The sequence below is a fragment of the Rhodococcus sp. AH-ZY2 genome (assembly GCF_030916465.1).
Lineage (GTDB): Bacteria > Actinomycetota > Actinomycetes > Mycobacteriales > Mycobacteriaceae > Rhodococcus > Rhodococcus ruber.
Genome location: NZ_CP126458.1, coordinates 3,195,611 through 3,310,953 on the forward strand (window position 1 = coordinate 3,195,611; position 115,343 = coordinate 3,310,953).

28 protein-coding genes and 1 pseudogene (2 of these 29 running past the window's edge) are annotated in these 115,343 nt (G+C 71.4%); 2 read left to right on the plus strand and 27 right to left on the minus strand.

Translation table 11 applies throughout. The features are described 5' to 3' along the window. The 13 genes from QNA09_RS15865 to QNA09_RS15925 form a co-directional block, all read right to left on the minus strand. Positions 1–10,780 carry the 5' portion of a non-ribosomal peptide synthetase gene (locus tag QNA09_RS15865; protein ID WP_308071971.1) on the minus strand. It extends 1,478 nt beyond the left edge of the window, so 10,780 of the gene's 12,258 nt are visible here — the first part of the coding sequence; it begins with the start codon at positions 10,778–10,780; its stop codon lies off the left edge, out of view. Positions 10,781–11,006: 226 nt separating this feature from the next. Then, positions 11,007–16,844, minus strand: coding sequence for a non-ribosomal peptide synthetase (locus tag QNA09_RS15870; protein WP_244213169.1), 5,838 nt, complete (start codon positions 16,842–16,844; stop codon positions 11,007–11,009). 551 nt (positions 16,845–17,395) lie between these two features. Continuing rightward, the gene (locus QNA09_RS15875) at positions 17,396–29,491 is read right to left on the minus strand and encodes a non-ribosomal peptide synthetase (protein WP_248957320.1); all 12,096 of its coding nucleotides are present in this window, start codon (positions 29,489–29,491) and stop codon (positions 17,396–17,398) included. A gap of 216 nt (positions 29,492–29,707) precedes the next feature. Continuing rightward, positions 29,708–37,099, minus strand: a complete 7,392-nt coding sequence (locus tag QNA09_RS15880) for a non-ribosomal peptide synthetase (protein WP_244213170.1) — start codon at positions 37,097–37,099, stop codon at positions 29,708–29,710. A gap of 218 nt (positions 37,100–37,317) precedes the next feature. Next, complete coding sequence (locus QNA09_RS15885; protein WP_308071972.1) at positions 37,318–66,861, minus strand: non-ribosomal peptide synthase/polyketide synthase; 29,544 nt, start codon at positions 66,859–66,861, stop codon at positions 37,318–37,320. Positions 66,862–67,004: 143 nt separating this feature from the next. Continuing rightward, a complete protein-coding gene (locus QNA09_RS15890; RefSeq protein WP_308071973.1) occupies positions 67,005–87,818 on the minus strand; it encodes a non-ribosomal peptide synthase/polyketide synthase in 20,814 nt (6,937 codons plus the stop codon). A gap of 288 nt (positions 87,819–88,106) precedes the next feature. Next, on the minus strand, positions 88,107–88,454 hold the full coding sequence (locus tag QNA09_RS15895; protein ID WP_017682323.1) for a hypothetical protein: 348 nt from the start codon (positions 88,452–88,454) through the stop codon (positions 88,107–88,109). A 77-nt stretch (positions 88,455–88,531) separates the two neighbouring features. Continuing rightward, positions 88,532–90,493 (minus strand): acetoacetate--CoA ligase, encoded by a 1,962-nt coding sequence (locus tag QNA09_RS15900; protein ID WP_040272228.1) that lies wholly within the window; start codon positions 90,491–90,493, stop codon positions 88,532–88,534. Beyond that, positions 90,490–91,341, minus strand: coding sequence for a CoA ester lyase (locus QNA09_RS15905; RefSeq protein ID WP_234575033.1), 852 nt, complete (start codon positions 91,339–91,341; stop codon positions 90,490–90,492). The genes QNA09_RS15900 and QNA09_RS15905 overlap by 4 nt, the downstream gene beginning before the upstream one ends. Beyond that, positions 91,338–91,823: a MaoC family dehydratase gene (locus QNA09_RS15910; protein WP_040272224.1), complete on the minus strand. Its 486-nt coding sequence runs from the start codon at positions 91,821–91,823 to the stop codon at positions 91,338–91,340. The genes QNA09_RS15905 and QNA09_RS15910 overlap by 4 nt, the downstream gene beginning before the upstream one ends. Further along, on the minus strand, positions 91,820–92,980 hold the full coding sequence (locus tag QNA09_RS15915) for an acyl-CoA dehydrogenase family protein (protein ID WP_010591911.1): 1,161 nt from the start codon (positions 92,978–92,980) through the stop codon (positions 91,820–91,822). The genes QNA09_RS15910 and QNA09_RS15915 overlap by 4 nt, the downstream gene beginning before the upstream one ends. 10 nt (positions 92,981–92,990) lie before the next feature. After that, a complete protein-coding gene (locus QNA09_RS15920; RefSeq protein WP_010591912.1) occupies positions 92,991–95,012 on the minus strand; it encodes an acetyl/propionyl/methylcrotonyl-CoA carboxylase subunit alpha in 2,022 nt (673 codons plus the stop codon). Positions 95,013–95,023: 11 nt separating this feature from the next. Continuing rightward, the gene (locus QNA09_RS15925) at positions 95,024–96,631 is read right to left on the minus strand and encodes a carboxyl transferase domain-containing protein (RefSeq protein WP_010591913.1); all 1,608 of its coding nucleotides are present in this window, start codon (positions 96,629–96,631) and stop codon (positions 95,024–95,026) included. Positions 96,632–96,745: 114 nt separating this feature from the next. Between QNA09_RS15925 and QNA09_RS15930 the strand changes: the two genes are divergently transcribed. Continuing rightward, a complete protein-coding gene (locus QNA09_RS15930) occupies positions 96,746–97,384 on the plus strand; it encodes a TetR/AcrR family transcriptional regulator (protein WP_010591914.1) in 639 nt (212 codons plus the stop codon). 73 nt (positions 97,385–97,457) lie between these two features. Here the strand turns inward: QNA09_RS15930 and QNA09_RS15935 are convergent, their stop codons facing one another. The 6 genes from QNA09_RS15935 to QNA09_RS15960 form a co-directional block, all read right to left on the minus strand. Next, positions 97,458–97,724 carry a GlsB/YeaQ/YmgE family stress response membrane protein gene (locus tag QNA09_RS15935; RefSeq protein ID WP_010591915.1) on the minus strand — a complete coding sequence of 89 codons (267 nt, stop codon included), beginning with the start codon at positions 97,722–97,724 and terminating at the stop codon, positions 97,458–97,460. 155 nt (positions 97,725–97,879) lie between these two features. Beyond that, positions 97,880–98,992 carry an NDMA-dependent alcohol dehydrogenase gene (locus QNA09_RS15940; protein WP_040272221.1) on the minus strand — a complete coding sequence of 371 codons (1,113 nt, stop codon included), beginning with the start codon at positions 98,990–98,992 and terminating at the stop codon, positions 97,880–97,882. Between the two features lie 25 nt (positions 98,993–99,017). Then, entirely contained in the window at positions 99,018–100,517 is a 1,500-nt protein-coding gene (locus QNA09_RS15945) for an aldehyde dehydrogenase family protein (RefSeq protein WP_308071974.1), read from the minus strand. A gap of 121 nt (positions 100,518–100,638) precedes the next feature. Continuing rightward, positions 100,639–102,285 (minus strand): sigma-54-dependent Fis family transcriptional regulator, encoded by a 1,647-nt coding sequence (locus QNA09_RS15950; protein WP_010591918.1) that lies wholly within the window; start codon positions 102,283–102,285, stop codon positions 100,639–100,641. Further along, positions 102,282–103,940, minus strand: a complete 1,659-nt coding sequence (locus tag QNA09_RS15955) for an AMP-binding protein (RefSeq protein ID WP_040272215.1) — start codon at positions 103,938–103,940, stop codon at positions 102,282–102,284. Before QNA09_RS15955 ends, QNA09_RS15950 begins: the two co-directional genes overlap by 4 nt. Positions 103,941–104,106: 166 nt before the next feature. After that, entirely contained in the window at positions 104,107–105,474 is a 1,368-nt protein-coding gene (locus tag QNA09_RS15960; protein ID WP_371851035.1) for an MFS transporter, read from the minus strand. Between the two features lie 215 nt (positions 105,475–105,689). On the opposite strand from QNA09_RS15960, the pseudogene QNA09_RS15965 reads away from it, so the two are divergent. Then, positions 105,690–106,117 (plus strand): annotated as a pseudogene (locus tag QNA09_RS15965) (protein-tyrosine phosphatase family protein). Positions 106,118–106,125: 8 nt separating this feature from the next. Here the strand turns inward: QNA09_RS15965 and QNA09_RS15970 are convergent. The 8 genes from QNA09_RS15970 to mftG all read right to left on the minus strand — a co-directional run. Beyond that, positions 106,126–106,674, minus strand: coding sequence for a hypothetical protein (locus QNA09_RS15970; protein ID WP_010591922.1), 549 nt, complete (start codon positions 106,672–106,674; stop codon positions 106,126–106,128). A 121-nt stretch (positions 106,675–106,795) separates the two neighbouring features. Continuing rightward, positions 106,796–107,560, minus strand: a complete 765-nt coding sequence (gene eutC, locus QNA09_RS15975) for an ethanolamine ammonia-lyase subunit EutC (RefSeq protein ID WP_010591923.1) — start codon at positions 107,558–107,560, stop codon at positions 106,796–106,798. Then, on the minus strand, positions 107,557–108,972 hold the full coding sequence (locus QNA09_RS15980) for an ethanolamine ammonia-lyase subunit EutB (protein ID WP_308071975.1): 1,416 nt from the start codon (positions 108,970–108,972) through the stop codon (positions 107,557–107,559). The genes eutC and QNA09_RS15980 overlap by 4 nt, the downstream gene beginning before the upstream one ends. Next, positions 108,969–110,423, minus strand: coding sequence for an ethanolamine permease (gene eat / locus QNA09_RS15985; RefSeq protein WP_017679980.1), 1,455 nt, complete (start codon positions 110,421–110,423; stop codon positions 108,969–108,971). The genes QNA09_RS15980 and eat overlap by 4 nt, the downstream gene beginning before the upstream one ends. Before the next feature lie 116 nt (positions 110,424–110,539). Then, positions 110,540–111,076: a DUF779 domain-containing protein gene (locus QNA09_RS15990; RefSeq protein ID WP_040272208.1), complete on the minus strand. Its 537-nt coding sequence runs from the start codon at positions 111,074–111,076 to the stop codon at positions 110,540–110,542. A gap of 92 nt (positions 111,077–111,168) precedes the next feature. Beyond that, positions 111,169–112,692, minus strand: a complete 1,524-nt coding sequence (locus tag QNA09_RS15995) for an aldehyde dehydrogenase family protein (protein WP_040272206.1) — start codon at positions 112,690–112,692, stop codon at positions 111,169–111,171. Positions 112,693–112,792: 100 nt separating this feature from the next. Beyond that, entirely contained in the window at positions 112,793–114,094 is a 1,302-nt protein-coding gene (locus tag QNA09_RS16000; protein ID WP_010591929.1) for a helix-turn-helix domain-containing protein, read from the minus strand. Between the two features lie 49 nt (positions 114,095–114,143). Beyond that, on the minus strand, positions 114,144–115,343 hold the 3' portion of the coding sequence (gene mftG, locus QNA09_RS16005; RefSeq protein WP_017679982.1) for a mycofactocin system GMC family oxidoreductase MftG. 276 nt of this gene lie beyond the right edge of the window; 1,200 of the gene's 1,476 nt are visible here — the last part of the coding sequence; its start codon lies beyond the right edge, outside the window; its stop codon occupies positions 114,144–114,146.

Consider the following 115,343-nt stretch of genomic DNA (forward strand, 5'->3'; position numbering starts at 1 on the left):
CGGCCCCACCGAACGGGTTCGCCACGAACCGGTCCGCCGTCAACTCCGCCCGACCGTGGTAGCCGCGGGCCAACTGCGCCCCGGCCAGATACAACTCACCTGCCACCCCGACCGGCACCGGCTGCAGCCGGCCGTCGAGAACGTAGACCTCGGTGTTCCACACCGGCGCCCCGATCAGCGCCGACGGCGCCGACGGATCACCCACCCACGCGGTGACGACTTCAGCCTCGGCCGGCCCGTACCAGTTGTGCACCTCCGGCGTGCCGTTGCCGTCCCGCACCACACGTCGCACCACCTCGATCGGCAACGCCTCACCGGCGACGAACACCCGGCGCACCCCGGCACCGACACCCTCGGGCACGACCGCCACGAACGCGGCCAGCATCGACGGCACGAAATGCACGGTGGTCACCCCGTACTCGGCGATCACCTCGGCCAGATAGAACGGATCGCGGTGCCCGTCCGGCGCCGCCACCACCAGCCGGGCACCGGTCTGCAACGTCCAGAACAGCTCCCACACCGACACGTCGAACGTGAACGGCGTCTTGTGCAGCACCACATCCGACGAATCGAGCGGATATCGTGCCTGCACCCACCGCAACTGGTTCACCGTCGCGGCATGGGTCAACGCCACTCCCTTCGGGCGACCGGTCGACCCGGACGTGTAGATCACGTACGCGGTGTTCGACGCCTGCAGACCGGCAATCCGCTCCTCGTCGGCGATGGGCTCGTCGGAGTACCCCGACACATCGACGACGTCCACCTCGAGCACCGGCGAACCCGGCGCCTCGAACCCGTCCCGAACGGTGGTCAACACCACCAGCGGAGCCGCCGACGCCAGCACATACTGCGTCCGCTCGCCCGGATGATCCGGATCGATCGGCACATACGCCCCACCAGCGGCGAGCACCGCATGCACCGCCACCACTAGATCCACACTGCGGCGCATCGCCACCGCCACCACCGTCTCCGGCCCCACCCCCAAGCCGATCAGATGCCGCGCCAGCCGACGCACCCGCGAGGCGAACTCCGCGTAGCTCCATTCCTCCTCGACCGAGACGACCGCCGGCACCGCCGGGGATCGACGCACCTGCTCGTCGAACAGATCCACCAACGTCACCGACCCGTCGAGGTCGACGGAGGTCGCATTCCACGTCTCGAGCACCCGCACCCGCTCGGCCGCCTCGAGAATCTCGATCTCGCCCACCGGCACCGACGGATCGACCACCACCGACTCGAGCACCCGCACGAACCGCTGCCCGAACCCGACCACCGTCGACTCGTCGAACAAATCCGACGCATAGGTCACAGCACCGACCATCCCCGCCGGCGCCCCCGACTCGTCGAACTGCTCGACGAACGTGAACTGCAGATCGAACTTCGCAGAGTCCAGTTCCGCCTCGACCCCGGACACCACCAACTCCGGCAGCTCGAACCGGGTACGCGCAAAATTCTGGAACACCAGCAACACCTGGAACAACGGCGAATGGGCCGTCGACCGCACCGGCGCAAACTCGTCGACCAACGCCTCGAACGGCACATCCGCGTGCCCGAACGCCGCCACATCCACCGCCCGCGCCTGCGACAGCACCTGCTCGAACGACACCCCCGACTCGACACGAGTCCGCAACACCAACGTGTTGACGAACATGCCGATCAAGTCGTCGAGTTCACGCGCCCCCCGCCCGGCGACGGGCGTGCCCACTGCAATGTCCGCGGTGCCCGACAGACGCGACAACAACACCGCCAGCGCCGCATGCACCACCATGAACACCGTCGACGCGTGCTCACGCCCCACCCGGGACAGACCGGCATGCACCGACGCCGGCACCTCGAACGACACCGTCGCCCCACGGAACGACTGCACCGCCGGCCGCGGACGATCGGTCTGCAACGGCAACACCTCCGGCAGATCCTCGAGCTGCCCGAGCCAATACTGCATCTGCCGTGAGAACACCGACTCCGGATCGTCCACCGACCCGAGCATCCGCCGCTGCCACAACGCGAAATCGGCGTACTGCACCGGCAACGGCACCCACCCCGGCACCTCACCACGATGCCGAGACTCGTACGCCACCATCACATCCCGACCCAACGGCGCCATCGACGAACCGTCACCGGCGATGTGATGCACCACCACCACCAACACGAACTCCGCATCGGCGACCTGGAACAACCGCGCCCGCACCGGCACCTCGGCAGCGACATCGAACCCCGCACCGATCACTCCACCGACCGCAGCGAACACCTCCGACTCCGGCACCCGCACCGGCTCGAGATCGAGCACCACCCCCGACACCGGCAACACCACCTGCACCGGCCCGTCCGCATCCGACGGATACACCGTCCGCAACGACTCGTGCCGCTCGAGCACATCAGCCACGGCCGCCTGCAACGCCTCCACGTCCAACCGACCCGACAACCGAATCACCAACGGCACGTTGTAAACCGGTGACGACGGATCGAACTGGTTGATGAACCACATCCGCTGCTGCGCAAACGACAACGGCACCCGCTCCGGCCGCACCTGCCGCACCAACGGCACCACCGCACCCGAACCCGCATGCCGCTCGACCGCCACCGCCAACGCCTGCACCGTCGACGACTCGAACAACACCCGCACCGGCACCTGCGCATCCAACGCCGCACCCAACCGCGCCACCACTTGGGTGGCGTTGAGCGAGTTGCCCCCCAGAGCGAAGAAGTCGTCGTCCAACCCGACCCGTTCCACACCGAGGACCTCAGCGAACACCCCCGCCACGATCTCCTCGGCCGGAGTCGTCGGCGCCCGGAACCCCCGCGACTCGAACACCGGCTCCGGCAACGCCTTACGATCGAGCTTGCCACTCGCATTGAGCGGGAAGGCCTCCAGCACCACCAGCGCCGACGGCACCATATACGACGGCAGCACCACCCGGACCCCGTCGAGAACCCGCGCACCCTCGACCGTCGCACCCGGCGCAGCAACCACATACCCGACCAGCTGCTCACCGGTATGCGGATCGTTGTGCAAGATCACCACCGATTGTTCGACGCCCGGTTGGGTGAGCAGCGCCGCCTCGATCTCCCCCAGCTCGATCCGCTGACCACGGAGCTTGACCTGGAAATCGGTACGACCGAGATACTCGAGTTCGCCGCCGACGGTCCACCGCACCAGATCACCGGTGCGATACATCCGCTGCCCGGCCCCACCGAACGGGTTCGCCACGAACCGGTCCGCCGTCAACTCCGCCCGACCGTGGTAGCCGCGGGCCAACTGCGCCCCGGCCAGATACAACTCACCTGCCACCCCGACCGGCACCGGCTGCAGCCGGCCGTCGAGAACGTAGACCTCGGTGTTCCACACCGGCGCCCCGATCAGCGCCGACGGCGCCGACGGATCACCCACCCACGCGGTGACGACTTCAGCCTCGGCCGGCCCGTACCAGTTGTGCACCTCCGGCGTGCCGTTGCCGTCCCGCACCACACGTCGCACCACCTCGATCGGCAACGCCTCACCGGCGACGAACACCCGGCGCACCCCGGCACCGACACCCTCGGGCACGACCGCCACGAACGCGGCCAGCATCGACGGCACGAAATGCACGGTGGTCACCCCGTACTCGGCGATCACCTCGGCCAGATAGAACGGATCGCGGTGCCCGTCCGGCGCCGCCACCACCAGCCGGGCACCGGTCTGCAACGTCCAGAACAGCTCCCACACCGACACGTCGAACGTGAACGGCGTCTTGTGCAGCACCACATCCGACGAATCGAGCGGATATCGTGCCTGCGCCCACCGCAACTGGTTCACCGTCGCGGCATGGGTCAACGCCACTCCCTTCGGGCGACCGGTCGACCCGGACGTGTAGATCACGTACGCGGTGTTCGACGCCTGCAGACCGGCAATCCGCTCCTCGTCGGCGATGGGCTCGTCGGAGTACCCCGACACATCGACGACGTCCACCTCGAGCACCGGCGAACCCGGCGCCTCGAACCCGTCCCGAACGGTGGTCAACACCACCAGCGGAGCCGCCGACGCCAGCACATACTGCGTCCGCTCGCCCGGATGATCCGGATCGATCGGCACATACGCCCCACCAGCGGCGAGCACCGCATGCACCGCCACCACTAGATCCACACTGCGGCGCATCGCCACCGCCACCACCGTCTCCGGCCCCACCCCCAAGCCGATCAGATGCCGCGCCAGCCGACGCACCCGCGAGGCGAACTCCGCGTAGCTCCATTCCTCCTCGACCGAGACGACCGCCGGCACCGCCGGGGATCGACGCACCTGCTCGTCGAACAGATCCACCAACGTCACCGACCCGTCGAGGTCGACGGAGGTCGCATTCCACGTCTCGAGCACCCGCACCCGCTCGGCCGCCTCGAGAATCTCGATCTCGCCCACCGGCACCGACGGATCGACCACCACCGACTCGAGCACCCGCACGAACCGCTGCCCGAACCCGACCACCGTCGACTCGTCGAACAAATCCGACGCATAGGTCACAGCACCGACCATCCCCGCCGGCGCCCCCGACTCGTCGAACTGCTCGACGAACGTGAACTGCAGATCGAACTTCGCAGAGTCCAGTTCCGCCTCGACCCCGGACACCACCAACTCCGGCAGCTCGAACCGGGTACGCGCAAAATTCTGGAACACCAGCAACACCTGGAACAACGGCGAATGGGCCGTCGACCGCACCGGCGCAAACTCGTCGACCAACGCCTCGAACGGCACATCCGCGTGCCCGAACGCCGCCACATCCACCGCCCGCGCCTGCGACAGCACCTGCTCGAACGACACCCCCGACTCGACACGAGTCCGCAACACCAACGTGTTGACGAACATGCCGATCAAGTCGTCGAGTTCACGCGCCCCCCGCCCGGCGACGGGCGTGCCCACTGCAATGTCCGCGGTGCCCGACAGACGCGACAACAACACCGCCAGCGCCGCATGCACCACCATGAACACCGTCGACGCGTGCTCACGCCCCACCCGGGACAGACCGGCATGCACCGACGCCGGCACCTCGAACGACACCGTCGCCCCACGGAACGACTGCACCGCCGGCCGCGGACGATCGGTCTGCAACGGCAACACCTCCGGCAGATCCTCGAGCTGCCCGAGCCAATACTGCATCTGCCGTGAGAACACCGACTCCGGATCGTCCACCGACCCGAGCATCCGCCGCTGCCACAACGCGAAATCGGCGTACTGCACCGGCAACGGCACCCACCCCGGCACCTCACCACGATGCCGAGACTCGTACGCCACCATCACATCCCGACCCAACGGCGCCATCGACGAACCGTCACCGGCGATGTGATGCACCACCACCACCAACACGAACTCCGCATCGGCGACCTGGAACAACCGCGCCCGCACCGGCACCTCGGCAGCGACATCGAACCCCGCACCGATCACTCCACCGACCGCAGCGAACACCTCCGACTCCGGCACCCGCACCGGCTCGAGATCGAGCACCACCCCCGACACCGGCAACACCACCTGCACCGGCCCGTCCGCATCCGACGGATACACCGTCCGCAACGACTCGTGCCGCTCGAGCACATCAGCCACGGCCGCCTGCAACGCCTCCACGTCCAACCGACCCGACAACCGAATCACCAACGGCACGTTGTAAACCGGTGACGACGGATCGAACTGGTTGATGAACCACATCCGCTGCTGCGCAAACGACAACGGCACCCGCTCCGGCCGCACCTGCCGCACCAACGGCACCACCGCACCCGAACCCGCATGCCGCTCGACCGCCACCGCCAACGCCTGCACCGTCGACGACTCGAACAACACCCGCACCGGCACCTGCGCATCCAACGCCGCACCCAACCGCGCCACCACTTGGGTGGCGTTGAGCGAGTTGCCCCCCAGAGCGAAGAAGTCGTCGTCCAACCCGACCCGTTCCACACCGAGGACCTCAGCGAACACTCCCGCCACGATCTCCTCGGCCGGAGTCGTCGGCGCTTTTTTTTTTTTTTTTTTTTTTTTTTTTTTTTTTTTTTTTTTTTTTTTTTTTTTTTTTTTTTTTTTTTTTTTTTTTTTTTTTTTTTTTTTTTTCGCATTGAGCGGGAAGGCCTCCAGCACCACCAGCGCCGACGGCACCATATACGACGGCAGCACCACCCGGACCCCGTCGAGAACCCGCGCACCCTCGACCGTCGCACCCGGCGCAGCAACCACATACCCGACCAACTGCTCACCGGTGACGGTGGGGACGACGAGTGCGACCGCCTGGCCGACCGTGGGCTGGGCGAGCAACGCCGACTCGATCTCCCCCAGCTCGATCCGCTGACCACGGAACTTGACCTGGAAATCGGTACGACCGATGTAGTCGAGAACCTGCTCACCGCTCGCGGTGCGGCGCCACCGGACGAGGTCACCGGTGCGGTACATGCGAGCGCCGGGGGCACCGAGCGGGTCGGCGACGAAGCGATCCGCGGTGAGGTCCGGCCGGCCCACGTAGCCGCGCGCGAGTTGCACTCCGGCGAGGTACAGCTCGCCGGGCACACCGACCGGCACCGGATGCAGCCGGCCGTCGAGGACGTAGACGCGCACGTTCCACTCGGGCACGCCGATGGGCACGCTCTGCTGCTCGTCGCCGGCGGGCCAGTACGTCACCGAGACCGCGGCCTCGGTGGGGCCGTACAGATTGTGCACCGCGGCAGCGCAGACGCGACGGAAGGCGTCGACGGTCTCGGGCGGGAGGGCTTCGCCGATCACGAACACGTGCCGCAGCGTCGAGCAGGTACCGGCTGGCGCATGCGCGGCGAACACGCTCAGCATCGACGGCACGAAGTCCGTCAGCGTCACTCCGTGCCGCGCGATCGTCTCGGCGACGTACACGGGGTCGCGGTGACCGTCGTGGGTGGCGACGACGAGGGCGGCGCCGGCGCGCAGGGGCAGGAACCAGCCCCACAGCGACACGTCGAAGGTGGTGGCGGTCTTCTGCAGATAGACGTCGCCGGCGGCGATCTCGTACTCGTGGGCCATCCACTCGAGCTGGTTGACGATGGCCTCGTGTGAGACGCACACACCCTTGGGGCGTCCCGTGGAGCCGGACGTGAAGATCACGTAGGCGGGGGTGCCGGGACGGATCGGGCCGGCCAGCTCGTCGTCCCGGATCGGGTCGGGCGCGTAGCCCCGCAGGTCGAGGTCGTCGACCAGGACGGGGGCGACCGTGCCGGGCAGGTCCGCCGCGTCCGCGCGGGTGCTCAGGACGCACACCGGTTGCGCAGTGGACAGGATGTGCCCGATGCGGTCGGCCGGGTGGTCGGGATCGAGCGGGACGTAGGCGCCGCCCGCCGCGACGACCGCGTAGATCGCGACCGGGAGGTCGATTGAACGCCGGATAGCCAGTGCCACAAGGGTTTCGGGTCCGACACCGAGACCGACGAGATACCGGGCGAGCCGGTTGACGCGCGCGTCGAACTGTGCGTAGGTGAGCGTCTCGTCGCCGAAGACGACGGCCGCCGCGTCCGGGCGACGGGCAGCGGCGTCCCGGTACGCGGCCAGCAACCCGGCCGCCCGGACCGGATGCACGGCACGGTCGTTGCCCGCGGCGAGGGCGCGGTGCTCGGCGGTGTCGAGGAGGTCGAGGTCGCCCACCACGCGGTCGGTGCCCGCGGCGAGGGCTGCGAGCAGACGGATCAGGCGCCCGGCGAAACCCTGCACCGTGGACTCGTCGAAAAGGTCGGTCGCGTAGGTGAACTGCGCCGACATTCCGGCGGGCTTCCCGGCTTCCTCGCGGGGCGAGACGGTCAGCTGCAGATCGAACTTGGCGACGGCCCCACCGAGGTCGACGGATTCGATCTCGACGTCCGGCAGGGTCACCTCGGCGCGGTCGAGGTTCTGGAAGAACAGCGCCACCTGGAACAGCGGGTGGTACCCGGCCGATCGCACCGGATCGAGCACCTCCACGAGCCGCTCGAACGGCAGCTCCGCGTTGTCGAATGCCGCGAGGTCGACGTCCCTGACCCGGCCGAGCAGTTCGGCGAACGTGGCGTCGGGCTCCACCCGGGTGCGCAGCACGAGGGTGTTGACGAACATGCCGACGAGATCGTCGAGTGCGCGCTCGCCGCGGCCGGCGACGGGTGTGCCGATCGCGATGTCCGCGGTGCCCGACAGGCGCGACAGCAGTACCGCCAGCGCGGCGTGGACGACCATGAACGCGGACGTGCCGGTCGCCTGGGCGGCGGCTTCGACCGCCTCGTGCAGGGCGGCGTCGACCTCGAAGTCGACGGTGGCGCCGCGGCCCGAGGCCTCCACCGGCCGAGGCCGGTCGGTCGGCAGGTCGAGACGGTCGGGGAGGTCGGCGAGGGCGGCCCGCCAGAACTCGATCTCCCGCGCCGCCGGTGATGCGGGGTCGGACTCGTCACCGAGCACGGCGCGCTGCCAGAGGGCGTAGTCGGCGTACTGCACCGCGAGCGGTTCCCACGCGGGGGCCGCCCCGCCGCTGCGTGCGACGTACGCGGTGACCAGGTCCCGCACGAAGGGGGCGATGGAGGCGCCGTCGGCGGCGATGTGGTGGACGACCACGACGAGGACGTGCTCGTCGTCGGCCGACCGCAGTAGTTCGACCCGCAGCGGCACCTCGGACGTGACGTCGAAGCCGGCCGTCGCGAGCCGGGCGACCGCGGCGGCGATCTCGTCGGGCGCCGTCGGCACCGGGTCGAGCGGGTGCGCCGCCTCCTCCGGCGGCAGGATCAGTTGCGATCCGATGCCGTCGTGCTCGGGATAGACGGTGCGCAGCACCTCGTGCCGTGCCACGACGTCGGCGAGGGCCCGCCGCAGGGCATCGACGTCGAGTGCCCCGCGGACGCGCAGCGCGACGGGGATGTTGTTCGCGGCCGACGCCGGATCGAACCGGTTGAGGAACCACATCCGCTGCTGAGCCAGCGACAGCGGGATCGGATCGGGGCGCGGCCCGGCGACGAGCGGTTGCTGCGCGCCCGCCCCGACGGAGGGTTCGACGAGTGCGGCGAGGCCTTCGACGGTGGACGCCTCGAACAACAGCCGCGCGGGGACCCGGGTGGCGAGGCGTTCCCCGAGGCGGGCGGCCGCGCGGGTGGCGACGAGGGAGTTGCCGCCGAGTTCGAAGAAGTCGTCGTCGAGGCCGGCTCGTTCGGCGCCGAGCAGCTCGGTGAACACCTCTGCCACGGCCTGTTCCGTGGCGGAACGGGGTGCGCGGTATTCGTGCGTGGGCAATTCCGGTTCGGGCAGGGCCGACCGGTCGAGCTTGCCGACCGGGGTCAGCGGGATCCGGTCGAGCGGCACGATCACGGCCGGCACCATGTGGGCCGGCAGCCGGTGGGAGACGAACTCGGTCAGGGCGTCGGGGTCGACGTCCGCACCCGGGACGGGATGGACGTACGACACCAGCCGGGCCTCCCCGGAGGGGGCCTCCCGTCCCACCGTCACCGCGAAGTCGGCATCGGGGTGCGCGGCCAGCGCGGCGTCGATCTCCCCGAGCTCGATCCGGAATCCGCGGATCTTGACCTGGAAGTCGTTGCGCCCCATGTAGATCAGCCCGGCCTCGCCCGATCGGACGAGGTCACCGGTCCGGTACAGGCGGGTGCCGCCGACTCCGGCGACGAACCGCTCGGCGGTCAGCGCGGCGCGTCGATGGTAGCCGCGGGCGAGGCCGGGGCCTTCGAGATACAGCTCCCCCACGACTCCGGCCGGGACCGGGTTGAGTCGCTCGTCCAGCACGTGCGCGGTCATTCCGCGGATTGCCCGGCCGATCGTGACCTGCTCGCCGGGCTGCAGCGCGTGCGAGATGTTGGTCATGATGGTGGTCTCGGTGGGTCCGTAGCCGTTGAAGAATCGGCGGCCGGGTGCCCATCGCGCGACCAGGTCCGGCGGGCACGCCTCGCCGCCCACGACCACCATCGCGAGGGTGTCCAGCCCGGCCGGGTCGACGGACGCCAGCGCCGCGGGCGTGACGAAGGCGTGGGTGACCTGCCGGCTGCGCAGCAGCTCCGCGAGGTCCTCGCCGCCGTACACGGACGGTGGGGCGATGACCATGGTGGAGCCCGCACCGACGGCGAGCAGCAACTCGAGGACGGACGCGTCGAAGCTGGGGGACGCGAAGTGCAGGGTGCGCGAGGCCGGGGTCAGCGCGTAGCGCTCGACCTGTTCGGCGCAGAAGCCCTCCAGTCCGGTGTGGGTGACGACCACGCCCTTGGGCCGGCCCGTGGAACCCGAGGTGTAGATCACGTACGCGGGGTGCTCCGCCCGCAGTGTCCGGACCCGGTCGTCGAGCGCGACAGGTGCTGCGGACTGTTCGGCGAGGGCGGCGCGGGTCTCGGCGGAATCGAGGGCGATCCAGGGCACGGAGCCGGGCAGGTCCGGCACCGAAGCCGTGAGGGTCAGACCGGCGCGGGCTCCCGAGTCGTCGACCATGTGCCGGACCCGGTCCTCCGGGTAGTTGGGGTCCACGGGCACGAACGCGGCGCCGGCCTTGGCGACGGCCCACACCGACAGCACCGACTCGATCGACCGGGTCGCAGCGACGGCGACCACGTCCTCCGGCCCGATGCCGCGCCGGATGAGCAGCCGTGCCAGCCGGGAGGAGGCCGAGTCGAGCTCGCCGTAGCTCAGGGTGCGGTCCTCGAACACCACCGCGGGTGCGGCCGGATCACGTTCGACCGCTGCGGCCAGGAGCTGGGGCAGCAGAGCGACGCGGGGTCCGCGTCGGCGGCCGGGTCGCTGCCGGACCGGCCGGCGACCTCGTGTTTCGTCCGGCCGTCGGTCCCCCGAACCGTCGACACTCATCCCTGCGTGCTCCGTCGCCGGTCGTCCTGCGCGTGCACACCCAGCATCATCCACCTCGCGTATCCCTCATCGTCCCGGCCGTCGCCCCCTGCACACGACAGTGCAGGGTGGCACGCGCCAGCCCCATTAGACCATCGGGGGGCCTGACGCTTCGTTACGGTCGAAACCGCGAGGTCGGCCGCGGATCACACCCCGCGACCAGCAGGCGGACGACGAGGGGTACGGGTCAGCGGCCGCCCCCGACCCAGCGGTCGAGCACCGGCCCGATCCGGGCGACGGCATCCTGCGACGTCATCTTCCAGTGGGTGGCCTGGACCGATTCGACCGCCAGCGTGCCGGTGACGTGCGTCCGCCACTGCTGCGCGGCGCGGGTCGCCGAGGTTCCGTCCTCGCTCGCGGCGAAGAACAGCAGGTCCCCGTCGAAGCGGGCGGGCCGGTGCTCGGCGAGCAGCCGGTAGGACAGGCGCACGCCTTCGAAGATGCGCTCGAGGCGGGGCAGGGTCAGCGCGTCGAACGGGGCCGGCAGGTCGGCGACCAGCTCCAATGCCTGCTCGGGAGTGAACTGCGCCGGGTCGAGGCCGGCGCCGACGTCGGTTCCGATGGCGCCGAGCAGGTCGGCGACGCTGACCGCGGACGGGACCGTCTCGACGGGGGCACCCGGTGGGTGCGCGTCGAGCAGTGCGAGGGTGGCGACCTCGTGGCCGTCCGCCCGCAGCCGGACCGCGGCGGCGTGGGCGATGATGCCGCCGAGCGACCAGCCGACGAGATGGTAGGGCCCGGCGGGCTGGATCCGCCGGATCCGGTCCACGTACCCCGCGGCCCACGCGTCGATGCTCGCGGGCAGCGGTTCGTCGTCGCGCAGGGCCGGCGACTGCAGTCCGTAGAGGGGCCGCTCGGGGTCGAGGTGACGGGCCAGGCCCGCGAAGCTCCACGACAGACCGATCACCGGATGGATGCAGAACACCGGCTCGGCGGCACCGCCCGGGCGCAACGTCAGCACCGCGTCGAACCCCGCGGTGTGATCACCCGGGTCGCCGGCGGATCCCTCGATCCGGGCGGCGAGGGCTTCGACGGTGGGGGTGAGGAACATCCACTGCAACGACACCGGCAGGTTCGTGCGTTCGCGCAGCCGGGCGATCACCCGCACCGCGCTCAGCGACGTGCCGCCGAGGTCGAAGAAGTCGTCGTCGAGGCCGACTCGGAACTCGCCGGCCTCCCCCGCCGGCTCGAGGACCTCGCGGTAGGCGGTGGCGACCTCCGTCTCGAGGGGAGTGCGCGGCGGTCGGTGGCGCCGCGGGGCGATCACCGGCTCGGGGAGGGCCGCACGGTCGAGCTTGCCGTGCGGGTTCAGCGGCAGAGCATCGAGGGTGACGACGCCGGCGGGCACCATGTAGGAGGGCAGGGTCTCGGCCAGCGACGCGCGGAGGCCGGCCACGTCGATCCGCCCGGCGGCCGGAACCACGAAGGCCACCAGCCGGTCCCCGCCGTGGACGGCGACCGCGGCGTCGCGGACCGCCGGGTGGGCGCGCAGCGCGGCCTCGATCTCGCCGAGTTCGATCCGGAACCCGTGCACCTTGACCTGGAAGTCGGCGCGCTCGAGGTACTCCAGGGTGCCGCGGCCGTCGCCGTCGATGCGCCACCGCACCACGTCCCCGGTGCGGTAGAGGCGGGTGCCCGGGTCACCGAAGGGGTTGGCCACGAACCGCTCGGCGGTCAGGCCGGGACGGCCCAGGTACCCGCGGGCGAGCTGCACGCCGGCGAGGTACAGCTCACCGGCCACGCCCGGCGGCACGGGATGCATCCGTTCGTCGAGGACGAACGTCTGGGTGTTGGGGACCGGGTCGCCGATGGGCACGGAGGTGAGCGTCGGCGTGGTGACCGCGTGGGCGGTCACGGAGACCGCCGCCTCCGTCGGGCCGTACAGGTTCACCAGGTCCGCACTCGAGGCGCCGAGCGCGCGTCGCGCCGTCGGGGCGGGCAGTACTTCACCGATGGCGAGGACGCGGCGCAAGGTGGCGGGCAGCGCGCCGGCCGAGTCCTCGAGCAGCGCCTCGAGCATCGACGGCACCACGTGCAGGGTCGTGACCTTCTCACGGCGGATCACGTCGTTGAGGTAGGACGGGTCACGGTGACCGTCGGGGGCGGCGATCACCAGCCGGGCGCCGCAGGTGAGTGCGGACCAGAACTCCCACACCGACAGGTCGAAGGTCGCGGCCGTCTTGAGCAGTACCGCGTCGTCGGGACCGAGATCGTAGTGCGCCCGCTTCCAGGCGATCTGGTTGACGATCGCCTCGTGCGGCACCGCCACGCCCTTCGGGCGTCCGGTCGAGCCGGAGGTGTAGATGACGTACGCGGTGTTCGCGGCGCGCAGCGGTGTCCGCCGGTCCGTGTCGGCGAGCGGTGTGGGATCGACGTCGCGCAGGTCGAGGCGGTCGACGTCGAGCACCGTCCGGCCCGCCAGGGCGTCGACCCGGTCCCCGGTGGTCGACAGCACGCACTGCGGGGCCGCCGCATCGAGGATGTACCGGTTGCGGGCCGCGGGGTGGTCGGGGTCCAGGGGCAGGTAGGCGCCGCCGGCCTTGGCGACGGCGTACATCGCCACCACGAGGTCGACCGAACGCCGGATACAGAGAGCCACTGTGGATTCGGGCCCCACACCCTGGGTCACGAGGTGACGGGCGAGCCGGTTGACGCGCGCGTCGAAGTCCCGATACGTGAGGGTGCCGCCGCGGAACACGAGGGCGGGGGCGTCCGGGGTGGCCGCGACCTGCTCGTCGAACAGGTCGACGAGGGTCCGGCCCGCGGAGAGGTCGGCCTGTTCGGCTTCCCATGCCCGCATCATCTCGGCCAGTTCCGCAGAGTCGTGCAGGTCGATGTCGCCGACGACGGCAGCGGGGTCGTCGACGACCGCCCGGAGTATCCGCAGATACCGCGCGAGCAGACGCCGGACCGACGGTGCGTCGAACAGGTCGGTGGCGTAACCGAATTCGATGTCGAAACCGCCCGGGCCGCCGCCCACGGCGTGATCGACCACCGTGACGTGCAGATCGAAACGCGCTGCGTACGAATCGCTCTCGACCGGAGTGATCCGCAGGCCCGGCAGCTCGAGGGCTTCCCGGGCGAAGTTCTGGTAGGAGAACCCGACCTGGAAGATCGGGTGGCGTGCGGTGGACCGGACCGGATCGAGCACCTCCACGAGGCGTTCGAAGGGGACGTCGGCGTGCGCGAACGCGTGCAGGTCGGTGTCGCGGACCTGCTCGAGCAGTGTCGCGAACGAGTCGGCGGCGTCGACGTCGGTCCGCAGGGCGAGCATGTTGACGAACATGCCGATCAGCCCGTCGAGTTCGGGGGCCGTGCGCCCCGCGACGGGCGTGCCGACGACGACGTCGTGCGTGTTCGACACGCGCGCCAGCAGCACCGCGAGGACGGCGTGCAGCACCATGAAGGGTGTCACGCCGCGCTCGCGGGCGAGTGCGCTGATCGCGTCGTAGGTGGTCTCGTCGACGTGCGCCGAGACCCGGTCCCCCGCATGACCGACGACGGGAGGCCGGGGCCGGTCGGTGGCGAGCTCGAGGTGTTCGGGGATGCCGTCGAGGGCGCGCCGCCAGTAGGCCAGCTGCCGGGCCGTGCCCGACCGGGGATCGTCCTCGTCGCCGAGGGCGTCGAGCTGCCACAGGGTGTAGTCGGCGTACTGGACGGGCAGCGGTTCCCACGCCGGTTCCCGGCCCGTCGAGCGCGCGGTGTAGGCGGTGACGAGGTCCCGGACGAGCGGACCCAGCGACGAGCCGTCGCCCGCGATGTGGTGGAGGACCACGGCGAGCACGTGCTCGTGGTCGGCGAGGCGGAAGAGCCGGACTCGCACGGGAACCTCGCCGGTGACGTCGAACCGCCCTCCCGCGAAGGCCGCGAGCCGGGCCGGGGCGTCGGAGTCGGTCGCGTCCTCCGGCCCGAGGTCGAGCGGGACGTCGCCGACGTCGAGGATGCGCTGCTCACCGACGCCGTCGACCTCGGGGTACACCGTCCGGAGCGTCTCGTGTCGCGCGACGACGTCCCGCACGGCGGCCCGCATCGCGTCGACGTCGAGCCTGCCGGACAACCGGACGGCGAGCGGGATGTTGAACACCGCCGAGTCCGGGTCGAGGCGGTTGAGGAACCACATGCGCTGTTGCGCGGGCGAGAGCGGGATCCGGTCGGGGCGCGGGCGCCGCGGCAGCAGGCCGCGCGCGGCCGTCGGCGCGGCCGCCACCCGGGCTGCGAGCGCCTCGACCGTGGTGGCGTCGAACAGGTCGGCGGCCGACACGGTGACGCCGAGCGCTGCCCTGATCCGGCCGATCACCCGCGTGGCGAGCAGCGAGTTGCCGCCCAGGTCGAAGAAGTCGTCGTGGACCGAGACCCGCTGCACCCCGAGCACGTCGCCGAACGCCTCCGCCACGGCCACCTCCGCGGCGGAGGCCGGCGCCCGGTACGGAGCCGACGCGATCTCGGGCTCGGGCAGAGCCGCCCGGTCGAGCTTGCCCACGGGCGTCAGCGGGATGGTCTCCAACGCGATCACCGACGACGGGATCATGTGGGCCGGCAGCCGCTCGGCGACGAACGCGGTGAGCACGGCGACGTCGATCGCGGAACCGGCGGCGGCGTGCACGTACGTGACGAGACGGGTGTCCCCCGTCGCGCCCCGGTAACCGACGGTGGCGGCGAAGTCGACGGTGGGATGCGCGGCGAACGCCGCGTCGATCTCCCCGAGCTCGATGCGGAAGCCACGCACCTTGACCTGGAAGTCGTTGCGGCCCAGGTACGTGATGCCCTCTCGTGCCGAACGCGGGGACCGTACCAGGTCGCCGGTGCGGTACCGCCGGGCGCCGCCGGGGGCGGCGACGAAACGGGTGGCCGTCAGTCCGGGTCGCTCGTGATACCCGCGGGCGAGGCCGGATCCGGTCAGGTACAGCTCGCCGGCCGTGCCCGCCGGCACGGGCCGCAGGCGGGTGTCGAGGATCCGGGCGGCGACTCCGCGAACGGGCCTGCCGATGGTGACGGGTGCCCCGGGCGCGAGCGGCCCGGAGATGCTGGTCATGATCGTGGTCTCGGTGGGGCCGTACCCGTTGTGGAACCGGCGGCCGGGCGCCCAGCGCGCCACCAGGTCCGGAGGGCACGCCTCGCCGCCGACCACCACCGTCTCCAGATCGTCCAGGCCCGTGGGATCGACCGAGGCGAGGGCGGCCGGCGTCACGAACGCGTGCGTGACCCGTTCCCTCCGCAGCAGCTCGGCCAGGTCGTCGCCGCCGTACACGGACGGCGGAGCGACGACCATCGTCGATCCGGATCCGACGGCGAGCAACAGTTCGAGCACCGATGCGTCGAAGCTGGGGGACGCGAAATGCAGGGTCCGGGCGGCGGGGGTGAGCCGGTAGCGCTCGACCTGCTCGGCACAGAAGTCCGCGAGTCCGGCCTGGGTGACCACCACCCCTTTCGGCCGTCCCGTCGAGCCCGAGGTGTAGATGACGTATGCGGGATGGTCGGGGCGCAGTGGACGTACGCGGTCGACGAAGGTGAGCGGGTCGGCCGGGCAGGCGTCGAGTTCCCTCCGGGTATCGGGCTCGTCCAGGACGAGGGTGTCGAACCCCTCGGGCACGACCCCCCGGTGTGCGACCACCGTGAGTGCGAGACGGGCGTCGGAGTCCGACAGCATGTACCGGACCCGATCGGCTGGATAGAGCGGGTCCACCGGGACGAACGCGGCGCCCGCCTTGGCCACCGCCCAGACGGCGAGAACGGACCGGATCGAGCGGGTGAGAAGCACCGCGACGCGGTCCTCGGGGCCGATGCCCCGCGCAATGAGCAGGCGGGCGAGCCGCGACGATTCGGCGTCGGCCTCCCGGTAGGTGAGGGTGTGTCCCTCCGCCGTGAGGGCGGGCGCTGCGGGGTCGCGTTCGACGGCGGCCGACAGCAGGTGCGGCAGCATCGTCGTGGGCGTCCGGCGCCGGGACGCGCGGAGCTTGCCACGGACGGTTGGGTAGACCACCTTGCTGTCCCCTCCGAATTCCGGATCCGTTGTGCGCGTGCGCATGCCGGGTCCGCTCATCGCCGGGGTAGCACGAACTGCCGCCACATCCGCCCTCCCCGGCGGACGCCGCTTCGCTGTCGTCTCGCGCACCGGAACCCCGACGATTCCCGGCGCAAGAGCACTTCGTCACCATTCCACACGAAAACAAACCGTGCCACCTGTTCGTACGTCCAGTAACTAAGTTACCGGCAGGTAGACCGGCATTCCGGACAGCGCCCGGCCGTGCCCGCGCGGCCCGTGCGGATGCCCGATTCGTCGCACGCCGCAGCGCCGTTCCGGAGTCGCCCCACGCGTGAGCGGCGCCCGCAAGCCTCCGCCTCCCCGCCGGGGCAGACCCGTCACCTGTGGTTTCGGAAAGAGACGCGGAACGCACGGCGGGAGACGCCCGTGTCGATCCGGCAATTCGATCCGGCAGTCTCGGTCGCCACCCGGCCGGTGCCGACACCGTCCCCGGTTCGTCCACCGATTGGACAATTCACTTTCGGCGTCCGACGTGACCTCGGACACAGCGGGCGCGCGCAGGCCACGCCCGCGGAATGCCGCACCCCTACGAGTCAGCGCGCGGCACACCCGCATTCCGGGCAGGAACCGTCCGACGTCCAGCCTGCCAACAGCGGTCCGAGACGAGTACACGCCCTCGGCCCGGTCATCTCCCAGTGCGAGACGGAAAGGTCGTGCCGATGCACCTCGTCCGCGACGTAGGGCGCCCAGTCCCGGCCCGAGTCCGCGTCCGGCCCGGCCTGCGACGCGGCGCCGACGAACAGCATGCGCCCCTCGTACCGGCCCGGAACATGCCCCTCGAGCGCATCGAACGAGCGCTCGATGCTCGTCAGGACGGACGCCGACAGATCCGGGTCGATGTCGTCGGCGAGCACCTCGAGACCGTCCTCGACCCCACCGGGTCCGCCACCGTGGCTCGCATTCAGGGCCACTGCCGCCACCGAGACCGGATCGACCGAGGAGCGCACGGCGTCGGGCAGGGAGGAGTCGAGGAGCACGAGCGAACCGACCTCGAGTCCGGCCCGCTGGAGCTGGACCGCCATCTCGTGCGCGATCACTCCGCCGAGGGACCACCCCACCAGATGGAAGGGACCGTCCGGGTGGACCCGCCGGACCTCCGAGACGTACCGGCCCGCCCAGGACGCGATCGAATCGGGGAGATCCGACTCGCCCGACAGTGCCGGGGACTGCAATCCGTAGACCGGGCGGCCCGGCTCGACGTACCGGGCGAGCGATGCGAAACTCCAGGCGAGCCCGATCACCGGGTGCACGAAGAACACCGGATCGCGCCCCTCGTCGCCCTCGCGCAGCGGCAGCAGCACGGCCAGGGCCGAGTCGGAGCCTCCGCTTGCCGCCGGCTCCTCGTCCGCCGACCGCTCGATCCGGGCCGCCAGGTCGGCCACCGCCGGATGAGCGAACACCCATTCGAGCGGGATCGGACGATCGAGTCGGCGGGTGAGCTCACGGGTCACCCGCACGGCCACGAGGGACGACCCGCCGAGAACGAAGAAGTCGTCGTCGGATCCGACCCGGTCCGCGGCGAGGACGTCCGCGAACACCTGCGCAACCGCGCGCTCGACCGGCGTCGCCGCAGCCCGGTAGGACGCCCGCGCGGGCATCGGCACGGGCAGCGCGCCACGATCGACCTTGCCCGTCGCCCCGACGGGGAGCCGGTCCAGGCGCACGATCGAAGCCGGCACCATGTAGTTCGGCAGTTCGTCCGCGAGCTCGCTGCGCAGGGACGTCGCATCGAAGTCCGATTCGTTCTGTGCAGCAACGACATACGCGACGATCCGCGCGCCGGTCGCCGCGTCCTGATGCACCGTCGCGACCGCGGCCGACACGATGGGCAGGCGCAGCAGCGCGGCCTCGATGTCGCCGAGCTCGATCCGGAATCCGCGAAGCTTGACCTGGGAGTCGCCACGCCCGACGTGCTCGAGGACTCCCTCAGCGGTCCACCGGGCCAGATCGCCGGTGCGGTACAGCCGTCCCCCGGCCCCGAAGGGGTCGGCAACGAACCGGTCCGCGGTCACCCCGGGGCTTCCGCTGTATCCCCGCGCGAGCTGCCGGCCCGCCAGATAGAGCTCACCGGTCACTCCGGTGGGCACGGGGCGCAGCCGCCGGTCGAGTACATAGACGCGGGTGTTCCACTCGGGCACCCCGATCGGCACCTGGTCGGCGTCCGCCGCCGTGACCCGGTGCGCCGTGACCGACACGGCCGCCTCGGTGGGTCCGTACAGGTTGACGAGTTCCGCCCGGCTCGACCGGCGGCACGCCCCGGCGACAGCCCCCGGGAGCGTCTCCCCGATCGAGAGCACCCGTCGCACCGAGGTGGGCAGCTCTCCGCCTGCACCAGAGATCAGGGCGCTCAGCAGGGATGGAACCAGGTACAGCGTCGTGACGGCTTCGCGTTCGACGAGCGCGAGCAGGCGGTCCGGATCGCGGCGGGACTCGGGATCGGCAACCACCAGCCGGCCGCCGCATGTCGTGGCGCCCCAGAACTCCCACACCGACAGGTCGAACGTGGCCACGGTCCGCTGTACCGTCACCTCCCCCGGACCGAACTCGAACTCCGCATGCAGCCAACGCAACTGGTTGACCACCGCGCCGTGGTCCACCGCCACGCCCTTGGGCACACCCGTCGATCCCGACGTGAACAAGATGTAGGCGAGGTTCGCGGGATGCAGCGGCGCAGTCCTGTCCGCGTCGGTCACCGGGGCCGCCGAGTGCTGCGACAGATCCACCCTCGAGACATCGAGAACCCGGACCGGCTCCGGCACCACCTCGCTCGCGACGCCGGCGGATGCCGCGGACACGAGCACCGTCGCCGGCCGCGCCGCCGCGACCATGCGCACCAGCCGTGCGGCCGGAAGCGACGGATCGAGCGGAACGTACGCGCCCCCGGCGGCGGACACCGCGTACATCGCGACGACGAGCTCCACCGATCCGGGAATCAGCAGACCGACCCGGACCTCCGGCCCGACACCCACCGCCACCAGCGCGCGGGCCAGCCGGGCGACGCGGTCGCCGAGCTCACCGTACGTCAACTGCACCCCGTCCCCGACGAGCGCGACCTCGTCCGGGCGTTCGCGTACCTGGCGCCGGAGCAGATCGGGCAAGCAGTCGCCGACCGCACAGTCGCCGCCCGCACGGTCGCCGCCCGGACTGTCGACGCGGGTGTCGTTCGCGGCCTCGAGCAGCGCCTGTCGTTCCCCGTCGACGAGGAGATCGGCGTCGCCGACCGCGCGGTCGGGAGCCGAGACCAGTTCGCCCAGGATCCGGACGAACCGGTCCGCGACGGACGCCGCCGCGTGGCCGTCGAAGAGATCGGTGGCGTACGACAGATGCCCGCCGATCCCCGCCGGCGTCCCGTCCGCCGCGTAGCTGTCACCGACGATCAGGTGCAGGTCGAACTGGGCGATCTCCCCTGTGACGTCGACCCGGGCCGCCGTCAGGCCGGGGAGTTCGAAATCGACCGCTCCGAGGTTCTGGAACGACAGGCCCACCTGGAACAGCGGATGCCGCGCCATGGACCGGGCCGGCGCCAGCGCCTCGACGAGCTGTTCGAACGGGACGTCCGCGTGGGCCAGGGCCTGGAGGTTCTTCTCCCGGGCCTGCGCGAGCAGCGAAGTGAAGGAGGCGGCCGGGTCGACCCGCGTCCGGAACACGAGGGTGTTCACGAACATCCCGATCAGGTCGTCGAGGGCTGCCTCGCCTCGGCCGGCCACCGGGGTGCCCACGGCGACGTCCTCGGTGCCGGACAGCCGGGCCAGCAGCACCGCGAAGGCGGCGTGCACGACGGTGAACGGCGTCGTCCTCGTTGCCGCCGCGAGTGCCGCCACCCTGCCGTGCAGGTCCGCGTCGATCGTGACGGGAACCCGGTCGCCCCGGTAGGACTGAACCGGGGGCCGCGGCCGGGTCGTGGGCACCGGCAACTGGTCGGGCAGACCGGCCAGTTCGTCGGCCCAGAAGGCGAGCTGGCGGGAGACACGCGACGCCGGGTCGGTTTCGCTGCCCAACAGGTCCCGCTGCCACAGGGTGTAGTCCGCGTACTGCACGGGAAGTGGCTGCCACGCAGGTTCGCGGCCCGCCTGGCGCGCGCTGTACGCGTGGGCCAGATCACGGACGAGCGGCGCCACGGAGTATCCGTCCGCTGCGATGTGGTGCACCACGACGAGCAGGACGTGTTCGGCCGGGGACAACCGGAACAGCCGCACGAGGACCGGCACGGACCTGGTGACATCGAACCGGGTCGCCGCCGCCGACCGGACGGCGGCGCGGAGTGCCGGTTCGTCGACGTCCGTCGGGTCCAGGGCGGGCGCACCGGCGCCGGCGGGCAGTATCTGCTGGACCGGCACCCCGTCGACCTCGGGGTAGAAGGTCCGGAGGACCTCGTGGCGGGCGACGACGTCGGCGATCGCCGACTGCAGCGCCGCCCGATCGAGTCGCCCGGTCAGCCGCACAGCCATCGGAATGTTGTAGGCCGCGGCGGTCGCCTCGAACCGGCTGAGGAACCACATCCGCTGCTGGGCGGGCGACAGCGGAATCCGTTCCGGACGCGGCCGGGCGGCCAGGGCGGGCGAGCCGCCGGACCCGATGCGGCGTTCCACGGCTGCCGCCAGCGACTCGATCGTCGACGCCTCGAAGATCACGCGCACGGGGACCGACGCGTGCAGCGCCGCCCCGAGCCGGGCGACGACGCGCGTGGCGATCAGCGAATTCCCGCCGAGCGCGAAGAAGTCGTCGTCGAGACCGAGTCGCTCCGCGCCGAGCACCTCCCCGATCACCGAGGCGACGGTCCTTTCGACCGCGGTGGCGGGCGGGCGGAACTCCCGGACGGCCGGGACGGGTTCGGGCAGGGCTCGGCGATCCACCTTCCCGGAGGTGGTGAGCGGGAGCGTCCCGAGCACGGTCACCACGTCGGGCACCATGTACCGCGGCAGCACGCGTCCCACGGCCGCACGAACGGTGGCACCGTCGACCGCGGCACCGTCCGCCGGCACGACGTACGCGGTGAGCTGCGCACCGTGGGTCCCGTCGTGGACGGTCACGGCGGCCTGCGCGATCTCCGGCTGCGCCAGGAGTGCCGCCTCGATCTCCCCCAGCTCGATTCGCAGGCCGCGCACCTTCACCTGGAAGTCGTTGCGGCCCAGGAATTCGAGGGTTCCGTCCGGCAACCATCGGACCCGGTCGCCGGTGCGGTACATCCGCGCCCCGCCGGGGTGCGCGACGAACCGTTCCGCGGACAGATCCGGTCGGCCGTGGTAGCCACGGGCAAGTTGCACCCCACCGAGATACAGCTCCCCCGGCACCCCGATCGGCACCGGGTTCAGCCGCCCGTCGAGAACGTAGGCGGTGGTGTTGCGGATCGGGTGGCCGATCGGAACGGTGCCGGCATCGCCGCGACGTCCGTCGCACCGCAGCACGGTCGCGGTGACGGTCGCCTCGGTCGGACCGTACGTGTTGTCCAGCAGCGCATCCGAGCGTTCCGCGAATCGTGCCGCGAGCTCGGCGGGCAGCGCCTCGCCACCGACGGACAGATACCTGAGCGTCGCCGGAAGTTCGAGGTCGGGATCCGCGAGGAACAGGGCGAGCATCGTCGGGACGAACTCGAGGATGCCGACGGCCCACTGCCGCGAGAGACGGGCCAGGTAGTCCGGGTCGCGATGGCCTCCCGGTGCCGCGATCACGAGGCGTGCACCGACCTGCAACGGGAAGAACAGCTCCCACACCGACGCGTCGAACGTGACAGGGGTCTTCTGCAGAGCCGTGTCCCCGACGCCGAAGTCGTAGCGTTCGCGCATCCAGGTCATCTGGTTGACGACGGCGCCGTGGGTGACGGCTACCCCCTTGGGCCGGCCCGTCGACCCGGAGGTGTAGAGCACGTAGGCGATGTGCGCCTCGTGCGGCGGCGCCAGCCGCTCGTGGTCGGCGAACTCGGTGACCGGCGTCGGTGCGACGTCCGATTCGTCGACCACGAGCACCGGGACGGATCCGGGGAGCGTGCCCCGGTCGTGCGTCGTGGTCAGTACCAGCACCGGCTCGGCGGTGTCGAGGACGTACGCCGTTCGCTCGGCGGGATGCTCCGGGTCGAGCGGCACGTACCCGCCACCGGCCCGGAGCACCGCATAGATGCCGACCATCATCTCGACCGATCGGCTCATGTGGACACCGACCAGGCGCTCGGGACCGACGCCGCACGCGACGAGACGCCGTGCGAGCCGGTCCACCCGGGAGGCGAACTGCGCGTAGGTCAGCGCGGTGTCCTCGAAGACGACTGCCGTCGCGTCCGGGGTGCGCCGCGCCTGCCGGGTGAACGCGTCCAGGACCGACCGGTCGCCGAGCGGCGCAGCCGTCCGGTTCAGCTCGTCGAGCCGGGCGCGTTCCTCCGCCGTGCGCAGGTCGATGCCGCCGACCGCAACGCCCGGATCGGCCGCCGCCACCTCCAGGATCGACACGAGCCTCGCAGCGAACGTCCGCACGGTGCCCTCGTCGAACAGGTCACAGGCGTAGACGACGGACCCGGCTATCCCCTCGCGGCGACCCTGCTCGTCGCGCATCTCGGTCAGGTGGAGCTCGAGGTCGAGTTTGGCGCCGCCCGGGGGCGTTCCGACCGGCGCGATCTGCAGGTCCGGCAGTGCGATCTCGGAGCGGGCGAAGTTGTGCACCACGAGCAGCACCTGGAACAGCGCCGAATGCGCGGTGGACCGGACGGGATCGAGGACCTCCACGAGACGTTCGAGCGGAACGTCGGGGTTGCCGAACGCGGCGAGGTCGACCTCTCGCACGGCGGCGAGGATCTCGGCGAAGGTGGCGTCCGGGTCGATCCGGGTACGCAGCACGAGGGTGTTGCCGAACATCCCCACGAGATCGTCCAGTGCCTCCTCGCCGCGGCCGGCGACCTGTGCCCCGACGGGGATGTCGTCGGTACCGGACAGGCGGGCCAGCAGGACCGCGAGCGCGGCGTGCACGAGCATGAAGAACGTCACCCCGTGGTCCCGCGAGAGCCGATCGAGCCGGGCGGCCGACGACTCGTCCAGTGTGAAGTCGACGCTCGCGCCGCGTCCGGTCTGCACGGCGGGCCGCGGGCGGTCGGTCGGCAGCTCCAGCAGGTCCGGCAGGCCCGCCAGCGCCGTGGTCCAGTAGTGCATCTGACGCGAGAGCAGCGAGTCGGGGTCGTCCTCGGATCCCAGCACATCCTGTTGCCACAGTGCGTAGTCGGCGTACTGGACGGGCAGGGGTTCCCACGCCGGCTCGTCGCCCGCTCTCCGGGCCAGGTACGCGGTGGCCAGGTCCCGGGCCATCGGGGCCCGGGATCCGCCGTCGCCGGCGATGTGGTGGACGACGACGACCAGCACGTGGTCCCGGTCGGTGAGGCGCAGCAGGGCCGCCCGGACGGGTACCGCGGCGGTGACGTCGAAGCCGCGGGAGACGAGTGCGGCGATCCGCGAGGGCAGCTCGTCCTCGGTCACGTCCTGCGGCGCCGGATCGACCGGTACGTCCTCGACCGGCACGATCACCTGGAACGGTCCGGCATCGGAGTCGGGGAAGACGGTGCGCAGCGCCTCGTGCCGGGCGAGCAGGTCGCGCAGTGCCGCCTGCAGGGCGGGCACGTCCAGCTCGCCGGTCAGTCGCAGCACGAGCGGGATGTTGAAGGCGGCGGAGTCCGGGTCGAACCGGTTGAAGAACCACATCCGCCGCTGCGCGAGCGACAGCGGAATCCGCTCGGGGCGCTGCCGGCGCCGCAGGGGCGTCCGGGACGGGACGGCGATGGGGTCCCCCATCCGCGCCGCCAGGGCCGACACCGTGGGCGCCTCGAACAACGTCCGCACCGGCACCCGGACGCCGAGGGCGGCATCGAGCCGCGCGACGACCTGCATCGCGAGCAGCGAGTTGCCGCCGAGCGCGAAGAAGTCGTCGGCGCGGCCGACCCGCTCGAGCCCGAGCACGGCGCCGTACACGTCTGCGACCGCCTGCTCGTCGTCCGTCGCCGGGGCGCAGTACTCGGTCGACTCGGGCTGCGGCACCGGCAGTGCCCGCTTGTCCAGCTTGCCTCCGCCGGTGAGGGGCAGGGCGTCGAGCACGACGACACGGCCGGGCACCATGTGGTGCGGCAGCTTCCCGGCGAGGAACTCGCGCAGGTGTGCAGGGTCGGGCACGGCGCCGGCGGCGCCGACGACGTAACCGACCAGCCTGTCCCCGCCGTGCGGATCGGGGTGCAGCACCGTCGCCGCCTGCGCGACCGACGGATGCCGCTCGAGCGCGGCGTCGATCTCGCCGAGTTCGACCCGGAATCCACGCAGCTTGACCTGGGAGTCGCCGCGCCCGAGGTATTCCAGCTCGGCGACCGCACCGGTGCCGCGCCATCGCACCAGGTCACCGGTTCGGTACATCCGGGTGCCCGGCGTCCCGAACGGATTCGCCACGAACCGCGCGGCCGACAGGCCGCTGCGCCGGTGGTATCCCCGAGCGAGAGCAGTCCCGGCCAGGTACAGCTCGCCCACGACGCCGGTCGGCACCGGCCGCAGCCGGGAGTCGAGCACCAGTGCGGACACTCCCGGGACGGGCCGGCCGACGGTCACCGGACGCCCGGGCTGCAGCCGCGCGAACGAGGAGATGATCGTCGTCTCGGTCGGCCCGTAGCCGTTGAAGTACTTCCGCCCCGGCGCCCACCGTGCCAGCAGGTGCGGCGAGGTCACGTCCCCGCCGACCGATACGGCCTCGAGGCTCTCGAGGCCCGACGGATCGACCGTCCCGAGGACGGCCGGGGTGATGATGGTGTGGCTGACCCGTTCGGCCCGGATCAGTTCCGCCAGTTCCGGCCCGCCGACGATCGTGGACGGCACCACGACCAGCGTCGCACCCTGGGAGAACGCGACCATCCATTCGAGCACCGACGGGTCGAAACTCGGCGAGCACACGTGCAGGAAGCGCGCCCGCGACGTCACGCCGTACAGGGTCACGGCGGTCTCGAGGAGCGGGTCGAGGCCGGCGTGGGTGACCACCACTCCCTTGGGCTGCCCGGTCGACCCCGACGTGTAGATGACGTATGCCGCGTGCTGCGCCGACAGCGGCCGTACGCGCTCGGGCACCCCGGCGGCGGATCGTGCCGCGACGGCCCGCGCGAACTCGGGATCGTCCAGTTCCAGCCGGACCGCGGATCCGGGCAGCGCGGAGGCGTATTCGGTGGAGGTGAGGCACACCGCCGCACCGGAATCGGCGAGCATGTACCGGACCCGGTCCACCGGATAGGACGGGTCCACCGGAAGGTGCGCGGCGCCGGCCTTCGCGACCGCCCACACCCCGAGCACCATCTCGTACGAACGCGGGAACGCCAGGGCCACGACGTCGTCGGGGCCGATGCCGCGTGCGGCCAGCTCCCGCGCGAGCCGCGACGACGACTCGTCGAGTTCGCGGTAGGTGATCGTCCGGTCCCGGTACCGGACGGCCGGCGCCTCGGGGTTGCGGGAGACCGCCGCCGTCAGGATCTCGGCAAGCGTGCGGGCACCGCCCGGCGCGGCGTCCGGGACCCGCGTGAGCCGGGCGGCCTCGTCGCCGGTGAGGAGCGCGAGGTCGCCGACCGGCACGGCCGGCTCCGCCACGGCGCCGGCCAGCAACCGCACGAACCGTCGCGCGAATCCGGCCACCGTCTCGTCATCGAACAGATCCCGGGCGAAGACGAGCTCCGCCGACATTCCCGCCGGTTCCCCGTCGAGGTCCGTGTGCTCGCGCAGGGTCAGCGACAGGTCGAACTTCGCGGTGGTCACCTCGAACGGCACCGCCGCCAGGCTCAGGCCCGGCAGCTCGAGCCCCGCCGGGGGCAGGTTCTCGAGTGCGAGGGCCACCTGGAACAGCGGGTGCCGCGCGGTCGAACGCTCCGGCGCGAGCAGTTCCACCACCCGCTCGAAGGGGATCTCCGCGTGGGCGAACGCCTCGAGGTCGCTGTCGCGGACTCGTGCGAGGTGGTCCGCGAACCCGGAACCGGGATCGATCCGGGTCCGCAACACCAGGGTGTTGACGAACATGCCGACCATCTCGTCCAGCGCGGCGTCACCGCGGCCGGCGACCGCGGTACCCACGGCGATGTCGTGCGACGACGACATCCGGGCGAGGAACACCGCGAGTGCGGTGTGCAGGACCATGAACAGGGTCGACCCGTTCTGCCGCGCCAGTTCCGCGGCCCGCCGATGCGTCGGAGCATCGATGGCGAAGGCGATCCGGCCGCCGGCGAAGGACTGCACCGGGGGGCGGGCGCGGTCGGTCGGCAGGTGCAACTCCTCGGGCAGATCCGCGAGGACCCGCTGCCAGTACCGCGCCTGCGCCGCGAGTGGACTGCCGGCGTCCCCCTCCGATCCGAGCGCCTCGCGCTGCCACAGCGCGAAGTCCGCGTACTGCAGCGGCAGCGGCTCCCATCCGGGTTCCCCGCCGGCGGCACGCGCGGCATACGCGGTCATCAGATCTCGGGTCAGCGGCGCCATCGACCAACCGTCGGCGCTGATGTGGTGTGCCACGAACACGAGCACGTGCTCGTCGTCCGCGACGCGGAACAGCCGCACCCGGAACGGCACTTCGGCGGTCACGTCGAAACCGGTGGCCACCGCGTCGGCGATCCGGTCCGCCAGATCCGTCGGCCGCACCGACTCCGACACCCAGTCGGGCGTGTACCCGGCGACGGGAACGATCGCCTGGTACGGCAGCCCGTCCCGCTCCGGATACCGGGTCCGCAGGACCTCGTGCCGGGTTGCGATGTCGTACACGGACTCTCGCAGGGCACCGACGTCGAGTCGGCCCGTCAGCCGGATCGCCACCGGGATGTTGTCGGCCGCGGAGGTCGGATCGAACCGATTGAGGAACCACATCCGCTGCTGCGCGAACGACAGCGGCACGTGGTCCGGACGCTCCCGCGGCGTCAACGGAACCGACTGGGCCGCAAGGCTACCCGACTCCAGGTGCGCCGCCAACGCGGCCACGGTCGGCGCCGCGAACACCACCGGCACCGGCACCCGGGTCTCCAGGGCGGCGCCCAGGCGCGCCACCAACCGGGTCGCCAGCAGGGAATTCCCACCCAGCTCGAGGAAGGAATCGTCCAGTCCGACGCGCTCGCGGCCGAGCACCTCGGCGAACACCGACGCGACGGTCTCCTCGACCGGGGTGCGCGGCGCCCGGTATTCCCGTTGGGCGAACACCGGTTCGGGCAGCGCCGCCCGATCGAGCTTGCCCACCGGCGTGAGCGGCACCGCGTCGAGCACCGTCACCAGGGCAGGCACCATGTGGGCGGGCAACGTCTCGGCCAGCCCGGCGAGCACCGCCGGCACCTCCAGCCGGGTTCCGGCCGCCGGCAGCACGTACGAGACCAGTGCCGCCTCCCCGGACGGCAGCACCTTCCCGAGGGTCGCCGCGAACTCGATGTCGGGCCGCGCCGTCAGCGCGGCGTCGATCTCTCCCAGTTCCACCCGGAACCCGCGGATCTTGACCTGGAAATCGCTGCGCCCGAGGTACTCGATCGGACCGTCGGCCGCGCGGCGGACCAGGTCCCCCGTCCGGTACATCCGGGTTCCCGGATCCGACCCGAACGGATCGGCCACGAACCGCTCCGCCGTCAGCCCCGGTCGACGGTGGTAGCCGCGCGCGACCTGAGCGCCGGCCAGATACAGCTCACCGACCACCCCCGGCGGCACCGGCCGCAACCGGCCGTCGAGGACGTACGCTCCCACACCCGGGATCGGGGTGCCGATCGTGATCGGCTCGCCGGTCACCAGCGGCGCGCTGCTGGTGGCCAGGATCGTCGCCTCCGTAGGCCCGTACGCGTTGAAGAACCGCCGGCCCGGAGCAGACCAGCGGTTCACCAGTTCCGGTCCGAACGCCTCCCCGGCTGCCACCACGACCCGCAGGTCCGTCAGCCCCGCGGGATCCACCGAGCTCAGCGCCGCCGGGGTGATGAACACGTGCGTCACCGCAGCGGCAGCCAGGACGTCGGCCAGGTCGGCGCCGCCGCCCACCGATGCCGGCGCCACCACGACCGTCGCACCCGCGGAGAATCCGGTCAGCAACTCGAGCAGGGAGACGTCGAAGCTCGGCGAGCACACGTGCAGCACCCGCGCGTCCGCATCGACCTCGTAGTGCCCGCGCTCGGCGGAGATCACGCCGGCGATGCCGGCGTGCGTGACCGCCACGCCCTTGGGGCGGCCCGTGGAGCCGGACGTGTAGATCATCCACGCGATGTCGAGGCCCTCGAGCGCGCGTGTCCGGTCGGCGTACGAGATCGGATGCCCGGGCAACTGTCGGACCTGCCCGGCCGTCGCCGCGTCGTCGAGCCGCACCTGTTCGACCCCGGCGGGCACGGCGGCGGAGAAGTCGTTCACCGTCAGGCACAGGGCCGCGCCGGAGTCGGCCAACATGAACTCCACCCGCTCGAACGGGTAGCGCGGATCGACGGGGACGAACGTCGCCCCCGACTTCGCCACCGCCCACAGCGCGAGCACCGACTCCAGGGAACGAGGTATCGCCACCGCGACCGCATCCCCCGGCCCGACGCCGCGACCGATCAGCCACCGTGCCCACCGCGACGACGTCTCGTCCAGTTCCCGGTACGACAGGGAGCCGCCCCCGGCGGCGCACACCACCGCCGGGTGGTCGCCGCGCTGTTCCACCGCAGACGTCAGCAGAGTCGGCAGCGGTGCAACGCGCGCGGCCCGGCTACGCGAACGGCCTGGTTCCCGGCGCCGCACCCCCGACTCCCGCCTCACGCGCCCGGACCTCGCTCTGCCCGGACCGGGCTCCTGCGTTGCACTACGGAACAGCTCCTTCCACGCGCGGGAAGAGAATGGAGAACTCGTCCCGCCCGCAGGCAATCTACCGGCCGGTATTCAGTTCCGCATACTCCACGGGTCGACGGCGGCCACTGTCGCCCACTCGTCACCCGCTGCGGCGGACCCCGCGGGAACCTCGTCGCGGTCGGTGACGACCACGACCCGAAGGTCCTCGGCCGGCGCGTCGTTCAATGCTTCTACCTGCGACGACGCGACGAACGCGTGGGTCACCCACTCGTCGGTCACCACGGCGGCGAGGTCGGCGTCCGGCTCTGGCACCACCACCACCACCGCACCGGCGATCCCGGCCGCCAGGATCGCGAAGACGCGCCACTGCTCCGCCGTACCGTCGCACACCAGCAACCGTGACTCGTAGTCCAGCTTCCCCGCCGCCCCTCCGCCGCGGGCGAGGGCGACCAGTTCGCCGTGGTCGACCACACGGCCGGCCACCCACAGCGCGGGGTGCTGCGGCTGCAGGACCCGGACCCGCTCCGAGTAGTCGACCGGACGGGCGGACAGCGCCGCCACGGTGGCCACCGTCGCCGGCTCGTCGAGGTACAGCCAGCGCGCAGCGGCGGAGGGCCGGACGTCCGCCCCGTGCGTCGCCAACCCGAGCCCGGGTGTCTGCGCGGCCGTGGAGCCGGAGACAGCAGGCACGATCGCGGCGCCCGCCTTGGTGATCGCCCAGAGCGCGATGACCAGTTCCGGCCCGGCCGGCGCGGCGACCGCGACACCGTCGCCGGGCCCGACACCCTGGGCGATGAGATACCGGGCCCACTGCGACGACCGGCGCTCGAGCTCGAGATAGGTGACCTCGGCACCGTCCGCGACGAACGCCGGGGCCTCCGGGTCGGACTCCACCGCGACCTGCCACTCCTGCGGCACGGTCCGCTCGACCCGGTCGGGGGCCGCCACCGGCTCGGGCTCGATGTCGGCGGGCGCCGAGCGCTCGGTCTCGGTCCGGATGTCGATGTCTCCGACCACGGCCCGAGGGCTCTCCGCGACGGCGCGCAGGACGGTCAGGAAACGTTCGGCGAAGGTGGCGACGGTGCCGGCGTCGAACAGGTCCACGGCATAGGTGAACCCGACGTGCATGCCGGCGGCCGTCCCGCCCGGGTGCTCGCGCGGATCGACCGTCACCTGCAGGTCGAACTTGGCGGCGAGTTCGCCGCCGTCGAGCGCCTCGACGGTGAGATCCGGCAGTTCGAGCCGCGCTGCCTCGGTGTTCTGGAACGACAGCACCGTCTGGAAGACCGGATGCCGGGCCGGGGAGCGCGCGGCGACCACGTCGTCGACCACCCGCTCGAACGGCACGTCGGCGTGACCGAACGCCTCGAGGTCGACCGCGCGGGCCCGGTCGAGCAACTCGGCGAAGGACGCCGCCGGGTCCACGTCCGTACGCAGCGCAAGGGTGTTGACGAACATCCCGACCAGGTCGTCGAGGCGCCGGTCGCCGCGGCCCGCGACCGGCGTGCCGACGACGATGTCGTGAGTGCCGCTGAGGCGGGCCAGCAGCACCGCGAGGGCCGCGTGGACCACCATGAACAGCGACGCCCGGTGCGCGAGCGCAAGCGCGTCGAGCCGCTGCCGGATCTGCTCGTCGACCTGCACGGCCACCGTGCCGCCGCGCAGCGACGGCTGCGGCGGCCGCGGCCGGTCCGTGGGCAGATCGAGGAGCTCGGGCACGCCCGTCAGGCGGGAACGCCAGTAGGCGAGCTGGGCACCGGCCGGGGACTGCGCGTCGTCGGCGTCGCCGAGGACCCGGCGTTGCCAGAGCGCATAGTCGGCGTACTGCACCTCGAGCGGCGCCCAGGCGGGAGCATCTCCGGACAACCGCGCCGCGTACGCGGTCATCAGGTCCCGCGCCAGCGGCGCCAGCGACGCACCGTCGGCGGAGATGTGGTGGACGACGAGAGCGAGCACGTGGTCGTCGGCGCCGACCGAGACGATCCGGCCGCGCACCGGCACCTGCGACGAGACGTCGAACCCTTCGGCAGCGAGGGCGACGACCTCGGCGAGCGCCTCCTGCTCGGATGCGGCCTCGACCGGCACCACCGCGGGCACGACGGCGTCGGCGTCGAGGATGCGCTGGTAGGGCCCCGTCTCGTCCTGCGGGTACAGGGTGCGCAGCGACTCGTGCCGGTCGATCACGTCGCGCACGGCCGCGGTGAGCGCCGCGGTGTCGAGGCGGCCGCGCAGCCGGATCGCGAGCGGGATGTTGTAGCTCGCGGAGGCGGGGTCGAGCTGGTTGAGCACCCACATGCGCTGCTGGGCGAGGGAGAGCGGCACCCGGTCGGGGCGGGACCCGGCGGTCAGCGCGGGCCGGGCCACCGATTCCGCGTGTGCGTCGGCCCGGGCGGCGAGTTCGGCCACCGTCGGCGCCTCGAACAGCTCACGGATCGCCAGGGCGGTTCCCAGCGACTCGTTGACCCGCGCGATCACCCGCGTCGCGATGAGCGAGTTGCCGCCGAGGTCGAAGAACGAGTCGTCCGCCCCGGCTCCCTCGACGCCGAGCACGTCGGCGAAGACCTGTGCGACGACGTGTTCGGCGTCGGTGACCGGCTCGCGGCGCGTGCCCGCGGTGGTGGTCGCCCGGGGCACCGGCAGGGCGCGCCGGTCGAGCTTGCCGTTGACGGTGAGGGGCAGCTCGTCGAGAACGACCACGACGTCCGGAACCATGTAGCCGGTGAGGAAGGCGCCGAGCTGCTCGCGCACGCGGGCCACGTCGAGGTCCTCCCCGGCGCGGGGCACCACGTATGCGACCAGCCGATCGCCGAGACCGTCGTCGCGGACCACCGCGACCGCCTGGGCCACCCCGTCGGCACGCACCAGCGCCGCCTCGACCTCGCCGAGTTCGATGCGGAATCCCCGCAACTGCACCTGCGCGTCGCTGCGCCCCGCGTACTCGAGCTCACCGTCGGCGTTCCACCGGGCGACGTCGCCGGTGCGGTAGAGCCGGCCCGACCCGAACGGGTCGGCGACGAACCGGGCGGCGGTCAGCCCCGGACGACCGAGGTAGCCACGCGAGAGCTGATCGCCCGAGACGTACACCTCGCCCGGCACGCCCACCGGGACGGGCTGCAGCAGCCGGTCGAGCACCCGCAGCCGCAGACCCGGCAGCGAGCGGCCGATCCGGCTGGCGGCACCGGCGCGGGCGTCGCCGCGGTCGAGGGCCCGGAACGACACGTGGACCGTGGTCTCGGTGATGCCGTACATGTTGACCAGGGTCGGGGCCACGGGCCGGCGCCCGTACCAGCCCTCGAGCCTGCCGAGGTCGAGGGCCTCGCCGCCGAACACGACGTAGCGCAGGGCGAGCGGACCGGCGTCGGGGCGCTCCACCGACGCCACCCGGTCGGCCTCGTCGAGCTGGAGGAACGCCGAGGGGGTCTGGTTCAGCACGGTGACCCGCTCGGCCCGCAGCAGCTCGAGGAACTGCTCGGGCGAGCGCGACGTGAGGTAGTCGACGACGACGAGCCGGCCGCCGTACAGGAGCGGTCCCCACAGCTCCCACACCGTGAAGTCGAACGCGTAGGAGTGGAACAGCGTCCACACGTCGTCGGAGCCGAACCCGAACAGCGGTTCGGCGTTGGCGAACAGGGTCAGCACGTTGCGGTGGGTGACCGCGACGCCTTTCGGGCGGCCCGTCGAGCCGGAGGTGTAGATGACGTACGCACGGTTGTCCGCGCGCAGCGGCGCGATCCGCTCGGCGTCGGTGACCGGCCCGCTCGGCGCGTGCGGGTCGTCGTCCTCGACGTGCACCCGTGGCAGGCCGAGGTCCGGCAGGACACCGCCTGCGTCGGTGAGGAGGCAGCGCGGCCGGGAGTCCTCGAGCATGTACCGCAGCCGCTCGGCGGGATAGGTGGTGTCGATGGGCAGATACGCGGCACCCGACTTGAGTACCGCCAGCAGTGCCACGATCAGGTCGGCCGACCGGGGCAGCGCGACGGCCACGAGCTCGTCCGGGCCCGCTCCGGCCGCGACGAGCCGCCGGGCCAGGCGGTTGGCCCGCGCGTCGAGCTCGGCGAACGTGAGGGTGCGTCCGGCGAACGTGACGGCCGGGGCGTCGGGGCTGCGGCGGACGACGGACTCGAAGCGGTCGACGAGGGTCGCCTCGGCAGGCACCGGGGCGCCGGGTCCGAGGCTGCTCCACTCGGTGAGGATCCGCTCGGCCTCGGCGTCGCCGAGGAACGGCAGCGTGCCGATCGGGGTGACGGCGGACGTGGCGACGCCCCGCAGGATCCGGGTGAATCGGTCGGCGAAGGACGTCATCGTGGGGGCGTCGAAAAGGTCGGTGGCGTAGGTGAGTTCGACCGTCATCCCGCCCGGCGCGTCGCGGTCCGAGACCTGCTCGGCGACGGTGACCTGAAGGTCGAACTTCGCGATCGCCGTGTCGAATTCGACGCCGGAGATGCGCAGATCCGGCAGCTCGAGGGTGGACTGCGGCAGGTTCTGGAACGTGAGCATCACCTGGAACAGCGGGTGCCGGGCCTGCGAGCGGGGCGGGTCGAGCACCTCGACGAGGCGTTCGAACGGCACGTCTGCGTTCGCGAATGCCTCGAGGTCGGTGCCCCGCACCCGGGCGAGCAGGTCGGCGAACGACTCACCGGACACGACGGCGGTGCGCAGCACCAGGGTGTTGACGAACATGCCGATCACGTCGTCCAGAGCAGCCTCGCCGCGGCCCGCGACGGGGGTGCCGACGGCGATGTCGTCGGTGCCGGACAGGCGGGCCAGCAGCACGGCCAGCGCGGTGTGCACCACCATGAACACACTCGCGTTGTGGGTGCGGGCCAGCTCGGCGAGCGCGGCGTGCACTTCCTCGTCGATCGGGAAGCGAAGGGCGGCACCGCGATTGGAGGCGACGGCGGGGCGGGGACGATCGGCCGGGAGGCCGAGCTCCTCCGGCAGGTCCGCGAGCTGCGCGCGCCAGTAGGCGAGCTGCCGGGACAGCACCGACTCGGGATCGTCCTCGTCACCGAGCACCTCCCGCTGCCAGAGTGCATAGTCGGCGTACTGAACCGACAACGGCGGCAACGGGTTCGGCTCGTTGCGGGTACGCGCCCGATAGGAGGCGACGATGTCACGGGTCAGCGGCGTCATGGAGAAGCCGTCGCCGGAGATGTGGTGCACGACGAAGACGAGTACGTGCTCCTCGGCCGAGATCCGCAGCAGGGCGACGCGCCACGGCACGGCGGCGGTGACGTCGAACCCGGTGCCGACCAGTTCGAGGACCCGGGCGGGAACGTCCTCGATCTCGACGTCGACGGGCGTGAGATCCGGGACGGCCTCGGCCGCCGGCAGCACCACCTGGTAGCCGTCGCCGTCGATCTCCGGATACACGGTCCGCAGCGACTCGTGCCGGGCGACGAGGTCGGCGACCGCCCCCTGCAGGGCATCGACGTCGAGGTGTCCCGCGAGCCGGATCGCGACGGGGATGTTGTCGACCGCCGACTCGGGCGCGAAGCGGTTCAGGAACCACATCCGCTGCTGGGCGAGCGACAACGGGACCTGCTCGGGGCGGTCGCGGGCGACGAGCGGCAGGGCCCCGGAACCGGCCTGCGCCTCGAGCCGGTCGGCGAGCGCCTGCACCGTCGGGGCCTCGAACACCAGCGGCACCGGCACCCGGGTGTCGAGGACGGCGCCGAGCCGGGCGACGAGCCGGGTGGCGACGAGCGAGTTGCCACCGAGGTCGAGGAAGGAATCGTCGAGGCCGACTCGCTCGACGCCGAGGACGTCGGCGAAGACGTCGGCGACGGCCTGCTCGGTCGGGGTCTGCGGCGCCCGGTACTCGCGGACCGCGAAGACGGGGTCGGGAAGGGCCGCGCGGTCGAGCTTGCCGACGGGGTTGAGCGGCACCTCGGGGATGGGGACGACTGCCGCCGGCAGCATGTAGTCGGGCAGGAAGCCGGCCGCGAATTCGACGAGCGCACCGGTGTCGAGGTCCGCGGCCGCACCTGCCGGTACGACGTAGGAGACGAGCGCGGTCTCCCCGGACGGCAGCGGGCGGCCCACGGTGGTGGCGAACTCGACGTCCGGGTGCCGGACGAGGACCGCGTCGATCTCGGTGAGTTCGATGCGGTAGCCGCGGATCTTGACCTGGAAGTCGGAGCGGCCGAGGTACTCGATCGCACCGCCCTCGTCGCGGCGCACGAGGTCGCCGGTGCGGTACATGCGCGCCCCGCCGTCGGCGAACGGGTTGGCGACGAACCGGTCGGCGGTCAGACCCGGCCGGGCGTGGTATCCGAGCGCGAGCTGTGCGCCCGCCAGGTACAGCTCGCCGGTGACACCGGCGGGGACCGGCCGCAGGTGGGTGTCGAGCACGTAGGCGCCCACGCCGGGGATCGGGGTGCCGATGCGGATCGGCTCACCCGGGTGCAGGGCGGCGCTGCTGACCGCGAGGATGGTCGCCTCGGTCGGGCCGTAGCCGTTGAAGAAGTCGCGGTGGGGTGCGGCCCACCGTTCGACGAGATCGGGTCCGAAGCTCTCCCCCGCCACCACGACCACGCGCAGGTCGTCGAGTCCCCGAGGGTCCACCGACCCGAGGGCGGCGGGGGTGATGAACGTGTGGGTGACGCGCTCGGCCGCGAGCAGCTCCGAGAGGTCCGCGCCGCCGACGATCGTCGGCGGCGAGACCACGAGGGTCGCGCCCGCGCCGAAGGTGGCCAGCAGCTCGAGCATCGACACGTCGAAGCTGGGCGAGCAGATGTGCAGCACCCGGGCGTCCGCGGTGACCCGGTAGTGCTCACGCTCCGCGGTGATCAGCGAGCCGATGCCGCTGTGCGGGACGGAGACGCCCTTGGGCAGGCCCGTCGACCCGGAGGTGTAGATCATCCACGCCGGATGCAGCTCCGACAGGGGGCGGAGCCGGTCGGCGTACGACACCGGGTGGCTGGGGCGGGACGCGATGTCGGCGGCCACGGCGGGATCGTCGAGCGCGGTCCACTGCGTCGATCCCGGGAGAGCGCCGGCGAAGGCGGCCAGGGTCAGTCCGACGGCCGCACCCGAGTCGGACACCATGTGCTGAACCCGCTCGGCGGGGTACTTCGGATCCACGGGCAGGAAGGTCGCGCCCGACTTGGCGACCGCCCAGACGGACAGGACGGACTCCACCGAGCGCGGCACGGCAACGGCCACCACGTCGCCGGGCCCGATGCCCCGGGCGATCAGCACTCGCGCCAGCTGCGACGACCTCGCGTCCAACTCCCGGTACGTGAGGCCCGTTCCGCCGGGCGTGACGACCGCCGGATGGTCGCCGCGTTCCTCCACGGTCGACGCCAGCAGCTGGGGCAGCAGTGCCACCTGGGTGCGGGCACGCGCGCCGCGCTGGGGGCGGGCCGGCGCCGGCCGGCGGCTGCGGGCAGGGCGTTCGCGGTGCCTCCCGGCGGACGGCTCCGGAGCGATCGCCGGATCGCTCTCGCCCGGACTGCCGTCGTGTCGAGAAGACCGCATGTAGGTGCCCACATCCTTCGCTTCGATTCCGTTGCCAGCACGCGCGAACGATCAAGCATAGTCACTGCGCCCGGCGTCCTCGGCGGGACCGTACCGGCCGGTAGCCGCCACCCGTTCATCCACCGAGACGCCCGCGACGTTACCTTTACGGGCCCCACCTGCCCGAACGTGGTGGGGCTCCCCTCGACCGAAGGGAGCCCCACCACGCCGGCACGGCGTCAGACGACGACGACCCGATGTGCCGCGCGCCACCGCTCGAGCAACTCGTCCGGTGCGCGGTCGACGACGACCACCACCGCCAGATCCTCGAGTCCCCCGGGTTCGAGGGTGTCGAGCGCGTCGGCGGTCAGGTGGGCATGGGTGACCCACTCGTCGTACAGGGCCGCGTCGAGGGCCTCCCCCGAGTCGGCGCCCTCCGGCACCACGACGACGGTCGCGCCGGTCGCCGTGACCAGCAGCGGCTCGAGGACCCCGCCCTCCGCCGCCGGCGAGCCGACCGCGGCGCTGCGCGACTCGTACGTCAGGCCGTACCGCTCGCGCAGCTCACCGATCCGGTCGATCACCTCCGCCTGGGTGAGCGTGCGCGTCGCGGTCACCAGGGCCGGGCTCTCGGGCTCGACCGGGCGCAGCCGGTCGGCGTAGGAGACCGGGTGCGCGGCCTGCGCCGCCTGCTCGGCACGCAGCTCCTCGTCGTCGAGCTGCAGCCACGGGACGGCGGGCAGGCCGGTGACGCCCGTCACCGTCAGACCCAGCGTCACCCGGGCCGGGTCCGGCATCGTGGCTGCCGGGTCGGCGGGATCGACCATCAGCAGGGCCGCCCCGGTCTTGGCGACCGCCCACTGCGCCACCACGGACCGGACCGACCGAGGGACGGCGACGGCGACCACGTCGCCGGCACCGACACCCCGCGCGACGAGCACCCGCGCCAGCCGCGAGGACCGCGCGTCCAGTTCGCGGTACGGCACCTCGGTGCCGTCGACGGCGACGGCCGGGGCCTCCGGATCCTCCTCGACCACGTTCGCCAGCACCGCGGCGAGCGTGCGGCCGGTGCTCGTGACCGGAGCCGCCGCGGGCTCGGCCTCGGCGACGAGGTGCGCCCGCTCCGCCGCGTCCATGAGGTCGATGTCTCCCACCACGGCCTGCGGATCGGCCACGAATGCCTCGAGGACCCGCACGAACCGCTGCGAGAGCACGTTCACCTCGGACTCGTCGAAGTACCGCTCGAGGTACTTGAAGGTGAACACGATCTCCGACTGCGCGAGGGTGAGCAGGGTCAGCGGGTAGTGCGTCGCGTCGTCGAGCCGGACGTCCCTGACGGTCATCCCGTCGAGGTCCGTCGCGGCCGCCGACAGGGCAGCCCGGTCGATCGGGTACGACTCGAACACGAGCAGGGTGTCGAAGCCGATCCGGCCGCCGGCCCGCTGCTGGATCTCGGTGAGACCCAGGTAGTGGTGGCCGAGCAGGTCCGCCTGCTGTGCCTGCACGCGACGCAGCAGCTGCGCGATCGTCTCGTCGTCGTCCGTGTCCACCCGCACCGGCAGGGTGTTGATGAACAGACCGACCATCGACTCGACGCCGGGCAGCTCGGCCGGGCGGCCGGAGACGGTGGCACCGAAGGTCACATCGGAACGACCCACGATCCGGCCGAGGAGCACCGCCCAGGCCGCCTGCACCAGGGTGTTCACGGTGATGCCGAGGCTCGAGGCCAGGGCCGACACCGCCGCGGCACGTTCCTCGTCGAACACCACGTGCACCGAGGAGATGGCGTCCGCGTCCGGTCGGCGCACCGACGGGGCGAGGACCGTCGGTTCCTCGACACCGGCGAGTGCCTTCGCCCACACCTCGAGCGACGCCTCCCGGTCCTGTTCGGTGAGCCACTCGAGGAACTCCCGGTAGGAGTGGGCGGCGGGAAGCGCGGTGACATCCCCGCGTGTGACGTACAGCGCCATGAGGTCCTGCATGAGGACCGGCATGGACCAGCCGTCGAGCAGGATGTGATGGACCGTCACCGCGAGCAGCGAACGACCCTCGGCCACGTCGACGAACAGGAACCGGATCAGCGGAGCCTGGCCGAGGTCGAAGCGCCGGACCTGCTCGTCGCGCAGGACGCGGGCCAGCTCGGCGTCGCGGGCGTCCTCGGCGAGGTCGCCGAGGTGCTCGTGCCGCCACTGCACCTCGACGTCGCCCAGCACCAGCTGCACCGGGTCGCCGCTGTCGGTGACGAACACCGTCCGCAGGTTCGGGTACCGGTCCAGCAGTGCCTGCGCCGCGGCGCGCAGCCGCTGCGGATCCACCGCCCCGCCGAGCTCGAGCACCGCCTGCATCGTGTAGACGTCCACGCTCGCCTCGGTCATGAGCGCGTGGAAGTGCAGTCCCGCCTGCAACGGCGACAGCGGCCACACGTCGGTCACCGAGGGGTACCGCGACTGCCACACGTCGAGGTCGTGCTGGGCGACCGGGACGAGCGGCACGTCCGACGGGGTCAGGCCGCCGGCGCCCGGCCCGCGGACGTGGCGGGCCAGCGCCGAGAGCGCCTCGTGCCAGTGCTGGGCCAGCTCCTCGATCTCCGAGCGCTCGACCACCCCGGCGGGGAAGCCGAAGTGCGCCTCGAGCCGCCTGCCGTCCGGTCCGTACGAGACGGTCGCGGTGACGTCGACGGTCGTGGTGACCGGCGTCCCGGCGGGACGGACGGTCCGGTCGCCGGGTGCCGCCGTCGGGGACCACGCGCCGCCCTCGACGGACGCGACCGGCTCGCCGAAGTGGAGGGCGACCTGCGGCCGCGGAGCGCTCAGATCCCCGGCGGAGTCGGGGTCGAGGTACCGCAGCAGACCGAAGCCGGCACCGTCGTCGGGCAGGGCCCGCAGCTGTTCCTTGACCGCCTTGACGGCGGCGCCCATCGCCGGTCCCCCGGAGAACGCGTCGTCGACGTCGATCCCTCCGAATCCCGCACGGAACGGGAAGGAGATGGTGAGGCATCCGACGGTCCGAGACAGGTCGGCTCCGGGGACCACCGTGGAGTCGCGTCCGTCCCCGTCCAGCTCGAGCAGCGTGGCCGTCTCGTCGATGCCCCGGTCCCGGCGCCACCGCACCAGGGCCAGACCCAGCGCGGTGACCAGACCGTCGCGGACGGTGCCGTGGAACCGCTCGGGCACCGCGACGAGCAGTGCCTCCGCGTCCGCAGCCGGCACCGTGGTGTGCACGTGCTCGACCGTGGTGCCGACATCGACGGCGGGATCGAGCGGACGGTCCCCGATCGGGAAGTCCGGCGTGTCCAGGATCGACCGCCACCGGTCGAGTTCCGTTCGGCGCTCGGTGCGGCCGGCCGCCTCGACCAGCCCGTGCGCCCAGCGGCGCAGGGAGGTCCCGACCGGCGGCAGCACCACGGGCTGCCCGGCCGCGAGAGCGTCGTACGCGGCGGCCAGATCGGCGATCAGGATGCGCCGGGACGTGTCGTCGGCGACGAAACGGTGGGCGACGATCAGCAACGTCTCGCCGCGCCCGTCGTCGATGCGGACGAACTGCACCATCCGGCCCGCGGCGGGGTCGAGTCGCTCGACCGCCGCCGCGAGGGCCCGCTCGGCGCGGGTTTGCAGGTCGTCGGGCACGCCGGGCGCCGGTTCCCCCTGTGCCAGCAGGGTTTCCGGGTCGACGGTGCCGGGGGCCCGCACCCGCAGGGTGACGGCACCGTCGGCGTCACGTTCGACGATCGCGCGTAGCGCGTCGTGGTGATCGACGACCGCGCCGACCGCACCGGCCAGCGCGTCGGCGTCGACGCCGGCGGGCAGGGTCACCGCCGTCGACACGGCGAGCCGATCGACGTCGCCGGAAGCCTCGAGGGCTGCACGCATCACCGGAGTCAACGGGACGTCCCCGATGCCGCCGCCGGGCAGTTCGGTCAGTGTGCGCTCGGCACCGCCGGTGAGGGTGGCGATCTCCGCCAGCCCCGCGACGGTCTTGCGTTCGAACACGTCCCGCGGGGTGAACACCACGCCGCGGGCCTTCGCGCGCGAGACCAACTGGATCGAGACGATGCTGTCGCCGCCGAGGGCGAAGAAGTCGTCGTCGAGACCGACCTGCTCGAGACCGAGGACCTCGGCGAACACCCGCGCCACGGCCTCCTCCGTGACGGTGGTCGGGGCCCGGAACTCCCGCGCCTCGAACACCGGCGCGGGCAACGCCTTGCGGTCGAGCTTGCCGTTGACGTTCAGCGGCAGCGCCTCGAGCACCACGAACGCCGCCGGCACCATGTACGACGGCAGGTCCCGTCCGAGGCGGGTGCTCACGTCGGCGACGTCGAGCACGACGCCGGGCTGCGGCACGACATAGGCGATCACCTGGGGTCCGACCCGGTCGTCGTCGCGGACGACGACGGCCACGTCCCGCACGTCGTCGAGTCCGCGCAGCGCGGCCTCGATCTCGCCGAGCTCGATCCGGAAACCACGCACCTTGACCTGGAAATCCGTGCGGCCCACGTACTCGAGCCGGCCCGCCGCATCCCACCGCACCAGGTCACCGGTGCGGTAGAGCCGCTCACCGGCACCGAACGGGGACGCGACGAACCGCTCCGCCGTCAGATCCGCCCGCCCGTGATAACCGCGGGCCAGCTGCGCACCCGCCAGATACAGCTCACCCGGCACCCCGACCGGCACCGGCCGCAGCCGCCCGTCGAGCACGAACACCCGCGAGTTCCATTCCGGCACACCGATCGGCACTGACACACCCGCGGCGTCGTCGACCTCGTGGAAGGTCACCGACACCGCCGCCTCCGTCGGACCGTACAGATTGTCCAACCGGGCCGCGTTGTGCGCCAGGAACCGACCCGCCGTCGCCGCCGGCAACGCCTCACCGATCGCGAGCACCTGCCGCAGCGAGTTCGCCAGGCTTCCGCCGGTCTCGACGAGCAGCGCCTCGAGCATCGAGGGCACCACGTGCAGCGTCGTCACGGACTGCTCGGCCATGAGCCCGGCGAGGTAGCGAGGGTCGCGGTGCCCGTCCGGCGCCGCGATCACCACCCGGCCACCACAGACCAGCGCCGACCAGAACTCCCACACCGACAGGTCGAACGTCGCCGCCGTCTTCAGCAGCACCGCATCGTCGGCACCGAGCGCATACTCCGCCCGCTTCCACACCAACTGGTTCACGACCGCCCCGTGCGGCACCGCCACACCCTTCGGCCGACCCGTCGACCCCGACGTGAAGATCACATACGCCGTGTTCGACGCCCGCAACGGCGCCCGTCGCTCCGCATCGGCCACCGGAGCACCCGACAGCTCACCGAGGTCGAGGGTGTCGAGGCTGAGCATCGGGATCGTCTGTCCCGGCACCTCGAACCCGTCGCGCCCGGTGGTCAGCACCACCACCGGCGCCGCCACCTCGAGGACGTACCCGGTCCGCTCGGCCGGCTGATCCGGATCCAGCGGCACATACGCACCACCGGCCTTGGCCACCGCGTACATCCCCACCAGCAACTCCACCGACCGGCGCATCGCCAGCGCCACCGTCGACTCCGGCCCCACCCCGACAGAAATCAGGTGCCGGGCAAGGCGATTGACCCGCGCATCGAACTCGCCGTAACTCAGCGCCTGCCCCTCGAACACCAACGCCGGCGCCTGCGGGGCCCGCCGCACCTGCTCGTCGAACAGATCCACCAACGTCGCCGACGCATCCACCTCGTGACCGGTCTCGTTCCACGCCTCGAGCACCCGCACCCGCTCGGCCCCGTCGAGAATCTCGATATCCCCCAGCGCCACCGACGGATCCGCCACGACCGCCTCGAGCACCCGCACGAACCGCTCGGCGAACACCACGACGGTCGGCTCGTCGAACAGATCCGTGGCGTACGTGAGCACGCTCGTGATCCCCTCGGGAGCACCGTCGTCGGCGTACCGGTCGGTGACCACCAGGTGCAGGTCGAACTGCGAGGTCTGCAGATCCGCGTCCACACCGGACACGGTCAGTCCCGGCAACTCGAGACTCGTCGTCGCGAGGTTCTGGAACGACAGGCCCACCTGGAACAGCGGGTGCCGGGCCGTCGACCGCTCCGGGTTGAGCACCTCCACCAGGCGCTCGAACGGCACGTCGGCGTGTGCGAAGGCCTGCAGGTCCCGCTCCCGCGCCTGATCGAGCAGGTCCGCGAAGGACGCACCGGACTCGACCCGGGTACGGAAGACCAGCGTGTTGACGAACATGCCGATCAGATCGTCGAGTTCACGCTGACCGCGACCCGCGATCGGCGTGCCGATCGCGATGTCCTCGGTGCCCGACAGCCGCGCAAGCAGCACCGCGAACGCGGCATGCACGGCCATGAACAACGTCGCGCCCCGGCCGCGGGCCAGCTCGACCAGCTTCCGGTGCAGATCGGCATCGATCGTGAAGTCGATCTTGCCGCCCGCGAAGGACTGCACGGCCGGCCGCGGCCGGTCGGTCGGCAGATCCAGCTGGTCCGGCAGATCCGCCAGGGCCTGCTTCCAGTACGTCACCTGCTTCGCGGCCACCGACGCCGGGTCGTTCTCGTCGCCGAGCACCCGTCGCTGCCACAGGGCGTAGTCGGCGAACTGCACGGGCAGCGGCATCCAGTCCGGGGCGTTGCCGGTCGACCGGGCCACGTACGCCGTCACCAGATCGCGGGTGAGCGGCCCCATCGAGGAGCCGTCCGCCGAGATGTGGTGCACGACGAACGCGACGATCGTCTCGTCCTCGCCGACGGTGAACAACCGCACCCGGATCGGGGCCTCCGACGTCACGTCGAACCCCGTGTAGGCCAGCTCGCGGATCCGGTCGGCCACCTCGTCCCAGCTGGTGGCCACCGGCGTGAGGTCCGGGACCACCGCCGTCACCGGCAGCACGACCTGGACCGCGCCGTCCTCGGTCTCCGGGTACGCCGTGCGCAGCACCTCGTGCCGGGCGAACACGTCCCGGATCGCATCCTGCAGCGCGGCGACGTTCAACCGGCCCGACAGCCGCAGCGCCACCGGCAGGTTGTAGGCCGCCGACTCCGGGTCGAAGCGGTTGAGGAACCACATGCGCTGCTGCGCGAGCGAGAGCGGGATCCGATCCGGCCGCGGCCCGGCCACCAGCGGCACCGACCCGCCGGAGCCGGCGTGCTGCTCGACGTGCGCCGCGAGCGCCTCGACCGTGGAGGCGTCGAACAGCACCCGCACCGGCACCCGCGAATCCAGCGCCGCACCCAGACGCGCCACCAACTGGGTGGCGATCAGGGAGTTGCCGCCGAGCGCGAAGAAGTCGTCGTCGAGACCGACCCGTTCCACGCCGAGCACCTCGGCGAAGATGCCCGCGACGATCTCCTCGATCGGGGTCGTCGGTGCCCGGAACTCGCGCGCGGCGAACGTCGGTGCCGGCAGCGCCCTGCGATCGAGCTTGCCCGAGGTGTTCAGCGGGAACTCCGCAAGCACCACGATCGCCGCCGGCACCATGTACGACGGCAGCGTCCGCGACACGAACTCGATCACCTCGCCGGCATCCACCTCGCGGCCCGGGGCGGGAACCACATACCCGGCGAGCTGGTCGCCGGTCGGGGTCGGCACGACCAGCACCGCGGCCTGGTTCACCGACTCGTGCGCCAGCAACGCCGTCTCGATCTCGCCGAGCTCGATGCGCTGACCGCGGAACTTGACCTGGAAATCGGTGCGGCCGATGTACTCGAGCTCCCCCGCCTCGTTCCACGTGACCAGGTCGCCGGTGCGGTACATCCGCTCCCCCGGCGCCCCGAACGGGTTCGCGACGAACCTGTCGGAGGTCAGGTCCGGGCGACGGACGTAGCCGCGTGCCAGCTGCACGCCCGCCAGATACAGCTCACCCGGGACACCGACCGGCACCGGCCGCAGCCGGCCGTCGAGGACCAGCACCCGCACGTTCCACTCCGGGACGCCGATCGGCACCACGTCGACCGGTCCGTCGGCCGGTGCCTGCCAGAACGTCGCCGACACCGCCGCTTCGGTCGGGCCGTAGAGGTTGTCGATCGCGGCGGTGCTGATGCGCCGCACGCCCTCGATCGTCTCCGGCGGCAGTGCCTCGCCGATCACGAAGATGTGGCGCAGCGTGGTGCACGACTCGCGGTCGACGTGGGCGGCGAACACCGTGAGCATCGACGGCACGAAGTCGGTGATCGTCACCTTCTCGCGGGCGATGACGTCCGCCACGTAGACGGGGTCACGATGCCCGTCGGGTGTCGCCACGACCAGCTTCGCCCCCACGCTCAGCGGCATGAAGAAGCCCCACAGCGACACGTCGAACGTCGTGGCCGTCTTCTGCAGGTAGACGTCCCGCGCCGTCATCTCGAACTCGTCGAGCATCCACGCCGTCTGGTTGACGATGGCGCGGTGGGTGACGGCGACGCCCTTGGGCCGGCCGGTCGAACCGGACGTGAAGATGGCGTAGGCCGTGTTGTCCGGGCGCAGCGGCGCCCGCCGGTCCCGATCGGTGACGGGCGCATCCGAGATCGCCGACAGGTCCAGCTCGTCGACCAGGACGGCGTCGACGGTGAGTCCGTCGGGGACGGTGAACTCGTCGCGGGCGGTCGTGACGATGCACACCGGATCGGCCGTGTCGAGGATGTGCCGGACGCGGTCGACCGGGTGATCCGGATCGATCGGCACCCACGCGCCGCCGGCCTCGACGATCGCGTACATGCCCACCAGCAGGTCGAACGACCGCCGGATCGCCAGGCCCACCAGGGACTCCGGTCCCACACCCTGCGAGATCAGGTGCCGCGCGAGCCGATTGACACGGGCGCCGAACTCGGCGTACGTCAGCTCGGCCCCCTCGTAGGCCAGCGCCACCGCATCCGGGGTGCGCCGGACCTGCGCCCCGAACCGGGACAGCAACAACTCGGTGCCGTCGAGAGCATGGTCCGAGGCGTTCCACCCGTGCAGGATCTGCTCGAGCTCGGCCGGATCGAGCAGCTCGACGTCGCCGACCGGCAGCGCCGGCTGCCCGGCGATCGTCTCGAGGACGCGCACGAACCGCGACAGCAGCGTCTCGACCTGCCGTGCGTCGAACAGCCGACGCTGGTAACGCAGGTCGAGTTCCATGCCGGATCCGACGTGGACGAACAGGCTCAGCGGGTAGTGGGTGGCGTCGTTCGTGCCGACACCGGTGACCGACATGCCGTCGATCGACGCCGCCTGTTCGGCCAGCCCCTTCTCGTCGAGCGGGTAGGACTCGAACACCGTGAGGGTGTCGAACGCGACGGCCGGCCCGGCGACCCGCTGGATCTCGGTGAGTCCCAGATGATGATGCTCGAGCAGCTCCGCCTGTTCCCGCTGCAGACGATGCAGGAACCGCTCGATCGGCTCTTGCGGATCGAACGTCACCCGCACCGGCAGGGTGTTGATGAACAGGCCCACCATCGACTCCACACCGGGCAGGTCTGCCGGCCGGCCCGACACGGTGGCGCCGAAGACGACGTCGTCGCGTCCGGTCGACCGGCCGAGCAGCACACCCCAGGCCGCCTGGACGAGGGTGTTGACGGTGACCCCGAGCCGGGCTGCGGCCGAGGCGATCTCGGCTGTGCGGTCGTCGTCGAGCAGCAGCCGTACGCGGTCGGCGCCCTCGGCACCGGGGTGCCGGTCGGTCGCCGGGGCGAGCAGCGTCGGCTCCTCGAACCCGTCGAGCACCCGCGCCCACGTGGCGCGGGAGGCGTCGAGGTCACGCTCGGCGACCCACGCCAGGAACGACCGGTAGGAGCGGGCCCGGGGCAGCGGCGACTCGTCCCCGCGGGTGGCGTACAGCATCATCATGTCCTGCATCAGCAGCGGCATCGACCAGCCGTCGACGAGGATGTGATGCACGGTCACGCCGAGCTGGTAGCGGCCCCCGCCGAGCGACGCGAGGACGAACCGGATCAGCGGCGCCTCGTCCATCGCGAACCGGCGCGCCTGCTCCTCCCGCCAGAACGGCACCGTCGCGCGCACGCCCTCGTCGGCGACGAGCTGCGACAGGTCGGCCTCGCGCCACGGCACCCGCACATCCGACAGCACCACCTGCACTGCGGCACCGGCGGCGTCGTTGACGAACACCGTCCGCAGGTTCGGGTACCGGTCGAGCAGCGCCTGCGCCGCGCCGCGCAGCCGCTGCGGATCGACCACGCCGTCGAGGTCGAGCACGGCCTGGATCGTGTAGACGTCCACGCTGGATTCGTCCATGAGGGCGTGGAAGAGCAGGCCCGACTGCAGCGGCGACAGCGGCCACACGTCGGTCGCCGACGGGAAGCGCGCCTCCCACGCCTCGAGGTCCTGCTGGGTCACCGACACGAGCGGCACGTCCGACGGGGTCAGTCCGCCGGCGCCGGGCTCGCTCGCGTACCGGGCCAGCGCCGCGAGCGCGTCCACCCAGTAGGCGGCGAGGGACTCGACGTCGTCCGGGCCGAGAAGTCCGGTCGGGTAGGCGAATCCGGCCGCGAGCTGCGGTCCGTCCGCACCGTCGGACACGATCGCGTTGATGTCGACGACGGCGTTGGCGGGCATGTCCGCGTCGAGGGCGGCGTCGACCCCACCGAGCGCGTCCGTCGGAACCCAGCCGATCGCGGCGAGTTCCTCGGGCACGTCCGCCGCCGACACCCGGCCGAGGTAGTTGAAGCTCACCTGCGGCTGGGTGGTGTAGCCGGACAGGACCTGCGAGCCGACCGGGTCGAGGTGGCGCAGCAGGCCGTAGCCCATGCCCCTGTCCGGGATCGCCAGGAGCTGTTCCTTGACCGCCTTGACGGCGGATCCCATGGCGGTGCCACCGGCGAAGGCGTCGTCGACGTCGATACCGGTCAGGTCCACCCGCACCGGATGGGCGCTGGTGAACCAGCCGACGGTGCGCGACAGGTCCGCGCCCGGCACCACCGTCTCCTCGCGGCCGTGGCCCTCGAACTTCAGCAGCGCGGACGTCGCGTCGATGCCGCGGTCGCGTCGCCACCGGGTCAGGGCCAGGCCGAGAGCGGCGATGAGCCCGTCGTTGACGCTGCCGTGGAACAGCGCGGGCACCGAGGTCAGCAGGGACTCGGTGTCGGCCGCGGGGACGGTCACCTCCAGCCGTTGCACGGTCGACGCGACGTCGACCGCCGGGTCGAACGCACGGGCGCCGAGCAGCGGATCGGGTCCGTCGAGCACCGACCGCCACAGCTCGAGCTCCGCCCGGCGTTCGGGCGCGCGCGCCGCGTCCGCCAGACCGTGGGCCCAGCGGCGCAGCGAGGTGCCCACGGCCGGCAACGCGACGTCCTGTCCCGCGGCCGTCTGCCCCCACGCGACGGCGAGGTCGGGCAGCAGGATCCGCCAGGAGACGCCGTCGACCACGAGGTGGTGCGCGACGACGAGCAGCACGCCGGGGCGGTCGCCGGGTCCGAAGTCGAACCACACGAACCGCAGAACGCGTCCCTCGGTGGGCGCGAGCCGGTCGAGCGCGGCGTCGAGCTCGCGTGACGCGACCGCGGTGAGCGCGGCGGCGTCGATGTCGGCGGGCACCTCGACGCGGGTGACGAGTTCGTCGGCGTCGACCGTGCCGGTGGCCCGCACCCGCAGCGCGGGGGCGCCGTCGGCGTCGTGCTCGAGGATCGACCGCAGCGCGTCGTGGTGGTCGACGACGGCGCCGACGGTGCGCACCAGCACGTCCCGGTCGATGTCCTTCGGCAACGTCACCGCCACCGACTGGGAGAAGCGGTCGAAGCCGCCACCCCAGCCGAGCACCTCACGCATGATCGGGGTGAGCGGGACCTCCCCGACGCCGCCGCCGGGCAGTTCCTTCAGACCGCCCGGGCCCTCCCCCGCGGTGGTGCGGGTCGCGACCTCGGCGAGCCCGGCGACGGATCGCCGCTCGAACACGTCCCGGGGGGTGAACACGACACCGCGGGCCTTGGCGCGCGAGACCAGCTGGATCGACACGATGCTGTCGCCGCCGAGCGCGAAGAACGACTCGTCGACGCCGACCCGGTCGAGGCGCAGCACCTCGGCGAACACCTCGGCGATGATCTCCTCGAGGTCGGTACTCGCGGAACGGAATTCGCGTTCCTCGAGCTCCGGCTCGGGCAGCGCGTCGCGATCGAGCTTGCCGACCGGGGTCAGCGGGATCTTGTCGAGCACCACGATCGCGGACGGCACCATGTGCGCCGGCAGCGACCGGCCGACGAACTCGGTCAGCGCGGCGGTGTCGACCGTCGCGCCTGCCTTGGGCAGCACGTACGAGACGAGCACGGTGCCGCCGGAGGGTGTCGTGCGGCCGAGCGTGGCCGCGAACTCCACACTTTCGTGGGACGTCAGCGCCGAGTCGATCTCGCCGAGCTCGATGCGGAATCCACGCACCTTGACCTGGAAGTCGCTGCGCCCGACGAACTCGAGCTCGAGCCGGTCGTCGTCCATGACACGCCAGCGCACCATGTCGCCGGTGCGGTACATCCGCGCACCGTCCGCCGCGAACGGATCGGCGACGAACCGCTCCGAGGTGAGCACCGAACGCCGGTGGTAGCCGCGGGCAAGGGCGGCACCCGACAGATACAGCTCACCCGCGACGCCGACGGGGACGGGGCGCAGCCGGGAATCGAGGACGAGGGCGGTCGTGCCGCGCACGGGCCCGCCGATCGTGATCGGGTCTCCCGGCAGAACGTGCGCATAGGTCGAGATGACGGTCGCCTCGGTCGGGCCGTAGCCGTTGAGCAGCGTGCGGCCGGGCGCCCACCGGTTCACCAGCTCCGGCGGCAGTGCCTCACCGCCGACGACGACCACCTCGAGGCTGTCGAGGCCGTCGGGGTCGACGGTGCCGATCACCGCGGGGGTGATGATGGTGTGGGTGGGGCGTTCGGTGCGGAACAAGTCCGCGAGGTCGGGGCCGCCGATGATCGTCGACGGCACGACGACCAGCGTCGCGCCCTGCGAGAACGCCGCGATCCACTCCATCACCGATGGGTCGAAGCTCGGCGACATGATGTGCAGGAACCGGGAGCGGGACGTCAGGCCGTACAGGTCGATGATCGTGTCCAGCAGGCCGCCGAGACCGGTGTGGGTGACCACGACGCCCTTGGGCCGGCCCGTCGACCCCGAGGTGTAGATCAGGTAGGCGGGGTGCTGCGGGCGCAGCGGCCGGACACGGTCGGCGTCGGTGACCGGGGCCGCCGACCGGGTCGCGACGTCGGAGGCGAGGCCGGGTTCGTCGACGACCAGCCACTCCGCGTCGTCGGGCAGGCCGGGCCGGTGAGCGGTTCCCGTGATGCCCAGGGCGGCACGGGAATCGGAGAGCATGTAACGCACGCGCTCCGGCGGGTACGACGGGTCGACCGGCACGTGTGCGGCACCGGCCTTGGCCACCGCCCACACCGCCCGGACCATGTCGTAGGAGCGCGGGAACGCCACGGCCACGATGTTCTCGGGGCCGACGCCGCGCTCGACCAGCAGCCGCGCGAGCCGGGACGAGTCCTCGTCGAGCTCGCGGTAGGTGATCGACCGTCCCTCGTACCGCACGGCGGTCGCGTCCGGGTCGAGCGACGCGCCGGCCGTCAGGAGGTCGGCGAGGGTTCCGCCGCTGACGACGTCGGTACCGCGCACGTGGGTCAGCCGCTCGAGTTCGTGCGGCTCGAGCAGCGGCAGGTCACCGACGGGCAGTGCCGGGTCGGCGACGGCCGCGTCGAGGAGGTGCGCGAATCGAGCGGCGAAGCCCTCGACGGTGTCGGCGTCGAACAGGGACCGCGCGTAGGTGAACTCGGCAGAGATCCCGTCCGGCCCGCCGTCCGCCGCGGTGTGCTCCCGCAGGGTCAGCGCGAGGTCGAACTTGGCGCTGTCGACGTCGAACGGGACCGTGGACACGCTCAGGTCGGGCAGTTCGAGGCCGGTCTCGGGCAGGTTCTCGAACGACATGGCGACCTGGAACAGCGGGTGCCGGGCCGTGGACCGCTCGGGGTTGAGGATCTCGACGAGCCGTTCGAACGGAAGGTCCGCGTGGGCGAACGCCTCGAGATCGCTCTCGCGGATGCGCCCGAGATGCTCGGCGAACCCGGCGTCGGCGTCGATGTGGCTGCGCAACACCAGGGTGTTGACGAACATGCCGACCATCTCGTCGAGTTCGGCCTCACCGCGGCCGGCGATCGGCGTGCCGATCGCGATGTCGTCGGCGGCGGACATGCGCGCCAGGAACACCGCGAGGGCGGTGTGCATGACCATGAACAGCGTCGTGCCGCTGCGCCGGGCGAGGTCGGCGGCCTGCCGATGGGTGCCCGCATCGATGCGGAACTCGATCTTGCCGCCCTCGAAGGCCTGCACCGACGGTCGCGGCCGGTCGGTGGGCAGGTTCAGCTCGTCGGGCAGGCCGGCGAGCGTCCGCTTCCAGTAGTCGGCCTGCGCGGAGACGAGGCTGTCCGGATCGTCCTCCGCGCCCAGCACCTGACGCTGCCACAGCGCGAAGTCCGCGTACTGCACCGGCAGCGGCGCCCGGTTCGGTTCGTGCCCGGCCGCGCGCGCGACGTACGCGATCATCACATCGCGCGTCAGCGGTGCCATGGACCAGCCGTCGGCGCTGATGTGGTGCGCGACGAACACCAGCACATGATCGTCGTCGGCGACGCGGAAGAGCCTGGCCCGCAAGGGGATCTCGTCGGTGACGTCGAAGCCCGCGGAGACCACCTCGGTGACCCGGGCGACGAGGTCGGCCTCGGACACCGGTTCGGGTGTGAGGTCGGGTGCCGCCTCGGCGACCGGCAGGACCACCTGGTAGGCGTGCCCGTCGGACTCCGGGTAGACGGTGCGCAGCACCTCGTGCCGGGCGACGACGTCGCGCACCGCGGCCCGCATGGCGTCCACGTCGAGCATGCCGGTCAGCCGGACGGCGACCGGGATGTTGTTCGCCGCCGATTCGGTGTCGAACCGGTTGAGGAACCACATGCGCTGCTGGGCCAGCGACAGCGGCACCCGGTCCGGCCGCGGCTGCGGCACCAGCGGCGGACGCCCGCCACCGCCGGCGTGCTGCTCGACCGCGACGGCGAGCGCCCCGGCCGTGGTCGCCTCGAAGACGGCCCGGACCGGGATCTTCGCGTCGAGCGCGGCGCCGATGCGGGAGACGACCTGCGTGGCGAGCAGCGAGTTGCCGCCGAGCTCGAAGAAGTCGTCGTCGACACCGACCCGGGTGAGACCGAGCACGTCGGCGAACACGCCCGCGACGATCTCCTCGACGGGGGTGCTCGGAGCGCGGAACTCGCGCGCTTCGAACACCGGCTCCGGCAGCGCCCGGCGATCGAGCTTGCCGTTGACGTTCAGCGGCAGCGCCTCGAGCACCACGAACGCCGCCGGCACCATGTACGACGGCAACGCCCCGGCGAGCCCGGACTTCACGTGCGCGAGGTCGAGCACCGCGCCCGCCTCCGGCACCAGGTACGCCACGAGCTGCGTGCCCGTCCGATCGTCCTCCCGGGCGATCACCGCGACGTCGCGCACGTCGTCGGCACCGCGCAGCGCGGCTTCGATCTCGCCGAGCTCGATCCGGAATCCGCGCACCTTGACCTGGAAGTCGCTGCGGCCGAGGTACTCCAGGCGCCCGGCCGAGTCCCATCGGACGAGGTCGCCGGTGCGGTAGAGCCGTTCGCCGTCGCCGAACGGCGAGGCGACGAACCGTTCCGCCGTCAGATCCGCACGGCCGTGGTAGCCGCGTGCCAACTGCGCACCGGCGAGATACAGCTCGCCGGACACCCCGACCGGCACCGGGTGCAGACGCCCGTCGAGCACGTAGACCCGCGAGTTCCATTCCGGCACGCCGATCGACACCGAGGCCCCGGAGACATCGGCCACCTCGCCCGCGGTGATCGACACCGCGGCCTCGGTCGGGCCGTAGAGATTGACCAGCTGCGCGGTGTTGTGCTGCAGGAATCGCTGCGCCGTCGCCGCCGGCAGCGCCTCACCGATCGCGAGCACCCGGCGCAGAGACCTGGGCAGCACCCCGTCGGAGTCGACGAGCAGCGCCTCGAGCATCGACGGCACCACGTGCAGGGTGGTGACCGCCTGCTCGGCCATCAGGGTGTTCAGGTAGCCGGGATCGCGGTGGCCGTCCGGCGTGGCGATCACCAGGCGGCCACCGGAGACCAGCGCCGACCAGAATTCCCACACCGACAGGTCGAACGTCGCCGCGGTCTTGAGCAGCGCCGCGTCCTGCGACCCGAGCCCGAAGTGCTCGCGCTTCCACAGCAACTGGTTCACGATCGCCGCGTGCGGGACCGCCACCCCCTTCGGCCGGCCCGTCGACCCCGAGGTGAAGATCACGTACGCGGTGTTCGACGCCCGCAGCGGCGCCCGCCGCTCGGCGTCGGTGACCGGGTCACCGGTGTAGTGCGCCAGGTCGGCCGTGTCGATCGCCAGGTGCGGGACAGAGCTGTCCCCCGGTAGCTCGAACGCGTCCCGCTCGGTGGTCAGTACCACCACCGGTGCCGCGGCATCGAGGATGTATCCGGTCCGCTCGGCCGGCTGGTCCGGGTCGAGCGGCACGTACACGCCACCGGCCTTGGTGACGGCATACATGCCGACGAGCAGCTCGGTCGATCGGCGCATCGCCAGGGCGACCGTCGATTCGGGACCGACCCCCGTCGAGATCAGGTGCCGGGCGAGCCGGTTGACGCGGGCGTCGAACTCGCCGTAGGTGAGCGTCTCGCCCGCGAAGAACAGGGCGGGGGCGTCGGGGGTGCGGTGCACCTGCGCGTCGAACAGGTCGGCGAGGGTCGCCGAGGTGTCGACGGCGTGACCGGTGTCGTTCCAGCCCTCGAGCACCCGGAGCCGCTCGGTGTCGTCGAGCAGCGGCACGTCGCCCACCGGCAGCGCCGGGTCCGCCACCACGGACTCGAGCAACCACAGGAAGCGCCGGGCGAATCCGGCCACCGTGGACTCGTCGAACAGGTCCGTGGCGTAGGTGAAGAAGCCGGTCACGCCGGCCGCGGCGCCGTCCTCGGCGTGCCGGTCGGTGACGATCAGATGCAGATCGAACTGCGAGATCTCCATGTCCGCATCGACGTTCGCGATGGTCAGACCGGGCAGCTCGAGGCGGGACTGAGCGACGTTCTGGAACGACAGGCCCACCTGGAACAGCGGGTGCCGCGCGGTCGAGCGGACGGGGTTGAGGACCTCCACGAGCCGCTCGAACGGCACGTCGGCATTGGCGAATGCGCCCAGGTCGGCCTCGCGCGCCTGCGCCAGCAGTTCCTCGAACGCCGCATCCGGACGAACCTGCGTCCGGAAGACCAGGGTGTTGACGAACATGCCGATGAGGTCGTCGAGGGCCCGCTCGTCACGGCCCGCGATGGGCGTGCCGATCGCGATGTCGTCGGTGTCGGACATCCGTGCGAGGAACACCGCGAGGGCGGTGTGCATCACCATGAACAGCGTCGTGTTGCTGCGACGCGCGAGCTCGATCAGGCGGGCGTGCAGTTCGGGGTCGACGGCGAACCCGGTCCGGGCGCCGGCGAAGGACTGCACGGCCGGACGCGGCCGGTCGGTGGGCAGGTCCAGCTGGTCGGGCAGACCGGCCAGGGCCTTCTTCCAGTACGCCACCTGCTTCGCCGCGATCGACTCGGGATCGTCCTCGGAGCCGAGGACCTCCCGCTGCCACAGCGCGTAGTCCGCGTACTGCACCGGCAGCGGTGCCCACGCCGGGAACTCGCCCTGCGAGCGCGCGATGTAGGCCTGCATCAGATCCCGGGTGAGCGGACCCGCCGACGAACCGTCGGCCGAGATGTGGTGGACGACCAGCGCGAGCACGTGGTCGTTGTCGGCAAGCCGGAACATCCGCAACCGCAACGGCACCTCGGTGGTGACGTCGAAGGTGGTGGACCCGAGTTCGTGGACGGCCGCAAGGATCTCGTTCTCGGCGACGGGGACCGGGGTGAGGTCCTGTTCGGCCTGGGCGGCGGGCACGACGACCTGGATCGGGCCGTCGGCCGTCTCCGGGTAGTAGGTGCGCAGGATCTCGTGCCGGGCGACGAGGTCTCCGACCGCCGCCTGCAGCGCCGCGACGTCGAGCGTCCCGGTCAGCCGGATCGCCATCGGCACGTTGTACGCGGCGGTGTCCGTGTCGAAGCGGTTGAGGAACCACATGCGCTGCTGCGCGAGCGAGAGCGGGATGCGCTCGGGACGCGGCCGCGCCTCGAGCGGGCGCCGTGCGTCGGCACTCTGATGCTGGACGGACACCGCGAGGGCTTCGACGGTGGGCGACTCGAACAGCGCGCGGATCGGCACCCGGACGTCGAGAGCGGCACCGAGCCGGGAGGCGACCTGGGTGGCGAGCAGCGAGTTGCCGCCGAGGGCGAAGAAGTCGTCGTCGAGACCGACCTGCTCGAGACCGAGGACCTCGGCGAACACCCGCGCCACGGCCTCCTCCGTGACGGTGGTCGGGGCCCGGAACTCCCGCGCCTCGAACACCGGCGCGGGCAACGCCTTGCGGTCGAGCTTGCCGTTGACGTTCAGCGGCAGCGCCTCGAGCACCACGAACGCCGCCGGCACCATGTACGACGGCAACTGCTGCGCCAGGGACGACTTGAGTTGTGCCGCATCGATTTCCGCACTTCCGGCCGGAACGACGTAGGCCACGAGCTGCGCGCCGCCGCGGTCGTCGTCGCGCGCGATCACCGCCACGTCCCGGATGCTGCCGAGTCCGCGCAGCGCGGCCTCGATCTCGCCGAGCTCGATCCGGAAACCACGCACCTTGACCTGGAAGTCCGTGCGGCCCACGTACTCGAGCCGGCCCGCCGCATCCCACCGCACCAGGTCACCGGTGCGGTAGAGCCGCTCACCGGCACCGAACGGGGACGCGACGAACCGCTCCGCCGTCAGATCCGCCCGCCCGTGATAACCGCGGGCCAGCTGCGCACCCGCCAGATACAGCTCGCCGGACACCCCGACCGGCACCGGCCGCAGCCGCCCGTCGAGCACGAACACCCGCGAGTTCCATTCCGGCACACCGATCGGCACCGACACACCCGCGGCGTCGTCGACCTCGTGGAAGGTCACCGACACCGCCGCCTCCGTCGGACCGTACAGATTGTCCAACCGGGCCGCGTTGTGCGCCAGGAACCGACCCGCCGTCGCCGCCGGCAACGCCTCACCGATCGCGAGCACCTGCCGCAGCGAGTTCGCCAGGCTTCCGCCGGTCTCGACGAGCAGCGCCTCGAGCATCGAGGGCACCACGTGCAGCGTCGTCACGGACTGCTCGGCCATGAGCCCGGCGAGGTAGCGAGGGTCGCGGTGCCCGTCCGGCGCCGCGATCACCACCCGGCCACCACAGACCAGCGCCGACCAGAACTCCCACACCGACAGATCGAACGTCGCCGCCGTCTTCAGCAGCACCGCATCGTCGGCACCGAGCGCATACTCCGCCCGCTTCCACACCAACTGGTTCACGACCGCCCCGTGCGGCACCGCCACACCCTTCGGCCGACCCGTCGACCCCGACGTGAAGATCACATACGCCGTGTTCGACGCCCGCAACGGCGCCCGCCGCTCCGCATCGGCCACCGGAGCACCCGACAGCTCACCGAGGTCGAGGGTGTCGAGGCTGAGCATCGGGATCGTCTGTCCCGGCACCTCGAACCCGTCGCGCCCGGTGGTCAGCACCACCACCGGCGCCGCCACCTCGAGGACGTACCCGGTCCGCTCGGCCGGCTGATCCGGATCCAGCGGCACATACGCACCGCCGGCCTTGGCCACCGCGTACATCCCCACCAGCAACTCCACCGACCGGCGCATCGCCAGCGCCACCGTCGACTCCGGCCCCACCCCGACAGAAATCAGGTGCCGGGCAAGGCGATTGACCCGCGCATCGAACTCGCCGTAACTCAGCGCCTGCCCCTCGAACACCAACGCCGGCGCCTGCGGGGCCCGCCGCACCTGCTCGTCGAACAGATCCACCAACGTCGCCGACGCATCCACCTCGTGACCGGTCTCGTTCCACGCCTCGAGCACCCGCACCCGCTCGGCCCCGTCGAGAATCTCGATATCCCCCAGCGCCACCGACGGATCCGCCACGACCGCCTCGAGCACCCGCACGAACCGCTCCGCGAAACCGGCCACGGTGCCCTTGTCGAACAGATCCGTCGCACACGTGAACGTCGCGTCGATACGAGCCGGCGTCCCGTCCTCGTCGTAGCGGTCGAAGACGGTCAGCTGCAGGTCGGTCTTGGCGAGCTCGAGCTCGAAGTTGGTCGGGGAGACGGTCAGCCCCGGCAGTTCCAACTTCGTCTGTGCGAGGTTCTGGAAGGACAGGCCCACCTGGAACAGCGGGTTCCGGGCCGTCGACCGCACGGGATTGAGCACCTCCACGAGGCGCTCGAACGGCACGTCGGCGTGCGCGAACGCACCGAGGTCCGTCTCCCGGACCTGAGCCAGGAACTCGTCGAATGCGACATCGGACTGCACGCGGGTGCGGAAGACCAGCGTGTTGACGAACATGCCGATCAGGTCGTCGAGCACCCGCTCGCCGCGGCCCGCGATCGGCGTACCGATCGCGACGTCCTCGGTACCCGACAGCCGTCCCATCAGGGTCGCCAGGGCGGCGTGCACCACCATGAACAGCGTGGCGTTGTGGCGGCGTGCCAGATCCTGCAGACCCCGGTGCAACTCGGCGTCGACGGTGAAGTGCAGCGAGTCGCCACGGAAGCTCTGACGCGGAGGTCGTGGGCGGTCGGCGGGGAGATCGATCTGGTCGGGCAGACCGGCCAGGGTCCGCTTCCAGTACTCGATCTGCTGCGCGGCGACGGAGTCGGGATCGTCCTCCGAACCGATGACGTCGCGCTGCCACAACGCGTAGTCCGCGTACTGGACGGGCAGCGGCTCCCACCCCGGGGTCTCCCCGCGGGACCGGGCCTCGTAGGCGATGGTGACGTCGCGGGCGAGGGGTGCCATCGAGGCGCCGTCCGCGGAGACGTGATGCACGACGAACGCCAGGACGTAATCGGTGTCGGTGATCCGGAAGATCCGCGAGGCCACCGGCACCTGACGTGTCACGTCGAAGGTCGTGGACATGAACGCGACGATTTCCTCGGTGAGGTTGTCCTCGGTGACGTCGTACGGCGTCAGATCGGGCAGCGCATCGTCCACGGGGAGCACGATCTGGTGCGGTCCGCCGTCGGGATCCGGGTAGTAGGTGCGCAGCATCTCGTGCCGGCCGATCACGTCGCGCACCGCCGCCTGCATCGCGGCGAGATCCAGCTCGCCCTGGAGTCGCACCGCGAAGGGAATGTTGTCCACCGCGGAGGAGGTGTCGAACTGGTTGAGGAACCAGTACCTCTGCTGGGCGAGCGACAGCGGCACCCGCTCGGGACGCGGTGCCGCCTCGAGCGGGCGCCGGGCACCGGTACCGATCTGGCGGCCGACCTCCGCGGCGAACGCCTCGACGGTGGAGGTCTCGAACAGCACCCGCAGCGGCACCGACGCGTCGAGCGCCGCCCCGATCCGCGAGACCACCTGCGTGGCGATCAGCGAGTTGCCGCCGAGCGCGAAGAAGTCGTCGTCGAGACCGACCCGCTCGAGACCGAGCACCTCGGCGAACACACTCGCCACGATCTCCTCCACCGGAGTCGTCGCGGCACGAAACGCCTTGACCTCGAACACCGGCTCCGGCAACGCCTTCCGGTCCAGCTTGCCCGACGCGTTCAGCGGCAACTCCGCGAGCACCACGAACGCCGACGGCACCATGTACGACGGGAGGTGCGCCTCGAGGGTGCGACGAGCGAAGGCGTCGTCGAACGCTCCGGCCGCCGGGACGACGTACGCCACCAGCTGCTCGGCACGGACCAGCGCGACCGCCTGGGCCGCCTCGGTGTGTTCGACGAGGGCGGCTTCGATCTCGCCGAGTTCGATGCGCAGACCACGCAGCTTGACCTGGAAGTCCGTGCGGCCCAGGTACTCGAGCTCCCCGCCGGCGGTCCACGTCACCAGATCACCGGTGCGGTACAACCGCTCCCCCGCCGCCCCGAACGGGTTCGCCACGAACCGATCCGCGGTCAGATCCGACCGGCCGACGTACCCGCGCGCGAGCTGCACACCCGCCAGATACAACTCACCCGGCACCCCCACCGGCACCGGATGCAACCGCCCGTCGAGCACGAACACACCCGTGTTCCACACCGGCGCACCGATCGGCACCGACACCACATCCGCGTCGGTCACCTCGTGGAACGTCACATCCACCGCGGCCTCGGTCGGCCCGTACAGGTTGTGCACCGCCGCCCCCGGGACCAGCGTCCGCAGGCGCGCCGCGACGGCGCCCGGCAGTGCCTCACCCGAGGCGAAGACGTAGCGGAGCGAAGGCAGGTCGGCCACGGTCGGCTCGGCGACGAACACGGCGAGCATGGAGGGCACGAAGTGGACCACCGAGACGGACTGCTCGGCCATCAGCGCAGCAAGGTAGGCGGGGTCGCGGTGCCCGTCCGGGGCCGCGACCACCAACCGCGCCCCCACCTGCAACGGCCAGAAGAACTCCCACACCGACACATCGAACGTGAACGGCGTCTTCTGCAACACCACATCCGCGCCGGTCAGCCCGTACCGCCCCTGCATCCACACCAGACGATTGACGATCGCCGCATGCGAGACCGCCACCCCCTTCGGCCGCCCCGTCGACCCCGACGTGAAGATCACATACGCCGTGTTCGACCCCCGCAACGGCGCCCGCCGCTCCGCATCGGACACCGGCGCACCCGAGTACCCCGACACATCCAACTCGTCGAGCACCAGAGTGCGGACAGAGCTCTCCCCCGGCACCACGAACCCGTCCCGCGTCGTGGTCAACACCACCACCGGCGCCGCCACCTCGAGGATGTACCCGTTGCGCTCGGCCGGCTGATCCGGATCCAGCGGCACATACCCGCCCCCGGCCTCCACCACCGCATACATCCCCACCAGCAGATCGATCGACCGGCGCATCGCCAACCCCACCAGCGACTCCGGCCCCACCCCCACCGACACCAGATGCCGCGCCAACCGCCGCACCCGCCCGGCGAACTCCCCGTACGTCAGCGACACACCGTCGAACGTCACCGCCGGCGCCTGCGGCGACCGCCGCACCTGCTCCTCGAACAACCCCACCAACGTCACCGCCGGCACCGCATGCCCCGTGTCGTTCCACACCTCGAGCACCCGCGACCGCTCCCCCGGCTCGAGGATCTCCAGATCCCCCACCGCCACCGACGGATCGGCCACCACCTCCTCGAGCACCCGCACGAACCGCGCCGCGAACCCCGCCACCGTCGACGCATCGAACAGATCCGTCGCATAGGTGATCCCGACCGCGTACCCGACGGAATCGGCTGTCTCGGAGGTCGTTTCGGCGAGGGAGAACTGCAGGTCGAACCGGGCGGTCGCGGCGTCGAAGTCGAGGCCCGAGACGGTCAGGCCCGGCAGCTCGAGGGCTCCCGTCGCCTGGTTCTGGAAGGACAACATGACCTGGAACAGCGGGTGCCGCGCCGTCGACCGGGCGGGATCGAGCACCTCCACCAGCCGCTCGAACGGCACGTCCGCGTGCGCGAACGCGTCGAGGTCGGTGCCGCGCACCTGCGCGAGCAGGTCCTCGAAGGACTCCCCACCCTCGACCCGGGTCCGCAGCACCAGGGTGTTGACGAACATGCCGACGAGGTCGTCGAGTTCCTGCTCGCCGCGACCGGCCACCGGGGTGCCGACGGCGATGTCGTCGGTCCCCGACAACCGCGCCAGCAGCACCGACAGCGCCGCGTGCACCACCATGAACGGGGTGGCGTTGCGCTCACGTGCGACCCGTCCGATCGCGGCATGGAGTTCCGGTCCGAGCGAGAACTCGTGCACCGCACCCGCGTTGGAAGCAGACGCCGGCCGGGGACGGTCGGACGGCAGGTCGAGCTGGTCGGGCAGTCCGGCGAGCGCGCCGCTCCAGTACGCTTCCTGACTCGCGACGACCGAGTCCGGGTCGTCCTCCGAGCCGAGGATCTCCCGCTGCCACAACGCGTAGTCGGCGTACTGCACCGGCAGGGGCTCCCACTCCGGTTCGCCGCCGGTGGCCCGTGCCGAGTACGCCACCACCACGTCACGGGTGAGCGGCCCCATGGAGAAGCCGTCGGCCGCGATGTGGTGCACGACGAGGACGAGAACATGCTCGGTTGCGGACACCTCGAACAACCGCGCCCGGAACGGCACCTGCGTCGACACGTCGAACCCGGCCGAAGCCATCGTCAGGACCTCGGCGATCAGTTCGTTCTCCGAGGCCGGAATCGGCGACAGATCCGGAATCACCCGCGAGGTCGGCAACACCTGCTGGTACGCCACGCCGTCGGCGTCCGGATACACCGTCCGCAGGGATTCGTGCCGGGCGAGCACATCGGCGACCGCCACCTGCAGGGCGTGCCGGTCCAGCAACCCGGACAACCGGATGGCCAGCGGGATGTTGTTCACCGCGGAGTCCGGTTCGAATCGGTTCAGGAACCACATGCGGCGCTGCGCCAACGAGAGCGGAACCCGCTCGGGCCGCGGGCGTGCCACCAACGGCACCCGGCTGCCGGCGGAGTCGGCCTGCTCGAGACGGGCCGCGAGCGAGGCGACCGCCGAAGCCTCGAACAGGGTCCGCACCGGAACCGCCGTGCCGAGCGCGGCGGCGAGCCGGGAGATCACCTGCGTGGCGACCAGCGAGTTGCCGCCCAGTTCGAAGAAGTCGTCGTCCAGACCGACCCGTTCCACGCCGAGGACGTCGGCGAAGACCCGCGCGACGATCTCCTCGACCGGGGTCGTCGGAGCCCGGAAGACCCGGGCTTCCTGCTCCGGTTCCGGCAGTGCACGCCGGTCGAGCTTGCCGCCCGGCGTCAGCGGGATCGAGTTCAGGACCACGACCGCGTGCGGCACCATGTAGCTCGTCAGGAACTGTGCCACGGAGTCCTTCACGGCGGCGCCGTCGAGTTCGGTGCCCGGCTCGGGAACGACGTAGCCGACGAGCTGCTCACCCCGCTGCCCGTCCCGGCGCACCGTCGCAACCGCCTGGGCGACGCCGGCGCACCGCGCGAGAGCCGCTTCGATCTCACCGAGTTCGATCCGGAAACCGCGGATCTTCACCTGGTCGTCGGCCCGGCCGACGTACTCGACCACCCCGGTCGTCTCGTCCCCGGGGGAACCGGACCACCGCACCACGTCACCGGTCCGGTACATCCGGCTGCCGTCGGTGGCGTACGGATCGGCCACGAATCGCTCGGCGGTCAGCCCGGCCCGGCCCAGATACCCACGGGCCACCTGAATTCCCGCCAGGTACAGCTCGCCCGGAACACCCACGGGCACCGGCTGCAACCGGTCGTCGAGAACGAGTACCCGCATTCCGCGGACGGGGCCGCCCATCACCACCGGTTCGCCGGGTAGCAGGGCGTCACTGATGTTCGAGGCCACCGTCGACTCGGTGGGACCGTAGGCGTTGAAGAACGCGCGGCGCGATCCGTCGGGCAGGATCGTCGCCCAGCGTGCCACCAGGCCCGGGGAGCACGCCTCGCCGCCCGTGATCACCACGCGGACGCAGTCGAGGCCCTCGGGATCCACCGAGCCGAGGGCCGCGGGGGTCACGAAGGCATGGGTGACCGCCTCCCCGGCCAGCAGACCGGCGAGCTCGGCGCCGCCGTACACCGAGGTCGGCGCGACGACCATCGTCGCGCCCGCACCGAACGCCAGCAGCAGTTCGAGCACCGAGGCGTCGAAGCTCGGCGACGCGAAGTGCAACGTGCGGGAGTCGGCGGTGACCGCGTACCGCTCCACCTGTTCGGCGCAGAAGTTCACCACTCCGGCATGCGCGACCACGACGCCCTTCGGCGTGCCCGTCGTGCCGGAGGTGTAGATGACGTACGCCGGGTGTGCGGGAAGCAGGGAGCGCACGCGTTCGGCGTCGGCCACCGGTCCCGCCGGCAGTCCCGCGCCGGCCTCGATCGCTTCCTCGAGCACGAGCCACGGAACGGAATCCGGTAGCGTAGCGAAGGTTCCGGCTGTGGCGATCCCGAGCACCGCGCCGGAATCGGAGAGCATGTAGGCGATCCGCTCGGTCGGGTACGTCGGGTCCACGGGGACGAACGCGGCACCGGCCTTGACCACCGCCCACAACGCCGTGACGGACTCGATCGACCGGGGCACGGCCACGGCCACGCGGTCTTCCGGTCCCACACCACGGGAGATCAGCATCCGGGCCAGACGCGACGACGTCGCGTCCAGATCCCCGTACGACACCGACCGGCCGTCGAACCGCAGGGCCACGGCCGCCGGGTCGCGACGCGCGGCGAGGGCGAGGATCTCGGCGAGGGTGCCGCCGGCCTCCGCGGCGGCACCGTGCACGGACGTCAGTGCCTGTCGCTCCGGTGCCGAAAGGAGGGCCATGTCGCCCACGGCCCGTGCCGGGTCGGTGGCGACGGTCTCGAGCACCCGCAGCAACCGGCGCACGAGGGTCGCGACGGTCGGCTCGTCGAACAGGTCGGTGGCGTAGAGCAGGTCGCAGGCGAGACCACCGGGTTCGCCGTTCTCGTCCACGGTGTCGGCGAAGATGAACGACAGATCGTACTGCGACTGTTCGCGGTTCGCGGTCACGGGACTGATCGCGAGCTCACCCAGTTCGAGGCTGGTCTGTTCGAGATTCTGGAAGGCGAGCATCACCTGGAACAGCGGGTGATGGGACTGCGACCGGACCGGATCGAGTACCTCCACGAGCCGTTCGAACGGGACGTCCGCGTGACCGAAGGCGGCGAGGTCGGACTCGCGCACGCGCGCCAGCAACCGGGTGAAGGGCTCCCCCGGCTCGACCTCGGTGCGCAGCACGAGGGTGTTGACGAACATGCCGATCAGGTCGTCGAGTTCCTGCTCGCCGCGACCGGCGATCGGAGTGCCGATGGTGACGTCCGCCGAGCCCGACAGGCGGCTGAGGACCGCCGCCAGGGCGGCGTGCACCACCATGAACGGCGTCGTCCGGGTCTCGTGTGCCAGCCGGACGAGACCCCGGTGCACCGATTCGCCGACGGTGAAGGCATGCACCGCGGCACGGTTGCCGGCGACCGCCGGCCGCGGCCGATCCGTGGGCAGGTCCAGTCGCTCGGGTACGCCGTCGAGCCGACGTGTCCAGTACTCGATCTGCTGGGTGACGACCGACTGCGGGTCGTCCTCCGAGCCGAGGGCCTGTCGCTGCCAGATGGCGTAGTCGGCGTACTGGACGGTCAACGGCTCCCACGCCGGTGCCTCGTGCCGGGTCCGGGCGTCGTAGGCGACCATGACGTCCCGCGTGAGCGGACCCATCGAGAATCCGTCCGCGGCGATGTGGTGCACCACGAGCACCAGCACGTGCTCGGTGTCCGACACCCGCAGCAGACGTACGCGAACGGGCACCTCGGTGGTGACGTCGAATCCGGCCGAGACGATCTCCGCGACCGTCGGCACGATCTCGGACTCGCTCACCGCCGACGGCGTGAGCGCCGGGTTCACGTCAGAGGTGGGCAGCACCTGCTGGTAGCCGACGCCCTCCGTCTCGGGGTAGACGGTGCGCAGCACCTCGTGCCGGGTCACCACGTCCGCCACGGCCGCCCCGAGCGCGTCGACGTCGAGCGCCCCGGACAGTCTCAGGACGACCGTGATGTTGTTGACCGCCGAGCCGGGATCGAGGCGGTTGAGGAACCACATCCGCCGCTGCGCCAGCGACAACGGCACCCGTTCCGGCCGCACCTGCGGCACCAGCGGGGGCCGGTGGGAGTCGCCGGCGGCCATCGCCGCGTCGACGAGCGTGGCGAGCTGCGCGGCGGTCGGGGCGTCGAAGAACTCCCGTACGTCGATGCGGACCTTGTGGTCGGCGTTGATCCGCGCCACCACGCGCGTGGCGCTCAGTGAGTTGCCGCCCAGGGCGAAGAAGTCGTCGTCGACGCCGAGCCGCTCGACGCCGAGCACACTCTCGAACGCCGCGACGACCGTTTCCTCGGTGGGGGTGCTCGGTGCGCGGTATTCGGTTGCCAGAACGCTGAAGTCGGGCTCGGGCAGCGCTCCGCGGTCGAGCTTGCCCGACGCGTTGAGGGGAAACTCCGTCATTTCCACGAACAGCGACGGCACCATGTAGTCCGGCAACCGCCGACGCACGGCCGCAGCCAGCTCGGTACGGTCGACCGGTTCACCGTCGGTGACGAGGTAACCGACGAGGTGATCGCCGAGCGTCTCGTCGGAGTGCACGACGACGACCGCCTGCCGGACCCCGGGGTGGTCGAGCAGGGCGGATTCGATCTCGCCGAGCTCGATGCGCAGGCCGCGCAGCTTGACCTGGAAGTCGGTGCGCCCGACGTACTCGATCAGACCGTCGGTGTTCCACTTGACCAGGTCACCGGTGCGGTACATGCGATCGCCCGGCGCACCGAACGGATCGGCGACGAAGCGGTCCGCCGTCAGGTCGGGCCGGCGCAGGTAGCCGCGTGCGAGCTGGATGCCCGCCAGGTACAGCTCTCCCTCGACCCCCTGCGGAACGGGCCGCAATCCCTCGTCGAGCACGTAGAGATCGGTGTCGGCCACGGCCGCACCGATGGGGACGACGGTGTCGTCGCTGTGGGTCTCGTAGTAGGTGACGTCGACCGCGGCCTCGGTCGGGCCGTACAGGTTGTGCAGCCCGGCCGTGGAGATCGCGTGGAACCGGGCGACGGTCTGCGCGGGCAGCGCCTCACCCGAGGCGAAGACGTACCGCAGCGAGGTGACGGCCGCGGCGGTCGGCTCGGCGAGGTAGACCGCGAGCATGGAGGGGACGAAGTGGGCGACGGTGACCCGGCGCTCGATCATGGTCTGCGCCAGGTAGGCGGGGTCGCGGTGACCGTCGGGCAGCGCGATCGACAGTCGCGCGCCCACCTGCAGCGGCCAGAAGAACTCCCACACCGACACGTCGAACGTGAAGGGCGTCTTCTGCAGCACGACGTCGTCGCCGCGCAGCCCGTACTCGGCCTGTCGCCAGGCGATGTTCGCGACGATGGCCCGGTGCTCGACCGCGACGCCCTTCGGGCGGCCGGTGGAACCCGAGGTGAAGATGACGTACGCGAGATCGTCGGCGGTCAGGGAGCCGAGCCGTTCGTCGTCGCGCACCGGGTCCGCGGACACGGCCGCGAGGTCGAGGGTGTCGACGAGGACCACGGGTACCGAGGCCGGCAGGTCCACGCGGTCCCGGGCGGTGGTGACCACCACGACCGGTTCGGCGATGTCGAGGACGTAGGCGATGCGGTCCGCGGGGTGGTCCGGATCCAGCGGCACGTAGGCGCCGCCGGCCTTGACGACGGCGTACATGCCGACGAGCAGGTCGAAGGATCGCCGCATCGACAGGCCGACGCGGGTGTCCGGGCCCACGCCGAGCCCGATCAGGTGCCGCGCGAGCCGGTTGACGCGGGCATCGAACTCCGCGTAGGTCAGGGTCTCGCCGTCGAATTCGAGGGCGACCGCGTCGGGGGTCGCCGCGACCTGCGCGTCGAACCGGCCCACGAGGGTGCCGAGGTCGGGTCCGGCGGGGGCGACGGCGGCGTCACCGAGGACGGCGGCGGCGTCGGCGAGGAGACCGTCGAGCACGGCGGGCAGCCCACCGTCGGCGAGGAGCCCGGGCGCGAGGTTGGACAGCACGACCGGGACCAGCGCCTCGATCCCGAGCACGCCTCCCATCGCGGCGTCGAGGGTGGCGATCTCCTGCTGGAGCCGGCTGTAGGTCAGCTGCGTGTCACCGTGGGCGAGGGCGACGCGGTCGGGCTCGCGGTCCACGACTCCGGCCAGCAACCGGGGCAGGTCTGCGATCGTCAGCGCCTGCTTGCCCGACGTGCCTTCAGCCATCTACTTCATCCTCCGATACCTCTGCGTGTCGCGCACTGTCGTGCGCGCTCCGTCCGACCCCGTGGCACCCGGTGCCCACGGGGTCGGACGACAGTCGATGTTCGATTATCCCGGTCGGACCGACAGCAAACGAAGCGCCCAGGTCAGAGCCCCCCACCGGTGATCTCGTCGGCCGCGGCGAGCACGGATCGGACCAGTTCGGCGAACCCGTCGGCACCCAGCGCGGGCAGGACGCCGGGGATGAGGGTGTTCAACACCACAGGCACGAGCGCCTCCGCGGTCAGCGCCCCGCCCGTCGCGGTGGCCGTCGCGGCCAGCTTCTGCGCGAACTCCCCGAAGGTGACGTCCCGGCCCTCGTGGCTGAGCGCCACCGCGTCGGGGGCGGCCTCGGCGGCGGCGGCGACCAGATCCGGCAGGTCCGCCACCGTCCGCGGCTTGCGCGGCGCGGCCAGCCGGGCCCGTTCGGCCTCGGTGAGGATGTCGATCGCCCGCAACCGGATCTGCGGATCCGACGTCACCGCCTCGAGGATGCGGGTGAACCGCTCGGCGAACAGCTCGACCGTCTCCCGGTCGAACAGCGCGGTCGCGTAGGTGAAGATCACCTCGAGGCCGCCGAGGCCGCCGCCGGGCGCGAACTGCTCGACGAAGGTGCACTGCAGGTCGAACTTCGCCTGGTGGGCGCCCGCATCGAGCGGGGTGACCGCCAGTCCGGGCAGTTCCAGCGTGCCGGTCTCGATGTTCTGGAACGTGAGCATCACCTGGAACAGCGGCGTGTACGAGCTCGACCGCCTGCGGCCGACGGCGTCGACGAGCCGCTCGAACGGCACGTCGGCGTTGCCGAACGCCGCGAGGTCCTTCTCCTTCGCCTGGGCGAGCAGATCGGCGAAGGTGTCCCCGCCGGCCACGCGGGTGCGCAGCACCAGCGTGTTGACGAACATGCCCACCAGGTCGTCGAGCACTTCCTCGGCGCGGCCTGCGGTCGGAGTTCCGACCGCGACGTCCTCGGCGGACGCCAGACGCGACAGGAGCACCGCGAGGGCGGCGTGCACGACCATGAACACCGTCGCGTTGTGCTCGCGGGCGGTCTTCTCGATGCGCTGCGCGAGCGCCTCCCCGATGGTGAACGTCACCGAGTCGCCCTCGGTGGACTGCCGCGCCGGCCGCGGCCGATCCGTCGGCAGCGCGAGCAGCTCGGGACTGCCGGTCAGCTCGTCGGTCCAGTACCCGAGCTGGCGGGACAGCTCGCTGTCGGGGTCGTCCGGGCTGCCGAGCACCCGCTGCTGCCACAGCGTGTAGTCGGCGTACTGGACCGGCAGCTCCGCCCAGCCGGGCATCTGCGCCTCGGCGCGGGCGGCGTAGGCGACCATCACGTCGCGCACGAGCGGCCGCATCGAGTAGCCGTCGGCGCTGATGTGGTGCGCCACCAGGGCGAGCACGTGCTCGTCGTCGGCGACGCGGAACAACCGTGCCCGCACCGGCGGGGTCGGTGCCGTCACGTCGAAGCCCGCACCGAGGACGTCGGTGAGCCGGTCGACGATCTCGTTCTCCGACACCGGCACCGGGGTCAGGTCCGGCAGCGCCTGCGCCGTCGGGAGCACCACCTGGACCGGGCCGTCCGCCGTGTCCGGGTACACCGTTCGCAGCACCTCGTGCCGTGCGATCACGTCGGCGACCGCCGAGCGCAGGGCCTCGGTGTCGAGGGAGCCGCGCAGCCGCACCGCGACGGGGATGTTGTAGACCCCGGACCCGGGATCCACCTGGTTGAGGGTCCACATCCGTTGCTGCGCGAGCGACAGCGGAATCCGGTCGGGCCTCTGCTGCGGTACCAGCGGTGGCCGGGCACCGCGGCCGACGGACGGCTGGATCCGGCCGGCCAGCGCCGCGACGGTCGACGCCTCGAACACGGTCCGCACCGACACCCGGGTGTCGAGCGCGACACCGAGCCGGGAGGCCAGCTGCGTCGCGAGCAGGGAGTTGCCGCCGAGTTCGAAGAAGTCGTCGTCGAGGCCGGCGCGTTCGATGCCGAGAACCTCGGCGAGGATCCGGGCGACGATCTCCTCCACCGGGGTGGTGGGGGCCCGGAACTGCCCGGTCTCGAACTCCGGCTCGGGCAGCGCCCGGCGGTCGAGCTTGCCGTTGGTGTTCAGCGGGAGCGCCTCGAGGACGACGAACGCCGACGGCACCATGTACGACGGAAGGGCCTGCGCCAGTGCCGTCTTCGTCTCGGCCGCATCGAATCCGGCAGCGTCCGCTCCGGCAGCGTCGGCTCCGACGGCCGGGACCACGTAGGCCACCAGCCGGTCGCCGACGTGCGGGTCGGTGCGCACGAGGACGGCGACGTCGCGCACCCCGTCGCGGGCGCGCAGCACCGATTCGATCTCCCCGAGTTCGATGCGGTAGCCGCGCACCTTGACCTGGAAGTCGGCGCGGTCGCGGTAGACCAGCTCGCCGTCACGGCTCCAGTGCACGATGTCGCCGGTGCGGTACATCCGGCCGCCGCCGAACGGGTCGGCGACGAACCGGTCGGCGGTCAGGTCGGGACGACCGTGGTAGCCGCGCGCCAGCTGCGCGCCGGCCAGGTACAGCTCGCCGGCCACCCCGATCGGCACCGGGCGCAGGCGCGCGTCGAGCACGTACACGCGGCTGTTCCACTCGGGCACACCGATCGGCACGACCGTGGTGTCGGCGTCGCTCGTCTCGTGCACGGTGACGGACACCGCGGCCTCGGTCGGCCCGTACAGGTTGAACAGGGCCGCCGCGTTGTCCGCCCGGAACTGCCGCGCGGTGGCCGCCGGCAGCGCCTCGCCGATGGCGAGCACGCGCCGCAGCGACGACGCGACCTCCCCACCCGCGGCGGTCGTGAGCATCGACAGCATCGACGGCACCACATGCAGAGTGGTGACGCGCTCGTCGCGCAGCAACCGCAGCAGGTAGTCGGGATCGCGGTGCCCGTCGGCGGTCGCGATCACCAGACGCGAGCCGGAGGTGAGCGCCGACCAGAACTCCCACACCGACAGGTCGAACGTGGCGACGGTCTTGAGCAGCACCGCGTCGTCCGGTCCGAGATCGAACGCGTCCCGCTTCCAGACCATCTGGTTGACCACGGCGGCGTGCGGAACCGCCACACCCTTGGGCCGGCCGGTCGATCCGGACGTGAAGATCACGTACGCGGTGTTCGCCGCACGCAGCGGCGCGCGACGTTCGGCCGCGGTCACCGGCGCGTCCGGCAGACCGGAGAGGTCCACGCGGTCGAGTTCGACGACCGGCACGCCGGGCACGTCGATCCGATCCGCCGCGACCGTGACCACGCACGTGGGCGCCGCGGTGTCGAGGATGTAGGCGTTGCGCTCGGCCGGCTGGTCCGGGTCGAGGGGCACGTACGCACCGCCGGCCTTGGCGATCGCGTACATGCCGACGACGAGTTCCGGCGAACGCCGCACGATCAGCGCGACCCGGTCCTCCGGCCCCACGCCCTGGGCGATCAGGTGCCGGGCGAGACGGTTGACGCGGGCGTCGAACTCGCCGTACGTGACGGCGGCACCCTCGTACACCAGTGCGACCGCGCCGGGGTCCCGGCGTACCTGCTCGTCGAACAGGTCGACGAGCGTTGCGGCCGCGCCGGTCTCGTGGGCGGTGTCGTTCCACGCCGCCAGGACGTCGTGCTCTTCGCGCGCGAGGAGCACGGGGTGCTCGCCCACCGGCACGTCCGGCGCCTGCACCAGTGCACGGAGCAACTGCCGGAAACGCTCGGCCACAGCACGCGCGGTGCACTCGTCGAACAGGTCGGTGGCGAAGGTCAGGATCGCGTCCATCCCGGCCGGGGCGCCCTGCTCGTCGTACCGGTCGCTGACGATCAGGTGCAGGTCGAACTGCGACGTGCCGCCCTCGAGGTCGATCGGGGCGACGGTCAGGCCCGCCAGTTCCAGTTCGGTGCGCTGCTGGTTCTGGAACGAGAAGCCCACCTGGAACAGCGGGTGCCGCGCGGTGGAGCGGGCCGGGTTGAGCACCTCCACGAGCCGCTCGAAGGGCACGTCCGCGTGTGCGAACGCCTGCAGGTCGGTTTCCCGTGCCGCCCCGAGCAGTTCGTCGAACGACCGGTTTCCGTCGACGGAGAGGCGGAAGACCAGCGTGTTGACGAACATGCCGATCAGGTTCTCGACGGCGGCCTCGCCGCGGCCCGCGATGGGCGTGCCCACCGCGATGTCGTCGGATCCGGACAGGCGCGCGAGCAGTGCCGCGAACGCGGCATGCATCGCCATGAACACGGTCGCGTTGCGGGCGCGCGCGAGGTCGCGCAACGCGGCGTGCACGTCCGCGTCCACGACGAACTCGACCCGGTCGCCGCGGAACGACTGCTGCACGGGCCGCGGCCGGTCCGTGGGCAGGTCCAGCTGATCCGGCAGATCGGCCAGCGCGGTCCGCCAGTGGTCGAGCTGGCGGGCGGCGAGCGACTCGGGATCGTCCTCGGATCCGAGCAGCTCCCGCTGCCACAGCGCGTAGTCCGCGTACTGCAGCTCGAGCGGTGCCCACGCCGGCTCGGTGCCGGCGGAACGGGCGGCGTACGCGGTCATCACGTCGCGCACCATCGGCACCATCGACGAGCCGTCCGCGGCGATGTGATGCACCACGGTGACCAGGACGTACTCGGTGGGTGCGAGACGCAGCAGCGCGATCCGCAGCGGGATCTCGCGGGTGACGTCGAAGCCGGTCGAGGCGAGTTCGCGCAGGCGCGGTTCCAGCTCGGCCGCCGGGACGTCGATCGGGTCGAGGTCGACCGGGACCGCGGTGGCGGGCCGGATATCCTGTACCGGACCGGAATTCGTCTCCGGGTACACGGTCCGCAGGGTCTCGTGGCGGGCCACCAGGTCGGCGACGGCGGCGCGCAGCGCGTCGACGTCGAGGTCGCCGGTCAGGCGCAGGGCCATCGGGATGTTGTACGCCGTCGACTCGGGGTCGAAGCGGTTGAGGAACCACATGCGCTGCTGCGCCGGCGACAGTGGGATGCGTTCGGGACGCGTGCGCGCGGTCAGCGGCACCCGGGCGCCGCCGGTGGCGTCCTGCTCGACCCGCGCCGCGAGCGCGGCGACGGTCGAGGCCTCGAACAGCGTCCGCACCGGGACCTGCGTGTCGAGCGCCGCCCCGAGCCGTGACACGACCTGCGTCGCGATCAGCGAGTTGCCGCCGAGCTCGAAGAAGTCGTCGTCCGCGCCCACCCGCTCGACGCCGAGCACCTCGGCGAACGTGCCCGCGACGATCTCCTCGACCGGCGTCGACGGCGCCCGGAAGACCCGGGTCTCGAACACCGGTTCCGGCAGCGCCCGGCGGTCGAGCTTGCCGTTGACGGTCAACGGGATCGCGTCGATCACCACGAACGCCGACGGCACCATGTACTCCGGCACCAGCGCACCCGCCCCGGCGCGCAGTTCCTCGACGTCGACGGTCGCGCCGTCGGCGGGCACCACGTACGCGACGATGCGCGCCGCGCCGGGGGCGTCCTCGCGCACGATCACCGCGGCCTGCCCGACCGTCGGCTGGGCCAGCACGGCCGACTCGACCTCGCCGAGCTCGATCCGGAAGCCGCGGATCTTGACCTGGTCGTCCGCGCGGCCGAGGTACTCGAGGTCCCCCGAGACCGCCCAGCGCGCGACATCGCCGGTGCGATACAGCAATCCACCGTCGGCGGAGAACGGGTCGGCCACGAACCGGGCCGCGGACAGGTCCGGGCGGCCCAGGTAGCCGCGGGCCAGCTGGCCGCCGCCGACGTACATCTCACCGGCCACGCCCACCGGAACCGGGTTGAGGCGGGTGTCGAGGACGTAGACCCGCAGGCCCGCGATCGGCACGCCCACGATGCTCGCGGAACCGGCCTCGGCCAGCTCCGCACCGATCTCCCGGTACGACACGTGCACCGTGGTCTCGGTGATGCCGTACATGTTCACCAGCCGCGGGGAGGTGTCCCCGTGCCGGGTGAACCAGCCCGCCAGCCGGCGCGGCTCGAGGGCCTCACCGCCGAAGATCACGTACCGCAGAGCGAGGTCGCCCTCCGTGCCACCGGCCGTGCGGTCGGCCTCGGCGAGCTGGTAGAACGCCGACGGTGTCTGATTGAGCACCGTCACCCGTTCGCGCACGAGCAACTCGCGGAACGCCTCGGGCGAGCGCGAGGTGAACCAGTCCACGACCACCAGGGTGCCGCCGTACAGCAGGGGGCCCCACAGTTCCCACACCGAGAAGTCGAACGCGTACGAGTGGAACATCGTCCACACATCCGACGGGCCGAACCCGTAGACCGACTCGGTGTTCACCATGAGCCGCACCACGTTCCGGTGCGGGATCAGCACGCCCTTCGGCCGGCCCGTGGACCCCGAAGTGTAGATGACGTACGCGAGGTTCGCGGCGCCCAGCGGCGCGGTGCGCTCCTCGTCGCGGATCGGCGCGTCGTCCGTCCCCGAGAGGTCGACGGTGTCGAGCTCGACCACCGGCACCGCGGTGGGCACCTCGATCCCGGTGCCGGAGGCGGTGAGCACCGCGGCCGGTGCGGCGTCGGTGAGCATGAACTCGATCCGGTCGGCCGGGTAGTTCGGGTCCACCGGCAGATACCCGCCGCCGGCCTCGAGCACCGCGACGAGGGCGACCACCAGATCCAGCGACCGCGGCAGCGCGACCGCCACGAGCGACTCGGGGCCCACGCCCACCGAGATCAGATGCCGGGCCAGTCGCCGCGCCCGGGACGCGAACTCCGCGTAGGTCAGTGCCTCGTCGCCGAACCGCACCGCGGTGTCGCCGGGTGCGGCGGCGACCCGCGCCTCGAACATGTCCACCAGCGTCACGTCCGCCGGGGCGACGTCGTCACCGAGCGAGTTCCACCGGGAGACCACGAGTTCACGTTCGAACTCGTCGACGATCTCGATGTCGCCGACCGCCACCGACGGATCCGCCGCCACGGCCCGCAGGATCCGCAGCAGCTGCTCGGCGAAGGCGGCGACGCGCAGCTCGTCGAACAGGTCGGTGGCGTAGGTGACGGCGGCGGCGATGCCGGCCGCCGAACCGTCCTCGGCCACCTGCTCCGAGAAGGTGAACTGCAGGTCGAATTTCGCCGTGGGCGGGTCGTAGTCGAGAGCCTCGAGCGCGAGACCGTCGAGTTCGAACTCGGCCTGTCCGATGTTCTGGAAGGTCAACACCACCTGGAACAGCGGGTGCCGGGCCTGGGAGCGCTCCGGGTCGAGGATCTCCACCAGCCGTTCGAACGGCACGTCCGCGTGGGCGAACGCGTCGAGGTCGCTCTCGCGCACCGCGCTGAGCAGTTCCGCGAAGGACTGCCCGCCCTGCACGTCCGTGCGCAGGACGAGGGTGTTGACGAACATGCCGACCAGGTCGTCGAGGGCGGCCTCGCCGCGGCCGGCGACCGGGGTGCCGATCGCGATGTCCTCGGTGGCGGACAACCGGGCCAGCAGCACCGCGAGCGCCGCGTGCACGACCATGAACAGCGACGTGTTCTTCTCGTGCGCAAGGTTCTGCAGACGGTCGTGGAGCGCCTCGTCGACGTGGAAGCGGCTGGTGCGGCCGTGTCCGGAGGCCCGCTCGGGACGGGCCCGATCGGACGGCAGGTCCAGCTGGTCGGGCAGCCCGGCGAGCGTGCGCTTCCAGAATTGCACCTGTTCGGCGGCCACGGATCCCGGCTCGTCCTCGGAGCCGAGCACGTCGCGCTGCCACAGGGCGTAGTCCGCGTACTGGATCTCGAGCGGTGCCCAGCCGGGCAGCTCGCCGCGGGTGCGGGCCGCGTAGGCGACCATCACGTCGCGGGCGAGCGGACGCAGGGAGAACCCGTCCGTGGCGATGTGATGGGCGACGAACAGCAGCACGTGCTCGGTTCGGCTCAGCTCGAAGACCACCGCACGGAAGGGCACCTCGGTGGTGACGTCGAACCCGCGCGTGACGAGTTCGCGGGCACGGTCCGGCAGGGCCTGCGCGTCGATCTGCTCGACCTCGAGCCGCACCGGGGATTCCGGCAGGATCTGCTGGTAGCCGGTGCCGTCCACGTCGGGGTAGACGGTGCGCAGCACCTCGTGGCGCTCGGTCAGGTCCCGGATCGCCCCGCGCAGGGCGGGCACGTCGAGGGCGCCGGTGAAACGCACGCCGATCGGGACGTTGTTCACCGCCGACCCGGGGTCGAATCGGTTGAGGAACCACATGCGCTGCTGCGCCGGCGACAGTGGGATGCGCTCGGGCCGCTCGTACGGGGCCAGCGGGGTGCGGCGACCCGCGCCGGCCTCCTGCTCGGCCCGCACCGCGAGAGCCTCGACGGTCGGGGCGTCGAACAGTGCCCGCACCGGGATCGACGCGTCGAGCGCGTCGCTGAGGCGGGCCGCGACCTGCGTCGCGACGAGGGAGTTGCCGCCGAGATCGAAGAAGTCGTCGTCGCGGCCGACCCGCGGCACACCCAGTACCTGGGCGAAGACGCCCGCGACGATCTCCTCGACCGGGGTCCGCGGCGCGGTGAAGGTGCGTGCTTCGAAGGTCGGGGCCGGCAGCGCGCGCCGGTCGATCTTGCCGCTGGCGTTCAGCGGGAACGCCTCCAGGGCGACGAAGGCCGACGGCACCATGTAGGACGGCAGCGTGGTGGCCAGCGCGTCCTTCGCCCGGGCGGGGTCGAACGCGACGCCCGGCTCGGGAACGACGTAGCCGACCAGTTGCGATCCGAAGCGCGGGTCCTCGCGCACCACGGCGACGGCCTGGCGCACCTCGTCGAGGGCGGTCAGCTGCGACTCGACCTCGCCGAGTTCGATACGCAGGCCGCGCAACTTGACCTGCAGGTCCGTGCGGCCCAGGTAGTCGAGCTCGCCCGCGGCGGTCCACCGCACCAGGTCGCCGGTGCGGTACATCCGCTCGCCGCTGGCCCAGGGGTCGGCGACGAATCGCTCGGCCGTCAGATCCGGGCGGCCGTGATAGCCCCGCGCCAGCTGGGGACCGGTGAGGTAGAGCTCGCCGGCGACGCCGAGCGGCACGGGGTGCAGCCGTTCGTCGAGCACGAGCGCGCCGGTGTTCCAGACCGGGGTACCGATCGGGACCGTTGCGGTGTCGCCGGGTCCGGCCGTCCGGTGGACGGTCTGGATCGTCGTCTCGGTCGGGCCGTACAGGTTGTGGACGGGTGCATCGCTCAGTGCGTGCAGCCGGGCGACGGTGTCGGCCGGGAGGCTCTCGCCGCCGCAGAAGACCTGGGTCAGGGACGCGGCGGTCGCCCGGTCGAGGTGTTCGAGCACGGCGTCGAGGACGGCGGGCACGAACTGGGCCAGGGTGACGGCGTGCCGGGCGATCGCTGCCGCCATCGCGGCGGGGTCGCGGTGCAGGTCGGGTGCGCCGACCACGATCCGGGCGCCCACGAGCGGCGGCAGGAAGATCTCCCAGACCGAGGCGTCGAAGGTGGCGGGGGTCTTGAGCAGCAGGACGTCGCCGGCGCCCGGGCCGAACTGGTCCTGCATCCACAGCAGCTGGTTGACCACGGCGGCGTGCGGCACGGCCACACCCTTCGGCCGGCCGGTGGAGCCGGACGTGTAGAGCACGTACGCAAGATGATCCGGGCGCAGCGGTGCGAGCCGGTCGGCGTCGGTCAGGGGCGCGTCGCCGTACGGTGCGGTGTCGGCCTCGTCGAGCGCCACGATCGGCACCGTGCCCGCGCCCGGCAGACGGTCAGATCCGGTGCGGGTGAGAACCATTACGGGCGAAGCGGATTCGAGGACGTACGCGATCCGGTCGGCCGGCTGGTCCGGGTCGAGCGGGACGTAGGCGGCCCCCGCGGCCAGGACGGCGTGGATCGCCACGAGCATCTCCGTGGAGCGGCTCGCGGCCACCGCGACGACGGTGTCCGGTCCCGCGCCGTGCGCGACGAGATACCGCGCCAGGGCGTTGACGCGGGAGCCGAACTCGCGGTACGTCCACGTCGACTCGGCCGACTCCACAGCCACGGCGTCGGGCGTGCGGGCCGCCTGCCGGGCGAGGAGATCGACCAGGGTGGCGTCGGAATCGAGCGCTCGACGGGGACCGTGCGAAAGCTGCTCGACCGCAACGAGTTCCGTCCCCGGCAGCATCGGCAGGTCGCCGACCGGCACGTCGGGTCGTTCGGTCACCAGCCGCAGCAGCCGGACGAACCGGTCGCCCACGGCGGCGATCGTCGAGGCGTCGAACAGGTCGGTGGCGTAGGAGATCTCGACGGCGAGGGCACCCGCGTCGGTGCCGGCCGCCTGACCCTCGAGGATCGTGACCATGAGGTCGAACTTCGCCACGCCGCCGTCGAGCGGCAGTTGCGCCACCGACAGTCCCGGTAGTTCCAGGGCCACGTCGCCGATGTTCTGGAACGCCAGCATGACCTGGAACAACGGGGTCCGGGCCTGGGTGCGTTCCGGCGCGAGCACGTCCACCAGGCGCTCGAACGGCACCTCGGCGTGCGCGAAGGCCCCGAGGTCGACTTCGCGCACCCGGGCGAGCAGTTCGGCGAAGGTGTCGGCAGTGTCCACCTCGGTGCGTAGCACCAGGGTGTTGACGAACATGCCGATCAGGTTGTCGAGCGAGCGTTCCCCCCGGCCGGCCACCGGGGTGCCGACGGCGATGTCCCGGGAGGTGCCGAGACGGGCCAGCAGCAGCGCCAGGGCGGCGTGAACCACCATGAACACCGTCGCGCGCTGTTCGCCGGCGAGCCGGCCGAGCGCAGCGTGCAGCGACTCGTCGAGTGTGAGCCTGTGTGTCGCACCACGATTCGTCGCCACCGCGGGCCGTGGACGGTCGGTCGGCAGGTCGAGGCCGTCCGGCAGGCCGTCGAGCGTCTGCTTCCAGTATTCGAGCTGACGGGTGACGAGCGAGTCCGGATCGTCCTCGGAGCCGAGCACGTCGCGCTGCCACAGGGTGTAGTCGGCGTACTGGATCTCGAGCGGCTCCCAGGCGGGTTCGTTGCCGAGCGACCGGGCCGCGTAGGCGACCATGATGTCGCGGGTGAGGGGACCCATCGAGAAGCCGTCGCCGGCGATGTGGTGCATGACCGCGACGAGCACGTGCTCCTCGGGGCTCAGGCACAGCAACCGCACGACGATCGGGACGTCGGTGGACACGTCGAAGTGCGTGGCCGCCAGCGTCCGCAGTTCGTCGGGCAGCTGCGCCGGGTCGATGCGCACGGCCTCGAGCGGGACGCGGGCCTCGGAGGGCGCGAGCACCTTCTGGTAGCCGTACCCGTCGAGGTCGGGGTAGACGGTGCGCAGGGATTCGTGGCGGGCGAGGACGTCGCACACCGCTTCCTCGAGCGCCGGGACGTCGAGCCGGCCGGACATGCGGACGGCCACGGGAATGTTGTTCGCCGTCGAATCGGGATCGAACCGGTTGAGGAACCACATGCGCTGCTGGGCGAGCGACAGCGGCACCCGCTCGGGCCGGGGTTGCGGAACCAGCGGGGCACGTCGCGCCGGACCGTCGTGACCGTCGATCCGGGCGGCCAACGCCTCGACGGTCGAATTCTCGAACAGCACCCGCAGCGGCACCGACGCGTCGAGCGCCGCCCCGATCCGCGAGACCACCTGCGTGGCGATCAGCGAGTTGCCGCCGAGCGCGAAGAAGTCGTCGTCGAGACCGACCCGCTCGAGACCGAGCACCTCGGCGAACACACTCGCCACGATCTCCTCCACCGGAGTCGTCGCGGCACGAAACGCCTTGACCTCGAACACCGGCTCCGGCAACGCCTTCCGGTCCAGCTTGCCCGACGCGTTCAGCGGCAACTCCGCGAGCACCACGAACGCCGACGGCACCATGTACGACGGGAGGTGCGCCTCGAGGGTGCGACGAGCGAAGGCGTCGTCGAACGCTCCGGCCGCCGGGACGACGTACGCCACCAGCTGCTCGGCACGGACCAGCGCGACCGCCTGGGCCGCCTCGGTGTGTTCGACGAGGGCGGCTTCGATCTCGCCGAGTTCGATGCGCAGACCACGCAGCTTGACCTGGAAGTCCGTGCGGCCCAGGTACTCGAGCTCCCCGCCGGCGGTCCACGTCACCAGATCACCGGTGCGGTACAACCGCTCCCCCGCCGCCCCGAACGGGTTCGCCACGAACCGATCCGCGGTCAGATCCGACCGGCCGACGTACCCGCGCGCGAGCTGCACACCCGCCAGATACAACTCACCCGGCACCCCCACCGGCACCGGATGCAACCGCCCGTCGAGCACGAACACACCCGTGTTCCACACCGGCGCACCGATCGGCACCGACACCACATCCGCGTCGGTCACCTCGTGGAACGTCACATCCACCGCGGCCTCGGTCGGCCCGTACAGGTTGTGCACCGCCGCCCCCGGGACCAGCGTCCGCAGGCGCGCCGCGACGGCGCCCGGCAGTGCCTCACCCGAGGCGAAGACGTAGCGGAGCGAAGGCAGGTCGGCCACGGTCGGCTCGGCGACGAACACGGCGAGCATGGAGGGCACGAAGTGGACCACCGAGACGGACTGCTCGGCCATCAGCGCAGCAAGGTAGGCGGGGTCGCGGTGCCCGTCCGGGGCCGCGACCACCAACCGCGCCCCCACCTGCAACGGCCAGAAGAACTCCCACACCGACACATCGAACGTGAACGGCGTCTTCTGCAACACCACATCCGCGCCGGTCAGCCCGTACCGCCCCTGCATCCACACCAGACGATTGACGATCGCCGCATGCGAGACCGCCACCCCCTTCGGCCGCCCCGTCGACCCCGACGTGAAGATCACATACGCCGTGTTCGACCCCCGCAACGGCGCCCGCCGCTCCGCATCGGACACCGGCGCACCCGAGTACCCCGACACATCCAACTCGTCGAGCACCAGAGTGCGGACAGAGCTCTCCCCCGGCACCACGAACCCGTCCCGCGTCGTGGTCAACACCACCACCGGCGCCGCCACCTCGAGGATGTACCCGTTGCGCTCGGCCGGCTGATCCGGATCCAGCGGCACATACCCGCCCCCGGCCTCCACCACCGCATACATCCCCACCAGCAGATCGATCGACCGGCGCATCGCCAACCCCACCAGCGACTCCGGCCCCACCCCCACCGACACCAGATGCCGCGCCAACCGCCGCACCCGCCCGGCGAACTCCCCGTACGTCAGCGACACACCGTCGAACGTCACCGCCGGCGCCTGCGGCGACCGCCGCACCTGCTCCTCGAACAACCCCACCAACGTCACCGCCGGCACCGCATGCCCCGTGTCGTTCCACACCTCGAGCACCCGCGACCGCTCCCCCGGCTCGAGGATCTCCAGATCCCCCACCGCCACCGACGGATCGGCCACCACCTCCTCGAGCACCCGCACGAACCGCGCCGCGAACCCCGCCACCGTCGACGCATCGAACAGATCCGTCGCATAGGTGATCTCGGCGACGAGCCCGTCGGCTCCGCCGTCGTCGTCCGTGGACTCGGACAGCGTCAGCTGCAGGTCGAACTTGGCCACCGAGGTGTCGATGGCTTGTGTCTCCAGGACGAGCCGGGGCAGCTCCACGTGGGTCGACCCGAGATTCTGGAAGGCCAGCATGACCTGGAACAGCGGGTGCCGCGCCGTCGACCGGGCGGGATTGAGCACCTCCACCAGCCGCTCGAACGGCACGTCCGCGTGCGCGAACGCACCGAGCGCGGCCTCCCGGGCGCGGGCGAGCTGCTCGGTGAACGGCTGGTCCGGGTCCACCTGGGTCCGCAGCACCAGGGTGTTGACGAACATGCCGACCACGTTGTCGAGTTCCTGCTCGCCGCGACCGGCCACCGGGGTGCCGACGGCGATGTCGTCGGTCCCCGACAACCGCGCCAGCAGCACCGACAGCGCCGCGTGCACCACCATGAACAGCGTGGTGCCGTGCCGGCGCGCGACGTCGTCGAGCGCGGAATGGACCTCGGCGGACACGACGAACCGCTCGGTGCCGCCGCGGAACGACTGCCGTGCCGGCCGCGGCCGGTCCGACGGCAGGTCGAGCTGGTCGGGCAGCCCGGCGAGGGTGGTGCGCCAGTAGGCGAGCTGGTCGGCGATCAGCGACTCCGGGTCGCTCTCGGAGCCGAGAAGTTCGTGCTGCCACAGTGTGTAGTCCGCGTACTGCACCGGCAGCGGCGGCCACGCGGGACGCTCCCACTCGATGCGCGCGGCGTAGGCGGCCATGACGTCACGTGCGACCGGTCCCATCGACCAGCCGTCGGCGGAGATGTGGTGCATGACGATCGCCAGCACGTGCTCGGTCGGGTCGATCTCGAACAGGTGGGCCCGCACGGGCACCTCGCGGGTCACGTCGAACCCGGTGGACGCGAGCGCCGAGATCTCCTGCTGCAGGTTCTCTTCCGTGATCGACGTCGGCGTCAGGTTGGGCACCGCCGTGGCAGCGTCCGTGACGACCTGCATCGGCCCGTCGGGCCCCTCGGGGTAGACGGTTCGGAGCGACTCGTGCCGGTCGATGACGTCCATGATGGCGACCTGCAGCGCGGTGATGTCGAGTTCACCGGACAGTCGCAGCGCGAAGGGCAGGTTGTAGGTGGCCGATTCGGGCTCGAACCGGTTCAGGAACCACATGCGCTGTTGGGCCAGGGACAGCGGGATCCGGTCGGGGCGCGGCTGGGCCACGAGCGGGATGCGGCGGCCGGCGCCGGCACGGTGTTCGACCCGCGCGGCCAGCGCGACGACGGTCGACGCCTCGAACAGCAGACGCACGGGCACCTGGGTGTCGAGGGCCGCACCGAGCCTGGACACGAGCTGGGTCGCGACGAGCGAGTTGCCACCGAGCTCGAAGAAGTCGTCGTCCAGCCCGACCCGGTCGATGCCGAGGACGCTCTCGAATGTGCCCGCGACGATCTCCTCGATCGGCGTGGTGGGGGCGCGGAAGGCCCGCGCCTCGAACACCGGCTCGGGCAGTGCCTTGCGGTCCACCTTGCCGTTCGGGGTGAGGGGGACGGCGTCGAGGACGACGCAGACCGAGGGAACCATGTAGGACGGCAGGAATCCGGCGACGTACCCGGTGAGCTCCTCGCTGTCGAGTCCCGCCTCGCCGTGGACGTAGGTGACCAGAGTGGTCTGCCCCGAGGGCATTTCGTGCCCGATCGTGGTGGCGAAGTCGACGGCGGGGTGCGAGAGGTAGGCGGCGTCGATCTCCCCCAGTTCGATACGGTAGCCGCGGACCTTGACCTGGAAGTCGGTCCGCCCGGCGTACACCAGCCGGCCCTCGTCGTCCCACCGTACGACGTCGCCGGTGCGGTACATGCGCTCGCCCGGCGCGCCGAACGGGGAGGCGACGAAACGGTCCGCCGTCAGTGCGGGCCGCCGGTGGTAGCCACGCGCGAGCGCGTCCCCGGTCAGGTACAGCTCCCCGGACACGCCGACCGGAACGGGGTGCAGCCGCGCGTCGAGCACGAGGGCACCGACCCCGGCCACGGGGGTGCCGATGGTGATGGGCTCGCCCGGGTGCAGTTCGCCGCGGGTGGTGACGATCGTGGTTTCGGTCGGGCCGTACGCGTTGAAGTAGCGGCGGCCGGGCGACCAGCGGGCGACCAGATCGGCGGTGGAGACGTCGCCGCCGACGTTGAGGACGCGCAGCGTGTCGAGATCGCGGGGGTCGACCGATCCGAGCACGGCGGGGGTGATGACGGCATGGGTCACCCCGTACGTCTCGATCAGGTCGTGCAGTTCGGTGCCACCCAGCACGTTCGCGGGTGTCACGACGAGTTCGGCGCCGGAGGAGCCGGCCATCAGCCACTCGAGCACCGACGGGTCGAAGCTGGGCGCGCACACGTGCAACACCCGTGACCGCTCGGTGACGCCGTACAGTTCGACGCTCTCCTGCACGAGCGCGGCGAGCCCGTGGTGGGTCACGGCGACGCCCTTCGGCAGGCCCGTCGACCCCGAGGTGTAGATCATGTACGCGACGTGGTCGAGGCGCAGCGGCGCGAGCCGGTCGGCGTCGCCGAGCGGCGCGGCCGAGGCCCGTTCGATCGCCGCGCGGGTCTCGTCGGCGTCGAGGGCGTTCCAGTCGAAATCCGCCGGCAGCTCCGGCAGGTGCGCGGCGGTGGTCAGACCGAGGACGGCGCCGGAGTCCCGGACGATGTGCCGGATGCGTTCGACCGGGTGGGCGGGATCGATCGGCACGTACGCGGCGCCGGTCTTGGCGACGGCCCACACGCAGTGCACCATCTCCGCGGAGCGCGGGAAGGCCAGGGCCACAATCGTCTCGGGTCCGACACCGCTGTCGACGAGGACGCGGGCGAGGCGGTTGGACCACTCGTCGAGCTCCCGGTACGTCAGGGCCGACTCGCCGCATCGGACGGCGATCGTATCGGGCGCGAGATCCACTCCAGCCGTGAGCAGTTCGACGAGCGGTCGCTCCGCACGATGGAGTTCGGGGCCGCGGACCGAGACGAGCCGGGCCTCCTCCTCGGGCGCGAGGAGGTCGATGTCACCGACGGGCGTGGCCGCATCGGCGACGATCGCTTCGAGGATCCGCACGAAACGCTGCCCGAAGACGTCGACGGTGTCGGTGTCGAACAGGTCGGTCGCGTACTCGAACACGGCATTGACGCCGGCCGGGCGCCCCTCGTCGTCGGTCCGCTCGACGAGCCACAGCTGCAGGTCGAACTTCGCGATCGGCACGTCGAACTCGGCCGCGGTGGCGCGCACCCCGGAGAACGAAATGTCGCGCGTTCCAGGAGATTCCACCGCCAACGCAGCCTGGAACAACGGGTGCCGAGCCGTGGACCGGGGCGGCTTGAGGACCTCCACGAGCCGCTCGAACGGGACGTCCGCATTGGAGAAGGCGCTCAGATCGGAGTCGCGGACCCGGTCGAGGAGTTCCTCGAAGCGCGCACCCGGATCGACCCGGGTACGCAGCACCAGCGTGTTGACGAACATGCCGATCAGGTCGTCGAGCAGACGATCACCACGGCCGGCGACGACGCTGCCGACGGCGATGTCGTCGGATCCGCTCAGTCTCGACAGGAGGACGGCGTACGCGGAGTGCATCACCATGAACAGCGACGCATGGTGCGAGCGGGCGACCTCGACGAGACCACGGTGGGTCTCGGCCGAGATCACGAACCGGCGCTTGTCGCCGCGGTAGGTGGCGACCGCCGGGCGGGGACGATCCGCGGGCAGGTCGAGCTGATCCGGGATGCCGTCGAGTTCCCGAGTCCAGTAGGCGATCTGCTGCGCGGAGATCGAGTTCGGGTCGGATTCGAGACCGAGCACGTCGCGCTGCCACAGCGCGTAGTCGGCGTACTGCACCGGGAGCGCGGACCAGCCGGGTTCGGAGCCGGCCGCCCGCGCCGCGTATGCGGCAACGATGTCGCGCACGAGCGGCTCGAAGGACGACCCGTCGGCGGCGATGTGGTGCAACACCATCGCCAGGACGAATTCGTCGTCCGCCAGCCGGTACAGCGCGATCCGGAACGGCACGTCGACGGCGACGTCGAACCCGCGCTGTGCCAGGGCCACGACCCGGTCGTGCAGCTCGGACGCGGTGATGTCGAGCACGGGGACCCGGCTGTCGACGTGTTCGACCGGCAGGATCACCTGTTGCGGTTCCCCGTCGACGGCCGGGTAGACGGTCCGCAGCGTCTCGTGCCGGGAGACGACGTCGCCGAAGGCGGCGTCGAGGGCGGCCGGATCGAGCGGACCGGTCAGCCGCACCGTGAAGGGCAGGTTGTAGGCGGCGGTGCCGGCGTCGAATCGGTTGAGAAACCAGATCCGCTGCTGCGCCGTCGAGAGGGGCAGCACGTCCGGCCGCGGGCCCGCGACGAGCGGCCGGCGGGCACCCGATCCGGACTGTCGTGCCACCCGGGCCGCGAGGCCCACGACGGTGGACGACTCGAACAGCACCCGCACCGGAACCTGGGTGTCCATGGCGGAGCCGATCCGGGACACGAGCTGGGTGGCGACGAGCGAGTTGCCGCCGAGTTCGAAGAAATCGTCGTCGAGGCCGACCTCGGCGACTCCCAGGACCTCGGAGAACGTCTCGGCCACGACCCGTTCGGCGGCGGTGCGCGGCGCCCGGAACATGCGGGCGCTGTTGAACACCGGCTCGGGCAGGGCCTTGCGGTCGAGCTTGCCGCTGGTGTTGAGCGGGAACGCGTCGAGCACCATCAGCGACGCCGGAACCATGTACGACGGCAGCGCCCGGCCCAGCGCCTCGGTCAGCGCCTCGGTGTCGATCGCGTGGCCGGGGGCGGCGACGAGGTAGCCGACGAGCTGGTCGCCGGTCGCCGTCGGCACCACGAGCACGACGGCCTGCGAGACCTCCGGGGCGGCGAGCAGGACCGCCTCGATCTCGCCCAGCTCGATGCGCTGACCCCGGAACTTGACCTGGAAGTCGGTCCGGCCGATGTAGTCGAGGTATCCGGCACCGTCCGCGCCGAGGCACCACAACACGAGGTCGCCGGTGCGGTACATCCGGTCGCCCGGGGCACCGAACGGATCGGCGAGGAACCGGTCGGCGGTGAGGTCGGGGCGGCGCAGGTAGCCGCGCGCGAGCTGGACCCCGGCGAGGTACAGTTCGCCGGGCCTGCCGGGCGGCACGGGCCGCAGCCGGTGGTCGAGGACGTAGACGCGGCTGTTCCACTGGGGGACGCCGATCGGGACGGTGGTCACGTCCTCGGCCGTGGCGCGATGGTAGGTGATCGAGACCGCGGCCTCGGTGGGTCCGTAGAGGTTGTGCAGCTGCGCGGGGCACAGCTGGGCGAACGCGGCCGCCGTCTCGGCCGGCAGCGCCTCACCGATCACGAACACGTGACGCAGCGTGTCGCACGAGCCGGGCCGGGCATTGGCGACGAACACCGTGAGCATCGACGGCACGAAGTCGGTGACGGTGACCCCGTGTTCGGCGATCCGGTCGGCCACGTACATCGGGTCGCGGTGGCCGTCGGGGGTGGCGATCACCAGGGTCGCCCCCACACGCAGTGGCATGAAGAAGCCCCACAGCGACACGTCGAACGTCGTCGCGGTCTTCTGCAGGTACACGTCGGACGCCGACAGCGCGTACTGGTCGTTCATCCACCGGATCTGGTTGTCGATCGCCCGGTGCGTGACCGCGACACCCTTGGGACGCCCGGTGGAGCCCGAGGTGAAGATGACGTAGGCGGTGCTGTCGAGGCGTACCGGCCCGAGCCGGTCGGCGTCGGTGAGCGGGCGCGTGTCCAGGCCGGTGAGATCGATGCGGTCGATCTCGACCACATCGAGGCCGGCGGGCAGATCCACCCGGTCACGCGCGGTCGTGACCACGCAGACGGGCCGGGCGGTGTCGAGAATGTAGGCGGTCCGGTCCGCGGGGTGATCCGGGTCGATCGGCACCCAGGCGCCGCCGGCCTCGAGGATCGCGTACATGCCGACGAGCAGTTCGAGCGAACGCCGCACCGACAGTCCGACCAGGGACTCCGGTCCGACGCCGCGCGCGACGAGCAGCCGCGCGAGCGCGTTCACGCGGGCGTCGAATTCCGCGTACGTCAGGCTTTCGCCCTCGTACACGAGGGCCGTGGCGTCGGGTGTGCGTGCCACCTGCTCCTCGAACTCCGCGAGCAGCGTGCGGTGGTCGACGAGGTGCTCGGTGCGATTCCACTCGGTGAGCACCCGGGCGGTCTCGGCGCCGGTTCCGAGGGGCAGGTCCCATACCCGCCGCTCGGGATCGGCCGCGACGAATCGGTCGAAGAACTCCACGAACCGGGCGTGGTGCGCCCGGGACTCCTGCACGCCGTACAGGTTGGGGTTGGACTCGAAGTCGATGTGGGTGCGCGTGCCACCGCTCTTGTAGACGTTGACCCCGAGGTCCTCGATGAGACCGGTGGACAGGATGTTGATCCGTCCGACCATGTCGCCGAGGCGGACCTCGTTGTCGAACAGCATGATGTTGACCCACGGGCCGAAGAACGTGGAGCGGCCGCCGGCCGCACTCCCGGCGTCGCGGACGATGTCCTCGTGGCGGTACCGCTGGTGCCGCAGCGCTCCCGAGACGGCGGCGGTGGCCGACGCGACGAGCTGTCGCACGGTGGTGCCGGCGGCCACCTCGAGGCGCAACGGCACCACGTTGGAGACCATGCTGCCGGACCGGCGCAGTACCGCGGTGGTCCGCGCGGCGACGGGCAGGCTGAGCACGACGTCGGTGCGGCCGGTCATCTGGGCCATGTAGGCGGCGAAGGCGGCGATCACCGCGGTGGCGAGGCTGGTGTTCTCGCGTTCGGTGAAATGGTCGACGAGCTCCTCGACGCGGGCGCCGAGCGCGGCGCTGTCGATCCGGCTGACGGGGGCCGGCGGTGCGGGGCGGCCGGCCAGGCTGGTGGGTTCGTCGATGCCGTCGACGATCGTCGACCAGTACTCGCGGTCGGTGTCGAACCGCGGTGAGTTCCGGTACGCGATCTCGGCCTCGTACACGGTGCGCACGTCCGACGCCTTGTTGGGGCTGGGTTCGGCGCCCTCCACGGCGGCGGTGTAGAGCTCCGCGATCCGGGTCATGAAGGTCGCGGCGCCGAAACCGTCGAGCGCGAGGTGGTGGACGCGGTTGTACCAGAAGTAGCGGCGCTCGCCGATCTGCAGGACGGTGGCCGAGATCAGCCGGTCCTTGAGCACGTCGACCGGGGTGCTGCGGTCGGCGCGCATCCACTCCATCGCGGCCTCGCGCGGATCGTCCGCGTCCCGCAGGTCCACGTATCCGATGGAGGCGTCGAGGGTCGGATCGACGAGCTGGTACGGCTGCGCGTCGACCTCGAGGAACCGGAGGAAACCGGAGCCCATCTCGAGCGCGGCACGCGCGCTGGCCTCGAGCAGGAGGCCACGGTCGAGGTCGCCGACGAGCTCGACGTACTGGGCGATGTTCGCGGGCACCGACGGGTCGACGTGTTGCGCGAACCACATCCCGAGCTGTGCCGGAGAGAGGGGGAAGGCACCGTCCGGCACGTTCGCCGCGTTCGTGTTCGTCGCACCCGATCCGCCGACACCCAGCGAGTCCAAACCCCAACCTCTCTCTCACCGTCGGACGCAGGCCCGACCGTCGCGCCCGGTGACCCGGGCGAGCACCGTGCTCAGGTATATCTGCTGTTCAGGGGAGGAGCGTTACACGGCGGACAACGGCGCGAACGCCGCGAGACCCGCCGGGACAACGATCACCCCGCCTGTCGGCGCGGAGCTGCCCGAGCAGGTTACTCGCCGGTCGCCTTCCGGCCGCCTGACTTGCGCACCGGACCAATCTACAGGGTCGGTAAGGTCGGCTTCATCTTTGCCGCCGCGGTGTCGGAGCGGTCACCAGAGCACGGCGATGACGACGTTGAGGACACCGAGCGCACCGGCCGCGTGTGCCAGGGCTGCGGTCGAGCCCGGGTTCTGCCGCTCCTTCTTCAGACCGACGATCGCGAGTACGAGGATGACGACGGCGACGACGAGCTTGACACCGATCTTCATGTGGTTCAGGTCGGCGCCGTCCGCCTCGTTGAGCCCGACCAGCGCGAGTCCGGTCACCACCTGCAGGATCGCGCCGTGCAGCATGCCGGCCACCACGCGCGGTTCCTTGATCACGGCGAGCCAGGAGCCGATGATGCCGGCGAGGCCGATGAAGTGCAGGATGAGGAAGATGTCAATGGCGAGCGTCATGCGGCCATCGGACCACCCGAACAGGACAAATGTCCAGTCAGGTGATCCTCATCGCTCCCGGGCGGCGGTGGCGCGGGTCACCGCGCCTGCCGCTGCTGCGCATACCAGTCGAGCAACTCCGGTGCGTCGACCGCGCTGCGGTCGACGGTGCGGGCCGCGTCGGCCCCCTGGAACAGCCGCTTGATCGGCACCTCGAGCTTCTTGCCGGTGCGGGTGTGCGGGACACCGGGTGCGGCGACGATGTCGTCGGGCACATGTCGCGGTGAGGCCTGTTCGCGGATCACGGTGCGGATCTTCTCGCGCAGCGCATCGTCGAGGGTGACGCCGTCGGCGAGCACCACGAACAGCGGCATCCAGTAGCCGCCGTCGGGCTGCTCGGCTCCGATGACCAGCGCTTCGAGGACCTCGGGGAGCTTCTCGACGGCCTGGTAGATGTCGGCGCTGCCCATCCGGACACCGTGCCGGTTGAGCGTCGAGTCGGAACGTCCGTGCATCACGACCGTCCCGCGCCCGGTGATCGTGATCCAGTCGCCGTGCCGCCACACCCCGGGATAGACCGAGAAGTACGCCTCGCGGTAGCGGTGCCCGTCCGGGTCGTTCCAGAAGCGGACCGGCATCGACGGCATCGGGGCGGTCACCACGAGTTCCCCCACGTCGCCGCGGACCGGGCGGCCCTGCTCGTCGAACGCATCGAGCGCGACGCCGAGATACGGCACCGACAGCTCACCCGGCCACACCGGCACGGTGCGCACGGCGCCGACGAACGCGGAGACGACATCCGTGCCGCCGGTGATGGACATGACGGGCACGTGCTCGCCGACGTTGTCGGCCAGCCACCGCGACGACGGCGCCGGCAGCGTCGACCCGGTGACGCCGATCGCGCGCAGCGCGGACAGGTCGTGGTCCCGCCGGGGCACGACGCCCGCCTTGATGCAGGCCAGCACGTACCCCGGGCTGGTGCCCAGGACGGTGACCCGTTCCTGCGCGGCGATCTCCCACAACCGGTCGACCCGCGGGTGCGACGGGCTGCCGTCGTAGCAGACGATCGTCGCCCCGACGAGCAGCCCGGCCGCCTGGAAGTTCCACATCATCCAGCTCGGGCTCGTGTACCAGAAGAAGGTGTCGTCGGATCCGAGGTCCGTGTGCAGCGACACCGCCTTCAGATGCTCGAGCAGGACACCGCCGTGCCCGTGCACGATGCCCTTCGGCAGACCGGTGGTCCCGGACGAGAACACGACCCACAGCGGATGGTCGAACGGCACCGGCTCGGGGCTCAGCGGGTGTTCCCCGACGGTGGCCGCCTCCCAGGTGAGCGCACCTTCGAGGTCCTGATGCGGGTCTGCGAGCCGGGGCACCACGACGGTCAGCGCCAGCGAGGGCAGCTGCTCCCGCAACCGGGCGACCGCCTCGGCGCGGGGGTGGGTGCGGCCGGCGAACCGGTAACCGTCGGCGGTGATCAGGGCGGTGGGGTCGAGTTGCCCGAGCCGGTCCAGGGCCGCGGGCGCCGAGTAGTCCTGACCGCAGGCCGCCCACACGGCGCCGATGCTTGCGGTGGCGAGCAGCGCGACCACGGCCTCGGGAATGTTCGGCAGGTAGCCGACGACGCGGTCGCCGACACCGACGCCGTGCTCGCGCAGGGTGGCGGCCAGCGCGGCCGTCTGCCTGGCGAGTTCGGCCCAGCTCAGCTCGGTGCGTTTCCCGTCCTCACCGACGTGCACGATCGCGGGGCGGTCGTCGCGCGCGTGCCGCAGGGCGTGCTCCGCATAGTTCAGGCGCGCCCCCGGGAACCAGACGGCCCCGGGCATCGTGGCGTCGTCCAGCGCGGGTCCCGGGTCGGTGCGCGACCGTACGTCGAACCAGTCCCACACGTCCTGCCAGAACGGTCCGAGATTGTCGACGGACCACCGCCACAGGGCGTGGTAGTCGGGGAGGGAGACGCCGTGGCGCCGTTCGACCCATCGGGCGAAGGCGGTGAGGCGGGCGCTCGCGACGTCCTGTTCGGTGGGGGTCCACTGGGGCGGGATCTGCGTGTCGGTCATGCCGTCGCGCTCCCTCGGTGATCACCCGAGCGGGCCTCGACGGCGCGGTGCAGGATCTGCTCGGCGTGCCGCAGCACCGGCGCATCGACCATCCGGCCCTCGAACTGGAACACCCCCCGCTCCTCCGGCACCGCCGCCAGCACCCGCCGCGCCCACGCCACATCCTGCTCGCTCGGCGCATACGCCGACCGGATCACCCCCACCTGACCCGGATGGATCGCCACCTTCGCATCGAACCCCACCGCCACCGCATCGAGCGCCTCCGCCCGCAACCCGTCGTGATCCCGGATGTCCAGGAACACCGAATCCAGGGCGAACCGCCCGTACGCCTTCGCCGCCAGCAACGCCTGCGACCGCACGTGCCGCGCCACGTCCCGATACGTCCCGTCGGCCCGGCGCGAGGACTGCCCACCCAGCCCCACCACGAGATCCTCCGCCCCCCACATCAACCCCACCGTGCCCGCGGCCAGCGCGATCTCGTCGACCTTCAACGCCCCCAACGGCGACTCGATCAACGCCACCACCTCCCGCGGCGCCAACGACGTCACCTGCTGCGCCGACTCGCACTTCGCCAGCATCACCCGGGTGTAGCTCGTGACCGCCAGCGCCTTCAGATCGGCGTCGTGCTCGTCGGTGCCGGCCGGGTTCACCCGCACCACCGTGCGAGCGGGATCGAGCGCGGTGTCCTGCAGGCACTTGCGGGCATAGTCCTTGTCCCCCGGCGCCACCCCGTCCTCGAGATCGAGGATCACCACGTCCGCCGTCGCAGCCGCCTTACCGAACCGCTCCGGCCGATCCGCCGGACAGAACAACCACGCCGGGCCGCCGACGGCGGGCACGGACCTCATGCCTGCTCCTCCCCGGCCGGCCGGCACTGGACCAGCGTCTGGCGCACCGCGACCGCGACGACGTCGCCGCGCTGGTTGCGCGCCGTGTGCTCGAGCGTGACGATCCCCTGCCCGGGACGGGACTTGGACGCACGCTTGTCGGTGACCAGTGTCTCGGCGTAGAGGGTGTCGCCGTGGCGGACCGGCGCGGGGAACTTGATCTCCGAGAACCCGAGGTTGGCGACGATCGTGCCCTGCGTCAGCTGCGCCACCGACAACCCGACGAGAGTGGACAGGGTGAACATCGAATTCACCAGGCGCTCACCGAATTCGGTGCCCTCGCTGTAGGCGGCGTCGAGGTGCAGCGCCTGCGTGTTCATCGTCATCGTGGTGAACGCGACGTTGTCGGCCTCGGTGACGGTGCGGCCGGGGCGGTGCTCGTAGACGGTGCCGACCTCGAACTCCTCGAACCACAGTCCGCGCTGGGTGACCCGGGTGCTCACAGGCCGAGCTCCCGCGCCACCAGCATGAGCTGGACCTCGGTCGTGCCCTCGCCGATCTCGAGGATCTTGCTGTCCCGGTAGTGCCGCGCGACGGCGTACTCGTTCATGAAGCCGTAGCCGCCGTGGATCTGCGTCGCATCGCGCGCGTTGTCCATCGCCGCCTCCGACGCGACCAGCTTGGCGATGGCAGCCTGCTTCTTGAACGGCTTGCCGGCCAGCATGAGGGCCGCGGCGTCGTAGTAGGCGGCGCGGGCGGCGTGGGCCCGTGCCTCCATCCGGGCGATCTTGAAGGCGATCGCCTGGTTCCGGCCGATGGGACGGCCGAAGGCCTCGCGCTCCTTCGCGTACTTGACCGACTCGTCGACGCAGCCCTGTGCGGCACCGGTGGACAGGGCGGCGATCGCGATGCGGCCCTCGTCGAGGATGCGCAGGAAGTTCGCGTAGCCACGGCCCCGCTCCCCGAGCAGGTTCTCCGCCGGGACCCGCACATCGGTGAAGCTCAGCGGGTGGGTGTCCGAGGCGTTCCAGCCGACCTTGTTGTAGGCGGGCTCGGCCACGAAGCCCGGGGTGTCGGTGGGCACGACGATCGTGGAGATCTCCTTCTTGCCGTCCCGCTCGCCGGTGACGGCGGTGACGGTGACGATCTCGGTGATGTCGGTGCCGGAGTTGGTGATGAACTGCTTGCTGCCGTTGATGATCCACTGATCACCGTCGAGTTTGGCGGTGGTCTTGGTGCCGCCGGCGTCGCTGCCCGCGCCGGGCTCGGTCAGCCCGAACGCGCCCAGGGCCCGGCCGGCCGCGAGCTGCGGCAGCCACTTGCGCTTCTGCTCCTCGGTGCCGAAGCGGTAGATCGGCATGGCGCCGAGCGAGACGCCGGCCTCGAGGGTGATGGCCACGGACTGGTCGACCTTGCCGAGTTCCTCGAGGGCGAGGCACAGCGCGAAGTAGTCGCCGCCCTGTCCGCCGTACTCCTCGGGGAACGGCAACCCGAACAGGCCGAGATCGGCCATGCCCTTGACGACCTCGTACGGAAAGGTGTGGTTGGCGTCGTGCTCGGCGGCGACGGGCGCGACGACGCTCCGCGCGAAGTCGGCGACGGTGTCCTTCAGGTCCCGGTAGTCGTCGGGAAGCTGTCCGGTGGAGAGGTAGTCGGTCATCTGCTGTGTCCTAGCTTTCGGTGGTGTCGGTGGGAACGACGCGGGCGAGGAGCTGGTCGACCTTGACCTGGTCCCCGGGGGCGACGAGAAGTTCGACGGTGCCGTCGACCGGCGTGGTCAGGGCGTGCTCCATCTTCATCGCCTCGACGACGACGACGGTCGTGCCGGCGGTGACGGCGGCCCCCGCCTCGACGGGCACGGCGATGACGGTGCCGGGCATCGGGCTGGTCAGCTCGGCCTCACCGGCGTGGGCGTCGGCGCCGCGGATGCTCGCCTCGCGCGCCTCACGCACCGGCCAGGTGCCGCCGTCGCCGGCGAGCCACAGCTGCCCGTCGCCCTCGGCGACGCGGAACTCCGAGCGCACCCCGTCGAGCGTGACCGCGAGGCGGTCCCCTTCGAATCGAGCGGTGAGCACGCGCTCCGGGCCGTCCTCGATCCGCGCGGTGGCGGCCCCCGGGGTGCCGTTCAGGTGCACGTGGTCGGTGCGGGTGGGGGTGTGCAGCCGCACGGTGGTCGGCGCGGATCCGCCGACGCGCCAGCCGGTGGGCCGGTCCCACGGATCGACGGGGGCGTGGCTCGACGCGGCGGGCCAGCGTCGCAGCCACCGGTGCGCGGCCGCGGCGACGAGCACCGCATCGGGGGTGTCCGGGGCGGCGTAGTCGCCGAGGCGGCGGTCGAGCAGTCCGGTGTCGAGGTTCCCGGCCTGCACGTCGGGGTCGGCGAGCAGGAAGCGGGCGAAGTCGATGTTGGTGACCACCCCGAGGACCGCGGTGTCGGCCAGGGCCCGGTCGAGACGGCGCAGCGCGGCGGCCCGGTCGGGTCCGTGCGCGATCACCTTCGACAGCATCGGGTCGTAATCACTGCCGACGACCGTGCCCACCTCGAGACCGGAGTCGACGCGTACGCCGGACCCTTCCGGCTCGACGACGTCGACCACGGTGCCGCCGGTGGGCAGGAACCCGCGGGCGGGGTCTTCGGCGTAGACGCGGGCCTCGATCGCATGCCCGGTCAGGGTGATCTCGTCCTGCGCGAAACCGAGCGCCTCACCCGCGGCGACGCGCACCTGCCACTCCACCAGGTCCAGTCCGGTGACCATCTCGGTGACGGGGTGCTCGACCTGGAGGCGGGTGTTCATCTCCATGAAGAAGAACTCGTCCGGCGCGTCCGCGGAGACGATGAACTCGACCGTGCCGGCGCCGGTGTAGTCGACGCTGCGGGCGGTGTTGCACGCCGCTTCGCCGATCCGGGCGCGGGTGGCCTCGTCGAGCAGCGGCGACGGGGCCTCCTCGATCACCTTCTGGTGGCGGCGCTGCAGGCTGCACTCACGCTCGCCGAGATGGACGACGTTGCCGTGGGTGTCGGCGAGGATCTGTACCTCGATGTGCCGCGGGCGCTGCACGAAGCGCTCCAGGAAGAGGGTGTCGTCGCCGAACGCGGAGGCGGCCTCGCGTCGCGCCGAGGCGAGCGCCTCGGCGAGCTGCCCGGATTCGGTGACCAGGCGCATGCCCTTGCCGCCGCCGCCGGCGGACGGCTTGATCAGCACCGGGTATCCGATGTCGCCCGCCGCCGCGATCAGTTCGTCGTCGGTCAGGCCGGGCCGGGAGATGCCCGGCACGACGGGGACGTCGAACGCGGCGACGGCGTTCTTGGCGGTGATCTTGTCGCCCATGACCTCGATGGCCTTGGCGGGCGGGCCGAGGAACACGATCCCGGCGTCGGCGCAGGCCTGGGCGAATCCCGAGTTCTCGGACAGGAAGCCGTAACCGGGGTGGATCGCCTGTGCGCCGGTGCGCCGCGCGGCATCGATCACCTTGGCGATGTCGAGGTAGCTCTCCCGGGCGGCGGCGGGGCCGAGGCGCACCGCGGTGTCGGCCTCCCGCACGTGCCGGGCGCCTGCGTCGGCGTCGCTGTACACGGCGACGGAGCGGATCCCCATCTGCCGCAGCGTGCGGATCACCCGCACCGCGATCTCCCCGCGGTTGGCGACCAGAACGGTATGGAACATCCCGGCTGGGCCGGTGGTATCGAACATGTTCAACTGCCTCACATCCGGAAGACGCCGTAGGAAACCGGCTCGAGGGGCGCGTTCGCACACGCCGACAGGGCCAGGCCGAGAACTTCCCGCGTGTCGGCGGGATCGATGATGCCGTCGTCCCACAGCCGCGCGGTCGAGTAGTAGGGGTTGCCCTGGTGCTCGTACTGTTCGCGGATCGGGGCCTTGAACGCCTCCTCCTGCTCGGCGGTCCAGGGCGTGCCGGACGCGTCGAGCTGGTCCGAACGCACCGTCGCCAGCACGGAGGCGGCCTGCTCGCCGCCCATCACCGAGATGCGCGCGTTGGGCCACATCCACAGGAACCGGGGCGAGTACGCCCGCCCGCACATCGAGTAGTTGCCGGCGCCGTAGGAGCCGCCGACGACGACGGTCAGTTTGGGGACACGCGCGCACGCGACCGCGGTGACCATCTTGGCGCCGTGCTTGGCGATGCCGCCGGCCTCGTAGTCCCGGCCGACCATGAAGCCGGAGATGTTCTGCAGGAACAGCAGCGGGATCGAGCGCTTGTCGCACAGCTCGATGAAGTGGGCGCCCTTCTGGGCGGATTCGCCGAACAGCACGCCGTTGTTGGCGATGATGCCGACCGGGTGGCCGTGGATGCGGGCGAACCCGGTGACCAGGGTCTTGCCGTACTCGGCCTTGAATTCGGAGAAGCTCGAACCGGGTCCGGTCGGGTCGCCGTCGACGAGGCGCTCGATGACCTCGTGCACGTCGTAGGGGGTGCGCGGGTCGGTGGGCACCACGTCGTAGAGCTCGGCCGGATCCGCGGCGGGCGCGAAGGTCGGCGCGACGTCCCACGGCCGGGGGGTGCGGGGCCCGAACGTGGCGACGATGGCGCGCACCTTGTTCAGGGCGTCGCGGTCGTCCTCGGCGAGGTGGTCGGTGACGCCGGAGACCTTCGAGTGCAGGTCGCCGCCGCCGAGTTCCTCCGCGGTGACGACCTCGCCGGTGGCGGCCTTCACCAGCGGCGGACCGCCGAGGAAGATGGTGCCCTGGTTGCGGACGATGACGGCCTCGTCGCTCATCGCGGGCACGTAGGCGCCGCCCGCGGTGCACGAGCCGAGGACCGCGGCGATCTGCGGGATGCCCTTGGCGCTCATGGTGGCCTGGTTGTAGAAGATGCGGCCGAAGTGCTCGCGGTCGGGGAACACCTCGTCCTGCCGCGGCAGGAACGCCCCGCCGGAGTCGACCAGGTACAGGCACGGCAGCTGGTTCTGCAGCGCGATCTCCTGGGCCCGCAGATGCTTCTTCACCGTCACCGGGTAGTAGGTGCCGCCCTTGACGGTGGCGTCGTTGGCGACGATGACGCATTCGCGGCCGGACACCCGTCCGATGCCGGCGATCATCCCGGCACCGGGGCACTCGTCGTCGTACATGCCGTTCGCGGCCAGCGGCGCGATCTCGAGGAATGCGCTGCCGGGATCGAGCAGGGCGTCGACGCGCTCGCGGGGCAGCAGCTTCCCGCGGGCGACGTGCCGTTCCCGGGCCTTCTCGCTGCCGCCGAGAGCGGCGGTCGCGAGCTTGTCGCGCAGCTCGGTGACCAGCTGGACGTGCTGCTCGCGGTAGGTCCGCGCAGCGGTTGTCAGGGGGGTTGTCACAGTACAGTCCTCGCCTTGGGGTGGGCGCCTGAGTTAATACTCGATAACTGAAAATGAGGTTAGCTGTGATTAACTGAGTTGTCCAGACCCCGTCAGGAAGGAACGGTGCGGCCGATGACCGAGCTGAAGCCGGACACCGACGAACAGCTGCTCACCGCACGCGGCCGGGCCAAGGCCGACCGGCGACGGCAGCTGCTCCAGGCCGCCGCGCGCCTCGTCGCCGAGCGCGGGTTCAACGGCGTACGACTCGAGGACCTCGGGGCAGCGGTGGGCATCAGCGGCCCCGCCGTCTACCGGCACTTCCCCAACAAGGACGCGCTGCTCGTCGAGCTGCTGGTCGACATCAGCCGTCGCCTGCTGGCCGGCGGCACCGACGTGGTCGACCACACCGACGATCCCCGGCGCACGCTCGACCGCCTGGTGGACTTCCACCTCGACTTCGCGCTCGGGGAACCGGACCTGATCCGGGTGCAGGACCGGGAGCTGCAATCCCTCCCGGCGGACGCCCGCCGGGAGGTGCGCCAGACCCAGCGGCGCTACGTCGAACTGTGGGTGGGCGCCCTGCGCCGCCTCGACCCCACCCTGGGAGAGTCCGACGCACGGACCATGGCGCATGCCGCCTTCGGGCTCATCAACTCGACCCCGCACAGCGCCGACCGGTCCTCCCCCGCCGCGACCCGGGCGGTGTTGCGCCACATGACCCTGGCCGCACTGGGCGCCGAGCGGGCCGGGGACCCCGAATCCGACGCCTGAACAGGCACGGAGCCCCGCCCGGATCACCGGACGGGGCTCCCATCGTGCTGCCGTTACCGGCACTGCACTGCTGCTACCGGACCTTGTCCCTCGTCATCGAGGTGTAGGCCAGGGTCAGCACCGCGGCGACGGCGATACTGATGATCCAGCGCCACCAGTCGATGCCGGGCGTATCACCCTGATCGCTGATCATGCCCCAGATCCAGTAGCCGATCAGGGCGCCGACGATGCCGATGACGATGGTGATGAGCCACCCCATCGCCTGCTTTCCGGGAATCACCAGCCGTGCGAGCACACCGATGACCGCACCGAAGATGATCGTGCCGATGATCTCTCCCATCACGGGCTCCTCTCTCGGAACATCGAACCGTGGGGACGGTATGCCACAGAGTGCGCGGAATATGCGCGCTTCGGGAGAATTCCGGTAAATCTTCTGCAAAATGTTGCGCGGGCCCGCAGATGCGCCCCGGCCGGCCGCCGGGGCGCATCCCGCGATCAGGCGTCGTGGAGGATGACCCCGCGGATGTTCTTGCCGTCGCGCAGGTCCTGGTAGCCCTGGTTGACCTCCTCCAGGCTGTAGCGATGGGTGACCAGCTCGTCGAGCTTCAGCTGGCCCGCGTCGTACAGGCGCAGCAGCCGCACGATGTCGTACTGCGGGTTGGCCGAGCCGAACAGCGAGCCCTTGATGGTCTTCTGGAACAGGGTCAGTTCCGTTCCGGACACGTGCACCGTGAGCTTCTCCGGGTTGGCCAGGCCGGTGATGACGACGGTGCCGCCCTTGCCGACGATCGAGGTGGCCGCCGAGACGACCTCCTCGTCGACGGTGCCGACGAGGATCAGGGCAGCGTCGGCGCCCTGGCCCCAGCTCAGCTCGTTGACCTTCTCGGCCGCCTCGGCGGCAGTGGCGAAGGCGTGCGTGGCACCGAACTTCAGGGCGGTGTCGCGCTTGAACTCCACCGGGTCGACGACCACGACGTACTTGGCGCCCGCGTGCACGGCACCCTGGACGGCGTTGATGCCGAGACCGCCGATGCCGTAGATCACGACGATGTCGCCGGCGCGGACGTCCCCGGCGTACACCGCGGTGCCCCAGCCGGACGGCACACCGCAGCCGACGAGCACGGCGGTCTCGAGCGGGAGCCAGTCGTCGACCTTGACCACCGAGTGCTGCGAGATGGTGGCGCGCTCGGCGAACGTGCCGAGCATGCACATCGCGCCGAAGTCGGTGCTGCCGGAGTGGAACCGGAACGAGCCGTCCGGCATGCAGCCCTCGAGGATGGTGGCCCCCATGTCGCACAGGTTCTGCCGGCCCGTCGAGCAGTACCGGCAGGTCCCGCAGTTCGGGATGAAGCTGCACACGACGTGGTCCCCGGGCTTGACCTTGGTGACGCCGGGGCCGACCTCCTCGATGATGCCGGAGCCCTCGTGGCCGCCGACGATCGGGAAGCGCGGGGGCAGGTCCCCGTCGGTCAGGTGCAGGTCCGAGTGGCACAGCCCCGCCGCGGTGTACTTGATCAGCACCTCACCGGGGCCCGGGCCGTCGAGGTCGAGTTCCATGATCTCGAACGGCTTGCCGGTCTCGAGCAGGACTGCAGCTTTGGTCTTCATCGTTGTTCTCCTCGGGTGTGTCGGGTCAGAGGGCGATGTTCACGGCTTTGGTCTGGGTGTAGAGGTCCAGCGCTCCCGCACCGAGCTCACGTCCCCATCCGGACTGCTTGAACCCACCGAACGGCATGGCGGTGTCGAAGCCGTTGTACTGGTTGATCCACACCGAACCGGCCTTGAGCCGCCGCGCGGTGCGGTGCGCCTTCGACAGGTCTCGCGTCCAGATGCCCGCGGCCAGTCCGTAGATCGAGTCGTTGGCGGCGGCGGAGATGCCGTCGTCGGCGTCGAACGGCATGGCGGCGACGACCGGACCGAAGATCTCCTCGCGCACCACGCTGAAGTCGGGCTGCACGTCCACCAGCACGGTCGGTTCGACGAAGAAGCCCTTGTCGCCCCAGCGCTTTCCACCGGTGAGGGCGCGCGCCCCGTCGATCAGACCCTCGCGCAGGTACCCGGTGACCCGATCCAGCTGCTCCTGGGAGACCAGCGGGCCGAGCTGGGTGGCCGGGTCGAGACCGGGTCCGATCTTCACCTTGCTCGCCGCCTCGGCGACGGCCTCGGTGAACCTCTCGAAGATGGGACGCTCGACGAACAACCGGGTGCCGGCCACGCAGCACTGGCCGTGGTTGAACAGCCACGCATCGAGAGAACCCTGCACGGCCGCATCGAAGTCGGCGTCGGCGAAGACGATGTTCGGGCTCTTGCCGCCGAGTTCGAGCGAGACCTTCTTCAGGTTTCCCTTGGCGGCGTCGACGACCTTCTTGCCCACCTCGGTGGACCCGGTGAAGGCGATCTTGTCGACGTCGTCGTGCGCGGCGAGGGCGGCGCCGGCGTCGCCGAAGCCGGGCACGATGTTCACCACCCCGGGCGGGAACCCGGCCTCTTCGAAGATCTCGGCGAGCAGCAGCGCGGTGAGCGGCGTCTGCTCCGCGGGCTTGAGAATGACGGTATTGCCGGCGGCGAGGGCGGGCGCGAGCTTGAACGCGGCCATCAGCAGCGGGAAGTTCCAGGGCACGATGAGCCCGCACACGCCCACCGGTTCGCGCAGCGTGTAGGCGTGGAACTCGCCGCCGGGCACGAACGGCATCGTGACGTTCACCGTGCTGCCCTCGATCTTGGTGGCCCACCCGGCGTAATAGCGGAAGATGTCCGCCGACCACGCCGTGTCCACGGCCGCGGCGATCACGGCGGACTTGCCGTTGTCGAGCGCCTCGAGCTGGCCGAACTCCTCGGCGCGCTCGGTGAGCAGATCACCGACCCGCCAGATCATGCGCTCCCGCTCGGCGGCCTTCATCGTCGGCCACGGGCCCTCGTCGAATGCCTTGCGGGCGGCCCGCACGGCCCGGTCGACGTCCTCGGCGCCGCCGTGGGCGACGTCGGTGAGCTTGTCCCCGGTCGCGGGATCGTAGGTCGCGAAGACGCGGCCCGAGGCGGCGTCGAGCCATTCGCCGCCGATGTAGAGCTGTCTGGTCCCGGAGAGGAACTCTCGGATCCGCGGAGCGACGATGTGCTCGACAACAGCTGTCATGCCCAACCTCCTGAAGTAGTGTGACACGGGTCATACTGCTTCGGGCAGGGCTGTGGGAACTGTTCAAGGATTGGACAGTGCGCACATGCGCATACGAGCGACGAGACCCGCGCGGGTACGGTCAGCCCGCGATGCCGAGCGCGCGGATCCGGCTGTAGAGCGTGGTGCGGCTGATACCGAGCTGCGCCGCGGCGTGCACCTTGTTGCCGCCGCTCTCACGCAGCGCCTCGATGATGGCCTCCCGCTCGGCGCGCTCGCGCCCTCCCAGGCGGGAGACCCGGCTCGTCGCCCGGTAGTCGACCGGCAGATCCTCCCGTCGCACCGGCAGCGGGGACTCCCGCACCGGGACGGCGGCGAGCACCGCCCGCAGTTCGGCGAGGTTGCCGGGCCACGAACGTTCCGACAAGGCCGTCAGGGCACTCGGGCCCAGGCGCAGATCCGGTCGGCCGAGTTCCTGCGCGAGCGCGGCGGCCAGGTCACCGAGTTCCCGGATCCGTTGCCGCAGGGCCGGGACCCGGACCTGACCGGGGCAGCGTGCCAACAGCTCCCGCACCGGCGGCCGGATGCCGTCGACGGGGTCGGCCGTGAGCACGAGCCGCGGTGCGGCCGGGTCGGAGAGCATCGACGAGAGCAGCGCCGGCACCGGGTCCGGCGCCAGGTGCACGTGTTCGACGACCACGAAGCCGCGGTCCGTCGCGGCGGCCGCGACCGTGAGCAACCGGGCCGACCATTCGCGTTCACCCTCACCGACGATCCGGGCGGCATCCAGGAACGTGCCCGCCTCACGGACGAGTTCCCTTGCCGCCCAGGTTCGCCCACTGCCGGGCTCGCCGACGATCGCCACGCCACCGGCACCGTCGCGCAGCCGCCCGAGCCGCCGCCGTAGCCGCGTCGTCGCATCCTGCGCGACGTCGCTCCGGGGCACGGGTTCGCGTGCCCCGGAGGCGTCGAGCAGGAACAACGCACCGCTGCCGATGCCCGGGATGCGGTCGATCCGCAATCGGGTGCTGCCGCCGGCGGACAGCGCGAAGTCCATGGTGCGGGACTCCCCCGCCGGCAGATCGACCGCGATCGCGCGCAGGGCAGCGTGATCGGCGGGCAGGAGCAGTTCGACGGCGGCCTTGTTGGTGAGCATGATGTCCTCGCCCATGGCCGCGACCGCGACGCCGCGCTGCTGCGCGGCCCGCTGGAACGCGTCGACGACCCGCCGGTCGGACTCGCGGGCGCCCTCGAGCAGCCGTGCCTCGATGTCGCGGGCCGCCCGGGCGAGGAACGGCGCGAACAGCGGATTGGCGGTCTTGCCGGCGGCGGTGATGTCGAGGATGCCTTCGATGCGACGGGTGACCGGATGCACGAGGGGATGCCCGTAGCAGCTGAAGTCCTTGAGGGACTCGAGGTAGTGCTCTTCGCCGTGCACCACGAGGCTCTGCCGCACCTCGAACGGGGTGCCGAGTGCATTGGTGCCGTAGGTGTCCTCGCTCAGGGCGGCGCCGGGGACCACGCCGATCTCCTCCATGGCCCGTTGCATGGGTGCCGAGTCGAACAACCGGGCCACGATCCGGCAGTCGCGGTCCACGAGGAGGATGCAGCAGCCCGTGCCGGCGAGCTGGGTGCGCAGCTCGTCGAGTACCGGCCGGGCGGCGTCGAGCAGCCGCCCGGCCGCGTCCGAGGGGCCCAGCAGGGTCGGTTCGGGAAGCCGTCCCGGGTCTATCCCGCTCAGCTGTGAGCGCTTCCAGGACAGCGCGATCTCCGGCCGCAGACCGTTCACCCCTGTCCGGCCTCCCCGAGCAGGGCCGTCGAGATCTCACGCATCTCGACCTTGCGGATCTTGCCGGTGACCGTCATCGGGAACTCGTCGACGACGTGCACGTAGCGGGGGATCTTGTAGTGCGCGAGCTTGCCCGTGCAGTACTCGCGCAGCGACTGCGCGTCGAGCGGTGCCGCACCCTCTCGCATCCGGATCCACACCATGAGCTCCTCCCCGTACTTCTGGTCGGGCACCCCGACGACCTGGGCGTCGAGGATGTCCGGGTGGGTGTAGAGGAACTCCTCGATCTCCCGCGGGTAGATGTTCTCGCCGCCACGGATGACCATGTCCTTGATGCGGCCGGTGACCGAGACGTACCCGTCGGCGTCCATGACGCCGATGTCGCCGGTGTGCATCCACCGGGCGGCGTCGATGGCGTCGGCGGTCTTGTCGGGCTGGTTCCAGTAGCCGAGCATCACCGAGTAGCCGCGGGTGCACAGTTCGCCCGGCTCGCCGCGCGGGACGGTCAGGCCCGTGGCCGGATCGACGATCTTGACCTCGAGGTGCGGGCCGACGCGGCCGACGGTGGACACCCGCTGGTCGATGGTGTCGTCGCTGCGGGTCTGCAGCGACACCGGGGAGGTCTCGGTCATGCCGTAGCAGATGGAGACCTCGGCCATGCCCATCCGTTCGATGACCTGCTTCATCACCTCGACCGGGCACGGCGAGCCCGCCATGATGCCGGTGCGCAGGCTCGACAGGTCGAAGCCGTCGAAGCCGGGGTCGGCGAGTTCGGCGATGAACATCGTCGGCACACCGTAGAGGGAGGTGCAGCGCTCCTCGGCGACGGCGGCCAGCGTCTGGGCCGGGTCGAAGGCCGGTCCCGGGATCACCATCGTCGCACCGTGGCTGGTGCAGGCCAGATTGCCCATCACCATGCCGAAGCAGTGGTAGAAGGGCACCGGGATGCACACCTTGTCCTGCTCGGTGTAGTGGCACAGCTCGCCCACGAAGAACCCGTTGTTGAGGATGTTGTGGTGGCTGAGGGTGGCGCCCTTGGGGAATCCGGTCGTGCCGGACGTGTACTGGATGTTGATCGGATCGTCGGCCGACAGGTCGCGCTGCGCGGCGTCGAGCCGGGTGCGGTCGTCGGCGAGTGCGGCGCGGCCGGACTCGCCGAGCTCGTCCCAGTCGGGAGAGCCGAGCAGCACCACCTGTTCGAGATCCGGGCAGTTGCCCCGCACCTCGTCGATCATCGCCGCGTAGTCGGACGTCTTGAACCTCGGGGCCGCGACCAGCATGCGGATTCCGGCCTGGGTGAGCACGTACTGCAGTTCGTGCGAGCGGTAGGCCGGGTTGATGTTGACCAGGATCGCGCCGATCTTCGCGGTGGCGTACTGGACGAACACCCACTCGGCGCAGTTGGGCGCCCAGATGCCCACCCGGTCGCCCTTGCCGATGCCGGCCCGCAGCAGCCCGAACGCGAGAGCGTCGACCTCGCCGGCGAGCTCGGTGTAGGTCCAGCGCCGGCCGGCGGCGCGGTCGACGAGCGCGTCCCGCTCACCGTGCCGGGCGACGGTGCGGTCGAAGTTGTCGCCGATCGTGTCCCCGAGCAGCGGGGTGTTCCACGCCCCCGAGGTGTAGCTGGGCAGTTCGGGTGTGGTGAAACCGGTCATTGGTGCTCCTGCAGTGTGCGCGGCCCGGGACGAGCGACGGGGTCTCGAGGACTCGTCCACCATGCTCGCCGATCCGGGGCCGCAGGTGTTCGGATTCTGGACAGTTGAGGGGGTGGTGACAGCACGAGGCGCCCTCCCCGGGGTGTCGGGGAGGGCGCCGGCGGGATCAGAGCGCTCGGTCCCGGGTCTCGACGAGGGCCTTCGTGCACACGAAGCTCAGGACGCCGAGCACGGAGAGCATGACGCCGATGGCGATGCCGCCGTAGGACGCGGCCAGGGGCGCGGCCAGCATGGGCGGGATCGCACCGCCGAGGACGCCGGCGAGGTTGTAGCCGAGTCCGGCGCCGGTGTACCGGTACCGGGTGTGGAACATCTCCGGCAGCAGTGCGCCGCACGGGCCGTAGGCGATGCCGAAGATGGCCAGGGTGACCATCATGCCGACGACGAACGCGACCGGCGATCCGGTGTCGAGCAGCGGGAACAGCGCCAGCGCCCACACGACGGAGAAGCCGCACGAGATCATGATGACGCGACGGCGTCCGACCCGGTCGGAGTAGAGCGCGGAGAGCACGATCGCGGCGCCGAACACGAGCGACGAGACGATGCCGACGGTCAGGACGAACGGCCGGGAGAAGCCGAGGGTCTTGGTCGCGTAGCTGGTCAGGTACGCGGTGCCCATGTAGAAGAAGGCGAACATGATCGCCAGGGCGCCGGCCGAGAGGAGGATCTCCTTGGTCTGGTAGCGCAGGGCGTCGAGGAACGGCAGGGTGCGCTTCTCGGCCGGGGCGGCGGCGCGGGCTTCGCTCTCGGCCCGGAACACCGGGGTCTCCTGGATGGCGAGGCGCATGTACAGACCGACGGCCACGAGAACGATGCTGAGCAGGAACGGGATTCGCCAACCGTAGTCGAGGAAGGCCTCGTTGGTGTCGCCGAGGGCCAGGCCGGTGAACAGGAAGGTGCCGCTCGACAGGGCGAAGGCGATGGCCGGGCCCAGCTGGGGGAACATCGCATACAGGCCGCGTTTGCCCGGTGGCGCGTACTCGGCGGTGAGCAGCGTCGCGCCGGCCCATTCACCGCCGACGGCGAAGCCCTGGGCGAAGCGCAGCAGCACGAGGATGATCGGGGCGGCGACGCCGATCGTCTCGGCGCCCGGAAGCAACCCGATGAGCAGGGTCGAGATGCCCATCAGCAGCAGGGTGGAGACGAGGGTCTTCTTGCGGCCGATGCGGTCGCCGAAGTGCCCGAACAGCATGGCGCCGACCGGGCGCGCGATGAAGGCGACGGCGAAGGTCGCGAACGAGGCGACCGTGCCGGCGGTGGCGCCGAGCGCCGGGAAGAACACCGTCGGGAAGACCAGGGCTGCGGCGGTTCCGTAGATGAAGAAGTCGTAGAACTCGATGGTGGTGCCGATGCAGCTGGCGATGGCGACGCGTCGGATGCCGGGGCCGCCCGGGGCAGGAGCGGTCGGCGCGGCGGGCTTGTGCCCCGCCGGTACCACGGGGGGTTCGGCCCCCGGTGTCGACACTGTGGTCACGTCTGTCCTCCGTATTTCCGTCCGAGCCGCGGCGGACCTGCGCCGCGGGATGGAAGGAAAGGTAGTGATCCGCCTCACTCCCCCACTACCCCCGAAAGGGGGGTGGCTGTGAGCCGTATCACGTAGTTCGGCGAACGAATGACCGGAGCGCGTCGGGCATCCCGGCGCGGCCACCGGGGCGGACCGGCCGCGCCCGCGCCGCCTACGCTCCGTCCATGACGACGACCTGGGAACCGGGCACCCGGGGGTTCTGGCCCTCCCGTCGGGCCGGACCGTCCGGGGCCGGGGCGTCCGCCGGCCCCTGCCGACCGGCCCGCACCCCACACTCGGGATCTACCGCTCGGGCCGGAAACCGCCGACGGTCCCGTGGCAGGCCCGATGGATCCGCTGGCCCGACTTCCGGCTCCCAGCCGATCCCCGGGCCGCGCGCCGGATACTGCACGAGGCATGGGAGCGGTGTGTGGCCGAACGCGTCGAAGTCGCCTGCGGCGGGGGACACGGCCGCACGGGCACCGCGCCGGCCTGCCTGGCGATCCTCGACGGCGTGCCGCCCGCCGACGCGGTTGCCTATGTGCGCGAGCACTATTCGCGCCGAGCGGTGGACACGCCCGGGCAACGGCGCTTCGTCGCCGCGTTCCGGTGACCGGCGCGTCAGCGACCGGCGGCGCCGGCGAGTTCGGCGCGCATCTCGCGCCACACGGTCGCGTACGAGTCGATGTTCGGTGCCGTGGCCCATGCCAGCGCGCCGGACTTGATCTTCCCGAGCGCCTCGGCGAACAGGTCCTGGTACCGCGACAGGCGCGGAACGAAGGCCGACACGTCGTCGAAGAGATTCTGCGCCTTGCGATCCAGCTCGATCAGTTCGTCGAGGAAGTTGGCGGATTCCGGGTCGGCGAGCAGCGCGGTGAGCTCGTCGTCGAGCGGCCCGAACTGTTCGAACAGCTCCGCGAGGGAATCCTCGTCGATCGAGACGCGCTCCGCGTCGAGCTGATCGGTCAGCTCCGCAGCACCCGCGTCGGTCAGGGAGATACCGTCGCCGCTCTCCTTCGCCTTGCCCTGGGCGACGAGTGCGTCGAACGCCGCCCGGCCGGACGCGACGGACACCCCGAGATGCGCCGCGATCACCTCCGCGGTGACGGTCTGCTTCAGCCGCACCGTCTGCAGCAGAGCCAGCTCGTCGACATTGCCAGCGAAAGCCATCGTGTCCTCTCCTCGTCGCCCGGTCGCGGGCCGTACGTGTCACCCGGTCGGGCGGAGTACATGATTTGGCGGATGCGGCGGCAATGTCAACCGGCCACGCGGATGCGTCACGTTCTCGCCGCTACAACTCCCCCACCGTCGCGGAATCGAGCCGGTCGCCCCGCGTGGTGTCCTTCAGGTCCACCCCGGACCGCCCGAGCCGGCGCGCCCCGTCGACCAGCCCCGCGACGACGCACGCGGCCGCCGCATACCCCAGCCCTTCGGGTGGGTGGATGTTGGACACGCAGTTCCGTTCGGCGTCGGCACGACCGGGCCGCGGCTCGTGGGTCAGGTACACCCCGAGGCTGTCGGCGACCGACAGCCCGGGCCGCTCCCCGATCAGGACCAGCAGGGTGCGCACCCCCAGGGCGGCGCCGATGTGGTCGCCGAGCGCGACCCGCGCCGACGTCGCGATCACCGGCGTCGCCACGGACAGGTGCCGCGGCAGGGCCGCCACGATCGCCTCGAGCAGGGCGACGCCGTGCTCGGTCAGGGCCCGCGGCGAGAGCCCGTCGGCGAGGACCACCCCGACGTCGGCGCCGACGGCCGGGACCGCGGACAGGTCCGCGGGCACGCGGCCGAGATCCGGGCGGCGCAGGTACTCGCCCCGATCGCGCACGCGGCTCTCGACGACGACGGGCGCGCCGAGTCCGAGACGTTCGACGTCGGCGGCCAGGGCCGGCACGTCGAGGGGCTGGTGCACCGCATCGCGGGCCGCGGCGTGCGCGGCCCGGAACTCGAGCACCCGCGCGGTCGGGAGGCCGTCGCCGGCGCGGCCGAGCCCGATGCGGGCCTGCGTCGACGACCGCAGCGGCGCCCAGAAGTCACGGTCGACGGACTCGCTCATGCCGCACCTCCCGCGAGGGCGCGCAGCGGGGAGGCGGCCGCGTCCACCGGCAGGATGTGCCCGGCTCCGTCGACCATGCCGAGGCCGGCGAGCCACCGCTCGAACTCGGGAGCGGGACGCAGGCCGAGCGCGCGCCGCACGTACAGCGCGTCGTGGAACGACAGGCTCTGGTAGCCGAGCATGACGTCGTCGGCCCCGGGCACGGCGATGACGAACGCGGCGCCGGCAACCCCGAGCAGCGTCAGGAGGGTGTCCATGTCGTCCTGGTCGGCCTCGGCGTGGTTGGTGTAGCACACGTCCACACCCATGGGCAGGCCCAGCAACTTGCCGCAGAAGTGGTCCTCGAGGCCCGCCCGGACGATCTGCTTGCCGTCGTAGAGGTACTCCGGGCCGATGAAACCGACCACCGTGTTGATCAGCAGCGGGTCGAGCGCGCGGGCGACGGCGTACGCCCGGGTCTCGAGGGTCTGCTGATCCACCGGACGTCCGCCCGTGCCGAGATGCACGCCGGCCGACAGCGCCGAACCCTGTCCCGTCTCGAGGTACATGATGTTGTCCCCGACGGTGCCGCGCCCCAGGGCGCGACCGGCCTCGTTCGCCTCGCGCAGCAGCGCGAGGTTCACCCCGAAGCCGGCGTTGGCGCCCTCGGTGCCGGCGATGGACTGGAACACCAGGTCCACCGGGGCGCCGGCCTCGATGAGGCCGAGGGTGGTCGTCACGTGGGAGAGCACGCAGGACTGCACCGGGATGTCGAAGCGCAGCCGCATCTCGTCGAGCAGGTGCAGCAGGTCGGCGGTGGCCCGGGGCGAATCCGTCGCCGGGTTGATGCCGATGACGGCGTCGCCGCACCCCATCAGCAGCCCGTCGAGGGTCGCGGCGGCGATGCCGCGCGGGTCGTCGGTGGGATGGTTGGGCTGCAGCCGGGTGCCGAGCCGGCCGGGAAGTCCCACGGTGGTGCGGAACGCCGACGTGACCTCGATCGCGCGGGCCACCGCGATCAGGTCCTGGTTGCGCATGAGCTTGCTGACGGCGGCGACCATCTCGGGCGTCAGGCCGGGTGACAGGGCGGCGAACGTCGCGGCCGCATCGGCCTTCGTGACGGTGTCGAGGAGCAGGTCGCGCAGTCCCCCGACCGTCAGGTGCTGCACGGCGCGGTAGGCGTCGCGGTCGTGGTCGTCGAGGATCAGCCGGGTGACCTCGTCGGTCTCGTAGGGCACCACCGGCTCGGCGAGGAACACGTCGAGCGGGACGTCGGCGAGCACCCACTGCGCGGCCGCGCGCTCGGCGTCGGATTCGGCCGCGCAGCCGGCGAGTTCGTCGCCGGAGCGGCGCGGGGTGGCCTTGGCGAGCAGGTCCACGAGGCCGTCGAAGGTGTAGGTGGTGCCGGCGAGGTGCTGGGTGTAGACGCTCACTTCAGCTCGGCCTCCGCCTCGGCGAGCGCGGCGAACTCCTCGTCGGGCGAGTTCGCCACCAGCCGGTGCCGGCTGTAGAGCCCGAAGTAGGCCATGAACGCGGCGAAGGCGCCGAGGGTCCACAGGGCGGCGATCGGGTCGACCAGGAAGGTGGCCACGACGGCAGCGGCCGCGACGACCAGCGCGAAGGAGGTGGTGACGACACCGCCGGGGGTGCGGTAGGGCCGCGGCATGTTCGGCTCGCGCCGCCGCAGCACGATGTGGCTGACCATCATCAGCACGTAGCTCACCGCGGCACCGAAGACGGCCATGTTCAGCAGCATCGCGCCCTCCCCCGTGAGCGACAGCGCGAACCCGATCACACCGGGGACGATCAGCGCCAGCACCGGCGCCTTGCGCTTGTTGGTCAGCGACAGGCTCGTCGGGAGGTAACCGGCGCGCGAGAGCGCGAACGTCTGCCGCGAGTACGCGTACATGATCGAGAAGAAGCTCGCGATCAGACCGGCGAGGCCGATGTAGTTGACCACCTTCGCGGCGCCGCTGTCGCCGAGGGCCTCGACGAGCGGGTTGCCGGAGGTGGACAGGGCCTCGGCGCCGAGCGCGCCGGTGGCCAGGAACAGCACGGTCGCACCGGTGACGAGCAGTACCAGCATGGACACGATGATGCCCTTGGGCACGTTCTTCTCCGGTTCGGTCGCCTCCTCCGCGGCGAGCGGCACCCCCTCGACGGCGAGGAAGAACCAGATCGCGAACGGCACGGCCGCCCAGATGCCGAACAGACCGAAGGGCAGGAACGACGACGCACCGGCGGCGGTCTCGTCGACGGCGATGTCGGTCAGATTGGCGGTGTCGAACAGCCCGACGGCCGAGACCGCGAACACCACGAGCCCGACGAGTGCGATCGCGGTGATCACGAACATCGCCTTGAGGGCTTCGCCCGCGCCGGTGAGGTGGATGCCGATGAACACCGCGTACACGGCGAGGTAGATCCACCACCCGTCGGTGATGCCGAACAGGTTCAGCGACTCGACGTACCCGCCGATGAACGTGGCGATCGCCGCCGGGGCGATCGAGTACTCGATGAGAATTGCTGTGCCGGTGGCGAATCCACCCCAGGGTCCGAGTGCGCGACGGGCGAAGGTGTAGCCGCCGCCGGCGGCCGGCAGCGCGGAGGACAACTCCGCCATGCCGAGCACCATCGCGAAGTACATGGCCGCGATGATCACCGAGGCGACGAGCAGTCCACCGAACCCGCCTTCGGCCAGGCCGTTGTTCCAGCCGGCGTAGTCACCCGAGATGACGTAGCTGACCCCCAGCCCCGCGAGCAGAATCCAGCCTGCCGAACCCTTTCTCAGACTTCGCTTTTCGAGATAGGCACGACTCTCGGCGTGGAAGTCCGCGCCGTCGTGGTGAGCCGCGGTTCCGGTCCGGGGCGGGTCGGTCAACGACATGATTCCTCTTCTCGACGGAGGATGGCGACGTGTCGAGCAGGCACGCCGAGGACACCGCGCGTACTCACGGTACGAGCGGTATGTACACACCGCGTCAGTACGCGGTCACGGAAGTGTTACGAGGAGCGACCCGGGGTCGTCGGCACCGGGCACGCATCGGCGGCCTCGGCCACGACGGTCGGCTCCGTGGCCGGATCCGGGCGGGCGCCGGCGGCCCACTGCTTGCCGAGCACGGGGGTGTCGCGGGCGAGAGCGTCGTTCTCCTGAGCGGTGAAGGCACGGCCGCGACTGAGGAACCGGAGCCCCTCGGGGGATTCGAGGCTGAACCCGGAGCCGCGGCCCGGCACCACGTCGAGGACGAGCCGGGTGTGCTTCCACGCCTCGAACTGGGATCCCGAGATCCACACCGGGACGGCGTCGGCGCCGCCGGGCAGGTCGTCTGCCGTCCGCCCCACCTCGAGACGCAGGTCCAGCACCCCCAGCAGCACGTCCAGGTCGCCGACGATGAAGTCGCCGTCCGGATAGCACATCGGCGCCGACCCGTCGCAGCAGCCGCCGGACTGGTGCATCATCAGCGGCCCGTGGCGCTCGGCGAGGCGGCGCAGGAGCGTGACCGCGTCGGCGGTGGCGACGAGGCGGAGCGGGACGGACATACGGTGCCTTCCGATTGTCGGCGGGGGTAGGGCGGAATGGGAACGGCGCCTGCCACGTCGCAGGGGGGTGACGTGACAGGCGCCGGGTCTGATCAGAAGAAGCCCTGGGCCTTCGGGGCGTAGGACACCAGGAGGTTCTTCGTCTGCTGGTAGTGATCGAGCATCATGTGGTGGTTCTCGCGCCCGATGCCGGACTGCTTGTAGCCGCCGAACGCCGCGTGCGCCGGGTACTGGTGGTAGGTGTTGGTCCACACCCGGCCGGCCTGGATCGCGCGACCGGCCCGGTAGGCGACCCCGCCGTCGCGGGACCAGACGCCGGCGCCGAGGCCGTAGAGGGTGTCGTTGGCGATGGAGATGGCGTCGTCGAAGTCCCGGAAGGAGGTCACCGAGACCACCGGTCCGAAGATCTCCTCCTGGAAGATGCGCATCTTGTTGTGGCCGCTGAACACCGTCGGCTGGACGTAGAAGCCGCCGGACAGGTCGCCGCCGAGGTCGGCGCGCTCGCCACCGGTGATCACCTGGGCGCCTTCGCTCTTGCCGATCTCGATGTAGGACAGGATCTTCTCGAGCTGGTCGTTCGACGCCTGCGCACCGATCATCGTGTCGGTGTCGAGCGGATTACCCTGGCGCACGGCCTTCGTGCGCACCGCGGCCAGCGACAGGAAGTCGTCGAAGATGTCCTGCTGGATCAGCGAGCGCGAGGGGCAGGTGCACACCTCGCCCTGGTTGAGGGCGAACATCGTGAAGCCCTCGAGCGCCTTGTCCTGGTAGTCGTCGTTGGCCGAGAGCACGTCGGAGAAGAAGATGTTCGGGCTCTTGCCGCCGAGCTCGAGGGTGACCGGGATCAGGTTCTGCGAGGCGTACTGCATGATCAGGCGGCCGGTGGTGGTCTCGCCGGTGAACGCGATCTTGCGGATCCGCGGGCTCGACGCCAGCGGCTTGCCGGCCTCGACGCCGAAGCCGTTGACGATGTTGACCACGCCCGGAGGCAGCAGGTCGCCGATCACGGAGATGAGGTGCAGGATCGAGGCGGGCGTCTGCTCGGCCGGCTTGAGGACGACGGCGTTGCCGGCGGCCAGGGCGGGGGCAAGCTTCCACACCGCCATCAGGATCGGGAAGTTCCACGGAATGATCTGGCCGACGACGCCGAGCGGCTCGTGGAAGTGGTAGGCGACGGTCTCGGAGTCGATCTCGGAGATCGAGCCCTCCTGCGCACGGATCGCGCCCGCGAAGTAGCGGAAGTGGTCGATCGCGAGCGGAATGTCGGCGTTGAGGGTCTCGCGGATCGGCTTGCCGTTGTCCCAGGTCTCGGCGAGGGCGATCGACTCGAGGTTCTCCTCGATACGGTCGGCGATCTTGTTGAGCAGGATGGACCGCTCGGCGACGGAGGTCTTGCCCCAGGCCGGCGCCGCGGCGTGGGCGGCGTCGAGGGCCAGCTCGATGTCCTCCTCGGTGGACCGGGCCACCTCGGTGAACGGCTGTCCCGTGACCGGGGTGACGTTCTCGAAGTACTGACCCTTCACAGGCGGTACCCACTGGCCGCCGATCCAGTTGTCGTAGCGGGACTGGAAGGACATCAGGGCGTCGGGCGAGCCGGGACGGGCGTACACGGTCATCGGTGTTCACTCCTCGGATGGTCTGACACACCCCATGCGGGGCGTGTGATCCGGAACACTACGAGCCGGTGGGTTGCAACTACGTTGCGTAGCTGCAACCTCAGATGCCGAGCTGGCGGTCCAGCAGCTCGATCCGGGCCCTGACCTGGGCGAACAGCGTCGAGTGCGGATCGAGGGTGGTCAGGTACGCCTCCCAGGCGGCGATGTCGTCGCGCCCGTGCACCGATGCCGTCCACCGCGCGAGCAACTGGGCGTCGCCGGCGCGGAGGAGCGCCGCCTGCACCCGGGCGCGCAGTTCGTCCCGGATCTCCTCGACGCCGGGCGCGACCGATCCGGGCAGCACCGGCCCGGCGTACAGGCGCACCGCCGTCGCCACGTCACCGCGGTCGAGCGCACCGCGGACCTCCGCGACGTCGGTGACGAGTTCGCCGAGGAGCCGGTACGGGCGAGAACCGAGCCCCTCGGATCCGAAAACCTTTCGCAGCCGCGACATCTCGGCACGAATGGTGACGGAGTCGAGCTCGGACTCGTCGAGCAGCACCGCAAGCCGGTCCGAGCTCAGACCCTCGGGATGCTCGGCGAGCAGCAGCAGGATCTCGGCGTGCCGCTGCGACAGCGGGATCCGCTCGCCGTCGCGGTGCAACGTGGGCCGTCCGGAACCGAACGTGTCGAGGCTCGTGCGAGCGGACGACAACAGCCGCGGCGAGCTGAGCAGGTGCAGCCGCAGTTCCGACTCGGCGGCGGCGACCGTGGCCCGCACGAGTTGCAGCACCTCCGGCGCGGCGACGCGCAGACCGCCGGTGATGTCGATGGCGCCGAGGATCCGGCCGGTGCTCGGGTCGTGCACCGGCGCGGCCGAGCAACTCCACTCGTGCACGGTGCGGTTGAAGTGCTCGGCGGCGACGATCTGGACCGAGTGGTCGACGGCGAGAGCGGTGCCGGGCGCGTTGGTGCCCACCCGCTCCTCACTCCAGTCGGCGCCCTCGACGAAGCTCATCGACAGCGCCCGGTCCCGGGCCGCATGGTCGCCTTCGACCCACAGCAACCGGCCCTGTTCGTCGCTGATCGCGACGAGCAGCCCGCTGTCGGCGGCGTCCTCCACCAGCAGCTTGCGCACGACGGGACGGATCAGCGCCATCGGATGCCCGGCCCGGTACCGCTCGAGGTCCAGGCCGGTGAGCAGGCTCGGCTGTTCGACGGCGTCGGGACTGATCCCGTTGCGGCGGCTGCGCAGCCAGGATTCGCGGACCACCGACCGCACGGAGGCCGGCACGACCGACGTGTCGGCCGCGTCGAGGAACGAACTGTGCGCCGACGACACCCGTTGCGCCAGCTGCGACGGATCGTCACCGGGCCGCAGCGCCACCCACGGGTTGGCCGAGCCGGATCGTTCGTCGGTCATGCGGTGCTGCTCATCTGCCGGTTCCTCCTCCGGACAACTGTAACCCGAGTCACAAGCCCGCCCCCGTGCCCACCCGCTCCGCCAGCATCACCGCCGTCGCGTGCGGGCCGCGGCCGGGCACCTGCGGGAACACGGACGTGTCCACGACGCTCAGTCCCTCGGTGGCGTGCACCCGGCACCGGTCGTCGACGACCGCCGCCTCGTCGGTGCCCATCCGGCAGCTCCCGGACAGGTGCAGCGACGTCCCGAGGTGTTGTTCGAGCCAGGCGTCGCCGGGGTCGAACGCGTCGGGATCGACCCCGGTCCGGTCCACGACGTCCGGCATCGCCGCGAGCAGATGCGCGGCGTGCGCGACCCCGTCGCGCAGGTCGGCACGGTCGCCCGGGTCCTCGAGGTAGCGGTAGTCCAGCAGCGGCGGCCGCGTCGGATCGGCCGGGTCGAGGCGGATCGTGCCGCGGCTGCGGGGACGGGTGAGCACCACACCCAGAACGGGGTCCGCGACGCCGCTTCCGGGGACGGACGCGGCGAACGGTGCGGTGTAGGGGCGCATCTCGAGATTGCCGGTGTGCAGGACGACCTGCAGGACCGGGGCCGGTCCGGGTTGCGGGGCGCGGTACCGGTAGGGGACGGCGATCTCCGGGTGGTCGGTGAAGCCCGTCCCGACCCCGGGGAGCTCGATCCGCGGGGTGACGCCCAGGCGGGTCAGCTCGGCGCCGGCGCCGATGCCGGAGAGCATGAGCAGCTGCGGGGAGCCGATCGCACCGGCGGCGAGCACGACGTGGCCGGCGCCGACGGTCTCGCCGTCCTCGGTCTCGACGCCGACCGCGCGCGACCCCGAGAGCACGACCCGGCGCACGCGGGTTCCCGTGCGCACGGTCAGGTTCGGCCGGGTCAGTGCGGGCAGCAGGTACGCGTGGGCCGGACCGACGCGCATCCCGTCGCGGATGTTGAGCGGGACGGGGCCCACCCCGTCCGGTCCGGGCGCGTTGAGGTCGGCGATCCGGCGATGTCCGGCGGCGAGGGCCGCGTCGTGGAATGCGGCACCGACCGGGTGCAGCCGCTCCCACGGCGTACGGGCGACGGGCACGGGACCGGACGTCCCGTGCCAGCGACGGTGCACACCCGTCCCGGCGTCGGCATCGGTCTCGGTGGCGCGGAAATGCGGCAGCACCCGATCGAACGACCAGGACGGCGGCCAGGCCTCGAAGTCGTCCGGGCGGGCCCGCACGAAGTACGCCCCGTTGACCGC

What these genes read in the sequence shown, in the direction of transcription:
- QNA09_RS15870 (WP_244213169.1), bottom strand. Translation starts at nt 16,844, where the DNA reads ATGCGCACGCGCACAACGGATCCGGAATTCGGAGGGGACAGCAAGGTG.
- QNA09_RS15880 (WP_244213170.1), bottom strand. Translation starts at nt 37,099, where the DNA reads ATGCGGTCTTCTCGACACGACGGCAGTCCGGGCGAGAGCGATCCGGCG.
- QNA09_RS15885 (WP_308071972.1), bottom strand. Translation starts at nt 66,861, where the DNA reads ATGGCTGAAGGCACGTCGGGCAAGCAGGCGCTGACGATCGCAGACCTG.
- QNA09_RS15895 (WP_017682323.1), bottom strand. Translation starts at nt 88,454, where the DNA reads ATGACGCTCGCCATTGACATCTTCCTCATCCTGCACTTCATCGGCCTC.
- QNA09_RS15900 (WP_040272228.1), bottom strand. Translation starts at nt 90,493, where the DNA reads ATGACCGACACGCAGATCCCGCCCCAGTGGACCCCCACCGAACAGGAC.
- QNA09_RS15905 (WP_234575033.1), bottom strand. Translation starts at nt 91,341, where the DNA reads ATGAGGTCCGTGCCCGCCGTCGGCGGCCCGGCGTGGTTGTTCTGTCCG.
- QNA09_RS15915 (WP_010591911.1), bottom strand. Translation starts at nt 92,980, where the DNA reads ATGACCGACTACCTCTCCACCGGACAGCTTCCCGACGACTACCGGGAC.
- QNA09_RS15920 (WP_010591912.1), bottom strand. Translation starts at nt 95,012, where the DNA reads ATGTTCGATACCACCGGCCCAGCCGGGATGTTCCATACCGTTCTGGTC.
- QNA09_RS15930 (WP_010591914.1), top strand. Translation starts at nt 96,746, where the DNA reads ATGACCGAGCTGAAGCCGGACACCGACGAACAGCTGCTCACCGCACGC.
- QNA09_RS15935 (WP_010591915.1), bottom strand. Translation starts at nt 97,724, where the DNA reads ATGGGAGAGATCATCGGCACGATCATCTTCGGTGCGGTCATCGGTGTG.
- QNA09_RS15940 (WP_040272221.1), bottom strand. Translation starts at nt 98,992, where the DNA reads ATGAAGACCAAAGCTGCAGTCCTGCTCGAGACCGGCAAGCCGTTCGAG.
- QNA09_RS15945 (WP_308071974.1), bottom strand. Translation starts at nt 100,517, where the DNA reads ATGACAGCTGTTGTCGAGCACATCGTCGCTCCGCGGATCCGAGAGTTC.
- QNA09_RS15955 (WP_040272215.1), bottom strand. Translation starts at nt 103,940, where the DNA reads ATGACCGGTTTCACCACACCCGAACTGCCCAGCTACACCTCGGGGGCG.
- QNA09_RS15970 (WP_010591922.1), bottom strand. Translation starts at nt 106,674, where the DNA reads ATGGCTTTCGCTGGCAATGTCGACGAGCTGGCTCTGCTGCAGACGGTG.
- eutC (WP_010591923.1), bottom strand. Translation starts at nt 107,560, where the DNA reads ATGAGCGAGTCCGTCGACCGTGACTTCTGGGCGCCGCTGCGGTCGTCG.
- eat (WP_017679980.1), bottom strand. Translation starts at nt 110,423, where the DNA reads ATGTCGTTGACCGACCCGCCCCGGACCGGAACCGCGGCTCACCACGAC.
- QNA09_RS15990 (WP_040272208.1), bottom strand. Translation starts at nt 111,076, where the DNA reads ATGTCCGTCCCGCTCCGCCTCGTCGCCACCGCCGACGCGGTCACGCTC.
- QNA09_RS15995 (WP_040272206.1), bottom strand. Translation starts at nt 112,692, where the DNA reads ATGACCGTGTACGCCCGTCCCGGCTCGCCCGACGCCCTGATGTCCTTC.
- QNA09_RS16000 (WP_010591929.1), bottom strand. Translation starts at nt 114,094, where the DNA reads ATGACCGACGAACGATCCGGCTCGGCCAACCCGTGGGTGGCGCTGCGG.